The organism is Balneolaceae bacterium, from assembly GCA_034521445.1.
Classification (GTDB): domain Bacteria; phylum Bacteroidota; class Rhodothermia; order Balneolales; family Balneolaceae; genus JAXHMM01.
The window spans coordinates 115,343-227,765 of record JAXHMM010000005.1; the positions used below are offsets into that span (position 1 = coordinate 115,343).

A 112,423-nucleotide genomic window follows, 5' to 3' on the forward strand; every position below is an offset into this window, starting at 1 on the left:
GCTGGCCCGATTCGTGGAATCACGTCCCCCGGCCTGCACCCACTTTGACGCCTTCCGCTTCTTCACCGAGGAGGCCCGGCCCCTGAATCGACGTACACTCAACCGTGACAGCTTCGCCGAAAACGAGCAGCCCGGCTGCCTCCACACCAACATGGACCTCTACAAGTGGGCGTTCAAGTTCCAACCCTGGATCTCCGGGGAGGCCCTGCTGGAGGCCTTCGAACTGGCGCTCCGGGCGCGGATAGTCGACATGAAGGCCAGCCCCTACGACCTGCGGGAAAGGGGGCTCGAGCCCATCCGCATCGAGACGCCGGAAGGCCGGCGTGAATACGTGCGCCGCCAGAACGAGCTCTACGAGCAGTCCCGGCCTGTGCGCAAGCGCCTCATACGGGAGTACGGGCGGCTGGCTAAATGCTTCGGTACGTAAGTATGGGCACTCAGCTTGATCTCTCTATTAAAGCAGATACCAATCGCATGTCGCGAGAATATTAACAGCCTGTCAGAATGGCCGAAATCTCCACCTCGAAGCAGATGATCCTCATTGGCGGGCCCAATGGATCCGGCAAGTCAACCTTTGCCGAAGAACTGCTGGAATCCCACGATTTACACTACATAAGTGCCGACGATATTGCCTTCGAATTGAATCCCTCGGATCCATATTCCGTGCGGCTCCAGGCGGGGAGGGAGTTTTTTCGCCAGCTAAATACCTCCATAAAGGACGAAAAAAGTATACTGATCGAATCTACGTTGGCCGGGAAATCACTTGAATCCATTATCAGAAATTCCAGAAACAAGCATGGTTACAGGGTTACGATCATCTACATCTTCCTGAAAAAGGTTGAGACCTGTATCCAAAGAGTGGCGGAACGGGTTGAAAAGGGAGGTCATCATGTTCCGGAGGATGACGTCATACGACGGTATAACCGGAGTCTTAACAACTTTTGGAACCTATACAAGCAACAGGCAGATCATTGGTATCTGTATTACAACGGATCAGATAATTTCGAGGAATTTGCCTATTATATACCAAACAACCTTCATGTGCTGAACGATGACTTGTTTCGCAACTTTAAAGAAATGGTGACAAGTGATGAGCGAGATTAGCAAAAAAAGAGCACGTGAGCTGGCCGCTGAGTTCAGACGCCTGGGGCAGCGTGGCGTCGACAGGGCCCGGGCAGAGAATCACCGTTTGGGTCTTCCCAATGTGATGGAAAAAGACGGGGAAGTCGTCTACGAACTACCGGATGGCACCATTACGAGGAATAGGCCCGAAATCCTCGAAAGGCACGACAACGCCTAAACCGGGAAGGAGATCTTCCCCAGGTTCACCCTCCGGCCCGCATGCCCGCGCGAGGCGATGACAAAGCCCTCTCCCGCCAGCAGCTCGTTGGCCAGCACGGCAAAGATGGCGGCCTCCTTGGCATCCGGCGGCATGCCCAGCGCCTCGGTCGTCATGATCTCCGCCCCCTCCAGCAGATGCCGCAGGTTCTCACGCAGCACCGGGTTGTGCACCCCTCCCCCGCTCACGTAAATCTCCGGCAGCTCCTTGCGCGGCAGGCGGCGCACCGCCTTCGCGATGGTCTCCGCGCTGAACCAGGTGAGAGTGGCCACCATATCCTCTTCTGTTTTGCTGAATCCCGCGCGCTCCGCGCATTCGTCCACCCACGCCAGGTTGAACATTTCCGGCCCCGTGGTGCGCGGCACGGGACGTTTCAACCAGGGGTGCTCCAGCAGCTCCCGCAGCAGTCCGGCGTGTACCGTTCCCCTGCGGGCCCGCTCGCCGTCGCGGTCGAAGGGCTCTCCAGAGGCACGCTGCACGAACTTGTTGATGAGGATGTTTCCCGGTCCGGTATCGGTGCTGATGGGCTCTCCCCCGCCGGCCGGCAGCCAGGTAAAGTTGGCGATGCCCCCGATGTTCAGCAGCAGGCGGGAGGCCCCGGTACCGGCGTAGAGCATGCGGTCCACCAGGCTGGCCAGGGGCGCCCCCTCCCCGCCGGCCGCGATGTGCTTCTGGCGGAAATCGCTTATGGTGATGATGCCTGCGGTGCGCGCCAGCTGGTCGCCGTCGCCGATCTGCAGCGTGGCGTCGGGCCACTCCTTCTGCCCGTGCAACGACTGCGGGGCGTGGTAGGCGGTCTGCCCGTGGCTGCCGACGGCGTCCACCTCCTCCGGCCTCACCTCCCACTCCTCCAAGGCGTCCAGCAGCAGGGATCCGTGGTAGCGTCCCAGCCAGGTGTGTACCTGCGTGAGACGGCGAAGGGAGACCTCCTCGACCGAGACCACCGGCTCCAGCCTTTCGACGGTCTCCGGTGGATATTGCACCGTCTTGAACCGTTCCAGCTCCAGCCGGGTCGTACGCCCCCCTCCCCCGATGCGGCATAGGGCAATGTCGAGGCCGTCCAGGGAGGTGCCCGACATAAGTCCAGCGATGCGGCGGTTTTCCCGGCCGGCCACCTCCGAAAGATGGGCAAGCGACTTGTTCATCCTCCTGAGTTCAAATATCTTGGGGATCAATCGTTCAGACCTTAGCTTAACAAAGATGGGACAATTAAACGAATCGGATTACCAGGCCTACGAGGAGGACCTGGAGCTGCTGGTGGATACCCTCCGCCAGTGCTTCGAGGCCGAAAAGGCGCGCTACTACGTGGTGGGGCACCAGAACGCGCTGTACATCGAGATCGAGGGACTGGAACTGCTTGACCGGGAGATCATCGAAGAAGTGGCCGGCCCGGTGCTGGACGAGCTCGACATGGACTTCGACGAGATTGCCCTCCTCCCCATGAAGTGAGCCGCCCTGCCGGCAGCCGAAGGGGCGCGGGCGCCCTTGTCCCGGTTCCCGGCTATGCCTATTTTCAACCAACCGCCGACCCTGCACCAGGACGCACCTTCCCTATGGAGAGCACCAACACCGGATACGAACTTCGCTGCGTGGCCAACGGCCACCTCAACTCCGAAAAGGAAACCACCACCTACTGCACGCAATGCGACAGCGTGCTGCGCGTGCACTACCAGGAGGTGTCCCCGCACATCCAGTATCCCCTCAAAAAGATCGCGGCCGAACCTATGAAGACCCACCCTTCCGCCCTGAAGCGGTTGGACCGTCTCTCGGAGCGTTACGGCGGAGATCTGTGGGTCAAACTGGAGTACGAGCATCCCACGGGATGTTTCAAGGACCGCGGCAGCTATATCGAGGTGCAGAAAGCCCTGGAGCTGGAGGCCGACGCCATCTGCCTGGCCTCCACCGGCAACATGGCGGCCTCTGTGGCGGCCTATGCCTGCTATTTCAGGCTGCCATGCTTTGTCTTCGTGCCCGAAAAGACCACCGACGCGAAGATCGCCCAGGCCACCGTCTTCAACGCCAACATCATCCGCATCAAGGGCGATTTCAGTACCTGCGAGGCCCTCTGCCGCAAGTTCGCCCGCTCGGGCAACTACTACCTGGCCGGCGACTACGTATTCCGCGAGGAGGGACAGAAATCTTTCGCCTACGAACTTCTGGAACAGGGCGGCGACGACTTTGACTACATCTTCATCCCGGTGGGCTGCGGCACCAACTTCGGCGCCATCCACAAGGGTTTCAAAGAGCTGAAGGCGGCCGGACAGGTGGACCGCATCCCGCGCCTCATCGCCGTGCAGCCCGAGCAGAGCTCCCCGGTGGTGGAGGGCATCTTCAAAAGGGAGAAGATTATTAAAAAACAGGTCAGCACCATGGCCCAGTCGGCGGCGGTGTCCGACCCGGTGGACTTCCACAAGGTGCTGCTGGGTATAGAGGAGACCGACGGCCTGGCCTACACGGTCACCGAGGACGAGATCCTGCAGTCGCTGAAGGAGATGGCCGTGGAGGAGGGCCATTTCACCGAGCCCGCCAGCACCCTGCCCCTGGCCGCGCTCAAGAACAACCTCGAGGAATTCACCGGCAGGAAAAGTCTTTTTGTACTGACCGGATCGGGCCTGAAAGACACCGGCGTGGTGGCCAAGCACTCCCTCTCCTCCCCCGTGCTCTCCCCCGACCTGGACCGGGTGATCAACTACATCAACTCGGGCTATATCGAAATGCAGGAACAGTCCTGGGGCAAGTCGCGCGACACCTTCATGGCCAACCTCAAGATGGACGAAGACCACCAGAAGATCTACAACGACTACGTGGCCAACATCAACAGGAAGGGCAAGACGCTCAGCAACAACGAGATCGAGGTGCTGCAGTCGCTGGTCTTCAACGAGGACCTCAACCTGGAGTACCCTGCCGAGGTGCTTGACTACAAGCTCACCATGCGCAAGCACGGGCTGGTGAATGCCGCCGTAAAGCTGCGTATCAACGACGAGGAGATCATAACCGAGGCCAAGGGCGTGGGTCCCATCGACGCCATCCTGACGGCCATCAAGTCGGAAACCGACAACATTCTTCCGCTGGAGATCCGCAACCACGAGGTGGAGATATTGAGTCCCGACACCGACTCCCTGGTGATGGTCACCCTCACCCTGGCCAAGGGAAACAGCGAATGGGTCTCCAAGGGCGCCTCCCCCGACACCCTTGAGGCCGTGGTGCAGGCTTTCACCAAGGGACTGGCCATCGCCACCAAGGCCGCCTCAGGCGAGGAAGCCTGAGCCGGCCTACCGCAGCACGTCCTCCAGCTCCAGGGAGGCGTCGCTCTGCTCGTCGCGGTATTTTACAATGAGCGGGCAGGCCATGCTGAGTCCCTTTTCGGCGGCCCAGGTGCTCTGCATGGGACGCGTGCCCGGAATGACTACCGCCCGCTCGGGGATGGGATCGCCTTTCTCCAGTTTCACTTCCTGCACGCAGTCGTAGACGGGAATGGACTTCGACAGGGTCACACCCGGGGCGATGACGGCCCCGCGCCGCACCTGTATGCCTTCCACAATCACTGAGCCCGCGCCTATAAAGCAGTCGTCCTCGATCACCACCGGGGCCAATCCCACAGGCTCCAGCACTCCGCCCAGCTGCACGCCGGCCGAGAGGTGCACGTTCTTGCCCACCTGGGCGCAGGAACCCACCAGCACGTGACTGTCGATCATGGTGCCCGAATCGACGTAGGCACCGATGTTTACGTAGGCCGGCGGCATGACGATCACGCCCTGGGCCACAAAGGCGCCGCGGCGCACCGAGGAGCCGCCCGGCACCAGCCGCACGCCGTCTTCGGCCAGGAACCAGCGCGGCGGCAGGTTGTCCTTGTCCACAAAGCCCTCGTAGATGCCCGAATACTCGGTGTTCTTGCCGGCCTGAAAGGCGGCCAGTATGGCCTCTTTCACTTTCACGTTGGCCTGCCAGCGGTCGCCGCTCTTCTGGGCGGCGCGGATCTTGCCGGCCTCCAGTTGATTGAGGATCTCTTCCCAGTTCTCTTCACTCATGATCTCGGTTCCTTGAGTTGAATGGTTAACGGTGGACAGGCGCGGTCATTCGGGCTGGTCGCGCAGCCAGCCCGCAATACGCCGGTCGGCCTCGGCCAGGAGCGCGCTGTCGGCCACCTCGGCGTCGGTGAGCGGGGGACGCAGCACGGAGGTGCTGATCCAGCCCTTCTCCTTCAGCAGCACCTTGGCGGGTATGGGATTGGGCGCCGAAAAAAGCGCGTCGGTACACTCCTGCCACAGGGGAAGCAGCAGGGGGCCCCCGCCCTCCAGGCACTCTTCCACGTAGCGGTGGGTGGCCTCGGGCCATACGTTGGAGGCCACCGATACCAGTCCGTTGCAGCCAGCCATGGCAAAAAAGGGCGTCATTCCGTCATCCCCGCTGTAGAAGGCCAGCCCGGGCGCCGTTTTGCGGTAGTGCTGGTATTCGGCAATGCTGCCGCTTGCCTCCTTTACAGCCCAGAGGCTGGGGTGCTCGCACACGGCCTTGAGCGCGGCGGGATGGAGCTTCACGCCGGTGCGCGAGGGCACATTGTAGACCATGCAGGGGCGGTCGGCCACGTCCAGCAGGGAACGGAACCAGGAGGCCTGCCCCTTCTCGCCCGGTTTGGCGTAGAGGGGGGTGACCAGCAGAAAGGCGTCCACCTCGAAATCCTTGCAGTATTCAATCCACTCAATCTGCTCGTGCAGATTGAAGCCGCCCACCCCCACCATGACAGGCACGTCGCGGTCCAGGCTGCAGGCGGTCTCGACTACCTTCTTTTTGTCTTCAAGCGAGAGGGCAAGTCCCTCGCCGGTACTGCCCAGGATGAGCACGCCGTTGCCGGCGTCGTCCTGCCTGCGTATCAGCGAGGCGAGATCGTCGCGGTGCACGTCTCCGCCCTCGTCCATGGGCGTAACCAGTGCGGTCCAGAGTGAGGTATGCTTCATGGCGCTGTCCGGTTTGCGTTGCTCGGCCGGTCCGCCGTGCGTGACCCTCTCAGTTTTCAGGGTCGCTACGCCGGGAGGCGATCCGGTCGAAGAGTTCGGAAAAGTCGTGAAAGCCGGGCTCCGCCGCGCCGGCGTGCAGCTGCCGCGCCGCCCAGAGGGCGCCTTTGGCAAATACGGTCCGCTCGTGGGCTTCATGCTGCAGGGTGAGGGTCTCCGGGCGGGTCTTCACGGTGAGCCTGTGGATGCCCTTGATATCGCCCTTGCGCTCGGAGGTGATCTCCGCCTCCCTCCCCAGCCACTCCTTCCAGGCCAGGGCGGTGCCGCTGGGGGCGTCCTGCTTTTGGGCGTGGTGCACCTCGTGTATATGGAATACGGGCTCGTCCAGCACGCCCGAACCCACCGAAATAACACCCAGGCAGTGGCGTATGATGTTCATGCCCAGGCTGAAGTTGGAGGCGCGGATCCAGGACGTGCCCCGCTTCCGCAGGCGCGCGTCGAGGTCGCCGGGCCACTCAAAACCGGTGGTCCCCCAGGCGGCGGGCACCTCCGAGGCGAGCACCGTCTCCAGGATCTCCCCCGCGGCGCCGGGCGGCACGAAGATCACGGCGGCATCGGCCTCCCGCAGCGCCTCCTCCGTCGGAGCGTTCGAGCTGTCGAAGGGGCCCGTCACCCGCTCGCCGGGCAGAAGACGCAGCACTTCGCCGCCGGTCTTGCCGGTGCCGATGACCGCTATGTTTATGTCCGTATCCATGGATGATGGTGCGTGCAGCTTGTCAATGCCCAAGTATAACCTTTTCGGCAGGCATATTCATACGAGGCAGGGCGCATTTGCACTATTGGGCCCCGATGAATTAGATTCTCTGCGGACCTCTCAACCAATCCTGCCTCATGGAATCACTTGTCATCGCCGCCCCGGTCTTCACCAACGACGCCGTCGTGCTGGGCATCCTCCTGCTGGTGCTCGCCCTCATTTTCGTTACCTCAAGCAGCAAGAAACCCTTCTGGCAGAAGTTTTACACCTTCATCCCCTCCCTGCTGCTCTGCTATTTCGTACCCTCCATCCTGAATTCGCTGGGACTGATCTCCGGGGAGGAGTCCAACCTCTACTTTGTCGCCTCCCGCTACCTGCTGCCCGCCAGCCTGGTGCTGCTCACACTGAGCATCGATTTCAAGAGCATACTGGGACTGGGCCCGAAGGCCATCATCATGTTCCTGGCGGGCACGGTGGGCATCATGCTCGGGGGACCCCTGGCCGTGCTGCTCTTCGCCTGGGTGGCTCCCGACGTGCTGATGGGCACCGGCGCCGACGAGATCTGGCGGGGACTCTCCACTGTGGCGGGAAGCTGGATCGGGGGAGGAGCCAACCAGACAGCCATGTTCGAGATTTTCAATCCCAGCTCAGAGCTCTTTTCAGCCATGGTGACGGTGGATATCATCGTGGCCAACATCTGGCTGGCCTTCCTGCTCTACGGAGCGGGCATCTCCGAGCGCATCGACGCCTGGTTCAAGGCCGACGCCACCCCCATCACGGAGCTACGCAAGAAAATTGAGGATTACAAGGCGAGCATCGCCCGCATCCCCGACCTGGCCGACATCACCTCCATCTGCGCCGTTGCTTTCGTGGTCACGGCCATCGGACACCTGGGCGCCGACGGCATTGCCCCCTGGATCGCCGAGAACGCCCCCCAGCTCAGCCGTCTCAGCCTCGACTCCCGCTTCTTCTGGATCATCGTCATCGCCACCACGCTGGGACTGGCCCTCTCCTTTACGCGTGCCCGCAAGCTGGAGGGTGCCGGAGCCTCCAAGATAGGAAGCCTCTTCCTCTACGTGCTGGTGGCTACCATTGGCATGCAGATGAACGTGCTGGCCATCTTCGAGAGCCCCGGCTTTTTCCTCATTGGACTGACCTGGATCATCATCCACGTGATCATTCTCTTTGTGGTGGCCAAGATCATCAACGCCCCCTTCTTTTTCGTCGCCGTAGGCAGCCAGGCCAACGTGGGCGGGGCGGCCTCGGCCCCCATCGTGGCCTCCGCCTTCCACCCCGCCCTGGCGCCGGTGGGCGTGCTGCTCGCCGTACTGGGCTACGCCCTGGGCACCTACGGGGCCTACCTCTGCGCCCTCATGATGCAGTACGTGAGTCAGTTTGCCGGCTGAGCGCGGGACCATTTGATGCTGAATTCGAAGAGGAGGATGCCTATATTTGGCCTTGCCACCAGAACCGTCCCCCATGCTCCGCATCCTGAAATTCATCGGCGCCTTCCTGGCCACTCTCCTGGTCGTCGTACTGCTCGTTTTCGGCTTCAACTTCGATCCCCTGCTGAGCCTCATCGAGAACAGCGACGACCTGCAGGAGGGCTCCGAATGGGTGGCCCAGGCCAGCTCCCTGCAGGGGCTCACCGAGTATGTGGCGGCCCATCCCGGGCGCGTCTCCATCCTCTCGACCAGCCTGCAGAACCCCGACTCCACCCTTGCCTACGGCCCGCACGCCCCACACACCATGGGCACCCTGGGCAATTTCTTCCTGCTGGCCGAGTTTGCGCGCCGGGCCGAGGCCGGCGAGCTGGATCCCTCCCATACCGTGCCCCTGGAGGCCGTGGAGCGCTACCAGCTGCCCTACATGGACGCCACCAACCACCGCAACGCGCTCCGCAGCCTGGCGGAGGGCGAAGATATACGGTCTGCAGAAATAGGGCGGCGGATCACCCTCGGGGCGCTCATGCAGTCGGCCGTGCAGTTCAATGACCTTGCCGCCTCCGACTGGCTCTGGTTCCGCCTGGCCGGGGAGGGCGGCGAAAACCTGGACGCCCTCATGGCCCGCATGGGACTGTCCGACACCGAACTTCCCCTCCCCTTCAGCGGACTCTACACCGTCCTGAATCCACACCTGGCGGGCGCCACGTGGCCGGCGCACCTGGACAGCCTGGGTCGCATGGACCGCCGGACCTTCACCGACTCGGTCATAGCCGCCGCGCGGCGCCTGCATGACGATCCCGCCTTCCGCGAACGGGTGCAGGACACCTTTCGCCGCCATGAGGGAATGGGCATCGGTTTCACGCAGCAGCGCGACGCCCTGGCCCTCTTTCCCAAGTCCACCGCCGCCGAGCTGGCCGGGCTCATGGAGGGCCTGCAGCGCGACAGCCTCCTCTCGTCCGCCGTATCCCGGCGCATCAAGAGCTACATGGACTGGCCCCTCGAGGGAGGACGGCTCACCCAGGACTTCTCCTCCTACGGCGCCCTCTACGACTCCCGCCTGGGCATGGCCAACGGCATGGACTACGGGTCCTCCGCCTACACCGGTGAACCCTTCGCGCAGACCGTCTATTTCGATCCCCTGCAGGTGGCCTTCTGGTTTCATATGAGCAGCAACCTGATGCACCAGGATTTCCAGCAGCGCCTGATCTGGGACCCTGCCCTGCGCCGGGCCACGGCCCAAGCCATCCTCGAGGCCGGATCAGCCACCGCACCAACCGATACGCTGAACCCCGAACAACCATGAGCCGATACCACCTCATCTACCTGATCTGGCTGCTCCCGGCCTACCTCCTCTTTCTCTGCATCCACCAGGTGACGGTCTACAACGGGGTGGTCGACACCTTCGAAAACGGCAAGACCTATACGGCCGAGGTGGTAGAGTTCGAACTCAAGCAGATCGCAGCCCAGACCAACGGCTACGTAGTGCTCCGCTTCCAGACCGGGCAGGAGCAGGTGCAGCGCCGCCTCTCCCTCCCCGTCGAGATGGCCGCGTCCCTCCAGGAAACCGCCGTCATTCCCGTGCGTTACCGGCCCGATGCTTTCCAGGAGATTGTCATGGTGCCTACCTACAACACCCAGAAGGGACTGGCCCTGACCAACATGGGCATGGCCCTGGTGGGCTTCCTGATTACCCTGCCCATCGCCTGGATCGCCCACCGCTTCGCCGGCAGGAGCATCGCGGGGGGCGAAGAACAACTTGTCATTGAACGCATCGACCGCGATGAGTAACGAGAGCTCCCGAGGCACCCTCTACCTGCTTCCCAACACCCTGGGCAAGACGCCCGAAAACAACACCATCCCTGAGTACGTGCTGCGGGTCATCCGCTCCCTGGATCACCTGGTGGTGGAAAACACCCAGGCGGCCGTGCGCTACCTGCAGTGGGTGGGCGATGCCAAACCGGAATATGAAATCCAGTTCCGCGTGCTCAACAAGAAGACGCCTGACCACGAAATCGCCTCCTTCGTCAAGCCACTGCGCGAGGGCCACGACGTGGGACTGCTCTCGGAGGCGGGCATGCCCGCAGTGGCCGACCCCGGCTCCGCGCTGGTGCAGCTGGCCCACGCCGAGGGCGTCCGCGTGGCTCCCCTCACCGGACCCTCCTCCATTTTCCTGGCCCTGGCCGCCAGCGGTTTCAACGGCCAGCAGTTCTGCTTCCACGGCTACCTGCCCATCGACAGGAACCAGCGGCGCTCCACCATCCAGCGCCTGGAGAAGCGCGCGCAGAAAGACGGCGCCACACAGATCTTCATGGAGGCGCCTCACCGCAACGACGCCATCGTAGAGGACGTGCTGGAGCTCTGCGCAGGCGACACCCGCTTCTGCACCGCCACCAACCTCACCCTGCCCGACGAGAAGATCCGCTCGGCGCCGGTGTCCAGGTGGAAGGAATCCGATCCGGCGTCCATCCACAAGGAGCCCACTATCTTCCTGCTGGCGGCCTCCTAAGAAGGCCTCCCCCACGGCGGCGGAAGGCCCTTGGTTACGAAGCATCGTGACGTGCTCAGGCGCCGGCTTCTTCCAGCAGGTGCACGATCTCCTCGTAGTTGTGAGCACTGGCCTGGTCCTTGGCCGACCAGCCGCGGTCATCCAGCACGTCCACGTCGCTGTGATGCTGTATGAGCACCTGCACGATGTCGTTGTGTCCCTTGTCGGACGCCCAGTAGAGGGCGCTGGTCCCGCGGTTGTCGCGGATATTCACGTCCGCGCCGTGGTCCAGTAGAAATTGGACGATGTCCAGGTGTCCGTGCTTGGCCGCTTTCAGAAGTGCGGTACGACGGTGTTCGTCGGCCGTGTTCACATTTATACCCGCTTCCACGGCCCTGCGAATGCTGTCGATATCGCCGCGCTCTGCTGCATCAAGAAAGGAGTCTTCGGTCATAAGCTAACCTCCGATGGTTGGATTGGGAGAAAGGGTCTTATCCATGGTAATCCATTGCCCCGACTTAATCAAATAACCCGAGCACCTCCACGCCCTGGTTGAAGGTCACATCCCTTGGAATGCCGGCCTCATCCAGGCGGTCAAGCTGGGCCTCCAGGCGCTCGTCCACCACCAGGTAGGTCTCCACGAACTGCGAGACCGCCTCGTAGTCGCCGTTGCCCTGCATGACCAGGATGTCACGGGAGAGGGCGTCGGCGGCCTCCGCCATCCGCTCGAAATCCACCGCCCAGGTCTGCGACTCCTCGTCGAAGGTAAAGGCCCCCTGCTCCTGGAAGTAGTTGAAGCGGATCAGGTTGGCCTTGCCGTGGGCGCTGGACTGCCCGAAACGGATGGAGCGGAAGATGCTGGCCAGGAAGGTCACGTAGTTCTCCTCCATGCTGCCCTCGGTGACCATGCCGCTTTCGCGCAGTTCCGAAATCATATAGAGTCCCAGCACGTCGGCCTTGCCCTCTTCCAGGGCGGAGGCGTGGTCGCGCAGCGCCTCGCGCACCGTGCCGCCGCCGTCGACAGTGTTCTTGATGCCCAACCCGTGGGCCACCTCGTGAAACATGGTGTTGGCAAAAAAGGCGTCGAAGGTGATGTAGCCTCGCTGCTCTTCGGCGATCAGCATCTCCGAAATGGGTACCAGGATCTCCTCGTACTTGGCCCGCATGGCGTTCTTGAGCTGCAGTCGCCGGGTGCCCTTCTCCAGCTGCACCTGCTCGTCATTGGGCAGGTTGATGGCGATGGTTTTCGAGCCCGCGTTGGCATCGCCGGCGTAGTAGACCGCATCGTAGGCGTTCAGCTCCGACTCGGTGCCCGGCGACTCCTGCTTATAGCGCTCGTCCACCGGCAGGCCGCGCTGCAGCTCCGGCAGCACCTCGGTGTAGCGGGAGAGGCGGCGGCTCCAGGCCTGGTCCTTGACCAGCACAAAAGCCTCGTGGGCCGCCTTGTAGCCGTAAAGCTGGTCCTCGTAGGTCTCTATGGGACCAATAACCACCTCGATGGTATTGGTTTTCATGTCCATCCAGGCCAGGTCGCTCTCCCGGTACTCGCCGGTAAGAAGGGCTTCGGCGCGCAGGTTGAGATAGCGCTGCAGCCCGGGATTCTGCGCCAGCAGGGCGGCCTCCTTCAGCTTGGCCGCCGCCCGTTCGTGTTGCTCGGCAAAGGCCTCATGGTAGGGCACCGCCTGCAGGCTGCCCGCCGAGTCCCGCCGCACCATGGTGTAGAGGTCGTCCTTCGCCTCGCTGTCCCAGGCTTCGAACTCCTCGCCGGTCATGTCCTCCGGATAGAAATTGGCGCCCGCCGGCTTGGGTCCAATGCCCTCCACAAAAGACTCGTTATTGTTGAGGCGGTCCCAGGGTCCGTAGTTGATCTGCGCCAACCGCTGCATTTCAGGGTGACCGATGCGGTTCATGAGTGCGGTACGGTCGCCCCAGGCCTGCATCCAGAATACTTCGTCCATGGCCCCGGCGGCTTCGATAAGAATGGGAATCATACGGCGCTGGCTCTCGCTGAGCGAGTCCACCTCCGCGGTAAGGGTGACGGAGGTGTACTGCCCGAGGCGTTCCTCCACGCCCATGCCCTCCCCGCTTTCGCAGGCGGAAATCAGCAGGGCGGCAAGGGCCAGGGAGATGCCGGAAAGGAAAATGGATGTCTTCTTCATACGGTCGGAATCAGGTTTGGCGGTTCGAGATAAGCAAAAATCTACGTCTGGATGGCATTATATGCAAAATGATTCTTAGAATAGGCCCCCATTAAGCTTCAAAGAAAAAAAGCTAATTTTTAAAATTTTTAAAATATTAACTAACTTGTACAGGTTGCAAAAAATAACCAACGCACGGTTACTCTTAGCCCCTTTACGGTGATGCGCAATCCCACGGCTGCCACATCACGTACATCTGCACCGGCACCAGTATTGCGGGGATGCTTCTGCTTCCTGCTCCTCGCATGCCTGCCCCTGGCTACACTGGCGCAGCTCAATCGCGTCTCCACCGCCGAGCGCAGCGACGGCAAGGGCCACGTCATACGCTTCCATATGACCCAGGAAGCGGATTCCTTTCAGGTATTCCAGCCGGAAGTCAACCTCATACAGATGGCCGTCTATGGGGAGGATATTGACACCGCCGGCGTGGAACTGGACAACCTGCAGGAAGCATTCGACGAAATAAGCCTTTACGACATCCCCTCTGGCGTGGGCGTGGACGTCTACCTTGCACAGGATGAGCACTACCTGGCGCGTTCCTACCACGATGGGTCCAGCAGCGACCTGCTGCTGGCGCTCACACGCTCCGGCCGCAGCGACGTACAGGCCCTCAGCGAAAACCACGAGCCGGTGATGTGGTCTCGTTTTACCGTACAGGCCGAGAGCCTGCTGGCCCGGGGCGGGTCCGACTCGGACGTGCCGATGGACGAGACCTACGAGAAGATGAAGGACAAGATTCAGTTTGACCGCGTCGTGATCGATGCGGGACACGGGGGACACGACCCGGGCTCCATCGGCTACCGAGGCGTTTATGAGAAGGACATCGTCCTCACCATCGCCAAAAAGGTCGGCGGCTACATCGAGGAGAGCGAGGAGATGCAGAATGTGGAGGTGATCTACACGCGGTCCGGCGATGAGTTCTACGACCTGGAGGAGCGGGGCAGCATCGCCAACCGTGCGGAAGGCGACCTCTTTGTCTCCATTCACGCCAATTCAAGCGCCTCGCGGCAGGCCCACGGCACCGAAACCTACTTCCTGGGTACGGCCCGCACGCAGAGCGCGCTGGAGACCATGAAGCGGGAGAACAGCGTGGCCAACCTGGAGAACGGAAATTCCGACGAGCTCACCCAGGAACAGCTGCTTACCTATGAGCTGCTCAACAGCGGGTACATTGCGTCCAGTGAAGAGCTGGCGGGCATGATACAGGACCAGCTCGCCAACCGCGCACAGCGGCGCTCGCGGGGCGTCAAACAGGCCGGCTTCATCGTGCTTTTCCACGCCTCCATGCCCGCCGTGCTTATCGAAACGGGCTTCATCAGCAATCCCGGAGAGGCGCGCTACCTCTCCTCCGACTGGGGCCAGAGCATCGTGGCTTCGGCCATCTTCCGCGCCATCCGGAACTACAAGGTGCAATACGACGCCGATCAGCATTTGACCACCAAAGAAGAAGAACGCCGCCCTTGAGTCCAGTCGTCATCGGAGTAGCCGGAGGAAGCGGATCGGGGAAGACCACCGTGGTGCACCACATCATCGATGCCGTGGGCGAGGAGAACATCACGCTGCTGCAGCACGACTCCTACTACCGCGACCTGAATCATCTTCCCTTCGAGGAGCGCAAAGCTCAGAATTTTGACCACCCCGAAGCCCTGGAGACCGAACTGATGATTCGCCACCTGCGGCGCCTGATCGAAGGCGAGGCGGTGGAAGTGCCCGTGTACGACTTCAGCCGACATATGCGCACCGGAAAAACGGAGACGGCGTGTCCCTCGGGGGTGATCCTCATCGACGGCATTCTCATTTTCGTGGAAAAGGCGCTGCGCCGACTGATGGACATCAAAATCTATGTGGATACCGACGACGACGTGCGCCTGGTGCGCCGCATCCGCCGCGACATCATGGAGCGTGACCGCGACCTGAAGGGCGTGCTCGACCAGTACGAATCGCAGGTGCGTCCCATGCACCTGGAGTTCGTGGAACCCAGCAAACGCTACGCCGACGTGATCATCCCCCGCGGGGGACAGAACGCGGTAGCCCTCGACATGGTCAACGCCCTCATTCAGGAACGACTCGGCAGGCAGGCGGATTTAACATAGTCGGGGACCATCGCAGGAATTCCAACAGGGCCGCGCGACGCAGCGGCCGGCAACACTTTTACCATGAACATAGAGAACAAGACCGCCATCGTAACGGGAGCCAGCAGAGGCATCGGACGCGCCTTCAGCGCGGCCCTGGTGCGGAAGGGCGCCAGGGTCTACGGCCTGGCGCGCAGCGGGGACAAACTGGACGAAGTGCGCGACGAGCTTGGAAATGCCTTCCAGCCCGTCGTATGCGATGTGACCGACCATGACGCCATCGAACAGTGGGTAGACGAGACCTTTGATGCCTCCAACCGTCCCGATATCCTCGTCAACAACGCGGGACTGGGGCTGTTCGGGGACGTGGACCGGCTGCCGCTGGAGGATTGGGAGACCATGGTTCGCACCAACCTCAACGGCGTATTCTACATGACCCGCCAGCTGGTGCCTCACATGAAAGAGCATCCCGGCGTGTGCCACATCATCAACATCGCCTCCATCGCCGGCAAAATCGGCAATCCGCAGCTCTCCGGCTACAACGCTACCAAATTCGGGGTGCGAGGCTTCACACAGGCCCTTTTCCAGGAACTGCGCTACGACGGCATCAAGGTGACCGGCTTTTACCCGGGGTCCATCGCCACCGACTTTTTCAACAGCTCCGAGGGCGCCGACACCCACCCCAACATGATGATGCCGGACGACGTGGCCAAGGTGCTGACCGACACTCTCGAGACGCCCGACAATTTCCTGATCAGCGACGTCACCATGCGCCCCCTCAATCCCAAACGACCCGACGACTCCTGATGCGCCATGCCCTCGCCGCCGGACTGGGATTGCTGCTGATGGCGGCGCTCCCGGCCTGCTCACAGACCGGGACTCCCGGCAGCACGGAGAATCCCGTACCGCCCGACTCCCTGCTCGCCGAGGAGACCTACGTCGACCTGCTGGTGGAGCTGCAGCTGCTGCGCTCCTACACCCGTACCCAGCCCGACTCGGTGGATACCGACTCCCTGCAGCGGGCCATCTTCCGCCGCTACGGAGTAGACGCCGACCGCTTCCGCCGCAGCCACGACTTCTACCAGAAGGATCTGGAGGCGCAGAAGCAGCGCATCGACCGGGCCATCGAGGAGTTACGAATGGACCAGGTGAATACGCGCGACACCTCACAGACCGACAGCGTCCCGGACCAGGGCGGCTGAAAGGCCGGGCTTCACCTGCCGGTCCAGCGGAAACGCTCCCCCTCCCGGCTCACCTGCTCCTCCCGCATCAGGTAGGAGAGCGCGGCCCGCAGACGGCCCTTTCTCCATCCCGTGCGCCGGCGCAGCTCTGCCAGGCCGAGCGCTTCTGCAGCCAGCAGGCGCCGCAGGGTGCGCACCTCCGCCTCTCCGAAATCCCCGGCCTCCCCTTTAGCCGGCGCCAGGCAGTTGTCGCAGTGCCCGCACGTCTCCACTCCCTCCTCCCCGAAATAGGTCCTAATGTAGCGCTCCCGGCAGCCGTCCGTCTCGATGTAGCCCTGCATGTAGTCCCATTTCTTCAGCAGGGCGCTGCGGTGGCCTTCCAGCTCCTTTTTGCCATAGGGCAGCCGGGATACCCGCTCCTGGAGCAGGCGCACCAGGGGCTGGTCGCCCCGCGCCTCGTAGCGCAGCAGTCCGTCGTGGGTGGAAAGCACCTCCAGGCCCTTGAGCAGCGCGTTCTCGTCCACGTCCAGCTTGCGGGTCAGGTAGTCGGTATCCAGGTATTTCATGCGCCCGTAGGCCTCCGGACCGTACTGGCGGTAGAGGGTGTCCAGGAAGCCCGCCTTGCGTGCGTTGTCCATCTCCCCGATGAGCTGGTGCAGGTAGTCCCGGCCCGCCACGAACTGCAGGCCGATCTGGGGAGACAAATAGTCGATGAGCTGGATCGCCCCCAGGTTGCCCAGCACGCGCAGGGCCGAGCGGCAGACCCGTCCGGGCAGCCCGGAGCGGCGCGCCAGGGCGTCCACCGCCAGGGTTTCCGGCTCCTCCATTTCCGAGCCTACGGCCAGCTCCAGCTGGTCGCAAAGTGCGTCGTAGACCTTCTGCAGCTGCCCGCGGTCGGGGTAGGAGTCGCGTATGCGGCTGCGCGCCAGCTCGGCATCGGAGGGTTTGTAGAGCAGGATGGGCCAGGCCTCTTTCCCGTCGCGTCCCGCGCGTCCCGCCTCCTGGTAGTAGGCCTCCAGGGAGTACGCCGGCTGGTAGTGGATCACGTAGCGGCAGTCAGCCTTGTCGATGCCCATGCCGAAGGCGGTGGTAGCCACCACCACGGGGAGCTCCCCCTCAAGCCAGCGCTGCTGGATGGCGGCGCGCTCGCCGGACTCCAGTCCGGCATGGTAGGGGCGCGCCGGAACGTCCAGGCGGCGGGTGATGGTTTCCGCCAGTCGCTCACAGTTCCGCCGGGTGCCCGCGTAGACCAGTCCCGAACCGCGCTGCGAGCCGCGCTTCACGCTGCGCAGCAGCTGGCGCTCCTTCCGCTCGTCAGCCACCACCCACCAGGTGAGGTTGGGGCGTTTGAAGCCGCGGGAGACCACGGCGGGGTCGCGCAATTCCAGGTTCTCCAGGATGTCGCGGCGTACTTCGGGCGTGGCCGTGGCCGTCAGCGCCGCCCAGGGCACCTCCTCCGGCAGATTTTCCAGGGCGGGACGAATCTCCCGGTAGGCCGGCCGGAAATCGTGTCCCCACTCCGATATGCAGTGCGCCTCGTCCACCGCTACCATGCGAATGTCCAGTTGCGGCATCTCCGCCTCCCAGAGCGGGGTCTTCAGCCGCTCTGGCGCCAGATAGAGCAGCCGGTACATGCCGTTGCGGGCGTTGACCAGCCGCTGCTCTACTTCCCAGCCCGGGAGGGTGGCGTTGACGAAGGTGGCGGGAATGTCGTGTGCCTCCAGCTGCTCCACCTGGTCCTGCATCAATGCCACAAGGGGAGAGATCACCAGGGTGAGTCCCCCGCGCGCCAGGGCGGGCAACTGGTAGCAGAGCGACTTACCGCCTCCCGTAGGGAAGAGCACCAGGGTATCCCTGCCCTCCAGCAGGCAGGTGACGGCCTCCTCCTGGCCGGGCCGGAAGGAATCGAATCCCCAGTGGCGCGCCATCAGGGCGCGCGCCTTGTCAAGCGGATCGCTCATGGTTGGTTGATCGGTTGGTTCGGTCCTGGCGCCGGTGCGGCCGCGAACGGCCGGCTCCCTTGCGCAGTTGCCCCGAAAATTACATATAATTAACCGAGTATGTGAACGCTGACGAACCTAATTCCATCCCCCATGAAGAAAAGCCGACGAGCCTTCCTGCAGGACGCCGCCATGGGCGCCGCCGCGCTTATCGCCGGTATCCGCAGCGAAACGCGCGATGCCATTGAATCGCTGGCGCCGGGCCGGGAAATGGGACGCGCCGACTTTCCCGAGCTGCGCAAGCAGTACATGCTGTCAGAGGACATCACCTACCTGAACCACGCCTCCATCGGCACCATCCCCCGCCCCGTGCACGAGGCGCGGGAAAAGTACCTGGAGGTCTGCGAGTCCAACCCCTGGCGCTACATGTGGAGCGGGGAGTGGGACGAGCCCCGGGAGGAGGTGCGCGCCAAAGCGGCCGATTACCTGAACGCCTCGGCCGACGACATTGCCTTTACCCACAATACCACCGAGGTGTTCAACTTGCTGGCCCACGGGCTGGATCTGGGCGACGGTGACGAGGTGCTCTACAGCAGCCTGAACCATGCGGGCGCCAGCATCTGCTTCGAGAAATTCGGCCCCGAATACGGCTACTCGGTAAATTCCTTCGAGATTCCCTTCGGGGAGGCTGGCGCACTGGACCGCCAGGAGCTGCTGGACCGCTACGACCGCCACATCACCTCCTCCACCCGCCTGCTGGTACTTCCACACATCGACAACACCGTCGGCCTGCGCCACCCGCTGGCCGACTTCAGCCGGCTGGCGCGCGACCGCGGAGTGGACTATGTGGCGGTGGACGCCGCGCAGACCGTAGGCATGATTCCCATCGACCTGGAGGAGGCAGGCGTGGACGTGCTGGCCACCAGCGCCCACAAGTGGCTGCAGGCCCCCAAGGGCATCAGCCTGGCCTATTTCAGCCCGCGCATACGCCAGGAGCTCAAGCCCATGTGGGTGACCTGGGGACAGAACCGCGAGGCGTGGCAGGGCACGGCGCGGTTGTACGAAGACTACGGCACGCGCAATCTGCCCGAGCTGCTGACGCTGGGGCACGCCATCGACTTCCAGAACAAAATCGACCGGGGCGAGCGGGAGGCGTACCTGAAAGAGCTGCACGAATTCGCCCGCGGGCAGGCCGACGCCTGGCTGGATACCGGCTGGAAATCACCCGTCGACTGGGAGATGGGCGGTTCGCTCTACGCTGTCGAAATCCGCAGCAAGCCGGCCAACGCCTTCCACCGCGAGCTCTGGGTCAACAACGCCATGGTCTTCCGGCCCTTCGAGGCCGAAAACTTCAACTGCGTGCGCCTATCCCCCAATATTCTTACCTCAAAGGAAGAGGTGGAGCGCTTCTTTGAGCTGACAGGACGGGCCTGAGGCTCAGGCCTCTTCCCCCGAGAAGAACGCTTTCATATACTCCCGGCGCATCTCGGCAATGGCGGAAATGGAGATGCCCTTCGGACAGACGGCCTCGCACTCGGCGTGGTTGGAGCAGTCGCCGAAACCCTCCTCCTCCATCTGCTCGACCATGGCCACGGTACGCTTCCTTTTTTCGGGCTTGCCTTGCGGCAGGCGGTTGAGGTGGGCCAGTTTGGCGCCGGCAAACAGCGAGGCCGAGCCGTTGGGACAGGCCGCCACGCAGGCGCCGCAGCCTATGCAGGTGGCGTAGTCGAAGGCGGTGTCGGCCACCGACTTGTCCACCGGAATGGAATTGGCGTCGGGCGCCGAGCCGGTTTTGGTGGAGATGTAGCCGCCGGCCTCGATAATGCGGTCAAAGGCGCTGCGATCAACCACCAGGTCCTTGATGACGGGAAAAGCGCGGGCGCGGAAGGGCTCCACGGTGATGGTGTCGCCGTCACTGTAGTTGCGCATGTGCAGCTGGCAGGAGCAGGTGAGCGCCTTGGGACCGTGCGCCCGGCCGTTGATCATGAGATTGCACGAGCCGCAGATGCCTTCGCGGCAGTCGTAGTCAAACTCCACGGGCACGCCGCCCTCGGCGACGATCTGCTCGTTCAGCACGTCCAGCATCTCCAGGAAGGACATGTGCTCGTTGACGTTGTCGAGCGTGTAGTCGACCAGCTCGCCGGGGGCGTCGGGGCCGTCCTGGCGCCAGATCTTAAGGTGGATGGTCATCTCTTCTGCCATGTTATTTGTAGCTTCGCTGTTTAAGTTCCACGAAATCGAACTGCAGGTCCTCCTTGTGGAGCTGCTCCTGCAGCTCCCCGTTGACGCCCTGGTACTCCCAGGCGGCCACATAGGAGAAATCCTCGTCGTTGCGCAGGGCCTCGCCCTCCTCGGTCTGGTGCTCCTCGCGCAAATGGCAGCCGGCCGACTCGTCGCGGTGGAGGGCGTCTTCGGCCATCAGCTCGCCCAGCTCCAGGAAGTCGGCCACACGGCCGGCAAATTCCAGGTACTTGTTGTAGTTGGCGGACTCGCCCGGCACGCGCACGTTATTCCAGAACTCCTCGCGCAGCCCGCGGATCTGCGAGATGGCCTCCTTGAGACCCTCCTCGTTGCGGGCGATGCCCACCTTGTCCCACATGATTTTGCCCAGCTCGCGGTGGATGTCCACCACGCTGCGGTCGCCGCCCACGCCCAGCATGCGGTCGATGTGCGACTGGGCGTTGCCGGCGGCCTCCTCAAAAACCTCGTGGCGGGTGTCGGCCTCCGGCAGGTCGGTGCCTGCGATGTAGTTGCCGATGGTATAGGGAATGATAAAGTAGCCGTCGGAGAGGCCCTGCATGAGGGCGCTAGCGCCCAGGCGGTTGGCCCCGTGGTCGGAGAAGTTGGCCTCCCCGGCCACAAAAAGACCCGGGATATTGCTCATCAGGTTGTAGTCCACCCAGAGCCCGCCCATGGTGTAGTGCACGGCCGGGAAGATGCGCATGGGCACCTCGTAGGGATTGTCGCCGGTGATATTCTCGTACATCTCGAAGAGGTTGCCGTACTTCTCGGAGATGGCTTTTTTGCCGTCGCGCTCGATGGCGTCGCGGAAGTCCAGGTAGACGGCGCGTCCTGTGGGACCCACCCCCATGCCGTCGTCGCAGACCAACTTGGCGTTGCGGGAGGCCACGTCGCGCGGCACCAGGTTGCCGAAACTGGGGTATTTCTCCTCGAGGTAGTAGTAGCGCTCCTCCTCCGGGATCTGGTTGGGGGGACGCTCGTCGCCCTTCTTCTTCGGCACCCAGACCCGCCCGTCGTTGCGCAGGCTTTCGCTCATCAGGGTCAGCTTGGACTGGTAGTCGCCCGAAACGGGGATGCAGGTCGGATGGATCTGCACGTAGCAGGGATTGGCGAAGGCCGCGCCCCGCTTGTGGCAGCGCCAGGCGGCCGTGACGTTGGAATTCTTGGCGTTGGTGGAGAGGTAGAAGACGTTGCCGTAGCCGCCGGTGCAGAGCACCACCGCGTCGGCCATCCAGCGGCGGATTTCGCCGGAGACCAGGTCGCGGGTGATGATCCCGCGCGCTTTGCCGTCGAGGACCACCAGGTCAAGCATCTCGTGGCGCGGATGGTAGTCGATCTTGCCCTCATGTACCTGGCGCATCATGGCCTGGTAGGCACCCAGCAGCAGCTGCTGCCCGGTCTGTCCCCGCGCGTAGAAGGTGCGGGAGACCTGCGCGCCGCCGAAGGAGCGGTTGGCCAGCAGTCCCCCGTACTCGCGGGCGAAGGGCACGCCCTGGGCCACGGCCTGGTCGATGATCTCGTTGGAAATCTGCGCCAGGCGGTAGACGTTGGACTCGCGGGAGCGGTAGTCGCCGCCCTTGATGGTGTCGTAGAAGAGCCGCCAGATGGTGTCGCCGTCGTTCGGGTAGTTCTTGGCGGCGTTGATGCCCCCCTGGGCGGCGATGCTGTGGGCGCGCCGGGCGGAATCCTGGATGCAGAAGCTTTTGACGTTGTAGCCCAGCTCGGCCAGGCTGGCCGCGGCCGCCCCGCCCGCCAGGCCGGTGCCCACGACGATCACCTCATGCTTGCGCTTGTTGTTGGGGGCTACCAGTTGGATGTTGTTCAGGTGGTTGGACCACTTCTCCTCCAGGGGACCGGAGGGAACGTTCGGGGCTAGATTCATCAGCTTGCCAGTTGTTTTGGAAATTGTCGCATTCATGGCGCGGGCCTGTGGCCCGCCGTCCGCGCCGGGATCATGGCACGATAAGCGCGCCCTGTCCCCCGGTGAAGTAGATGTAAAGCGGGATAAAGATGAATCCCGCTGCCATCAGGAGAGCGAAGATCACGCCCGCGGCCCAGATAATGCCGGAAAAACGCGTGTGTTTCATCGTCAGGGAGGTGAAGGCGCTCCAGAAACCGTGTCCCAGGTGCATTCCCAGCAGAAGCATTACAAAGGTGTAGCCGAAAGCGTAGAGGGGCTGCTGGAATTTTTCGATCACCAGCGCCTTGAGGTCCCTCGCCTGGTGGCCGTCGATCATGACGGTCTCGGTGGCGCCGAATTTGAAGGAGTCGAGGTGGATCACCAGAAAGACCAGCAGTACCAGGCCGGTAAAGATCATGCTGCGGGAGGCCCAGGTCTGCTTGCTAGGGCCGCCCTTGGAGCGGTAGTCCCTGTAGCCCTCCGGCCGGGCCTTGCGGCGTTTCCGCCAGATGGAGATGCCCACCCAGGCGTGGAGCAGAAAACCTGCGGCCAGCACGAACTCCATCAGATACAGCCAGATACCCAGACTCTCGAGGGTGTAGGTGTAGGAGTTGAAGGCCTCCGCTCCGCCGAAAAGCGTGAGGTTGCCGGCCAGGTGGCCGATAATGAAAATCATCAGGCCGATGCCTGTGACCGCCGTTAAGATCTTGCGTCCTACCTGAGACTCCAGCGCTTCAAGAAATGAGGGCATCGCGATGTCCGGGATAAGGTTCTTGCGGGTGCCGGTCCCGCGGCGGCTGCCTTGCGGGCCCGTTTTCGAGGGAGGGAAAATGACAGGAAAAGAGTAAAAAGGCAAGGAGCAAGACCCGTTCAGCCGTCCGAGGCGGTAATTCAGAAGAGGTCTAAATTGGGCCTTCTGCCCTGCATTTGCTATTCTCCGTCTTCGCCAGGCGGAGCACCGCGGCGTGGAATGGGAGGACCTGGGCATGGACCACATCTGAAGATCCTACCAGCGGGCCGAACGGAAATCCTGTGCGTCAAAAAGTCCCTCCGGCAGGGAATCGGGCGTTTCAATCTGCGAGTACTGCTCCTCCACGGTCAACTGTCCGTCTTCGTAGAAGAGCACCTCCGGGGCCACCCAGCCGCCGGCGATCTGCCGGTAGTCATTAAAGCGCGTCTCGGAAACGCTGCCGTCCTGCGGGTCGCGGGTGACCGAGCGCACGAAATAGAGGTGCTCGCGATCGACCCAGAAACGGCTGGCGGTGGTGTCTTCAGGACTATCGGCCCCTACCACCCAGGCGGGACGCCCCTGCCACTCCCCTTCGTAAACCGCCGAGAGGTCGTAGCCCTGTCCCTCCAGCTTGGCGATGGTTTCCTGCGGCGGCTGGCGGTAGACGTCGAAACCAAGCACCAGCAGGTCGTGAACCCTGGGCGCGGCCTGGATGAGCTCATTCTGCTGGAAGACGAACTGGGAGTCCCGGCGGAACACCAGCCCTGAGCCGCTGCCCAGGCTGTCAAATTTGATCATCAGCCGTCCCGGAACCGCCAGCGCCTCATGCCAGGTCTGCGAACCCTGCCGCTCGCCTCCGCTGTGGTAGATGGTCTCCTGCCGGAAGGTCAGGTAGGGATACCACTCACCCACGTAGGACTCGTGCATAGCCCGAATGACGTCCTCCCCGCTCTGTATGCCCGACTCGCCGGGCATAAAATACCACCAGGCGCCGACGGAGATCGCGAGCAGGGCGACAAGGGTGAGCAGCATCTTGCGAAGGGACATGGCAGGGAGGTTGGATGGTGTTGCGGTTTACGGAAGGCGCGCCGGGCGCCAATTCGCTCGGAAAAGATGCATTATAACATTTATCTTTCAGAGATGGAGGGGACGAATTCGGGGGAGCAAGCGCAAAGGCAGAGAACCAACCGGCACACATCCATGAAAATCTATACCCGCAAAGGCGACACCGGCAACACCTCTCTCTTCGGGGGCGACCGCGTCCCCAAATCCTCCCTCCGCATCGAGGCCTACGGGACGGTGGACGAGCTCAATTCCCTTTTGGGCGTGGCCGCCAGTCACGGCTGCTCGCCTGGCGGCGAAGGTTGGATACCCGAGGTGCAGGAGCAGCTTTTTACCCTGGGGGCCGACCTGGCCACCCCGCCGGACGCCAAAGAACGCATCGAGCGCATCGGCCAGCAAGAGGTTAATTTCCTGGAGGATACTATCGACAGGATGGAAGAGGACCTTCCCGCCCTGAAGAACTTCATCCTTCCCGGGGGCGCCCCCGCCGGTGCCACCCTCCACCTGGCCCGAACGGTCTGCCGGCGGGCCGAGCGCGCCGCCGTGCGCTGCGCCGAAGAGGAGGAGGTTTCCGGCCACGTGATCACCTACCTGAACCGGCTCTCCGACTTCCTTTTCGTGCTCGCCCGCCACGAAAACCGGCACGCAGGCCAGCCCGAGCAACCCTGGAAACCCGAACGCAGCCGATGACTCGGCCTGCCGCCGTTCACACTCTTTTTAATCCCACACCCTTTCCGCACCTCCCATGGCACTGATGATCTCCGTCTCCGGCATCCGAGGCATCTTTGGAACCGATCTCACCCCCGAAAATCTCACTCGCTTCACCGCCGCCTACGGATCCTGGCTGGAGGGGGGAACCGTGGTGGTCGGGCGCGACACGCGCGCAAGCGGCCCCCTCTGCGAGCAGGTGGTGACCGCCGCCCTGCGCGCGGTGGGCTGCGAGGTGATTCGCGTGGGCGTGGCGACCACTCCTACGGTGGCCATGGCGGTACTCAGCCACGGGGCCAACGGGGGCATCGTCATCTCGGCCAGCCACAACCCCGCCGAGTGGAACGCCCTGAAGCTGCTCAACGAGAAGAGCGAATTCCTGGACGCCGGACAGGGGGAGGAGGTGATCGCCCGCAGCGAAAGCCGCGACCTCGCCTGGAAACCCTACGACGCCATCGGCGGCGAGCGCGAGGACCCCGGCGCCCTGGAGCACCATATTAATAGTATCCTGGATCTGCCCTACATCGACCCCGACGTCATCACCGCAGCCGGCTTCCGCGTGGCCCTCGATCCCGTCAACGGCACCGGCGCTGTCGCCTTCCCTCCCCTGCTGGAGCGGCTGGGCGTGCAGACAGTTGCCGTCAACGACGAGCCCAACGGGCGCTTCGCACACAACCCGGAGCCCCTCCCCGAGCACCTGCAGCAGATCTGCGCGCTGGTGCGCGAAGAGCAATGCGATCTGGGTATCGTCACCGACCCCGACGGCGACCGCCTGGCCCTTGTCACCGACCGCGGGGAACCCTTCGGCGAGGAATACACCCAGGCAGCCGCCTTCGATTTCATGCTCGCCAAGAACCCGGGGCCCTGCGCCACCAACCTCTCCTCCTCCCGCGTGGCCGAAGACGTGGCCGCCCGCTACGGGCAGCCCTGCCACCGCTCGGCTGTGGGCGAGATCAACGTAGTCAAGAAGATGCAGCAGACCGGCGCCGTCATTGGCGGAGAGGGCAACGGGGGCGTGATCAACCCCGACCTTCACTACGGACGCGACGCCCTGGTCGGTGCCGCCATGGTGCTGCAGCTACTGGCCGAGCGGGAGGTCAGCGCCTCAGACTACCGCGCCGGCCTGCCGGACTATCACATGCGCAAAAGCAGAATATCCCTGGAGGAGGTGGACGGGGACGCACTGCTGCAGCGCGCCCTGGATCACTATGCCGACCGCGAACCCGACACCCTGGATGGGGTAAAAATAGACTTCGAGGAGGGCTGGGTGCACCTGCGCAAGTCAAACACCGAACCCATCCTGCGGGTCTACTCCGAGGGGCCCACCCCCGATGCGGCCCGAGAGGTGGCCGAAGGCGTGATCGCCGCCATCACCTCCGGCAGCTGATTTTATTAGGTACGCTACTTTATTATCTTGGGCTCAGTTTCAAACTGCCCGGGCTCAGCAGCACAGCCGCTGGGCCGAATCTAATCCGCACTGCATGATCGTTTCCATGACCGGCTTCGGCCGGGGGGAGGCCGCCGCCGAAGGCTTCTCGCTGACCGCCGAAATCAAATCCGTCAACAGCCGCTACCTCGACATCTCCCTGCGGTTGCCCAAGGCCGTCCAGGAGCGCGAGCTCCAGGTCAAGGAACTCATTCAGGAAAAGGTAAGCCGGGGCAAGCTGTCGGTGACCCTGCGCCTGGACCAGGCCGATACGGGCGAGCCGGAGATCACCTTCAACCCCAGGCTTGTGCGTGGCTACAAGGAGCTGCTGGACGGGCTGCGGGAGGCCGCCGGCATCGAGAAACCGGTGGAGCTGGACGACCTGATGCAGTTCAGCGAACTATTCGAGTCGCGCGGACAGGACCCCTCCGAGGTGGAGGCCATCTGGGCAGCTCTCCCGCCAGGCCCTCTGGAGGCCCTGCGAGCAGCTGGTGGAGATGCGCCGCAAGGAGGGCAGCCAGCTGGAGGAGGACCTCCGCGAGCGGGCCGGCCACATCGACCGGAAGCTGGAGAATATCCGCGCGCTCACCGAAGGGCGCGCCGAGGAGGAGCGCCGCAAGCTCACCGAGCGCATCAAGAGCCTGGTCAGCGACGACAGTCTTGATCCCGAGCGCCTGGAGATGGAAGTGGCCATCCTGGCCGACAAGATGGACATCACCGAGGAGATCGTGCGCATGCAGTCGCACCTGAAGTTTTTCCGGGAGGCCCTTGGCCAGAAGGAGGCCGTGGGACGGCGACTCAATTTCCTGAGCCAGGAGATGAACCGCGAAATCAACACTATCGGCTCGAAGGCCAACAGCTCCGAGATCTCACGCCATGTGGTGCGTGCCAAGGAGAGCCTGGAACAGATAAGAGAACAGGTGCAGAACGTTGAGTGAGCAGCCCAAGGGAAAGGTGATCATTGTGGTGGCCCCCAGCGGCTCCGGGAAGACCACCATCGCGCGCATGCTGCTGGAGGAGATGGACAAGGTTCGCTTCTCCGTATCGGCCACGACGCGGCCGGCGCGCCCGGGCGAAAAGCACGGGGTGGATTATTTTTTCCTCTCGGAGGAGGAATTCGACCGAAAAATCAACGACGGGGGCTTCCTGGAGTGGGAATATTACAACGGAAAGCGTTACGGAACCCTGCGCTCGGAAGTTGATAAACTTATGGAAATGGGGTATTTTCCCCTGCTTGACATTGAAGTGAAAGGCGCCCTCAACGTCAAGCGGATGTACGGCAGCCAGAGCCTGGCCGTTTTCATCCAGCCACCCTCCCTGGAGGAACTGGAACGGCGCCTGGCAGGACGCGGAACGGAGGACGAGCAGACCCTTGCCTCGCGTCTCAAGTTGGCCAGGAAGGAGATGCAGTACGCCGACCGTTTCGACCATACGGTGGTAAACGACGAGCTGGAGGAGGCCTTCCAGCAGGTCAAACAGATTGTAGAACTTTTTATAGCAGACAAACCCTGAGCCATGGCTATTAAGACACTAGACGTTGAAAAACTCAACAAGGACACAGGCAACCAGTACGAGCTGATCGCCATCATGTCCAAACGCAGCCGCCAGATTGCAGCCCAGGAAAAGCTGCAGCTGGACGAGAAGCTGAAGTATTTCGAAGGTTTCGAAGACGAGGACGAATTCTCCTTCAACGAAGAGCAGGAAAACATTTCCAAGGAGTTCGAAAAGCTTCCCCACGCCACACAGCGCGCCGTGGAAGAGATGCGGCAGGGTGAGATCTACTTCCGCTACCCGCAGGACGAAGAATAACCTCTCCCACCTGATATGCTTTCCGGCAGGCGGATCATACTCGGCGTGACCGGGGGAATTGCAGCCTACAAGGCTGCTTTTCTTTTACGTGCCCTGCAGCAGGAGGGCGCCGAAGTGCGGGTGACCATGACCCGCGCCGCCACCCGCTTCGTGGGCGCCGAGACCTTCGCCACTCTTTCCGGCAGTCCCGTGGGCGTCGACATTTTCCCCGACGATTCTGATCCCGATTCGTGGACCCGCCACATCGCATGGGGCGAATGGGCCGACCTCTTTCTCATTGCCCCCTGCACGGCCAACACCATGGCCAAGATTGCCGGCGGACAGGCCGACAACATGCTCGCCTCCACCCTGCTTGCGGCCCGCTGCCCCGTGCTGCTCTGTCCCACCATGGACGGGGAGATGTACCGGGCGCCCGCCACCCGGCGCAACTTGCAGACGCTCCGAACTACGGCTACCATATTCTGCAGCCCGAAAGCGGCTACCTGGCCAGCGGACTGGAGGGAAGGGGTCGCCTGCCGGAAACCGACGCCATCCTGGCACGCTGCCGCGAGATCCTGGAGGCCGCGGGCGCCGCCGGGGCGGACCGGGAGGAGCTGGAAGAGCGGCCCCTGGACGGAAAAAAGGTGCTGGTCACCGCCGGACCCACCCGGGAATTTATAGATGCCGTGCGCTTTATCTCCAATCCCAGCTCCGGGCGCATGGGCTTCGCCATGGCGGAGGCGGCCCGCGACCTGGGCGCCGAAGTCACCCTGCTGCACGGTCCCGTGAGCCTGGACCCTCCCGTCGGCGTGTCCACCCGAACCTTCACCAGCGCGGCGGAGCTTTTCGAAGAGGTGAAAGAGCACGCCGGACACGACGTGGTGATCATGGCCGCGGCGGTATCCGATTTCAGCCCGGCCAGCCCGGAGGAGGGAAAGATCAAGAAAGACAAGGCCTCCCCCTCTCTGGAGCTGCTCCCCACGGATGACGTGCTGGCCTGGCTGGGCGAAAACCGGCTGGAGGGACAGACCCTTATCGGCTTCGCGATGGAGACCGAAAAGCTGGTGGAGAACGCCTCCGTGAAGCTCAGAAAAAAGAAGGCCGACTACATCGTGGGCAACGCCCTCAACGAGGAGGGAGCGGGATTCGGCTCGGAAACCAACCGCGTGGTTTTGCTCAGCGGAAAAGAAGAGCGGGCCTTTGAGGGCACCAAAAAAGAGGTGGCCCACAGGGTGCTGAAGCACATTTTCGGGAGAAACGGGGACTGACGCGGTTCTTCTGCCGTCTTACCCCCCCTGACCGTACGGAACACACGTCCGCCTATACATCCACCCTGCGGTGGGAGGCCGAACCACGTGATTGCCCCCTCTTGAAAGCCAGCGAAAAGTACCCCTGTCCCTCCGACTCCTCCAGCTTCATCTCCCCTTCAAGCTGCTCCGCCAGCTTGCGTACCAGGGTCATTGCAAGAGCCTCCTCCCCGTCCCGGGGACCGACCGGCTTGCCACCCCCCGCGGCCCTGACCTCCATGTGCATCGTGTCCTCTTCGCTGTAGATGCAAATTCCCATCCTGCCATCCCGGTCACCCGCAAAGAGGGTGTGGTGGTAGTGGTTGATCAGCTCGTTGAGGAGCATGGCGCAGGGAATGGCCTGGTTGATGTTCAGGTCGATGTCCTCCACGTCCAGCTCAATCTCCACTTCGGCGGGGAGGATCGCATCTCGCGGTTGAGGGCCACCAACCTGTCAAAATAACCGGAGAGGGGCAGCCTGGTGTAGTCCTCCGCCCGGTAGAGCATCTCGTGCACCAGCGCGATGGTCTTGATACGCTTGAGGCTGTTGCTGAGCACCTCCGCCACGCGCGGGTCCTCCTCGTCAAATACCTGCACCTCCAGGAGGGCCGAGATAACCGCCAGGTTGTTTTTAACGCGGTGGTGGACCTCTTCGAGCAGCATCTGCTTTTCCCGGAGAGAGTTACGCAGGCGCGCTTCAGTTCTGCTTGCGCTCGCTCACATCACGCACGATGCCCTGCACGTACTCCTCGTCGTGGAAAGTGATGGTGTTCAGGCTCACCTCGGTCGAGACCACCTGGCCGCCGGCGGTCCGATGTTCCCACGAAAAGGTGGTCTGACCGGTCCTGTCCGCCTCGGAAATGTAGTCACGCGCCCGTTCCTCGGAAGTTTTCCCGTCCGGCTGCCGGTGGGGAGAGAAATCCGCCGGCGTGGCCCCCAGAATCTCCTCGCGTGGACAGCCGAAGAGCTTCTCCGCCTGGCAGTTGCAGTCCACGAAAACTCCCTCCTGCAGGATCAGAATGGAGTCGTTAGCCGACTCGAAAAAGTTTCTGGTAACGGTGCTCCAGGTGCTTCTGCCTGCTGAGGTCCTCGATCTGCGACATCACCGAAACGAGTCCGCCCTCCCCGTCCCGCAGGGCCGAGGTGTGCAGGCGTATGGGAATTTCCGCTCCACCGGTATGGTAGAGACGCAGCGTCTGCTGGTGGCGGTCCAGATGCCCGCTGACCATGGCCCGGAGGGTTTGGCGCACCTTGCCCTCGTCCTCTTCCGGGAGCAGGCCAAGCTCGAAAGGCGAGCGCCCCAGCACCTCCTTCCTGGACAGGCCGGAAATTTCTTCGGCCTGCGGAGACCACTCGGTGATCTTCATCTCGCGGTCCAGGCTTACCAGCGCCAGGGGCGAATTGCGCACGTGGTGGCTGAGCTCCTCGTAGGCGAGGCGCGCCCGGCGCTCCGCCTCCACTGATTCGTTCACGTCGACCAGGGAGACCAGTCGGGCATCGTGTCCCTCGTAGGCATAACGCTGGGAAGTGACCTTTACGTAGAACACCTCCCCGTCGGAAGCCTTGTGGCGGTGTACGCCCGACTCGTTAATGCCCTGCGGATCTACCTTTCGAAGCGCCTCACGAAACCCGGGCAGATCCTCTTCCGGCCGGATCTGGTCAATGGCAAGTTCGGTCGCCTCCTTGGCTGAATAGCCGTAGCGCTCCGCGAAGGCGCGGTTTACCCGCAGGATGCGGCGCGTATCCCAATCGTAGATGAGCATCGGATTGGGATTGGAATCGAATAACAGTTGGTCCATCAGGTTTGGAGCTTCGGGGCCGTACTATCTGAAAGGCGGCCCGATATGTTTTGCGCCGGCCGCCCAAACGCAGCGTGAAATAAGCTGTAAATTGCCTGTTCCAGGAGAGGAGGACAGGGCTAAATATAAGATATTTTACACTTTTTTTCATTTTCCGGCCCTGAAAAAGAGAGGAGAATGGGCAGAAACAGGTGCTACCAATCCCACTGGTAGGTGCGGTGGGTCTTGTGGTGGTGGCAGCCGAGCGCTTCGAGACTGCGCTGCATCAGCCAGTTTTTTTCGCTTACCCAGCCACCTTCCAGGTAGTCCAGCGTGGGTGCGGCCCGGTGGGTATATTCGATGCCCCGCGTAAAGGTGAGGGCTTCCAGTCCCATCTTGCGGAATTTGGGTCGGGTCCCGTAAACCAGGGTACGAAGACGTGTGCATCGGCGCTTGAACCAGAGCAGCTTGGGGTAGTGCCACCAGCGGAGTCTCCCCCCGGTCTCTTTGGAGATCTCATTGAGGTCGGGAACGCAGACGATAAAGGAGGCAGGCTCGCCGTCTACAAAGGCCAGCAGCACGCTCTCGGGAATCATCACCGGTTTCAGTTTACGGACCATGTTGCGAACCGTCTGAGAAGTAAGCTCGGTGAAGGTCTCCTCGCGCTCGCTGATCTCCTGGCTGCTCCAGGCCTCGTTGTAGATCTGGCGCATGTACTCTGCGTCGCGATAGATATTGCGCTTGTCGATGGGGCGAAGCTCCACGCCGGGACGGCTTTCGATACGGTCGGTGATGCGCGCCATGCGCTCTGGAATGGGTTTGTCGAAGGAGCGCTTGTAGCTCCAGTGGTCGTCCAGCTTCACCGCCCCGGTCGCCTCAATGCGCTCCCGGTAGTAGGGCGGGTGGTAGAACATGCCGTAGATGGGCGGCTCGTCGAAATTCTCCACAAGCAGTCCCCAGTAGGTATCGTTCTCTCCGAAATTGATCGGCCCGCACATGGCCCCGTAATCCCTGCGGCGGTGCCAGTCGCGGGCAAAGCCGATCATGGCGTCGGCCAGCTCCTGATCGTCGTACATCTCGATGAAGCCCAGTCCCCCCATCACCGGGTCGTGCACCCGGTCGCGTTCGGGATGGTTCATTACGGCAAAGCGTCCGGCCACCTGCCCGTCCGACCATACCAGGTAGCGCTCGCACTCCCCGCGCTTGTGAAAGGGATTTGACCCGGGATCAAAAATGTTCTCAATTTCAAAGCGGAAGGGCGGACACCACTGCGGATAGTCGCGATAGATGTCGAAGGGCAGCTCGTGGAACAGGTCCACCTGCCCGGCTTCTTCCACTTGTTCGAAACGGAACTTCATCGGATTCCTGGCTGAGGCTTGGAGGGGAGCCGTCCGGCGCATTCGGGACGGATCCCGCACTTCGCGCCCAATATCGAAAAAAAAGCATCTAAACGTAAGCGGTCGTTCCCATTGTTCGTAGATTTACTCTCGCATAACCGCTATTATTGTAGGTTGATGAAACGTCATCTGACAGCCTGTATTGACCGCACACAGAAAAAAACAGCTCCTCGTCCTGCTCCTGTTCCTCTCCTGCGTGGCCAGCGCATGGCTGCTGGCCACCGCGGAGGACGAGCCACCCCGCCGCCTCGACGACCTGGCCCGGGTGGACTCCCTGCTTCAGGCCGACTTCCGCGAGTTCTACATCCGGCCCGGGCAGGTGCAGAGCTGGCAGGTGGAGGTGGACAGCAATTTTGCACGCAGGGTCTACCTGGTCTCCCTTCCCGGCGGCTTTTCCAAGACCCAGCTTCACGCCCGCATACAACGCTCGGTGAACACCTGGGGGATGAGTGCGCCGGCCCGCGTGGTTTTTCCCCAGCGCGACATGGAGATCCAGCTCATCTGGCGCAACACGGTCGTGCGCACGGTACGTCTGCAGACCGACCCGGAGCTGGAGATGAACCGGAACCTGGCCACCATCCTGATTGCCTTCGACTATCCTCCCTCGGAGGAGCTCCAGCAGCGCTTCCGGCAGATGGGCGAGGCGCTCCACCCGGTGATGGCCATCGGGCGGGCGCTGGAGGCCGGCACCATCCGCCAGGAGTGGCAGGGCGGGGGCGGCCTGACCGAACCCATTCTATGGCTTCGCGACGCCGAGGGACGCAGCGTGCCCGGCAGCGGGGGTGGGCTCTCCTTGCTGCAGCAGGTGGAGGGCGCCATGCCCCAGGCGCGCGTGCTCAGTTTCGTCCCGGCAGCCTCCTCCGGGGAAGCCCCAAACCTTTCGCGCTACGCCCTCGACTTCATCCCCGCATCGCAGGCCCGCGTGATACAGGCCGCCATGGGACGCGCCGACTTCATACGGGCCCTCGACGCCTTCGCGGCCGAGGCCCAGGCCGGGGAGCGCCCCCTGCTCCTGGTCCACGCCTCAGGGGAGGCCTTCGACTGGCTGCAGGATCGGCTGCCCGAATACAAGCGAGGGGGACTAACCCTCATACCTCCCCAGCAAGGGCCCTGAATCTATGATGGAAAGCATTGAAAACGGCAACTGGCTCCGCAAGCTCCGCCTCCGGGAGTTCCCGGAACCCGAACTGGTGGAACTGCAGCATCCCGTACTGCTGTGCCACGGCTACGGGGCCATAGCCTCCCTTGTCAAACCCTCCCCGCTCTACGATGTGGCCCTGCTGATGCGCACCCACGGGGTCAAGGCCTTCGCTCCCAACATCGTGCCCTACGCCAAAATTGAGACCCGCGCCCAGCGCTGGGTGCAAGTCATCGAGGACCTGGTGGAACGCACCGGAATGTCGAAGTGGAACGTGGTGGCCCACAGCATGGGGGGGCTGGACATGCGCTACGCCATCAGCAAGCTGGAGGCCCGCCGCCATGTGGCCTCCCTGACCACCGTGAGCACACCTCACCGCGGCACCAGCCTGGCCGAGCTCACCCTTCGCACCCCGGAGGCCATACGCGACAAGCTCGCAGAATTCCTGGACTGGATGGGCGACCAGGTCTACCCCGGCATCAAGAGCGACTCCATCGGCTCGGCCGAGCAGCTCACGCGGGCCTACGTGCGCGAGCGATTCAACCCCGAGGTGCCCGATGTACCGGACATCGCCTACTACTCCTACAGCGCGGGCGTGGGAAAGGGGACGACCGAACCCATCAACATGATCTCGCGCTACCAGAACAATCACATTTTCGAGGAGGAGGGCATCAACGATGGGATGGTGTCGGTGGCCAGCGCCCGATGGGGAAAACATATTTCCACCGGGCGTCTCTCCCACATGGAGCAGATGAACATGCGCATCAAGGATGACCGCCGCATGCTCTTCGACTCTTTTTGGCTTCAAGTCTTAAAAGTCTTAAAGTCTGAAAGTCTGTAAAAGTCTAATAAGTCGGGAAGTCGAAAAGTCTGTAAAGTCTGTAAAGTCCGCCGACTTCTGGACTTTCCGACTTTTCGACTTATTAGACTTTATGACTTAAAAGACTTCGTTGTCTTTGACTTGTTGCAGCAGGTTGTAGGCGGTCATGTCGTACTGTATGGGCGTCAGCGAGGCATAGCCCCTCTCGAGCACGTTGACGTCGATGTCCTCGCCCTCCTCCAGCAGCTCCATGCGGCCGGTGAGCCAGTAGTAGGACCGGTTGTTGGGGTCCACGCGTCCCTCGAATTCCTCCACGTAGCGGCTGTTGGCCTGCCGCGCCCAAAGTATGCCCTTCAGGGGACCCGGAGGTACGTTCAGGTTGAGGGTGATGCCGCGGGGCAGTCCCTGGTTCAGAATATAACGGATCACCTTGCCGGCCGCCTCGCGGGCGCCGGAGAGGTTGGCCTCCTCCCCGTAGTCGGTGCAGCTGACGGCCAGGGAGGGATAGCCCAGGATAGTGCCTTCGGTGGCGGCGCTGACCGTTCCCGAATAGAGAATGTTGATGCCGGCGTTGCTGCCGTGGTTGATGCCGCTGACCACCAGGTCGGGCTTGCGTTGCATGAGCTGGTCGTGGGCCAGCTTCACCGAGTCGGCCGGCGTGCCGGTGACCGCCTGCCCGTGGAAGCGCCCGTCAATCTGGAAGGAGCGCGAGCGCAGGGGCGTACTCACGGTAACGGCGTGTCCCACAGCGCTCTGCTGGCGGTCGGGGGCGATAATCTCCACCTGGCCGTATTGGTCGGCAACCTCGGCCAGGGCCTTGATGCCGGGAGAGAAGATGCCGTCGTCGTTGCAGACCAGGATGACGGGTTCTTGGGGACTGCTCATGTCAGGATCCGTATTGCTCGTTTTCGTTGGGGAAGTCGCCGCTCCTGATGTCGGCGATATAGTGTCGAATGGCCTCATCCATGCGGTCTTCCAGGTCGGCGTAGCGTCTCAGGAAACGGGGCTTGAACTCCTTGTTGAGTCCCAGCATATCGTGGGTGACCAGCACCTGGCCGTCGCACTGCGGACCGGCCCCGATACCGATGGTGGGGATGTCAAGCTCGCGGCTCACCCGGGCGGCCAGCTCGGCCGGGATCTTTTCGAGGACCAGCGAGAAGCAGCCCGCCTGCTCCAGCCGTCGGGCGTCCTCCAGCAGGGCGTCGGCCTCGTCCTGCGCGGTGGCGCGCACCTTGTACGTTCCGAACTGGTAAATACTCTGCGGGGTGAGTCCAAGATGGCCCATCACGGGAATGCCGGCATCCACGATCCTGCCTACGGTCTCAGCCACGGTCCTTCCCCCCTCCAGCTTGACGCCGTGCACGCCGGCCTCCTTCATCATGCGTCCCGCGCTGGTGAGCGCCTCCCTGGCCGTCACCTGGTAGCTCATGAAGGGCAGGTCGGCGATAATCAGGGCGGTATCCACTCCGCGAACCACGCAGGAGGCGTGATAGATCATCTGGTCCAGGGTCATCGGAACGGTGGTCTCGTGCCCGGCCATGACATTGGCCGCGGAGTCGCCCACCAGGATGATCTCGATGCCCGCACGGTCGACGATGCGCGCCATGGTATAGTCGTAGGCCGTAAGCATGGAAATCTTTTCGCCCTTCGCCTTCATGTCCACCACGGTCTGGGTGGTCACCTTGGCGGGACGTTCGCTGCCGGTCTCGGTACTCATAGCTTTTCGCCCTTGGGAACGATGGCCGCGGAGGCTTCCAGTTCGGAGACCACCTCGCCGTCCACGGTGGCCTTGCCTTCCATGGTGACAAAATTGCGGCGCTTGTTCAGCAACCTGACCTCCATGCGGAGCTGGTCGCCGGGCACGACCGACTTGCGGAATTTGGCCTTGTTGATACCGGTAAATACCACCAGGGTCTCCTCGCGGTCGTCTACATGGCTGTACATGAGCATGATGCAGGCGCTCTGCGCCATGGCCTCGACCTGCAGCACGCCCGGCATCATGGGAGCGCCGGGAAAGTGCCCATTGAAAAATTCCTCGTTTACCGTAACGTTCTTGATGGAAAGGATGCGGTCCGTCTCCAGTTCCAGTACGCGATCCACCAGCAGAAAGGGGTACCGGTGGGGAATAATTTTCTTTATCTCTTCAATTTCCAGCTGTTCCATATGCGGGGTTATGTAATCTCGGGATAAAGCTGCAATATAAGAATTATCCGACGCTCCCCACATAGATCCAGGCGATGCCGCCGGTGAGCTTCTCCATGTGGATGTCGATATAGGAATCAGCCCGGCGCATCAGCTCTGCAAAACGTTCGCCTGCCGGGAATTCAGCGCTGGTGCGCGGCAGGTAGGCATAGGCCTCCCGGTTACCGCTTATCCAGCCGCCCACGGCGGGCATGATGTACTGGCTGTAGAGTTCGTAGGGCCACCTGAGCAGTCCGCGGGGCTGGCCGAACTCCAGCACCACCACGCGTCCCCCGGGCCTGACCACGCGTGCCATTTCACGCAGCCCGCGAACGGGGTCATCTACGTTGCGGATGCCGAAGGCGATGCTGGCGATGTGGAAACGATCGTCCTCGTAGGGAAGATCGAGGGCGTCGGCCACCTCGAACGCCACCTCCAGGTTGCGTGAACGCGCTTTTTGGGGGGCCTTCTCGATCATGGCCTCACAGAAATCGGTGCCCAGCACGTAGCCATTGGGACCCACCTTCTCCTTGAATTCGAGGGCCAGGTCGCCGGTGCCGGTGGCGCAGTCTAGTACGGCGTCGCCGGCGCCCGCGCCGCTCAGGCGCACCGCGCGGTCCCGCCAGGCATGGTGGACTCCAAAGGAAAGAATGGAGTTCACCCGGTCGTAATCGTCCGCGATATCGGCGAACATCCGGCGTACCTTTTCACTCATGCGAAGGGTGGCTTTGTGCGGGGATTGCGTTGCTGGAAGCCTGCCAAGATACGTAAAAAATCACGGATCCGAGGGAGAGTTGCTCCGGGTGCCGAAGGCGGCCTCCTTCAGGCGCTCCTCCATGTTCTGCACGCGGTCCGGGGCCACGTCTTCGTGGATGGCGTGGCGGATGATGACCATCCGCAGCACGCGGTCGTTAAGGGTGAGGCCGTCTCCCCGGCACAGTCCCAGCGCTTTCCAGAGCCTTTCGAGCAGGCGGAGCTTGGAGACGAAAAAGAAAAGCAGTCCCAGCGCGAGTCCCGTAAAAGCTCCCTGCCAGGCCAGCAGGCTGAGGGCCACCAAGGATACCAGCATCTGGTAGCCGTCGGAGTTGATCACCCGCAGGGTGCTCCCCAGGTTGCGGATCACGAAGGCGCTTTTGGCGGCGTACCAGATCCCGTGAAAGAGCACAGCCGCTCCCAGGGCGATCCAGGGGTTCACCAGCAGAAGAAGAACCATAAGAAGGGTGATGGAGAGTCCCTCGGTGCTCTGCACCCAGGCCTGGGCCTCGCTGATGAGTTCTTCCAGGCTGCGTATTTCCAGCAGCTCGGGTACATAGTCGCGCAGCTTTTCCGAGGAGGTGAAAAACCACTCGCCGCGGCGCGTCACTATTCCCAGTTTGGTTTCCACAAAGAGCTGGTCGGTACCCCTCGTACGGTGCTTAAACATCATGTCATGCGTTCGGTTCGTTGGTTTGATCGCTGGAGGCGCCCGGGCTTATGCCCGCGCTACGGTAACCACGGCCGTCTGCCTCGCACCCGCCTTCAAAAGGCAGGTCGAGAGGGAGAAAGCAGTGGCCCCCGTGGTAAACACGTCGTCTACCAATAACACCGTCCGGCCCCTCAGCAATTCCGGGCGGCGCACATCGAAGGCCTGTTCCAGGTTGGAGATTCGCTCGGGCAGGGTCATGCCGGTCTGGGAACGCGTATTCCGGGTACGCCTGACCGTTTCCGGGTCCGCCACGGGCAGTGCCCATGTCCGCTGCATCCCCCGGGCGATACGCTCGGCCTGGTTGTAGCCGCGCAGCCGGAGACGCGCCGGGTGCAGGGGTACGGGGAGCAGCAGCAGACGGGAGGGATTGAGACGGCGGAGTACCGAATGAGGCCGGAGACGATGGGCCAGCCGCTCGCCAAACTGGCACGCAACCCCCTCCATACCCCCGTACTTGACCCGGTATAGCAGCTCCTGGAGACTTCCCCCCTTGTCATATTTCCACAAGGCGTAGCGCAGGATCACCCCCTCCGGCAGGAAGTCGCCCACGGTTCCCCGTGCCACGTCCGGATCGGCCTCTTCGAAACGGTCTTCCAGGCAGAAGGGGCAGACGGGCTGCCGGCGGGAAACCGGCTCCCGCCAGCAGCAGACACATATGTCGGGAAAGAGGACCGCCGCGGGTCCACGCAGCCATGTACGGTTCATATCCAACTGATCCCAGGCAGGCCATCTCCTTACGGCAGCGGCATGCAAAAAATTTTTGGCAACGGTATTATTTATTTAGATTTACCCACCGGATCGGCCGGCATCGGGCACGCCGGCTCCCGCGCTCCATACCGCTAACCCACTGAGATGCCTATCATGCCGTCCCTAGGAAACGATCTTGCGCTCATCCGAAAACATCGCGGGCTGAGCCTGGAGGACGTGCGCAACGCCACAAAAATTCCTCCCCATATCCTCTCCTCCATCGAGGACGACTCGCTGTTCGGCGATATGGAGGAGCACAAGACCTACCTGCGCAGTTACGTGCGCAGTTACGCCAAGGCCCTCCGGATCGACGAAGAGACCATCTTGGAAGCCCTCGACCGCCAGGAGGAGGGACGCTACGAGGGTCTGCTGCAGAAAAAGGAAAAGTCGATCAAGGGTCCCCGATTCCAGCTCGACGAGGAGGACGCCGGGGAGCATGCGGAAGAGGCTGGCGACTCGACTGAGGTGGAGCGGAAGGCGCAGGATGAACAACAGCAGGCAGACGGAGAAGACGAGACGGCGGACGAGGAGGCGGACAGGCGCGGAGATATGGTTCATGACCACGCGCCGAAAAGGCACCGGAAGGCCTCCCCACTCCCAGAGACGTCCTCCCGCACGGCCCCGGCCGCCGGTGAAAAAGAGAATAAGAATGAGGATACAAGCGAAGGCGAGGCCACGGGCGCCGAATCCCCAAGCCGCGTACCTCCCCCGCCCGATGTGACGTCGGTGGACTGGGCCGATATGGGTAAGAAATTCACGCCCCTTCAATCTCGTCCCCGCCTCTGGATCGGCCTGATCATCGCCGCCGTGATCCTGGCAGCCGCGGCGGCCTGGTACATCTGGGGAGCGGGAGGCAATGCCGGCGGAGAGGAGCAGGACAACGGCGGACAGCAGCCCACCTCCGAACAGCAGGCCGCCCTCACCCCCGACTCCCTGCAGCTCGACCTGAGCCAGGAGCCCGCCGGTGCGGCCGGCGATCCGGGCGAGGGCTCCCTGGGGTCGCTGGAGCAGGAGGCCGAGTCGCTGCCGGACACCCTGGTGCTGGCCATCTATGCGGCCTACGGACAACTGGAGCCGGTGCGGGTCTACTCCGACGTGATGAACGCCACCAACCCCTACTGGATCGAGCAGGGGGAGGCTTTCACCTTTGCTTTCGTCGAAGAAATCTACATACGCGGGCAGTTCAGCCAGATGGAGCTGCTGATGAACGGTCACCCCATACCCGATTTCCGCAACGCTTTTTACAATTCCGACACCGGCATGCTGGAGATACACAGAGACTGGTTCGGACAGGACCCCATCTGGCTCCAGCCCCCGCCCGATTCCCTGGAGATGGATGCCCCTCCCCCCGACACCATCCGTGAACGCCCAACCTTCAACTAGGCAGCAGCATGACCCGTGAAGAAGCCCGGGAGCGCGTGGAGGAACTGCGCGAGCTCCTGCAGCGCGCCAACCAGGCCTATTACCAGGACGCGCAGCCATTCATTTCCGACCGAGAATTTGACGAGCGTCTCCGAGAGCTGAAGGAACTTGAGGAGGCCTGGGACCTGGGGCATCCCGACTCGCCCACCCGCCGCGTGGGCGGGGAACCCTCCAGCGAGTTCGAGACGGTCACCCATCCCGTGCCCATGCTCAGTCTCGATAATACCTACAACGAGGAGGAGCTGAACGATTTCGACCGGCGGGTGCGCGACCGGCTGGGCCACGGCGACTTCACCTACCTGGCGGAGCTCAAGTTCGACGGGGCCTCCATCCGCCTTCGTTACGAGGACGGAGAGCTTGCCCTGGGCGCCACCCGCGGCGACGGGGAACGGGGCGACGACATCACCCGCAACCTGCGTACGGTGGGCGATATCCCCCTGCGCCTGGAGGGCAGCCCGCCCCCGGTGGTGGAAGTGCGCGGGGAGGCCTACATGGAAAAAGAGGCCTTCGCACGCTTGAACGCACACCGTGAGGAGGAGGGACACGAGCCTTTCGCCAATCCCCGCAACTCCACGGCGGGCACCCTCAAGATGCAGGACCCCCGCGAGGTGGCGCGCCGCCCCATACGCTTTTTCGCCTTCGACCTGATCGTCGAAGAGCCCGGACCGGAGCTCACCCAGCGCCGCAAGCTGGAAATGCTCAGGGAAATGGGACTGCCGGCCTGCGGGGAATACCGCGAATGCGACGCAATTGAGCAGGTGCACGAGCAGATCGGCCGCTGGCGCGAGGTACGCCACGAGTTCCCCTTCGAGACTGACGGCGCCGTGGTGAAGGTGAACGAGGAGCGCTATCGCGAGCCGCTGGGACGTACCTCCAAGTCGCCGCGATGGGCCATCGCCTACAAATTCGAGGCCGAGCAAGCGGATACCACACTGCGCTCCATCACCCTGCAGGTGGGACGCCTGGGCAAGATTACCCCGGTGGCGGAACTGGAACCGGTGGAGCTGGCCGGCACCGTGGTTCGGCGGGCTTCCCTCCACAACGAGGACGAGATTCACCGCAAGGACATTCGATCCGGCGACCGCGTGACCGTGGAGAAGGCGGGCGACATCATACCGCAGGTGCTGGGCGTAGTCGACCCTGGCCGGGAGGACCGCGGGGCCCGTTTCGAGATGCCCGCCGACTGCCCGGAGTGCGGGGAGGAGCTGGTAAAACCGGAAGGGGAAGTGGCCTGGCGCTGCGTTAACGGGGAGTGTCCCCCGCAGATCCGCCACCGCATCGAGCACTTCGCCTCCCGCGACGCCATGGACATCGAGGGACTGGGCGAGGCGGTGGTGGACCAGCTCGTGAGCGAGGGCCTGGTGCGCACCTACGCCGACCTCTACGAGCTGCGCGCCGAACAGCTGGTCCCCCTGGAGCGCATGGCCGAGACCAGCGCCCGGAACCTGATCGACGCCATCGAGGCGAGCAAGGGGCGTAACCTGGACCGCCTCATCTACGCACTGGGCATCCGCTTCGTGGGCCGCACGGTGGCCCGCGACCTGGCCCGCGCCCTGGGCGGCATGGATGCGCTTATGAAGGCCGGAGAGGAGCGCCTGAGCGACATCGACGCGGTGGGACCCAAAATCGCAGCATCGGTGGTCACCTTCTTCTCGCAGGAGAAAAACCGGCGCATGGTGGAGACCCTCCGCGCGCACGGACTTACCTTCGAAATGGAGCGCCGCGAGGACGCAACCGACAGGCTGGAGGGCGCCAAATTCGTGCTCACCGGCTCCCTGCCCCATCTCACCCGCAAGGAGGCAACCCGGCTGATTGAGGACCACGGGGGCACCACCGTCTCTTCGGTCAGCGGCAATGCCGATTACCTGCTGGCCGGAAAATCCCCGGGCAGCAAGTACGGGAAGGCGCAGGAGCTGGACATTCCCGTCCTCGACGAGAGGGCCTTCTTCGAACTCCTTGGACAGGAACCCCCGGGGGACTGAACTTCCTTCCGGCATGGCCAGGGCGCATGCGTTTGTGTATGAAGCCGGAGCTTGGTATCATTTTCCCATGCAAGGGCGCGAATGGGCATGCTGAGGCCGTACGGCCGCTCCCGCGCCACCATCAACACTTTCTGCAGTAATTTTTTATGGGACTACTCGAAAAATTGGGTCTCGGCCAGAAAAAACGGCACGGGGCGCCCGTCATCGGGGAAAAGAAGAAGCAGCGCGAGGAGAGTTCCTCTCTGCGCTACAACAACTACGTCCGCGCTCTTATCCTGCTAGGTTTCCTGGTACTTCTGGTGGTCTCCATCCCCCAGAGCTCCTTCCGCGACTCCACCAATTACGCCATCGGCGAACCATGGCGTGGGGAAGACCTGACAGCCCCCTTCGATTTTGCCATCAACAAAACCCAACAGGAGATCGAGCAGGAGCGCCAGGCCATACGCCAGAGTACCCCGCCCATCTTCCACCGCAACACCGGGGCCGCCTCCGACCTTCAAAGCCGGATCGACTCGGTGTTCCGGCGCATGGAGCCGGTATTGGAACGCTACCACACCTGGCGCGAGACGGACCGCCAGCAAGACAGCCTGCAATTCGTGCAGGCCCGCGATGCCTCCGGGCTGGGCCTTTCGGACTCCTCCTGGCGTCCCCTGCTTGAGAACTACCACCGGGTGGTCTCCCCCGATCTCACCCCCAACACCCGCTCCGCCCCGGCCGACGCCTTCATCGGCAATGAACTTCGCCAGCGCATGCAGAGCCTGATGGACGAGCTGCTGGAGGACGGCGTGATAAACATCGCCAAGAGCGAGATTTCCACCAACGAGATCACCGTGCGCAACCTGCAGGACCGTACCGAACGCACTCTCAACCTGGGCAACGTCCGCGACCTGCAGGAGGCGCGCAGCTACGCCGGCGACCGCTTCTCACGCTTCTATTACGAGGACATCGCCCGTGCCGCCAACGATATCTTCGCCCGGGTGCTGCAGCCCAACCTGGTCTACAATACCGAGGAGACCAACACGCGGATCGAAGAGGCCATCGCCAACATTTCAACCACCCGCGGGGCGGTGACCGAGGGCGAGGTAATCATACGGCGCGGGGACATCATCACCCAGGAGCGCTACAGCAGGTTGCAAAGCCTTGCTGAGGCGCGTTCACGCACCGCCACCACCATGGAGCGCTGGCTGCGCTACGGCGGGGAGATCCTGGCAGTGGTAGCCATCATTACCATCTTTTTCTTCTACCTCTACCTCTACCGACGAAGCATTTTCGAGGACAACTCCATGCTGCTGCTGGTTACCATCGCTATGGGACTCATCTGCGTGGGAAGTTCCATAGCCTACAGCATCGAGGGCATCTCGGCCTACATCGTGCCGGTGGCTGTGGCCCCCATCATCCTTACCATCATCTTCGATTCGCGGGTGGGACTGATTTCCACCATTACCCTGGCCCTGCTGACCGGACTGATCAACGGCAACAACTTCGAGTACGTGACCGCCACCACCGTGGCCTGCAGCCTGGGGCTTTTCTCGGTGCGCGACATCAAGAAGCGCTCGCAGTTCTTCTTCACTACCCCCGGCATCGTCTTCGCCAGCTACACCCTGGTCATCCTCAGCTTCAGCATGACCTCCTTCCAGGGCTGGGACGCCTTGCTGGACATCCTCTTCTATGTGGGTATCAACGCCATCTTCATCCTCTTTACGTATCCCCTGATCCTGCTCTTCGAGAAGGCTTTCAAGGTGACGACCGACTTCACGCTGCTTGAGCTCAGCGACACCAATCTGCCGATGCTCAAGGAGCTGATGACCCGCGCACCCGGCACCTTCCACCACAGCCTGCAGGTCTCCAACATGGCCGAAGCCGCGGCTGGGTCCATAGGCGCCAACGGGCTGCTCTGCCGCGTGGGCGCGCTCTACCACGACATCGGCAAGATGGAAAACCCCGGCTATTACTCCGAAAACCAGGTGGGCACCAACGAGCACGACAAGCTCAAACCACGCATGAGCGCCCTGGTCATCAAGGCGCACGTCAGCAACGGCGTAAAAATGGCGCGCGAACACGGGCTGCCCGAAGTGATCATCGACTTCATCAAGACCCACCACGGAACCTCCCTCATCAAGTATTTCTACGACAAGGGCAAAAAGAACGCCGACCAGGAGAAGGACGAAATACGCGAAGAGGACTTCCGCTACGACGGTCCCCTCCCCCGCACCAAGGAGACCGGCATCCTGCTGCTGGCCGACGGCATCGAGGCGGCCTCCCGCGCCATGAAGGATCCCAATTACCAGAAGCTGGAAAGCCTGATCTCGAAGATGATAGACGAGCGGGTCTACGAGGGACAGCTCAGCATGACCCCCCTCACCTTCCAGGACCTGCGAAACATCAGGGAGACCTTCCTGAACATCCTGATGGGCATCTACCACAGCCGCGTGGAGTATCCCGACGACAAGAAGGAGGAGAAAGAGCAGAAAGACGGAAGCGGACGCATACGGGGACGCAAGGAGGGCCCGGCCGTTGAGAAAGCGCCCCTGGGCGAGGAAACACAGCAGGACGGGGAGGGTCCCCAGGTAAACGAATACTACAACTCCTGATCCAGCATGCACTTTGACCGGGAACTGGATCGCTATCTGCAGTTTGTAAGGCTTGAAAAAGGGCTGAGCGACCATTCGGTCAACGCCTACGAAAACGACCTGCGCCGATACCTGCGCTTCGTGGCACAGGACCTGCGCATACGCGACCTGGGCGGCATCACCCTCCAGCACATCGAGGAATACCTGGAAGAGCTCTCCGCCATGGACCTGTCGGCCAGCACCATCGCCCGCAATGTCTCCAGCATCCGCAGTTTTCACGAATTCGCCGCGGTGGAGTCGCTAGCCCCCGCCAATCCCGCCGAGATGGTGGACCTGCCCAAGAAGGCGCGCAATCTCCCCGAAGTGCTCAATCCCACCGAAATCGAGCGCATGCTGGAGGTGCCCGACCGGGAAAGCGACGCCGGGGTTCGCGACGCCGCCATCATGGAGACCCTCTACGCCACCGGCATGCGGGTGAGTGAGCTTACAGGACTGCAGACCGACAACCTCTACTTTGAGATCGGATTCATCCGCGTCATTGGCAAGGGCAACAAGGAGCGGCTGGTACCCGTGGGGGAGATCGCCCAAGGCGCCCTGGAACGCTACATGGAGGGCCCGCGTCCGCGTTTCATGAGCGATAAAAATCCCGCCAAAGCCAAAAACCGGGTCTTCCTCAACCAGCGCGGCGGTCCCCTGACGCGCATGAGCGTCTGGAATATCGTCAACGACGCAGCCGAACGCGCCGGCATCAAAAAAAACGTCTATCCCCACATCTTCCGCCATTCCTTTGCAACCCACCTGCTGGAGGGGGGCGCCGACCTGCGCGCCGTGCAGGAGATGCTGGGCCATGCCTCCATCATCACCACGGAAATCTACACCCACGTTGACCGCACGCTGCTGCACCAGGTGCACAAGGAATTTCATCCCAGGTCCTGAGCGGCGGCATGCCCCGGGACGACTAACGCCGCTACGCCTTTTTTTCTATATTCCACAGCGCACGAACCTCGCAACAACGGTCCAACCCCCATGAAATCATTCTTCCGCTCCGCCATCGCCCTGCTGCTTCTGCTTACCCTGGCCGTGGAGACCGTCCAGAGCCAGGTGGGATGGACCAAGTCCTATGAGCGCGCGGCTGTGGTCACCGCCGAGCGGCACGCCTCCGAAATCGGCCGTGAGATTCTGCGCAGCGGGGGCAACGCCGTCGACGCCGCCGTGGCCGTGCAGTTTGCGCTGGCGGTCACCCTCCCCCGGGCCGGCAACATCGGGGGGGGCGGCTTCATGGTCATTCACCTGGCCGACGGCACCGATACGGCCCTGGACTACCGCGAGAAGGCGCCCTTGGGTGCCGGACCTGACATGTACCTGCGCGACGGGGAGTACATACCCGAACTGAGCAGGGAAGGCGCCCTGGCGGTGGGTGTGCCCGGAGTGGTGGACGGCATGGTGCGCGCCCTGCAGCGCCACGGCCGTCTGCCGCTGGAAATGGTGATGGCTCCCGCCGTCAAACTGGCGCGCGAAGGCTACCGCCTCTCCCTCACCCAGGCCGAGGATCTTAACAACCACGCCGACGCCTTCCGCAACTACGCCGCCAGCGAGGAGTATTTCACCCGTTCCGACGGGCGCCCCTGGCGGGAAGGCGACCTCTTTGTGCAGGAAGACCTGGCTCGTACCCTGGAGCGCATTGCGCGGCAGGGACGCGAGGGCTTCTACGCCGGGGAGACGGCCGAAATGATCGTCCGCGAGATGGAAAAACAGGAGGGGCTCATCACCCGCCGCGATCTTCGGGAGTACCGAAGTGTATGGCGGGAGCCGGTGACGGCCGAATGGAACGGCTACCGGCTGCACGTGATGCCGCCCCCCAGCAGCGGCAGCATCGCCATCGCCCAGATCCTCACCATGCTGGAACCCTACGACCTGCAGGATATGGGCTTTAATTCCGCCCGCTACGTGCACCTGCTTACCGAGACCATGAGGCGCGCCTTTGCCGACCGTTCCTACTTCCTGGGCGACCCGGACTACGTGGACATCCCCCGGCAGGAACTGCTCAGCGAGGAGTACAACCGCGGGCGCATGGCCTCCTACGACCCCGACGCGGCCACCTCAAGCAATGAGATCGGCCACGGGGAGGTAGCCGGCTTTGAAGAGTCGCGGGAAACCACCCACTTTTCGGTGGTGGACAGCGCGGGCAACGCCGTGGGCGTCACCACCACCCTCAACGGCTCCTTCGGGAGCCACGTGTCGGTAGGCGGGGCCGGCTTCGCCCTCAACAACGAAATGGACGACTTCACCGCCAAGCCGGGCGAACCCAACATGTTCGGGCTCATCCAGGGCGAGGCCAACGCCGTGGAGCCGGGCAAGCGCATGCTCAGCAGCATGTCGCCCACCGTGGTGACCCGCGGCGGGCAGGTGCGCGCCGTGCTCGGCGCCGCCGGAGGCCCGCGCATCATCACGGCAACACTGCAGAGTTTCCTGAACATGGCGGTCTTCGGCATGAACGCCCAGGAAGCCATCTCGGCGCCCCGTTTTCACCATCAGTGGCTGCCTGACAACCTCTACTACGAAGAATACGGGCTCAGCCCCGACACCCGGGAGATCCTGCTGGGTATGGGACACAACCTGCAGGCTACCGGCGGGGTGGGACGCGGACATATTATCTGGGTGGACGGGGAGGGACGCCGACACGGGGCCGCCGACCCGCGGGGTGACGGCTACACTATGGGTTATTAAAGTCTTTAAAGTCGGAAAGTCTTAAAGTCGGGAAGTCGGAAAGTCATAAAGTCTGGATGTTATGAGTGATAGTGAAGGTGCCATACAGTCAATTGAATGGAGAGAGGACCATCTCCGCATTATCGACCAGACCTACCTCCCCAAGCGCGAGGTCTACAGTGACATCAGGGACGTGGGCAGAGTCTGGGAGTCCATCAAAAAACTGCGCGTGCGCGGCGCCCCCGCCATCGGCATCGCCGCCGCCTACGGACTCTACATGGGCATCAGGGAACTGCCGGAGAGCTCCTTTGAGAGCTTCTGGGTGGAGGTGGAGCGCGTGGCCGAGTACCTGGTGAGCGCGCGTCCCACGGCCGTGAACCTCAAATGGGCCGTCGACCGCATCAAGACCACCATACTGGCGCACAAGGACAAACCCATTCCCGAAATCAAGGAGATCGTCCTGAAGACCGCCAAGACCATCCACGCCGAAGACAAGCGCACCTGCAAAACCATTGGCGAGGAGGGCGCCGTTCTGGTGGAGAAAGGCGCGAAGATCCTCACCCACTGCAACACCGGCAGCCTGGCCACCGGACAGTACGGCACGGCCCTTTCGGTCATTTTCCATGCCCATGAGGAGGGCAAGGAGATCCAGGTCTGGGTGGACGAGACGCGTCCCCTCATGCAGGGTTCCCGTCTGACAGCCTGGGAACTGATGAACGCGGAGATCCCCATGAAGATCATCACCGATTCCGCCGCGGGCTCCCTCATGCGCCGGGGCGAAGTGGACCTGGTGGTGGTGGGCACTGACCGGGTGGCCGCCAACGGCGATACCGCCAACAAGATCGGCACCTATCCCCTGGCGGTGCTGGCCAAGGAGAACGGTATTCCCTTCTACGTGGCCGTGCCGCTTTCGACCATCGACATGGAACTGGCCACCGGCGACGACATACCCATCGAGGAGCGCGAGGACGAGGAGATCACCACCTTCAGCGGCAGCCGCGTGGCGCCCGACAAGGCCGAAACCTACAACCCCGCCTTCGATGTGACGCCGCACCGCTACATCACGGGCTTCATCACCGAAAAAGGCATCGTCAAGCCCCCCTTCGACGATAACCTTAAAAAAGTCTTCAAGTCTTAAAGTCTAATAAGTCGGGAAGTCATAAAGTCTGAAAGTCCACCGACTTCTCGACTTTTCGACTTTTCGACTTTTCGACTTTAAAGACCTTGGGTGACTTTCAGTCACCCAAACAAATGCCTACATCGCGCGCCGTCTGCACAATGTCGCTGTCCAGTTGGACCTGCTTCATCTTGCCGGCCACGCTGTCGATGGGGATGCGGGCCATCTTGTTGTCCCTCAGCGTCACCAGCTTGTTGTAGTCCCCATCCTGCACGCAGCGCACCGCCGCGGCGCCGAATCGCAGGGAGATCAGCCGGTCATAGGTGGTGGGCGATCCTCCGCGCTGCAGGTGTCCCAGCACCACCGAGCGCGACTCCTGTCCCGTGCGCTCGGTCAGCTCCGCCGCCACCTCCCCGCCGATGCCCCCCAGGCGTACCTGCTGGCCGGCGGACTTGCCCTTGGTGACCAGCTCGCCTCCCTCCGGCTTGGCCCCCTCGGCGACTACCACCATGGTGTACTCCTTCCCCTTGGAGCGGCGCTCCTCGATCTTCTCGACGATGGGTTCGTAGCGGAAGGGGATCTCCGGCAGCAGGATCACGTCAGCCGTGGAGGCCAGTCCCGAGTAGAGGGCGATCCAGCCGGCGTAGCGCCCCATCACCTCCACCACCATGATGCGCTGGTGGGACTCGGCGGTAGTGGTGATGCGGTCGATGGCTTCCGTGGCGATGCTGCGCGCGGTGTCGAATCCCAGGCTGACGTCGCATCCCCAGATGTCGTTGTCGATGGTCTTGGGCACTCCCACGATGTTCAGACCTTTCTGCACCAGCTGGTGGGCGATGTGCATGGAGCCGTCCCCGCCGATGGCGATGAGAGCGTCGATGCCGTGATCCTGGAAGGTCTCCACCAGCCGGTCGGAGACGTCCCGGGTACCCTCCGTGCCGTCCTCGCGGCGGTAGGGCATGTCGAAGGGGTTGCCCCGGTTGGCGGTACCCAGGATGGTGCCTCCCTGCATGGTGATGCCGCGCACGGACTGCTCGTCCAGCTGCACGAAGGGTTCGTCGGTGTAGATGGAGCCGTAGCCGTTGCGGATGCCGCAGACCTCCCAGCCGCGCTTGAGGGCGGCCAGGGTGGCGGCGCGAATGGCGGCATTCAGGCCGGGGGCGTCCCCCCCTCCCGTATTGATGGCGATGCGCATGTCAGGCCTCCTCCAGCTCTTCGCCCTGCATGCGGAAAACCTCTTCGGCCTCCTCGATTCCAAGTCCCCTCCGCAGCAGCACCGGCGACTCCCCGGTCAGGTCCACGATGGTGGTTTCCCGGGTGGGCAGCTCCTGCTGGTTGTCGATGATGACATCGACCAGCTTCTCGAATTCCCTGAGGAAGGGCTCCCGCTCAAAATCCGGGAGGTCTTCGTCGCCCAGTCCCTCTTTCTTGGCCGTGATGGCCAACATGGGCCGACCCGTCTCGCGCACCAGTCCCTCGCAGATGGGGTACTCAGGCACGCGGATGCCCACCGTCTTCTTCCTGGGATGCACCAGCAGTTTGGGCACCTCCTTGGTGGCGGGCAGGATAAAGGTAAAGGGACCCGGGATAAGGCGTTTTATCAGCTTGAAGTTGCGGTCCGAGACATGCGCAAAGGTGGCCACATTCGACATCGACGCGCAGAGGATGGAGAGGTGGTCGTCATCCCCCATCTGTCGGATCCTGCGTATGCGCTCGATGCCCTTTTTGTTCTTGTAGTCACATCCCAGGGCGTACCGGCTGTCGGTGGGAAAGAGCAGCACCGCCCCGTTGCGGATCTGGTCGGAGAGTTCAAAAAGTCGTTTTACGTGGGGATTTTCGGGGTTCAGCTTGACTCGTTCGGCCATAAAGAGCTCCTTGTTTGTGTGGGGTTGAAATTCACGCTGGAAGGCTTCACTATCGTCGTACGGGTAAAAGAGAGGAATGATCCCGACCGAATCGTTGTGTAGATAACAGCATGCGAAAGAGGGGGAGAAGAGACATGGATCATACGTTTGAATTCACGGCTACCTTCCGTTAATTAATAACCCACATTCGCCAAGCATAGTCAAGACGCAACCAACCGAAACGACAAAAGTTACCGCTATGGACACCTCCGTTGAAGCCTACTGGCTGGGTCACTCGGCCTTCCAGTTCGTCAGTTCCCAGGGACACAAAATCCTGGTGGATCCCTTCCTGACGAACAATCCCACAACGCCCGAGAATTGGAAAGAGCCCTCGGATGTGGACTACATCCTGCTGACCCACGGTCATGAGGACCACGTGGGCGACACCCTCGAAATCGCCGAGCGCACCGGCTGCCCGGTACTCGCCAACGTCGAGTTGTCGGGCCTGCTCAAAAAACACGGGCTCGCCGAAGACCAGGCGATGGAATTCAACAAGGGCGGCACCGTCCACTTCGACGACTTCAGCGTGACCCTGGTGTCGGCCAACCACAGCTCCTCCTTCGGGGGCGAGTACGCAGGCGACCCCGGCGGACTGGTCATCACCTTCGACGATATCACAATCTACCACCTGGGCGACACCAACATCTTCTACGACCTGGAGCTCTACGGCGAACTCTACGAGCCCGACCTGGTCTGCGTGCCCATGGGCGACCACTACACCATGGGGCCGGCCGAGGCCGCCATGGCCTGCGACTTCATCCAGGCCGACTACGCCGTGCCCATACACTACGGCACCTTCCCGCCGCTGACCGGCACGCCCGAGGAATTCCGCCGGCAGACGGAAGAACTCACCGACACCAAGGTGTGGATTCCCGAGGCGGGCGAAAATTTCCTAGTCTGACCGGCCGCGGCCTTGTCCACACCATCCGCCCATATCGTCGACGACCCCGCCATCCCCCGGGCGGTGGAGCCGCAGCCCGTACCGCAGGACGCGACCCTGGATCATCCCTCGCTCTATCTGAACCGGGAGCTGGGCTGGCTTGATTTCAACTGGCGCGTACTCTACCAGGCCATGGACCCGAGGATGCCCCTGCTGGAGCGGGTGCGTTTCGCGGCCATCACCTCCAGCAACCTGGATGAGTTCATCCAGAAGCGGGTCGGGGGACTCAAGCGGCAGGAGGCGGCCGGAGTCTTCGACCTGAGTCCCGACGGGCGCACCCCCCGCAACCAGATCGAACTGGTCCAGGGCAAGGCCTCCGAGATGCAGGAGCGCATTTCCGAGGTATGGAACCGGGAACTTCGTCCGGCCCTCGAGGAGCAGGCCTCCCTTACCATTTCGGGCTACGATGAGCTCGAGGAGGAGCAGATACGCCGCCTGGACGACTACTTCCTCGACCATATCTATCCCACCCTCACCCCCCTGGCGGTGGATCCCGGCCATCCCTTCCCCTTCATCTCCAACCTGAGCCTCTCCCTGGCGGTAAAGCTGCGACCGAAAGACCGCGACGCCTTCCGTTTTGCCCGCGTCAAGGTGCCCACCAACCAGCCGCGATGGCTTACCGTGCAGGGCAGCTCGTGGACCTGGCACTATGTGCCCATTGAGGAGGTGATCCGCCGCAACGTGCATCGCCTCTTTCCAGGCATGCACGTCGAGAGCACCTGCGTGTTCCGCATCACCCGCAACGCCGACCTGCGCCGCAACGAGGAGGAGGCCGAAGACCTGCTCTCGATGATCTCCGAGGAGCTGCGCGAGCGGCGCTTCGCCGAGGTGGTGCGCATGGAAATCGAAAGCGACGTGGACCGCGAGGTGCTTAACCTCCTCAGGAACGAGCTGAAACTGGACGAAGCTGACATCACCCGCGTGGACGGCCTGCTGGACCTCACCGCCTGCTTCCGGCTGGCCAACAAGAACCTGCCCGGCCTGCGCTTCCCCTCCTGGAATCCCGTGGTGCCCAAGGCGCTCTGGCACGAGGGAGAGTCCGGGGACGACCGGAGCATCTTTGACATCATCCGCAAGGGGGACCTCCTGGTGCACCATCCTTACGAGTCCTTTTCAGCCAGCGTGCGCCGCCTCATCGAGGAGGCGGCCGACGACCCCGACGTGCTGGCCATCAAGCTGACGCTCTACCGCACCTCCGAAAACTCGCCCATCGTAAAGGCGCTGGTGCGCGCCGCCGAAAAGGGTAAGCAGGTGGCGGTGCTGGTGGAGGTCAAGGCGCGCTTTGACGAGGCCAGCAACATCGAGTGGGGCAAGATGCTTGAAAACGCCGGGGTTCACGTTGCCTACGGGCTGGTGGGACTGAAAACCCACGCCAAGGTGGCTCTGATCGTGCGCCGCGAAGGCGAGCGCCACGTCACCTACTGCCACCTGGGCACCGGCAACTACCACGTGCAGACGGCCGAGATCTACACCGACCTCGGGCTGCTGACCAACGATCCGGAGATGGGACGCGACGTGACCAACCTCTTTCACTACCTGACCGGCTACGCACCCGAACAGACCTACGAGAAGCTGCTGGTGGCCCCCCGGTACCTGCGCGCCTCCCTCTACGAACACATACAGCAGGAGACCAGGCGGGCCGAGACGGGCGGGGAGGGACGTATCATCGCCAAGATGAACGCCCTGGACGATGTGGGCATCATCCGCAACCTTTACGAGGCCTCGCGGGCCGGGGTGGAGATCGATCTTATCGTTCGGGGCCACGCCCGCCTGCGTCCAGGACTGGAGGGCTACAGCGAAAATATCCGCCTTATCAGCATTATCGGACGCTTCCTGGAGCACGACCGCATCTTCTGGTTCGGCAACGGCGGAGATCCCAGGATCTTCATCGGAAGCGGCGACTGGCGCTACCGCAACCTGAACGAGCGTGTGGAGGCCGTGGTGCCCATTACCCTCCCCGCCCTCAAGAAGCGCCTCACCGCCATCCTGAAGAAGGCGCTGCAGGACAACCGGCTGGCCTGGGAGATGGACGGCGACGGCGGCTATACCCTGCGCCGGCCGGCCGAGGGGGAGAAAGAGCGCAACTTCCACCGCATGATGATGAAGAGCGCCCGCAAGCGCGCCGGGCTGGACGCCTCCTACCTGTAACCGCCGTTCATGCCCTGCCTATACGTAGGCGTTGAGAATAAAAAAGATGAGCACGCCGGTTACCGATACGTAGAGCCAGACCGGCAGGGTGACCCGGGAGACCTTGCGGTGCGTCGACAGCCGGCCCGAAAAGGCCAGCCAGAAGGAGGTGAGGATCATCGGGACCACCGCGGCCGACAGAATGATATGGGATACCAGGATGAAGAAGTAGACCGGGCGGATCCACCCCTCCCCGGGAAAAGGCGTGCTCCCGTGAAAATTGTGGTAGATCACGTAGCTAACCAGGAAGAGCGTGGAGGTGAGAAAGGCGGTAAGGTTGTAGCGCATGTGCCTGCCGAATTGCCGCCGGCGGATGGCGCGGTAGCCGAATACCAGCAGCACGGCGCTGCAAAAATTCAGCAGGGCGTTGAGCGCGGGCAGGTTTTCGATGAGCGCGGAGCTGTAGTCGCTGCCCCCCTTGAAGTAGATCAGCCAAACCAGGAAAGCCACGGCGCCCCCGCTGACCAGGCCGATTACGCCCAGGGCGCGCGCCGGGCTCAGGTCACGGAGCAGGTCCAGGGTAAAGGCGTCGTCGTAGGTGTTATCGCTCATGATCGTAAATCTGACATGGGTCCGGTGAAGGCACACAAAATAAGCACTTCGAACCACCAAATCTTCCGCCGGCGGGAATCGTTCCGGGCCCGGCTGCCCCCTATTTATATATAGCCCTCTGTTTTTCAGCCGGATAGCTATGTGCCCGGACCCGGACATATTTTCCGGGCTCACGCCATCATTTCATAAGCATTTATTTGACTCAGCTTTTATCTTGGGACCTGCCGCCGCAAAGGGGTCCAACAGGGACGACTCAAGTTATTTAGATCGGTTTTAAATAGCCGGGAGCTCAATTCGCGCGGTTCTAAAAAACGGGTATTTTCCCTACCTTCTTGCCGACTCCGAAACGGGATCCGCTGAATCAGCAACGACTAATTTCACCACAGACCATGGCGCAGATCTTCCCCCAATGGGCTAACGAAGTACCGCGACGGATGCTACTGGGACTCATCATCGTTGTGACCGCGATGGTTGCCGGAGTCTGGTACTATTTCTCCCCCGAATACACCGACGTGGGCTACGCTCCCGAGCAGCCCGTACCCTACAGCCACAAGCTGCACGCCGGCGAGCTGGGACTCGACTGCCAGTACTGCCACAGCGAGGTATTCAATTCCAAGCAGGCCAACGTGCCGGCCACCCAGACCTGCATGAACTGCCACGAGCAAATCGCCACCGACAGCGAAAACCTGGCCGAGATCCGCGAGAGCTGGGAGACCGGGCAGCCGGTGGAGTGGGTGCGCGTGCACAACCTGCCCGACTACGCCTATTTCAACCACGCCGCGCACGTGAACGTGGGCGTGGGATGCGAAACCTGCCACGGCCGTGTGGACCGCATGGAGGTGGTCTTCCAGAAGGAGCCGCTCAGCATGAGCTGGTGCCTGGACTGCCACCGCAATCCCGAGCAGTACGTGCGTCCCGTAGAGGAGGTGACCACCATGGGCTTCCAACCCGAAAACCAGGTCGAAATGGGACGGGACCTGGTGGCCAAGCACAACATCCAGCCGCCCACCTACTGCCAGAGTTGCCACTACTGAGCCACACCTTCTGCGTGAATTTGAATCCCTATATCTAAGCGAATGAGCAGCGAAGCACAACGTCCCAACTACTGGAAAAGCCTGAATGAGCTGGCGCAGAACGAAGAGTACAAGGAGTTCGCCGAGCGGGAGTTTCCGGAAAACGCCACCGAGCTGAGCGACCGCATTTCGCGGCGCAGCTTCCTCCGCGTGATGGGGGCCTCCGTCGCCATGGCCGGTTTCGCGGCCTGCCGCCGTCCCGCCCAGAAGATCCTGCCCTACAGCAGGCAGCCGGAGGAGGTAGTGCCGGGCGTGCCGCTCTTCTACGCCTCGGCCATGCCCTTCCAGGACGCGCTGACGGGACTGGTGGTGGAAAACCACGAGGGACGCCCAACCAAGATCGAGGGCAACGAGATGCAGGCCGCCAGCCGCGGTGCGACCAGCATCTTCAACCAGGCGGCCATCCTGGGCATGTACGATCCCGACCGCTCGCGCTACATCCGCCGCAACGGCGAGCGCGCCTCCCTCAACGACTTTCAATCTTTCTGCGCCGAGCACTTTTCCGATACCTCGCGCAGCATCGTCTTCCTTTCGGAGGCCAGCTCCTCCCCCACCTTCAACCGCATCCGCGGGCAGGCCCTGCAGCGATTCGGCAACGCGGAGTGGATCACCTGGGAGCCCTTCGGGGAGAACAACGCCCTGGAAGGCACCCGCCTCGCATTTGGACGCCGTCTCCGCACGGTGAACCGCTACGACGAGGCGGACGTCATCGTGTCGCTGGACGACGACTTCCTGAACCCGGCCGCCCACAAGAACAGCGTGGAGAACAGCCAGCGCTTCGCCGATCGGCGCCGCGTGATGTCCACCGACGACGACATGTCGCGCCTCTACAGCGTGGAGAGCACCTTTACGCTCACCGGCTCCAACGCCGACAACCGCCTGCGGCTGAAAAGTTCTGAGATTCCCCTCTTTACCTGCGCCCTGGCCGCCCGCCTGTCGGAGTCGGTCAGCGGACTTTCATCCTTCAGCGGCCACAGCAGCAAATTTTCCGGCCACGAATGGATCGGGGCCCTGGCCGAAGACCTTCTCGCCAGCCGCGGGGCCTCCGTGGTGACCGCCGGCGGAGAACACAGCCCCGAGGTGCATGCTGCCGTGGCCGCCATCAACGCGGCCCTGGGCAACATAGGCAGCACCGTAGCCTACTACGAGGTGCCCCACATGGAACAGTCCGACAGCCGCGAGGCCCTTGCGGAGCTGGCCGGGCGCCTCCGCAACGGGGAGGTGGACACCGTCGTGATGACGGGCACCAACCCCGCCTTCGACGCCCCGGCCGACCTGGATTTCGGCGCGGCCCTCGAAGAGGCCGCCGAAGTGATCCACCTGGCCGACTACTACGACGAGACCTCGCAGCTGGCGAGCTGGCACGTCAACCGCACCCACTTCCTGGAGGCCTGGAGCGACGGCTACTCCTACGGGGGAGAGCGTTCGGTGGTCCAGCCCCAGATCGAACCCCTCTTTTCGGGCGTGAGCGACATCGAATTCCTGAATACCATCGTCACAGGACAGGCCTCTGACGGCTATGAGCTGGTGCGGCAGACCTGGCGCTCCTTCCTGGGCAGCGCGAACTTCCAGGACAACTGGGAGCGCGTACTGCACGACGGTGTGGAGAGCGAAGGCCATTTCGAGGAGGTCACCCCCGGCGTGAGCAGCTCCTTTGACGCCGCGGCGCAGGAGCTGATGTCCCGTGCCGCACCCTCCGAAGGCCTGGAGCTGGTCATCCGGCCCGATTCCAAGGTCTTTGACGGGCGCTACGCCAACAACGGCTGGCTGCAGGAGCTTCCCGAACCCATGACCAAGATCACCTGGGACAACGTGGCCCTGATGAGCAGGTCCACCGCCGAATCCCTCGGCATCGAGGCCGCGGGACTGGGCGAGACCGAAACCGAGGTAGTGTCTCTTACCGTGAACGGCACCACCGTGGAGATCCCCGCCTGGGTGCAGCCCGGCCACGCCGACGACAGCATCACCGTCACCGTGGGCTACGGGCGCGAAGGCATCGGCAAGGTGGCCAACGGCACCGGCATCGACACCTATCCCCTGCGCACCACCGATACCATGCACTTCGCCACCGGCGTCTCGGTGGAGCTGGCGGGACGGAGCTATCCCATCGCCTGCACGCAGGACCACTCCAGCATGGAGGGCCGCTCCCTGCTGCGCCACGCCACCCTGGAGGAATACCGCGAGGAACCCGATTTTTCGACCTACGACGCCGCCTACGACGCGGAACTTCCCGGACAGGCCTACGCCGAGGAGCACGGCGCCGACACCCCGCTGAGCATTTTCGACGCCATTGACGGGGCCGACTACCCCGACTACGAACCGCAGTGGGGCATGTCCATCGACCTCAACTCCTGCATAGGCTGCGGGGTGTGCACCATCGCCTGCCAGGCCGAAAACAACATTCCCGTGATCGGCAAGCGGGAGGTGAACAGGGGACGCGAGATGCACTGGATACGCAACGACCGCTACTTCGAGGGCGATGCGGACAACCCGCAGGCCCTCCACCAGCCGGTGCCCTGCATGCACTGCGAGCTGGCGCCCTGCGAGCAGGTCTGCCCGGTGGCCGCCACCACCCACAGCGAGGACGGCATGAACCAGATGGCCTACAATCGCTGCATCGGCACCCGCTACTGCGCCAACAACTGCCCCTACAAGGTGCGCCGCTTCAATTTCTTCAACTACACCAAAGAGTTTCTGACCAGCGGCGACGATCCCGAAGTGGTGCAGATGGCCATGAACCCCGAGGTAACCGTCCGGTTCCGCGGGGTGATGGAGAAATGCACCTACTGCGTGCAGCGTGTAAACCGTGCCAAAATCAATCGCGAAATCGAAACCGACGGGGCCACCATGAAACCGGAGGACGGCAGCGTGGTGACCGCCTGCCAGCAGGCCTGTCCCACCGACGCCATCTACTTCGGCGACCTCACCGACTCCGAGAGCAACGTGGTGCAGTCCAAGCTCAACGAGCGCAACTACCTGCTCCTTGAAGAGCTCAGCACGCGTCCCCGCACCTCCTACCTCGCCAAGCTGCGCAATCCCAACCCGAACCTGGCCTAACCAGAAACCGATATACGATGAGCACCAATTATACGTATGCACCCGAACCGGCACTGGTCAAGGGCGACCACGATTTCGGCAGCATCACCGACCTGATTGCGCGCACGCCCCTGTCGCCCACGCCCAAGCTCTGGTACCTGGCATTCGGCGTGGCCAACCTGCTGCTGATCGTCCTGCTGGGTTCCATCGCCTACCTGATCTGGGAGGGAACGGGTATCTGGGGACTCAACAACCCCGCCGGCTGGGGCTGGGCCATCATCAACTTCGTCTGGTGGGTGGGTATAGGTCACGCCGGCACACTCATTTCGGCCATTCTCTTTCTTTTCAGGCAGGGCTGGCGAACCGCCATCAACCGTTTTGCGGAGGCGATGACCATCTTCGCCGTGCTCTGCGCCGGTATTTTCCCGGCCATCCACGTAGGTAGGATCTGGGTGATCTACTGGGTCTTCCCCATTCCCAACCAGATGGGCATATGGCCCAACTTCAGTTCGCCCCTGCTGTGGGACGTCTTCGCGGTGGGGACCTACCTGACGGTCTCCCTCCTCTTCTGGTACGTGGGACTCATCCCCGACCTGGCCACACTGCGCGACAAGGCCAAGAGCAAAATCGCCCAGGTCTCCTACGGCATCTTCGCCCTGGGCTGGACCGGCAGCTTCCGCAACTGGTGGAACTACGAGAAGGCCTACATGATCCTGGCCGCCCTCGCCACCCCCCTGGTGCTCTCGGTGCACACCATCGTTTCCTTTGACTTTGCCGTCTCCATGATCCCGGGCTGGCACAGCACCATCTTCCCGCCCTACTTCGTCGCCGGCGCCATCTACTCCGGCTTCGCCATGGTGCTCACCCTTATGATCATCGCCCGCAAAATCTATGGGCTGGAAGATATTATGAACATCGACGTGATGGAGCGTATGAACATCGTCATGATGGTGACGGGCAACCTGGTGGCCTTCGCCTACCTGTGCGAGGGCTTCGTCGCCTGGTACAGCGGCTACATCTACGAGCAGGGTATCTTCTGGCTCTACGCCACCGGCCCCTACGCATGGGCCTTCTATATACTGATGTTCTGCAACGTGATCACCCCGCAGTTCCTCTGGTCGAAGAGCATCAGACGCAACGTGGCCATCACCTTCGTGATCTCCATCATCGTGAACATCGGCATGTGGTTCGAGCGCTTCATGATCGCCGTGGTATCGCTTTCCACCGACTTCATGCCCTCCAACTGGGATTACTACTCCCCCACCATGTGGGACATTTCGATCTACGTCGGCACCTTCGGACTCTTTTTCACCTGCTTCCTGCTTTTCCTGCGCTACCTGCCGATGGTCGCCATCGCCGAGGTCAAGGGCGCCATGCCCCAGGCCAACCCGCACAACTACGACGAGGAGAGCGGGGAATTCGATCCGAGCAGCGTGGAACCGAAGCTCGTTGAGGTCGCACAGCAAGAGCAAACCGCCTAAAACGCCGCACCATGAAAGCCAACGACACGAAACTATACGGCATCCTGGCCGAGTTCCGCAATCCCAAGGAGTTGACGGATGCGGCCGAGGCCGTCGAACGCTCCGGCTACAGGGACTACGACACCTACGCCCCCTTCCCCATCCACGGGATGGAGAAGGCCATGGCCCTCAAGAACTCCCCCCTGGGATGGATTGTGCTGGTCGGGGGACTGACAGGCATGATCGGGGCCCTGGCCCTGATGATCTGGGTGATGGGCTACGAATACCCCATGAACATCAGCGGGAAGCCCTACATCAACTTTCCCATCTACGTACCCATCACCTTCGAGCTGACCGTGCTCTTTTCGGCCTTTGCGGCCACCTTCGGCATGCTGGCGATGAACGGACTTCCGCGCCTGCACAACCCGCTGTTCAACGTGGAGCGCTTCAAGAAGGCTTCGGACGACGGTTTCTTCATCTGCATCGAGGCCACCGACGACCTCTTCGCCGAGGAGAAAGTCTCCAAGCTCTTCAGCGACCAGGGGGCCACCCACATTGAGACCGTCTACGAATCGGAATAGCCACATGTTCAACACGCAACCGCACCCGATGAATCGATCCAAGCTTGTACTCCTGGCCGCCCTGGCACTTCCCCTGGTGCTGGCATCCTGCCGTGGACAGATCTCCGAGAAGGAGCCCATCCACCCCAACATGAACATGGACCAGCAGAATCGCTTCGAAGCCCAGGAGAGCAATCCCTTTTTCGAGGACAACCGCTCCATGCGCATGCCGGTGGAGGGCACCGTGGCCCGCGGCAACCTGCGCGCCGACAAGGCCTACTACCAGGGCATCAACCCCGACAGCTCCTTCGTCGAGGAGATGCCCGTGGAGCTGAGCCGCGAGCTTCTGAACAGGGGACAGCGCCAGTACAACGTCTACTGCAGCGTCTGCCACGGCGTTACCGGGGCGGGCAACGGCATTATCATGGAGGGGCAGTACGGCTTCGTGCCGGCCCCCACCTTCCATATGGATCGCATCCGCGACCTGCCGGACGGCCATCTCTATTCGGTCATCGCCAACGGCATACGCACCATGCCCGGCTACGGCCACCAGGTCAAGGTGGAGGACCGCTGGGCCATCGTGGCCTACCTGCGCGCCCTGCAGCGCAGCCAGAATGTGAGCGAGGAGGAGATGCAGCAGTACGAGGTGGACCTGGCCGCCCTCCAGCAGGAATACGCCGCGCGCATGCAGGCCGAGCAGGAACGGGAGGCCGCCGCCTCGGCCGGCGAGGAGATCTCCGCCGAGCGCGGACAGCAGCTCTTCACGCAGAACGGCTGCCAGGGCTGCCACTCCATCGACGGCAGCGACGGGGTGGGTCCCACCCACCAGAACCTCTTCGGGCGCACCGAGACCATGGAGGACGGCTCCACCGTGACGGTCGACTCCGCCTACGTGCACGATTCCATCGTAAATCCCTCCGAACAAATCGTGGAGGGCTACCAGCCGGTCATGGTTCCCTACGACTACCTGAGCGAAGCGGAGATCGCCTCCATCATCGCCTACCTGCGAACCCTCAGCGATAACCAGTAAGCACCCGATTCCGCCATGAGCAACGTCAAAATCACCGACAACCTGGATTTCCCGGCCGAACTGAATCCCACAAGGAGCCTGTTCGGCGTGGGCGTGGTTGCCCTTATTGCCACCGCGGTCGGCTACTTTTTGGACCACGACCAGTTTTTCTTCTCCTACCTGGTGAGCTTTGCCTTCTACTCCAGCATCGGGCTGGCCTGCCTCTTTTTTGTGATGCTGCAGCACGTGACCCGCTCCCACTGGAGCGTGGCCCTGCGCCGCATTCCCGAGGCCTTCTCCTCCAACCTCTGGATCTGGGGCCTTTTCATTATTCCCGTGCTGCTGGGCATGCACTCCCTCTACCACTGGACCCACGCCGATGCGGTCGCCGCCGACCCGGTACTCCAGGGCAAGGTCCCCTACCTGAACACCCCTTTCTTCATTGCGCGCCAGGTGCTCTACTTTGCCATATGGAGCTTCCTGGGCTACCGCCTCTACAGGAAATCCGTCGAAATGGACGAGACGGGCGACTGGGGACTGCAGACCCTGCTCCGGCGGACCAGCGGACCGGGAATCTTCGTTTTCGGCATCACCTTCGCCTTCGCCAGCTTCGACTGGATGATGTCCCTCGATCCCCACTGGTACTCCACCATGTTCGGCGTCTACTATTTCGCCATGAGCTTCCAGGCCTTCTTCGCCATGATGATCCTGCTGGTGCTCTTCCTCTGGAAGCGCGGCCTGCTGACCGACACCCTGCAGAAGGGACACCTCTACGACCTGTCGGTGCAGATGTTCGGCTTTACCATATTCTACGCCTACATCGCTTTTTCCCAGTTCCTGCTGATCTACTACGCCAACATTCCCGAAGAGACCGTCTGGTTCCTGGAGCGCCTGCAGGGCGGCTACCAGTACCTGGCCTGGTTCTACCTCTTCGGCCGATTTGTAATTCCCTTCGTAGTGCTTCTGCCTAAGTGGGTCAAGACCAACACTCGGATCGTGAGCACCGTCTCCGTGCTGATTCTCGTCTCCCACCTGGTGGAGCTCTACTGGATCATCATGCCGGTGCTCAACGAACACGGCTTCCATTTTAACTGGATGACCCTCACCGCCCTGCTGGGACTCGGAGGCGTTTTCCTGGGCTTCTTTTTCCATCGCTACGCCCAGGGCAAGATGGTGCCGTTGAAAGACCCACGCCTGGCGGATTCGCTGGACAAACACTGATCGAACGAACCTAAGCACAACACCATGGCTGGTACCGAACACTATTCTGCTGATTTTAAACGCACCGTGGCCCGGGAGGCCCTGGACCAGGACCGTGAAAACCTGGACCGCCTCTCCGAAAAGCACGGCGTGCCGGTCTCTCTTATACTCACCTGGGCCGTGGAATTGGAGAAACACGGGGAGGACGCATTTGCCGACTCCGGCGAGGATGCCGGCGCCCGGGACGCCTCCGAGGCAGTTGGCCCGGACCACCAGACCGGCACGGAGACCTGGGAACTGGAGATCGAAAACGAAGACGTGGCCGCCGGCGCCAGTGAGGGTGCCATGCTTGACCGCCTCAACTACAAGAGGCTCATTTTCTGGAGTGTTTTCGGCATGGTTCTCGTTGTGATCTTCACCGTGGCACTCTTCGAATTGTACCAGTACAACACCCAGCTCGTGCGCGAGCGCGTCTCGGCCGGCAGCGAATACTACGAGGTCAACGAGCTCCGCAGGCAGGGTGAGGATCAACTATCAGAATTCGGTGTGGTGGATCCCGAAGCGGGCATCTACCACATTCCCATTGACAGCGCCATGAACCAGATGGTGCAGCAAAACAACTGAGAAGCAACCCCATGAAGTATGTAGGACATGTTCTGCTTGTCGCGGTCCTGTTCCTGCATCCTGAGTATGTTTTCGGCCAGCTTAACCAGCAGCAACCCCGCGAACTTCAGAATGTAGGCATCGAGGAGCGGCTCGGCGAAAAGATCCCCCTGGATCTTCGCTTCGCCGACGCCGAGGGCGACTCCGTCACCCTCGGCCAGCTGATGCAGCAGGGCAAGCCCGTGCTGCTGAACCCGGTCTATTACGAATGTCCACAGCTCTGCACGCTGGTCATCGAGGCCGTGCTTCGCGGGGTGGAGGAGGTTACCTGGAATCCCGGGGACGACTACACCATCGTCACCTTCAGCATCGATCCCGGTGAGGGACCGGAGCTGGCGGCGCGCGAGAGACAGCGCATCCTTGAGAAACTGGGGCGCCGTGGCGCCGGCGAGGGCTGGCACTTCCTGACCGGCAAAGAGCCGGCCGTCCGCGCGCTGACCGAAGCCATCGGCTACAAGTACGAGAAACTGGAACGCAACGCCGAATACGCCCACGGGGCCGGCGTGATGTTTGCCAGTCCGCAGGGCGTGCTTACGCGCTATCTCTACGGCATAAGTTTTACCGGTTTCAACTTCCGCAATGCCCTCTACGAGGCGGCCGACGGAAACATCGGGAGCACCGTAGAACAGGCCCTGCTCTACTGCTATTCCTACGACCCATCTTCTCAAAGTTACGTGCCCGTGGCATGGCGCATCATGAAGCTCGGCGCCTTGGTCGTCCTGCTATTTCTCGGTATATTTCTCGCCTTCATGTGGCTGAGAGAGGGGAAAAACAAGAGCAGGAGAGACTGGAGCCTCAGCGGCATCACCCGCATTGATGGTGACGAAGAAAACCCGATCATTGAAACGAAGATCATAGAAACGAATGCAAGCGATTAGCGATTTTTTCCTGCCCCCGGCCAAGTCCACTCTGGCCTCGCAGATGGACGCCGTATTCTGGTACGTCCACATCAGCAGCCTGATCTTCACCATCGGGGTGCTTGCGGCCATCGGCTGGTTCATCTGGAAGTACCGCCGCCGTTCCGATAACGACGTCACCCCGGTAATCACCCACAACAGCGCCCTGGAGGTCACCTGGTCGGTCATACCCCTGGTGCTCTGCCTGATCTGTTTCGGATGGGGCTTCAAGGCCTTCCAGGATTTCCGTACCGTACCCGACGACGCCTACGAGGTGAACGTGACCGGGCAAAAATGGACCTGGCAGTTCAGCTACGCCAACGGGGCCAGCACCGTGGGCGAGTTGCACGTACCCGCCGACCGCCCCGTCAAGCTGGTCATGACTTCCCGCGACGTTATCCACTCCTTTTATGTGCCCGATTACCGCATTAAGCAGGACGTGGTGCCCAACCGCTACACCGAGCTCTGGTTCGAGGCCAAGGAGCCGGGCGAGTCGGTGGTATTCTGCACCGAATACTGCGGTACGGACCACTCCAACATGATGGCCCAGGTGATCGTCCACAGCCCTGAAGAGTTTGAGAACTGGCTGGCTTCCAACGCCGGGGGCGCCTCCCAGCCCGACGACCTGTCACAGGCCGAATGGGGCGAGCAGATCTCCCAGCAGTACGCCTGCATGACCTGCCACGTTCCCGACGGCAGCGGCCAGGCCCCCTCCTGGGACGGCCTGTTCGGCAGCACCGAGACGCTGTCGGACGGCTCCACGGTGGAGGTGGACGAAAACTACATCCGCGAGTCCATCCTGGAGCCCAACGCCAAGGTCGTGGAGGGTTACAACGAGGGACTGATGAATACCTACCAGGGCACCCTCAACGAAGACCAGATTACGGCCATCATCGAATACATGAAAACGCTGAACAACTGACACATGGCATCTGCAGAAGCGAGTAAAAATTCCAAGAAAGTACAGGTCCGCCGCTACAAGCCGGAGGAGGATCCCAAGGAGCACTATCTGAATACGGATACGGGCATCTGGAACTGGCTCACCACGGTCGATCACAAGAAGATCGGCCTGCTCTACCTGATGGCGCTGTCCGTCTTCTTCCTTGCCGGCGGCCTGCTGGCCCTGGGCATCCGCATTGAGCTGTGGGACCCCGCGGCCAACGTTTATCCAGGCCGACACCTACAACCAGCTCTTCACGCTGCACGGCGCGATCATGATTTTCCTCTTCCTGGTCCCCGCCGTACCGGCCATCCTGGGCAACTTCATCCTGCCCATCCACGTGGGGGCGAAGGACGTGGCCTTCCCCAGGATTAACCTGGCCAGTTTCTACGTATACTGCGGGGGCGCGCTCTTGATGCTCACCGCCATCATCTCCGGCGGGGTGGACACCGGCTGGACCTTCTACACCCCCTACTCCTCAACGACCGAAGGGGCGGTGACCTGGATGACCTTCGGGGTCTTCGTCATCGGCTTTTCGTCCATTATGACGGGCCTAAACTTTATCGTGACCATCCACAAGATGCGCGCGCCCGGCATCACATGGGACAAGCTCTCGCTTTTCTGCTGGTCGCTCTACGCCACCAGCATCATCCAGATCCTGGCCACGCCCGTGCTGGCCATCACCCTGCTGCTGCTCGCCATGGAACGCGTGCTGGGCATCGGCATCTTCGATCCCGCACTGGGCGGCGACCCGGTGCTCTACCAGCACTTCTTCTGGTTCTACTCGCACCCGGCCGTGTACATCATGATCGTGCCCGGCTTCGGGGTGGTCTCCGAGATCATCTCCACCTTTTCCAAGAAAACCATCTTCGGCTACTGGGCCATCGCCCTGTCATCGCTCGCCATCGCCTTCATCAGCTTCCTGGTCTGGGGCCACCACATGTTCGTCTCCGGCCAGGCCGACCTCGCCTCCATCGTCTTCTCCTTCCTCACCTTCCTGGTGGGCATCCCGACGGGCATCAAGATGTTCAACTGGCTGGCCACCATGTACAAGGGATCCATCTCCCTGCAGACGCCCCTGCTGTACATACTCGGGTTTTTCTTCCTGTTCACGGTGGGCGGGCTGACCGGCATCGCGCTGGCCACCCTCTCCATCGACGTGCACCTGCACGACACCTACTACGTGGTCGCCCACTTCCACTTCGTGATGGTGGGAGGCATGGTGATGGCCTTCCTCGGGGGGCTCCACTACTGGTGGCCCAAGATGTTCGGGGTCATGTACAACCAGACGCTGGCCAAAATCGCCTGCGGACTGATCTTCCTGGGCTTCAACGTCACCTTCCTGCCGCAGTTCGTGATGGGCTCGCTCGGCATGCCGCGGCGCTATTTCACCTACATCGACCAGTTCCAGCCCTTCCACCAGGTCTCGACCATAGGGTCCTTCATCCTGGGCATCGGCTTCATGCTGGTATTCTATTACATGCTCAAAACCGTCTTCTTTGGAGGCGAAAAGGTCGGCCCCAATCCCTGGGGCAGCCGCGCTACCGAATGGCAGATCGCCTCCCCCGCGCCGGCGCATAATTTCGAGTACACGCCGGTCATGATTCACGGCCCCTACGACTACCACAAGCCCATGGCGGAATTTCAGCTCGGACTGGCCGGCGGCAACGGGCACGACCCTGCGCACGGGGCCAAGATCGAGGCCGGTCCCGATACCAAGGTAGAGGCAGAAGAGTAACAGCGAACCGACAAACGAATTTCAACCATGTCCAATCATTCCGAATCATCCTCGCATCCCGCTTTCCTGCAGCACCACTTTGTGAATGCGGAGCAGCAGTTCAACACCGCCAAGTTCGGGATGTGGGTGTTCCTGGCCACCGAGATCCTCATGTTCGGGGGACTCTTCGCCGCCTACATCATCTACCGGGTCTGGCACCCCGAGCTCTTTACGATGGCCTCCACCGAACTTAACACGCTCTGGGGAGGCGTCAACACCCTCGTGCTGATCGGGAGCTCCCTGACGGTGGCCATGGCCATCAAGTCGGCCCAACTCAACCAGATACGCAACATCGCCATCAACCTGGGCATCACCATTGCCCTGGCCTGCGTGTTCATGGTGATCAAGTACTTTGAGTACGAACACAAATTCCACCTGGGCATCTACCCGGGCGAATTTTATACTTTTGAGGGCATCGCTCATCCCGAAGGCCAACATCTTTTTCAGCCTCTACTACCTGATGACCGGTCTGCACGGCATTCACGTGCTCGTGGGCATCGGACTGATGACCTGGCTTCTGGTGCGAACCCTGAAAGGCCACTTCAACGCCGACTACTACACCCCGGTGGAGATCACCGGCCTCTACTGGCACCTGGTCGACATCATCTGGATCTTCCTCTTCCCGCTCTACTACCTGATCGACTGAGCGGGCGGGCTACACCAAAGGAATTGACGAACCGACAAAACGATATTCAGCCATGAGCGGACATCACATTTCCACCGATAAGATTCTCCTGGGCGTCGCCGGCGCGCTCTTTTTTCTCACCATCGTCACAGTAGGCGTGCACTACCTCGCCCTCCCCCACCCCTGGTCCATCCTGGTCGCCATGGCCGTCGCCGTGGCCAAAGCCGCCCTGGTGGTGCTCTTCTTTATGAACCTCTACTGGGATGAGCGCTTCAACTCTATGGTATTTGTCACCGCGCTGCTCTTCCTGGCACTGCTGGTAATACTGTCCATGCTGGACGTCTTCTTCCGCGCGCCGGTGCAGCCGGGATTTTAGACTAGTCCAGCCCCAGTCCCACTATCTGAAATCTCCTCACCACGCTGCCGGAATCGTCTGAGTTGTCCGCCAGGTAAAGCTGTCCGCTCCGATCCACCCAGAGGGGACGCTTGCGCTGGGTTATTCCCAGGTCCAGGGTGTCGGTGACCGTGTACCGGAGCAATTCGAGGGAGTCTGAAAAGTGCTCAATCACAAGCTGGGCTCCCTTCTGTTCCCGGCCGCCATCCGTACCGCTGTTCTCTCCTTCACTGCTTCCCGCATCCCCCTCACCCTCGGGAAAACGATAGGAAATATGCAGATAAGTCCCATCTCTCAAGGGGTACATGCCAAAGGTGACGGAATGTTGCATAATAATAGCACTCCGCCCACCCCTCATCATCAGCATGGCATCGATCCTGGGAGGCGGATCATCGCTCGACCCAAATTGAAGAGGCGGGTCGATGGTCTGGTATCCCTCTACGGCCCTCGCCCATTGATAGCCTTCCCCTTCGTCAGTATAAAGATGCAGCTTGCCCGCATAGGTGGATGGGATGAATACAAAAGCACGTTCTCCCGTCACAACAGCCTTACCCGCCTGATTGGTCAAAAATCTTTTTTCCATCTCATCCTCAAACCAGGGAATAACCCGTTCTGCCTCTCCAACACTCTCCTCAAGACGGGAAAAGTTCCGACTGACCACGTGTGCCATGCTCTGGCTCTCTTCGTTCCAACCGATGAGTACAAATCGGCCATCGGGTAATTCCCGAATCTGGACAATTCGGTTGATGCCGGGTGCTGGTTCGCTTCGGAGCACGTCTCCGGTTTGGTCAAACATGGTAAGGCGTGCGTTATCAAAATCGGCGGTTATCAGGCGATTGTTGCTGTCAACATACATGGCCGTGATATTCTGATGCTCACCGGGTCCCCTGCCCTCACCCCCCAGCGTTTGGATATACGTACCCTCACGGTCGAATTTATAAATCTCGTTAATACCGTCTGTGCCCACATACACATAGATGGCACCCTGCCGGTCCACGGCCAAGTCATTGACAAAGGTCAGAAAAGGTGCACTCCCTCCCTCATCTCCGCTGCTGATCACCAGGTTCTCGTGGAGGGTCATGGGCGTTCCCGGGTCGACGGCATCCTGCTCCTGCGGACGTTCCCCGCATGCCGAGAGAAGGAGTGTGGCAACCAGAAGCAGGAAGATATTATATCTTACAACAGACATTTGTATGGAGGTCGGTTCCGGCTTTCTTGCATACTAATCACTTAGTGATATTACGGACAATCACAGGAAAAAACATCCACTTTGTATTGTACTTACATTGTAATTACTTTACGGTGTATTACCATCAAATAGCGACACCATGAAAACCAAACTTATTCGCATTGGCAACTCCCAGGGCGTCCGAATCCCCAAGCCTCTGATCGAAGAGAGCGGGCTGTCAGGGGAAATTGAGATGATCTTGCGCGACGATGAAATCATCCTCCGTCCTGCCGAGGAAATCCGGAAAAACTGGGACGAGGCCTTCGAAGATATGGCCCGGGAAAACGATGACCGGCTGTTGGACCGGGAGGACACCGAAAAGCCCGGTAAATGGGATGAAGAGGAGTGGACATGGTAGCCAGCCAGACGGTCCGGCGTTTTGAGGTATATCTGATTTCACTCGGTCCGACGAAAGGGTCGGAAATCAGGAAAACCCGTCCCTGTCTGATCATCTCACCGGACGAAATGAACCGACATATAAGGACGGTGATCATCGCCCCCATGACCTCAACCATAAAAACGTATCCCTCGCGGATCACGACTACCTTCCAGGGTAAAAAGGGACAGATTGTATTGGACCAGATTCGGACAGTAGACAAATCACGACTCGTGAAAAAGCTGGGAACGATCAGTTCTGCGGCCGAAGATAAGGTACTTAGTCTCCTCCAAGAGATGTTTGCCTCTTGAGCCTCCCGCCTGCCCGATGCACAAACAGACCGGCAGACAGCCGGTACATCACATCAGCCGGAAGCACTACCTTTACGGCAGCTTCAGCACCATCACCAGCAGGAACTCCAGGGCCACCATGATGGCAATGCCGGTCAGGTGCAGCACCTGGAAGGCGGGCGGCATGCCCAGGTAGTAGAGCCCGGCGCCCAGGGCAATTTGCATGAGAATCACCCCGAAGATGGCCATGCCCAGCCGCGAGAGCAGCCGCGAGCTTGTTTTCCACCCTGTCAGCCAGAAAAGATAGCCTCCCCCGAGAAACAGCGTCCACGAAAAGGTGCGGTGGATCTCGTCGACCGTACCGATCATGGAGATCCACTCCCCGCGCGGCGGCACCATCTCGGCGTTCTTGATCACGTCCACCGCCTCGCGCACCTGCGTGCCCAGTACCAGCTGGAAAGCGGTGAGCAGCAGCACGGCGAGGGAAATGCCATAGAGCCTGCGCCAGGTGGAAGTTGAGAGCTCGAAGGAAAAATCCAGCCGGTCGCCCATGGCGCGGAAGACCGCGTAGATAAGCACCAGCATGATGAGCATGGCCAGCATCATGTGGAGGGTGATCAGCCACTCGTCCAGGCCCGTCTCCACCACGCGTCCCCCGAGCCATCCCTGCACCAGCACCAGCACGAAGGCGGCGGCGGAGCTCCAGAGCACGGCCGGCTTTTCGCGGCGGTAGCGAAAGGAGAGCAGAAAGGTGGCCGTGATCAGCAATCCGATCACCACCCCCACCAGCCGGTTTACGTACTCGGTCCACGTCTTCCAGACGTTGAACTCGGTGGCGTCAAAGCCGGCGGGCAGTTCGGCGGCCGAGGTAGGCGGAATCCACACTCCGAAGCATTTGGGCCAGTCGGGGCATCCCAGCCCGGCCCCCGCGGCGCGTACCAGTCCCCCGACAAAAATTAAAAAAATCACCGCCCCCACCGTCGTAAGGGCCGTCTTCTGATAGGTGTTGAGAGGCATAAGGGGACTCCTGCTGCTCGGTTGCCAGGGTGTTTAAGGGTAACAATTCTCCCGATTAATCACTACCTTATTTCCTCGAAAAATTCCTTCCCGCACATGAAATCAAGCACCGAATACGCCCAGTCGAGGCTGCTGGACACCGATACCCTGGCGGCCTACTTCGAACTGACCAAGCCCGGCATCACCATGACGGTCCTGGCCAGCATGCTTATCGGTTTCGTGCTGGGTTCGGGCGCGGAGATCGATTTCTTTCTGATGATCCACGCCCTTGTGGGCACCTGGCTGATCGCCTCCGGAACGGCCGCCCACAACCAGTTCATGGAGTGGCGCTACGACGGGCGGATGAAACGCACCCGGGAGCGGCCTGTCCCCTCCAGCAAGATCTCTCCCACCCGCAGCGCCATCTTCTCCTTCACGCTGATGGCCGCCGGGCTGCTCTACCTCGTGCTGCTCGTCAACCAGGTGGCCGCCGCCGTCTCCCTGCTGACTACCCTCATCTACCTGGGCGCCTATACGCCTCTCAAACGCGTTTCGGCCGTCAACGTACTGGTGGGTTCGGTCCCCGGCGCTCTGCCCGTTGTGGGCGGCTGGGCCGCAGCCACGGGACACCTGGGCAGCATCGGCATGTGGCTTCTTTTCGGCATCGTATTTCTATGGCAGATTCCCCACGTGATGGCCATCGCCTGGGTGTGCAAGGATGACTACAGCACGGCGGGTTTCCGCATGCTGCCACGCAACGACGAGCGAGGCAGGAAGGCGGCCGGTTACATGCTGGCCTGCCTGGTTGCCCTGCTGCCTGTAACCTGGGCAGTCTGGTCCATCGGACTGTTAGGCTGGATCTTCCTGGTGGGGAGCTTGATCTGCGGGGTGGTCTTCCTGGCCTTCGGGCTGTTATTTGCACGGGACCGTGACAAGGCCTCCGCCAAAAAGCTGATGTTCGCCTCCTTCGGCTACCTGCCGCTGGTGTGGCTCTTCGTGTTTATCGACCAGCTGGTGCTGCGCTGGTTCTAGGCAAAGACGGCCAGCCTCCCCGGCCGGGCGCTCACCTCAGTTACCGGGGTACCACTCCTTGAGCCTTACCTCCACCGCGGTGCCTCCCGCATCGACCAGCTCCTTGAAACGCGCGATATTCTGGCCCCTGTAGTGGTAGGGATAGACGATGGCAGGCTGGAATTCCAGCACCGCGTCGGCCGCCTGGTTCACGTCCATGGTATAGGGCATATTCATGCAGACGAAGGCTACATCCACCCCCTCCAGGCTGCGCATCTCGGGAATATCCTCCGTGTCCCCCGACACGTAGAACACCTTTCCACCCAGCTCCACCAGGTAGCCGTTGCCCCAGCCCTTGGGATGGCGCGCGTCGGGCCCGTCAGGCAGATTGTACATGGGAACCGACCTAACGTTCACCGGAATATCGGGCATGTCCCCGGCCGCGGAACGGTTGGTGTCGGACCCGTTGGGCAGTACAACCACCTGCCCTTCGAAGTCAGAGGGCAGCTCCTGTCCGACAACCTTGGGCGCTATGATGACCGGGTTCTTGTCGTTGAGCGCCCGCAGGGTAGCGAGATCCATGTGGTCACCGTGCGGGTGGGTGATCAGCACCAAGTCGGGCCGGGGGAGTCCCTCATAGAGCGCCGCCCCTCCCACCGGGTCCACGTACACCGCATGGCCGTTCCACTGGAGCACCAGCGAGCCGTGGCGCACGGGATGGACGGTCACCTCGCCCGCTTCGGCGGGAATGGTATCGGGGGAGGTGCGCTGGGCCTCAGCTCCCAGGGTGAGCATGAGCAATAAAACGCAGGTCGAAGTGAGGGTCTTCATGACAGGGAATTGGGTTGAAGTCTCCTTCATGATAACAGCGGAGGGTCAATAATGCCACCTCCGTACTATTGCCGTATTTTTTGTCCTATGGGACTGGACACCAAAGCCAAAAAACGTTCGAAAACCGCAGATGCTAGATGGCGGGATACCGTGCGGGGTCGGCCTCGTGCATGAGGGCGTAGGCCGCCTCGAAGATGTCTTCCTCGTTGGGCTTGGAGAAGTAGTCGCCGTCTGAGCCAAAGGCGCCGCGGTGCTCCTTGGCGGTGAGGCACTGCGGTTCGGAGTCGAGATAATAGTAGCCCTTCTGCTCCTGGAGTACCTTGTTCAGCATGAAGGCGCTGGCACCCCCCGGAACGTCCTCGTCCACGAACAGGATGCGGTTGGTCTTCTGAAGTGATTTCACAATGTCGTGGTTGCGGTCGAAGGGCAACAGAGTGCGCACGTCGATGAGCTCGGCGGAGATGCCCGCATCGGCTAGCTGAGGCACCACGTCCTCGCAGATATTGCAGGTGGAGCCGTAGGAGACGATGGTAATATCGGTGCCCTCGGCAACCACCTTGGGGATGCCCAGCGGTACGGTAAACTCGCCCAGGTTCTCGGGCATGGGCTCTTTGAGGCGGTAGGCGTTCAGGGGCTCCACGACAAGCGCAGGGTCATCGCCCCGCAGCAGGGTGTTATACATGCCGGCGGCTTCGGTGAGGTTGCGCGGCACACATACGTGCACCCCGCGCACCCCGTTCAGGATCATACCCATGGGCGAGCCGGTGTGCCAGATGCCTTCCAGACGGTGTCCCCGTGTCCTTACAATGGCCGGCGCCTTCTGACCGCCCATGCTGCGGTAACGCACCGTAGCCAGGTCGTCGCTGAGACCCTGGAAGCAGAAAAGCAGGTAGTCCAGGTACTGAATCTCGGCGATGGGACGCAGCCCGCGCAGGGCCATGCCGATGCCCTGCCCCAGGATGGTGGCCTCGCGGATGCCGGTGTCGCGCACCCGCAACTCGCCGAACTTCTCCTGCATGCCTTCCAGTCCCTTATTTACATCGCCCAGCTTGCCGGTGTCCTCCCCGAAGACCAGCGTCTCTGGATATTGCTCAAAAATCTTCTCAAAGTTGTCGCGCAGCACCACGCGCCCGTCCACCTTTTCGGGATCGTCGCCATATACAGGCGCCACCTCCTCCACGTTGAGGGGCGACTGCCCGCCCTCGCTGTAGAGATGCGAGTCGTAGCGCCGGCGGTTCAGTTCCATGTGCTTTTCAAGCCAGCGATCCATGTTTCTGCGCACGGGATGGTCCTCGCCGCGGGTTACCCGCAGGGCCTTGCGTACTGCCCCGATGATGTCCTTGCGCAGGGGCACCATGGGACGATTCATCGCTTTCTTGATTTCCTTCAGCTTTTCACCCTGCGCGCTGCTTGAAGCCAGCTCGTCAATCAGGGCCCCCGCCTGGTTCAGCTCTTCCTTGATCTCACCCTTGAAGGCGCTCCATGCAGCCTTCTGGGCCTCCTTCACGTCCTGCTCCGCCTGCTTCTCGATGGCGTCCAGCTCCTCCTCGCCGGCAATGCCCTCCTCCACCATCCAGACGCGCATCCTGCGTATGCAGCAGTACTCCTCCTCGAACTTCAGGCGCTCCTCGTCCTTGTAGCGTTCGTGGGAACCGGAGGTGGAGTGGCCCTGCGGCTGGGTGACCTCCTGCACGTGCACCAGCACAGGCACATGCTCCTCGCGGGCAATGCGCGCCGCCTTTTCGTAGGTCTCCAGCAGCGCGGGATAGTCCCACGCCTTCACACGCAGGATTTCGAGTCCCTCCTGCTCCTCGTTGCGCTGGAAGCCTTCCAGCGCGTCGGAGATGCTCTCCTTGGTGGTCTGGTACTTGCGCGGCACCGAAATGCCGTAGCCGTCATCCCACACCGAGAGCACCATGGGCACCTGCAGCACGCCCGCGGCGTTGACCGTCTCCCAGAAGGGTCCCTCGGAGGTACTGGCATCCCCGATGGTGCCCCAGGCTACCTCGTTGCCGTTGTCAGAAAATTTCCGGAATTCCTCACGCTCCTTCAGCTCCTCGTGGTTGCGGTAGATGGTCGAAGCCTGGGCCAGTCCCAGCAACCGGGTCATCTGCCCGCTGGTGGGCGAGATGTCGGGGGAGGTATTTTTCATCTTTGTCAGGTCCTTCCAGTTGCCCTCCTCGTCCAGGCTGCGGGTGCTGAAGTGGGCGTTCATCTGGCGACCCCCGCTGTTGGGCTCCTGCTCCACATCGGCGTGGGCGTAGAGCTGGGCGAAGAACTGCTGGAGGGTGACCTGCCCGATGGCCATCATAAAAGTCTGGTCGCGGTAGTAGCCCGAGCGGAAGTCCCCGTCTTTAAAATAGCGCGCCATGGCAATCTGCGGCATTTCCTTGCCGTCGCCGAAGATCCCGAACTTGGCCTTGCCGGTGAGTGTCTCCTTGCGTCCCAGGTAGGAGGCCTCCCGGCTCTCGACCGCCAGGCGGTAGTCCTCCAGCAGCTGTTCGTTCTCTTTCTTGGTCCGCTTCGACGTGGAGGCTGCCTGGGATGCGCTCTTCTTCTTGGTCTTGGTACTTGCCATGTTATCAGAATCCATTCGTTAGATGCGGCCGCCGCCGGTATGATGCGGCTGTCCGCGTGCATAGGCCGAGAAATGCCGGGTCGGAAAATAAGGCGATCCGGCTTGTTTTACAAAAAGGACCATCCCGCCAGAGCGTGTCCAAATGCCGGTTCAGGCCCCGATTACGGGATCTTCGGAGCCTTCCGGGTCTTATTCCATAAAACCGCCCCGGGTCATGCGGATAGGATCCAGGGCCTCGTCCAGCTGCTCGTCGGAGAGGTCCGTCATCTCGCGGGCCACCTCCTTGACGGGACGACCCTCGGCAAAGGCTTTTTTGGCGATTTTGGCGGCCTGGTCGTAGCCGATCAGCGGGTTGAGGGCGGTCACCAGCACCGGGTTGCGCCCCACCATGTCGGCGATGCGCTTGCGGTTCACCTCCAGCTTCTCCACGCTCTTTTCGGCCAGATTGCGGACGGCGTTGCCCATGATCTCGATGGACTCCAGCAGGTTGTGAGCCACCAGCGGAAGCATCACGTTCAGCTCAAAGTTGCCCGCCTGTCCGGCGACGGTAATGGCGGAGTCGTTGCCGATAACCTGCGCGCAAACCATGGTGAGGGACTCCTCGATGACGGGATTCACCTTGCCGGGCATGATGGAGGAGCCCGGCTGAAGGGTGGGCAGCTGCAGCTCGCCGATACCGCTGTTCGGTCCGGAGTTCATCCAGCGCAGGTCGTTGCCGATCTTCATCAGTCCCACCGCGATAGTCTTGAGCTGGCCGCTCAGCTCCACGGGTGCGTCTACGGTGGACTGCGCCTCGAAGTGGTCTTCCGCCTCACGGAAATCGATGCCTGTCTCTTTCGAGAGCGCCTTGGCCATGCGCTTTCCAAACTTGTTATGGGTGTTCAGCCCCGTTCCCACGGCGGTGCCGCCCTGCGGCAGTTCCGTCATCCGGCTGGTGGCAGATTCCAGGCGGTCGACGCCCAGCTTCATTTGCCGGGCGTAGCCTTCGAACTCCTGCTGGATGGTCACCGGCATGGCGTCCATCAGGTGGGTGCGTCCGGTCTTGACTACTTCTTTGAACTCCTTCCCCTTCTCTTTAAAAGCCTTCTGCAGTTGCTCCAGGGCCGGCACCAGGTTGCGGTCTACCGCCAGCACGGCTGCCAGGCGTATGGACGTCGGGATCACGTCGTTGGAACTCTGCCCGAAGTTGACATGGTCGTTGGGATGTATGGAGACCTCCACGTCGTCGCCCTTGAGCTCATTGGCCCTTTTGGCGATGATCTCGTTGGCGTTCATATTGGTGGAGGTGCCCGAACCGGTCTGAAAAATGTCGACGGCGAAGTCGTCGTCGAACTTGCCCTCCGCCACTTCGGCGGCGGCCTTCCGGATGGCTTCCGCCACGCCTGCATCTATCATTTCCAGCTCCGCATTGACCATGGCCGCATTCTTTTTCACCAGTCCCAGCGCCTCGATAAAGCCCCTGCTGAAGCGGATGCCGCTTACCGGGAAATTGTCGACGGCCCGCTGGGTCTGCGCGCCGTAATAGGCATCTTTGGGGACTTTCACTTCGCCCATGGAGTCTTTTTCAATACGGAAGTCACTCATAATATGCGAATACCTTTAATTGAATACTGCAGCGCCTCTCAAGGTAGCAAAAAAAGCAAAGGGATGGAATCGTGCCGGCCTCATCCATGCTCTAAATGGAGCGATTTTACGGGTTTATAATCGTGCGATTTGAGCTTAAGCCGAATTATTACTAAATACGTATTATTACATCAACCAAATAGATCGTTATGAAACGCCTTCCCGCGCTGCTCTTAGCCATACTCTTTATCGGGTGCTCCACCGACTCATCGGACACCCTTAGCCAGTCCGCCCTTATGGATTCCCTGGACGTACCGCAGCACGTCCGCCAGCTGGACAACCTCACCGTCCACGATCCCGGGGTTCCCCCGCAGTACGAAATTACCTTCGAGGAGACCTCCTCCATCGACAACGTGAACAGCGGACGAGGTGGCGCCTTCAATATTGCCAAGGATCCCCAGGGCCGTATTTACGTCAGCGATCCCGCCCAGACCCACATACGGGCCTACGACGCCGATTTTCAACAGCGCGGCACGCTGGGCCGGGAGGGCAAGGGACCCGGTGAATTTGCACGCATGGGTCCCTTATTCGTTCACGGGGACCTGCTTATGGTCTACGACTTCAGCCTGAGACGCATCCAGACCTTCAACACCGAAACGATGGAGGACCGCCGGGTCATCAACATCGACCCGCAGGAATTTGAAAGCTTTGAGGAGATCCGGTTTCCCCTGATCGCGGATTTCTACAGCCTGGGAGACCAGGGCATACTGGTTAAGATTCCCATCCAGGAAAAAAACGACAGGAACTACGACGGTTACTACCTGATGAACAGGGAGGGAGAGATAACCTCCGAAAAAATCTTCGAAACGGTACAGCAGGTTAATCACCAGTTCACCGTGCCCAACATGGGCGGAATGGTGGGCGGCGTGCGCCTCCCTTTCACCGACCAGGGACTAGTCGCCCAATCCCCACGGAGCACGGTCTACAAGGCAAACACCTCAGAATTCCTGCTTACCGAAATCAACCCGGCCGACAGCAGCCGTCGGCATATCTGGTACCCTTATGACAACGATCCCCTCACCCAGCAGGAAGGGCTGGACGAATTTGCCACCAGTATGCACGATATCGTTCGGGAGGCCGATTTTCCCAGCCATTGGCCCGCCCTCAAGGCCATGATGGTCGACGATCAGGACCGCATCTGGGTGGCCACCGTCACCGACGACCGGGAGAACGACGTCTGGTGGGTGCTCGACCGCGACGGCATGCTGCTGGGACGTTTTACGTGGACCAAGGAGGAGACCCTGCAGCTGGTGCATGACGGTCATCTCTATGTCAGCCGGTTCAACCAGGACGACCGGGTTTACAGCGTGGACCGCTACATAGTAGCTATGGAACCTAATAATTCCAGTGGATCATAATATGCGTACAAAACTTCTCCCTTTCCTGCTTCTTGGATTTCTAATGGCTTGCTCCGGACCGGAAAATTCCGGTAGTGGCATGAGCCAGGCCGCCCTCATGGATTCTCTCGACGTACCCGATCACGTCCGGCAGCTCGACAGCCTGGCGGTCTTCGACGCCGCGGCCCCGCCCCGCTACGAGATCAGCTTCCAGGAGGAAGTCACCTACGGCAGCATTTCCCGGAACTTCGCCCCCGCCATGGGGGGCTTTGGACCCGAAACGGCCGTGGACGACAGCGGCATGGTCTATCGCACCGACCGCCAGCGCAAAAACATCCGGATCTATAACCCTGACGGCTCCCAGCAGGGCACCATTGGACGCAACGGCCGCGGTCCGGGCGAGTTCGTGGACATTACCTCCATCATGCTGCATGACAACCGCCTCTACGCCTACGACCCCAACCAGATGCGCATACAGGTATTTTCACTGCACCCTGCTGAATTGGACCGGGTCATCAACATCGAACCGGAGCAGTTCGGCAGCGGTGAAGATTTGGAGTTCGGCCGGCCCATCGCCGACTTCCATCCTTTCGGGGAAGAACAATTCCTGGCCGGCATCTCCCAGGTTGAACGCGACGGTCAGGGGTTTACGGGTTACTACGTGCTGGACGGGGAGGGCGAACGGGTCTCCGACAGGGTCGTTGAAGTGATGCAGCATCGCCGCTTCGAATTCACCTCCAATCGCGGTATGGCCGCAAGCATGCGCCTCCCCGGCGGACGCACCGGCGTGCTGGACGTGACCTCTGACGGCATGGTCTATCACGCCAACACCGGGGAGATGCTGATCAGGGTGCTCCATTCCACGGGAGATTATCAACGGTCCATCTGGTATTCCTACGAAAACGATCCCATGGACACCCAGGAACTGGTCGAACGCTACGGGGAGAACATGTACGCCAATATGCCTTCCGGCGAACTCCCCGACGTCTGGCCGGCCATCCATACCTTTTTCGTAGACGATGAGGAGCGGATCTGGATTTCGACTATTACGGACGACAAGGAAAACTACAGCTGGTGGATCCTGTCCAACCATGGAGAACTGCTGTCCCGCTTTTCCTGGACCGTAGAGGAGGAGCTGCACGCGGTAAGGGACGGCCATCTCTACGTGGCAGTCGACCAGGGCGAGGCCATGGACATTGACCGCAGGTTGGTCCGTTATGAATTTTCGCTGGAATCGCCTAATCCATAACCCCCTGTCATGAACAAGCTGGTTCCTATCCTGGCACTGCTGCTCATTACCGCATGTACTACACAGCCGGACGTCCAGGTACCTGAGCAATACGAAAACCTGGAAAACCTGAAGGCCTTTTCGGGTGACCCGCAGCCCGAGGGCGAGATCACCCTCACCCGGGAGGTCACCTACCGCGACACCGAGCGGGCGGTGCTGGGGCAGATGCTGACCGGCCTGGAGGTGGATGGCGAAGGCAGGGTCTACGTTGGCGACCGCCAGGCCTTCAGGGTGCACGTATTCAACCCCGACGGCTCTTATCTCCAGGGCGTGGGACGGAAAGGCAGGGGACCGGGAGAGTTTACTTCCGTTGCCAATCTCGAGGTGGCAGACGGAAGGCTGGCGGTGCTTAACGACCGGATCGGCCGCCTCTCCGAATTCGAGCTGGGCACCTTCGAGCACCTTGGCGACTACGAATTGGCCATAGAAGCCAACGACCACAAGCCCCCCTGGCTGCAGCGGACGCGCGACAACCGCACGGCCTACCGTCCCCGGGAAGTCTACCGCAGGCCCGACGGCAACTACCTCGTTTTCTTCTATGACCCCGGGGTGGCGGTGGAGGACAACCTCTACAACCGATCCTACGAGCTCTCCGCCTACAGCACCGGCGAACAGGATTACACCGCCCACGACCTGCTCTCATTCGACTGGTCAGGCAGGGTGCTGTTTCACAAAAGAGACAACGGTGTTGGCGTCATGCACAACGTCCCCTACATACGAGGTTCGGCCTACACCTACCACGACGGCACGCTGGTGCAGGGCTGGACCGAGGACCTGCTGCTGAAGTTCTACGACGCCGACGGCACCTACCAACAAGCCTGGTACTACCCTGTGCCCGAAAGTCCGCTCACCCTGGAGCAGGCCCTGGCCCTCTACCCCTCCGAACGCATCGAGGAGATGATTCGCGGGGACGATCTGCCCGACACCTGGCCCTCCTTCCATTCGGTGCTCCTGGACGACGAAGGGCGCCTCTGGGTCTCCCGCATCACGGGATCGCCCAACATGCTTGACTGGTGGGTGCTGGACTCCTCCGGTGAGCTGCTGGCGGAGTTCAGCTGGTCGAGACACGACACCTTCGAGGAGGTGCAGAACGGCAAGCTCTACGTAACCTCCATGGACACCAGCTCCTATGCCATGAGCGCCGTCCGCTACGACATAGCCCTCGAGTAATTCAAAACCCGCCTCCATGCAAAATACACGCCGTCTCACACTCCTGCTGCTCTCCATCGTCTTCGTATCGTGCGGCACACCCGACCGGGACGAGCTGCCTGAAGACGTCCGCAACCTGGAAAACCTGACAGTACTGTCCACGGATGATATTCCACCGCTGGAACTTCAGCCGGAGGCTACCTTTGGGAGCACCGACACGGTCATCATCGGCCAACTGGGCGATGTGGTAGCCGACGACCGGGGACGCGTCTACCTTACGGACCGTAGCCAGAAGTACATCCACGTATTTGCTTCCGACGGCAGCTACCTGGCCCGGCTGGGCGGTGAGGGCCGGGGACCGGGAGAATTTATGTTCCCCGGAAATGCTGCAGTAATCTCTGACCGGCTATTCATGCAGGACGTCATGCTGAGTCGGATGAACGTATACGACCTGAATGCCATGGAGAACGCCCGATCCTTCGTTTTGAATCCCAAGAATACGGGCCAGTACCCCGAATTGGAGGGATATTCCGCCCGGCAATTCCTGGTAGCCAACGACTCCACTATGGTGGTCCGATTCAGCAGGGGTGGAGCAGTCCCTACTGCGGAAGAACCCGCCGATGTTTTATTTTACCGGATGGATCCTGATGGACAAATCGAGGGGGAGCAAATTCTTCGTCTTCCGGATATGCAGTATCTGACCACCACCATTGACGGGCAATTCCGCGCCTCTTTTTTCTCCTTCAACCCCAATTCCCTCATCGCCCTGTCCGGCGAAAGCACCATCTATACGGCAGACAACAGGGAGTTTTTGATACGCGTCTACGACCTTAATGGGACCTACCGAAAGGCCATCTATGCACCCTACGAGGCGCCTTTGCTGGATCAAGACGATCTGGTGGAGGAATATGACAACGAAATGCACAAAAAGATGATCCGGGAATCGGCCCTTCCTGAGCGCTGGCCGGTACTGCGATCCATGAGGGTGGACGAGGAAAACCGTCTTTGGATCTCACTTCTGAACGCCAATTCCGACTCTTCGGAATGGTGGGTCATCAGCGATTCGGGAGAAATTCTTGGAAGATTCACCCTGCCAGCCGAAGAGTCGCTGCAGGCCATCCGAGATGGCAACATCTATGTCCGCTCGAGCCGTAAAAACGAAGCTGACATCGTCATTAGATATGGTGTTCTCTAATCACGCTGAGCAGCGGACTCCCGTACAGCCTGCTAAAGATCCACCTCGTAAATCCGGATCACCGAGCCCCGGTCCGAGTCGTTGTCCACTACGTAGAGGCGGTTGCCGACCACGGCATGCACCCGCTCGCTTTCGGCCAGTATGAACCGTCCCAGCGGCTCGCCCTGGTGCGTGAGCACCACCATCTCGCGGCCTTCCCCGCTGTTGTCGGTATGCATCCAGATATACTCTTCCGAGGCCCAGAGGCCCAGGAAGGCGGGCTTCGTTTCCGCCAGGCGGGGCAGCATCTTCTCCTGCACCTCGCGGTCCATGTTGCGGAAGGCGTAGGCGCGGTCCGCTTCAGTCAGCGGCCGTTCGACCAGGTTCAGTTCCACCATCTGCTGCATCTCGTGGTCCGGGCTGTAGTATTCCAGCGTCGCGCTGTCGGCGCGGGCGATGAGGTAGCTACTGTCATCGAATACCTGCAGCACATCCTGGTAATCGTAAGGGACGCCAGCATATACCGTAAAGCCACCTCCCGCCATCTCGATAATGGGATTCGGAAGAATCATCTCGTGCAGGGAGTCCCGGATGATGGCGTGGGTGCGGTCCACCAGGTCCACGTGTTGGCGCGAATAGGCGGGACCTTCGGGACCGAGCCGTGTAATATCTAAACTGGTGGTGGTAAGAAAATGACGGTCCGTCGACTGGCTGCCCTGTACGTTCATGGAACCGCTGTGCGGGTTTTCATGGTTTGTCGCTTCCAGGAAGGCATAGACGCCGTCGTCGCCCGGTGCGAAGAGGGAATACTGATTGGCCTGCACGAAATTCAGTACCAGCGTGTCGCCGGGCACACCGACCAGGCGTGTGTTCTGGACGACCTCACCGGGCCCGTTTCCCTCGGTGGCCACGGTGGCAAGGTGGTTGCCTTCGTGATCGAACTGCTCAATGGTGACCTTGGGACGGTCCCATGCCAGGATGTGGCCGCGTGAATCTATCGCCAGCGCAGAGATCTGTCCGGGAAGGTAGTCCTCGCTCTCCCCTATCTCTGTCACCAGGCTGTACTCCAGTTCATCCAGCGCCGCATAGTCCAGCTTTCCTCCCTCTTCTCCCGATCCGGCGCAGCCCGCCAGGAGCAGCACCGCCATTCCAAAAACCCATAATCTTCCAGTCATCCCTGTTCCATCTAAAAGTTGTTGTTGTCCAGGTGCGGCCCAATGTGCGCCTTTCCCGGCTGTCTAGCAACCTAAACGTGATAGGGACAGCTATAGTACCTGTTGGTTAATATGGAATAGCCTCCCCCATATAATTATTGACTGTCAGCACGCTGGCCCTGATATTCCGGCAGGCGGGCCGCTTCCGGCCCGCTCCTGGCAAGCTATATCGACCATGCTCCACCGGACGTTCCACATCACAGGCCTGTTCATCTTCCTTGCGGTGCTGCTCGCCCTGCCGGGCTGCGAGGACCCGGACAAATCGCGGGGTTCCTTTTCCATGTATATTACCGGTGACATCAACCATAAGATCAACGGCAATGCCGTATTCGGCGGCGCCACCGATCCCGAATCCCGCGAGCAGGGATTTGCACTCATCCTGACCACCGGCAAGACCAATCCCGGCAAACGCCTTGACGGGGAGGCCCTATACCTGGCCATACTACAGCCCGGGGGGCCGCAGCCCGGATCCTATGATATCGTGAATCCTGACGCATCTGCCAACCGGCTGGATTCGGCTTTCTGGGGCTACGCCCGCTTCGACGCCGAGCCTTTCATAACCTTTGTGACCCAGACGGGTGCGGTCACCATCGAGACCAGCGAGGAAGACCAGCTCAGCGGCACCTTTCAGCTGCGGGCGGTGGGATACGACTTCTCGGTTCAGCCCGCAGAACGTAACGAGGTCATCCTGTCAGGGGAGTTCAGCTCGAAAGGCGGCTACGCCTATATCCCCGATCTCTGACACCTCCCGGAGAGCTGAATACCTCCCCTAGAGCTCCATGGCGTACATGCGGTAGGTCTTTTCGATATGCGCACCGAGGCGTTCGGCCACCCGCATCATGTTGGTATTGGTCTCCAGCACCCAGCTGAGTTCAGATGAATAGAATCCTCTCTTCTGGCCGTTCTCAATGGCCTCCTTGTGCAGCAGTGCATCGATGCCCTTGCCCTGGTATTCCGGCACAACGCCCATCAGGGCCGTGCGGATGCGATTGACCTTGCGCTTGTTCCAGAGCAGCTTGAAGATGCCCGTGGGAAAGAGTGTGCCGTCCATCTTCTTGAAGACCTGGTTCAGGTCGGGAAGGGCGATGGAAAAGGCCACCGGCTCACCGTCCACCTCTGCGATATGCGCGAAATCGGTGTCCAGAATCATTTTCAAGTCCTTGGCGGTGTGGGCAAGCTCCTCCTCGGTGAGGGGGATGAAGCCCCAGTTCTCCGACCAGGAACTGTTGAAGATACGGCGGACGATCTGCACCTCCTTGTCCAGCTTACGCAGGTTCATTTTTCTGATCTGCAGTCCCGGCAGGCGCTTGCGGATGATGGTCTCGGCCCGCTCGATGCGATCCAAGGATACGGTGTCCTGCGTCACCCGGTAGGCGTACATGTCCATCTCCTTCTGCAGGCCCGCCCCCTTGATAAGGCTGTCGTAGTAGGGTTTGTGGTAAGGCATCAGGATGCTGGGGTCGTGCCCGAAGCCGTCCACCAGGATGCCGATCTCGTCCATCATGCTGGGATTGGCCGGTCCCATAAGCCCGGTCATGCCGCGTTCGCCCAGCCAGTCTCCGGCCACCTTGAAAAGCAGGTTGGCCAGCGCCTGATCGTCAATACACTCGAAAAAGCCGAAAAAACCGGTTTGGGCGTCGTGGTGGTCGTTATAGCGGTGGTCGACGATGGCGGCAATGCGTCCGCAGATCTTCCCGTTCTGCTCGGCCAGGAAGAGGGCGATATCCGCGTTGTTATAGAAGGGATTGGAATCGGGATCGATGAGCTTTTTCTGCTCCGTCTTGAGGGGCGGAATCCAGTGCTCGTCCCCCTTGTAGTGGCGGTAGGGGAAATCGATAAAGACCTTACGCTCCTGTTTGGTGGTGACCAAGGTAACGCCGTTGGTATTGGGATGAGAATCGCCTTCCAACCTTCGCTACCCTTGTTCGATAAGTGAGTGGCCGTTGCGGTCAATAATGCCACGCTTGATGCCCACCTTGCGGAAGGCCTCCAGGATGCGGTCGAGGTGCTCGTCGGTATGCGTGGCCATGTAACTGGTACGCACCAGAGATTGTCCCTTGGGCACCGCGGGCGGGATTACGGCGTTCACATAGACGCCGGCCTCAAAGAGGTCCTTCCAGAAGCGGAAACACTCTTCCATCTCGCCGATGACCACGGGGATGATGGGGGTCTGGCTGCTCCAGATGTTGAAGCCCATGTCGCGGAGCTCCTTGCGCATGTAGTTGGAGATCTCCTGGAGGCGGTCCAGGCGCCAGGTTTCCTCCTGCAGGATTTCGAGGGCCTTCAGGACGGTGGCCACATTGGCCGGCGGCATGGAGGCGCTGAAAATGTGCGCGGGGGAGTGGTGGCGAATGTACTCGATGACGGCCTGGTCGCCCACCAGGAATCCGCCGAGGGAGGCGAAGGACTTGGAGAAGGTGCCGCTTATCAGGTCCACCTCGTCGGTCAGGCCGTAGACGGAGGCCGAACCGCGTCCCCCGTCGCCGATCACGCCGATGGCGTGGGCGTCGTCCAGGTAGAGGCGGGCGCCGAACTTGTTCTTGAGGCGCACCATGTCCTCCACTTCGGCAATGGTGCCTGACATGGAAAAGACCCCATCGCTGACGATGATCTTGCCGGCGTCTTCGTCGGCGCGCTCCAGCAGCATCTCGAGCTGCTCCATGTCGTTGTGCTGGTAACGCATGGTCTTGGCGTTGGAGACCAGTGTGCCGGTGACAATGCAGGCGTGATTGTCCTTGTCCGAAAAAATAATATCCTGACGGCCTGCGATGGTCTGGATAGCGCCTTCGTTGGTCTGGTAGCCCGTGCTGAACAGCACGCAGGCGTCCTTGCCCATGAAGTTGGCCAGTTTCTCCTCCAGCTCCAGGTGCAGGTCCAGGGTGCCGTTGAGGTAACGGGAGCCGGTGCAACCGGTTCCATAGGTGGTGATGACATCGCGGGCGGCCTCGATAACCCGGGAGTCGTTGGTGAGTCCCAGGTAGTTGTTCGAGCCGGCCATGATCACCTCGCGGCCCTCGATTTTAACCGTCGTCCCGTCGGTCGCCTGAAGGGGTTTGAAATAGGGATAGAGACCCTCCGCCTTGATCTCCTCGGCCTTCGTAAAATCGTAGGCCTTGGAGAATATATCGTTTTTTTTCAGCTCGGGTCTGGAATCGCCCATTCGTCCTGCTGTCGACTTTTAATGAGAGCTTATCGTTGCAAATATACTTCCATATTAAGCATCAATCAAATGATGCATTCCTGCGATTTTCAATCACTTTTTTCAGAAAATCGAGGTACTCTCCGGCCACCTTTTCCCAGCTGAACTTCTCCAGCACCCAGGCCCTGGCCCGCTCCCCGAAATCAGTCAGGTCGGCCGCCAGAAGTTCGTTGATTTTCCCTGCGAAGGCCCCGGCCTGCCGGGTGGGGATTTTCCAGCCGTTCTGCCCGTCCGTGATGACATCCCTGATGCCCTCCAGGTCGGCCGCCACCACGGGAGTGCGCGCCATGTTCGCCTCCAGCATCACAATGCCGAAGCCTTCCATATCGCCCTCCACCGGGATGTTGGGCATCACAAAGAGATCGGCCGCCGAATAGGCCATCTTCAGCACCTCATCGGATCTGCGCCCCAGCAGGAAAATGCGGTCGGAGGCGGGCGAATCCTCCACCGCCCGACGCACGTTCTCTTCTTCTGGCCCGTCGCCTACCGTAAGATAAACCGCCCGATCGTCCACCGACGGCAACACCTGCCTGATAAACCACTCGTGTCCCTTACGGCGTACCATGCGTCCCACGGAAAGCAGCAGGGGCCGCCCCTCCAGGGAGAGGCCGGTGAGCTGCTCCATCCGGCGACGGGACTCTCCGCGGCCCGGAAAACGGTCCAGTTTCTGCAGGTCCACCCCATTGGCCAGGGCTGCGCCCTTGCCGGGGTCCATGCCGCGGGCTATACAGGCCTGCCGAGTAGCCCGGGAGACCGATATCACGCCATCCAGGTTTCGGAAGACGCGGGGGACGAACTTCTGGTAGAAAAAATTGGGCATGGTGACGTCCTGCCCATGGTTGATGGTGACCATGGGGATCTCCACGCGTCTCCGCAGCAGCACCGCAAGGCTGGCGGTCACCATGGAGGAGAAAAGAATCACATCGGCCCCGCGCTCGCGGGCCAGGCGCGGCAGGCGGACCGCCTCCTCCAGCAGGAAGCCGACGGTCCGGAAACCAATGCCCTCCCACGACGATTTCATGATCTCGGCATGCACGGTCACGTCGCCGCTGCGCCTGAGCTGGCGCACCAGCTGCATGCTCACGCGCTGCATGCCGCCGATGTTCTCCAGGGGCGCATTCTCAGGAGGGTGGAGGTGGGAGACGTAGAGTATGTTAAGGCGTGAGCTCAAAACTTAAGCTGGGGACGCGGTTCCTGCAAAGCTTCGCGGTAGTTTTCCAGCAAGCGGGCGTTGACGCGCTCCCATGCATAGGGAAGCGCCTTCTGGCGCGCGGTCCTTCCCATGCGTTCGCGCAGCTCGTCATCCTTCACCAGGCGGGAGACATGCTCGGAAAAGGTTCTGGTATCACGGGGCGGGGCCAGGAAGCCGTTCACGCCGGCCTCCACGAGGGACTTGCTGCCGGTGGCGTCGGCCACGACGCAGGGGAGCCCGCACGACATGGCCTCCAGCGTGACATTGCCGAAGGTCTCGGTGTCCGACGGGAAAAGAAATATGTCGCTGCTGGCGTAGGCCCGGGAAAGATCTTCACCGGTAAGATACCCTGGAAACCGCGCTTCGGGCAACATATCCTCCAGCTCCTTGCGGGCCGGCCCGTCGCCCACCACCATGGCGGTGACGTCGCCGTTCTCACTGATGACCCTCTCGACGACGTCCACAAAGGTCTGCAGGTCCTTTTCCCAGACCAGGCGGGAGACGAAGGTGACTACCTTCTGGTCGTCCCCGATGTCAAGGGAGCGCCGCCACGCCATGTCACGCTTCTCCGGGCTGAAGTATTCGGTATTTACGCCCCGGGCCCAGATGCGGATACCCTCTTCGATATCCTGCACATTCAGCTCCTCGGCCATGCTGGGGGAGGGCACGTAAATGTGTTTGCACTGACTGTAGAACCAGTTCAGGTACTTCCAGCCCAGCATCTCCAGCATCTCCATATTGTAGTACTTCAGGTAGCTGGTAAAGTGGGTATGGTAGGAAGCCACGATCTGGATGTCGTTGGACTGCGCCCAGCGCATGGCACGGAAACCAAGAAGATCGGGCGTTGCCAGGTGCACCAGGGTGGGACCAAATTTGCGCAGCCTCTTCTGGGCGCGTTCGGGGAAGCCCACCGTTACACGGTATTCCGGGCGGCCGGGCATGGGCAGCGAGGGCACCGGAACGAATTCGCCCTCGTGGTCGATGGCGGGCTCGTCGACCGTGGGACCGAATACGAGGACCGGCACGCCTTCCTCCTCCAGGAACCTGACCAGCCGGTTCAGGGTGAGTGACACCCCGTCCCGTATATGGTTGTAGTTCCCGGTGAATAAGGCTACGCGCAAATCACTCATAAATTTTCCAATGCAACGGTCAGATTTGTATCTTCCGAAGAATCGCGGCCCGGACCCGATTCCGGATTTCAAAGACCCCAAATATACAAAATTTGATGAAAGCCTTTGTCACCGGCGGTACCGGTTTTATAGGAAGCCACCTGGTCGACAAGCTTGTGGCGCGGGAGGGAGTCGAGGAGGTCCGCTGCCTGGTCCGGAGCAGTGACAAGTGGCTTTCCGGCAAGCCTTTCAAGCGTATAAAAGGCGATCTACACGATCTGACCGTGCTTCGCGAAGGGGTGCGGGGCGTCGACGCAATCTACCATCTGGCAGGCCTGGTCAAAGCGCCGGACTACGGGGCCTTCCACCGCGCCAATGTGGATGCCACCGAAAATTTAATGCGCGTAGCCCACAAGGAGGGCGTCCGAAAGATCGTGATACTCTCCTCCCTGGCCGCCGCCGGCCCCAGCCGCAACGGCCCCTTAAGCGAAGCCGATCCGATGCAGCCCGTAAGCAACTACGGTCGCTCCAAGAAACAGATGGAGGAGATGGTCCGCGGCATGGACTGGGAGGAGGAGTCTGTCACCATCCTGCGTCCCCCGGCCGTTTACGGCCCGCGCGAGGACCAGATTTACACCTTTTTCAAAATGGCCGACAAACGCATATGTCCCATCGTGGGCGACGGAGAACGTCCCCGCATCTCCATGGTCTATGTGGGCGATGTGGTAGAGGGCATCATGGCCGCCACCCGGCAGGACGATCCCGGCGTGCACACCTATTTCGTTTCGGGGCCGGAGATCTACACCTGGAACCTCATCCGCAGCGTGACCTCCACCGTGCTGGGCAAAAAGACCATGCCACTTTATGTGCGGCCGGGCATGGTGAAAAAAATCGCCGGGGTAGTGGAAAAATCCGCATCATTCTTCGGCGTTTATCCCGTTCTAAACAGGGAGAAGGCCAGGGAGATGATCCTGGAGTGGACCTGCTCGAACGACAAGGCGCGTCTGGAGCTGGACTACCAGCCCCGTTACTCCCTGGAGGAGGGAATCTCGCGCACCATCCACTGGTACAAGAAACATCACTGGTTATGAACCAAGGCGAATACGCGTCAACGGCTTTAAACACCCCCCATTCTATGTACGCATACCAGGCAGAATATACGAAACGTGCTCTGCTGCGACTTCCGCTGCTGGCCGGTCTCATGGGCTGCCTGCTTGCCCTTCACGGCGCCATGCAGCCCCTGTACGCCCAGCCCGATTTGCAGAAGGACTACTCCTTCGTGATGGAGATCCCCTCGGTACTTGCCATGGCGAGCTCCCCGGCGCACGTCTACATTCTTTCTGAGACCGAGGGGCTGGTGGCGTTCCGAACACGACCCGACTCCCTGCAGTGGCTCTACACCTCAAACGGCATGGCGCGCAGGGGCAATACCATGTCAGCGGACATCCGCTTCGCCTATCTCTGGGGCGACAGCCCCCGGCTTACGGTGCTCGAACCTACCTCCGTTCTGGGAGTCTACTCCTCCACCCGGCTCCCCGAAAGGCCGCGCGACGCCGAGCGCATCGACCGGCGCCTGTACGCAGCCTTGGGAGATGGGGGAGTCGGATGGGTTTCCCTGCAGTCGGCTTCTGCAGTCGACTCGGCCTTTACCCGTGTGGAGGCCGGGGGACTCGCCTCGGCCGAGGTGCTCGACCTGGAGAGTTCAGGCGACCGCCTCTACGCCCTCTCCTCCGGGGCCACCCTTTACCGGCTGAACGCTGGAGGGGAGAACCCGCAGGTGGAGCAGGAGTTCGCCCTTTCCGAGGAACTGCAGCGTATTTTTCTATCCGGGCAGACCCTGATGGGCACCGACGCCGGAGGCAACATCTACGAGATAAGTGGCTCGGGCAACCTCTCCCGGCTGGGTTCCATAGGCGAGCCGGTCGTAAAGCTGGAAACCTGGGGAGACTGGTACCTGATCCAGGGCGCTACTGGACGTATCTGGACCTCCTACCGCAGCCGCTCGCCCTCCCCCTGGAAAGAGGACCGCGATGCAGGCTACGCTTTTACGGTGACCGGCGGACAGCTATGGCTCAGCGAATACAGCCAGGTGAGCCGCGTGGTGGAGGGAGGCGTAATCGCTTCCGGCGCACCCGAGGGAGAGGCTGCGGACGCGGATTCCTCCGGGCCCCTTCCCGGTCAGCTCAGCCTTGATTCCATCCCCGACCAGATTGTGCCCTACTCCAAGCCCGTGCTGCTGAACTTCAGCCTGGGCCAGGATTTTCCGTCCAGCCAGGTACAGTTTGCCTATCAGTCTTCCGTTGACGATGCCGAGGTACGGGGAAGCTCCTTCTACTGGCAGCCGGGATCGGGCGATGTGGGCACTCACCGCTTTAAAATCGTGGCTACCGCCAGCAACGGGGCCGCCGACAGCACCAGCTTCAGTGTGGAGGTAAACTCGTTCAACGCACCGCCGCGCTTTTCGCCCCTGCGCACCCTCGCCATCCCTGTCGGCGAGTCCTTCACTCTCCCCGTACGCGCCATCGACCCCGACGGCATGCACCGCGACCTGATCCGCTACCTGGGCGTAGACCTGCCCGACGGAGCCTCCCTGGGCGAGACCTCCGGGGATTTTATGTGGACCCCCTCGCAGCGGCAGACCGGTGAACACAACTTCCGCATCATCGCCACCGACCAGTATGGGGCCGCCTCCTCCACCGAGGTGACCATCCGCGTGTTGGAGGCCGGCGACAGCGACGGCAACTAACTCTCTCGCACCTCCAAGCGCGCACGACCCTGTGAACAACGATTCCATCCGCTCCTCCCTGCTGGACTGGTACGACGTCCACAAAAGGGAGATGCCGTGGCGCGGCATCAACGATCCCTACCGCACCTGGGTTTCCGAAGTCATGCTGCAGCAGACGCGCGTTGACCAGGCCGCGCCCTATTACAAGCGTTTCATCGAGCGGTTCCCGACGGTGGAGATATTGGCCGAGGCCGGGCAGCAGGAGGTGCTCCGGGTATGGGAGGGCCTGGGCTACTACCGCCGGGCCCGCCACCTGCACGAGGCCGCCCGCACGGTGGTGGAGGAGTTCGGCGGCGAGCTGCCGGATTCCTGGGAGGAGATCACCCGACTGAAGGGCATCGGACCCTATACGGCTGCGGCGGTGCTGAGCATCGCCTTCGGGCGTCCCCATGCCGTGGTGGACGGCAACGTGCTGCGCGTGCTCACGCGCTACTTCGGCCTGGACGGTGACATCCGCAAAAGCGCCGTCAAGAACGAAGTGCAGGAGCTGGCCGACGGGCTTCTCGATCCGGAGCGGCCGGGCGATTTCAACCAGGCTGTGATGGAGCTGGGCGCCATGGTGTGTACGCCAGGCAGCCCCGATTGCGGGAAGTGTCCACTGCAGGACGGCTGCGAGGCCGCACGCACGGCGCGCCAGGATGAGATCCCTTACAAATCGCCGCCCAAAAAACGTCCCCACCACCAGATCGGCGTGGGGGTGGTCCGCGATGGCGAGGGATCGGTGCTCATCGCCCTGCGTCCGGAAGGCGCCATGCTCGGGGGACTCTGGGAGTTTCCCGGCGGCAAGCAGGAGTCCGGCGAGGAGCTGGAAGAAACCGTCCGGCGCGAGCTGCGCGAGGAGCTGGGCGTAGAGGTGGTTGTGGAAAAACCCCTTATGAAGGTGGATCACGCCTACTCGCACCTGACGGTCTCCCTCAACGTCTTCCTCTGCAGCCTGGCCAGTGGCACGCCTGAGGCCCGCGACAGCCAGGAGGTGCGCTGGGTGGCGCTGGAGGAACTGGACGACTACCCCTTCCCCAAGGCCAACCGCGCCATCACCGAAAAACTGCAAAACCTTGGCCGGGGACAGCAGGAACTGAAAATCTGAACCCATGCCCAGGGACCTGCCGAAAAAGCTCGACGCCTGCCCGCCCGAGACCCTCCGCGCCATGAAACCCTGGCTGGAGATGTGGAACCGCCGCATGGAAACTCCGGACTATATCGAGAAAGACCCCGTGCTCTTCATGCACAGCTTCGAGGAGCGGGAAGACCGGCTGCTGGCCGGCTTTTTCGCGGCCCTGATGGCCTGGGGGCGACGCGACGTGGTGATCGCCAAGGTGGACGACCTGATGAAGCGCATGGACTACCGGCCAAACCGTTTCATCCGCGACTTCGGCGAGCGCGAGCGCGACCGACTGGACGGCTTCAAACACCGCACCTTCAAGCCGGTGGACATCTACTGGCTGGTCAACATCCTGCAGAGCGCCCTGGAGCGCCACGGTGGCATGGAGGCCTTCTGGCGGCACTGCCACGAGGAGGCGCAGCGGCAGGAGCGTCCTCTCATCGCCCTCTTCCACGATGAGTTCTTCGCCCTCCATCCGGAAGCGGCGCAGCGCACCCGCAAGCACATCTCCAATCCCGAAAAGAACAGCTCCTGCAAGCGTCTCTACCTCTACCTGCGCTGGTGCGTGCGGGAGGGACCGGTGGACACCGGGCTGATGGATTTTATCTCACCGTCTGAGCTTATGGTTCCGCTGGACGTGCACGTGGCGCGGCAGGCGCGGGCGCTGGGATTGCTGACGCGCCGCTACAACGATTGGAAGGCGGTGCGCGAACTTACCGGCGTGCTTCGCAAGCTTGACCCGGGAGATCCTGCCCGCTACGACTTCGGGCTATTCGGCCTCGGGGTTTCCGGGAAACCTATTCCGGATAGATTCCTTGTCAATCCAAAAGTCTGACTAAGTCTTACTAAGTCTAATAAGTCGGGAAGTCCAGAAGTCTTAAAGTCCAGAAGTCTTAAAGTCTAGAAGTCGGGGAGTCAGAAAGTCGGTGGGTACTTACATTTTTCCGAAAAATTCTTATATTAGGGGTCTGAAAACGAAGCAACAACATCTTATACGCACATGGTTGGAGTAGAAGTTCGAGATAACGAAAGCATAGACCGCGCCATCAACCGCTTCAAGAAGCTGGTAACGCGCTCCCGCATTCTGAACGAGTATAAGGACCGGCAGCAGTACACCAAGCCGTCCGAAGAGCGCCGTGAAGCGCTGAAGAAGAGCATCCGCGACCAGCGCCGGCGCGAGCGCAACCAGTACAAGTAATTTAAAAGGGTTTACGCCTCCTCCTCCAAAATGCCCTGTGACTTCGGTCACAGGGCATTTTTTATGGCCTCAGGGAACACCCGGCAGGGATATACTTTGAGCCCGTCGGGCACCTTCGGATCCTGTCCGTCCGGCACGTAGGCGCGCTTGAAACCCATCTTGCGGATCTCGGCCAGCCGCTGGTCCAGCTTGCTCACCGAGCGGATCTCCGATCCCAGCCCCACCTCCCCTATGAAAGCCGTTTCGGCCGGCAGGGACTTATCCAGCAAACTGGAGACCAGCGCGCAGACCACGCCCAGGTCCCCGGCCGTGTCGGTCAGCCGGATCCCGCCCGCCACGTTCAGGTAGACGTCCTGCCCGCTGAACTGGTAACCTCCCCTCTTCTCCAGCACGGCCAGCAGCAGCGACAGCCTCCGCTGGTCAAACCCGTTGGCCGTGCGCTGCGGCACCCCGTAGTTGCTGGGTGTGACCAGCGCCTGCACCTCGATGAGCAGGGAGCGCGAGCCCTCGATGGTGCAGACCACCGCATTGCCGCTCACGCTGGCGTCGTAGTCCGACAGGAACAGCTGTGAGGGATTGAGCACATCCACCAGCCCCTTCTCCTTCATCTCGAAGACCCCCACCTCCTGCGCGGGTCCGAACCGGTTTTTCACGCTGCGCAGCAGACGGTAGGCGTAGTTGCTGTCGCCCTCGAACTGCAGCACGGTGTCCACCATATGCTCCAGCACGCGCGGACCGGCGATGTCCCCCTCCTTGGTCACGTGTCCGATGAGCAGCGTGGTGATGTTCCTTCGCTTGGCGAGCTGCTGCAGCAGGGCGGCGCACTCCTTGACCTGCTGCACGCTTCCCGCCATGCTGGAGAGCTCCGTGCGGTAGACCGTCTGTATGGAGTCCACCACCAGCAGGTCAGGCTTCATCTTGCGGGCCTCCTCCAGCACCTTGCTCACATCGGTATCGGTGTAGACAAGCAGCTTCCTGGAATCCACCTCCAGGCGCGCCGCCCGCTGCTTGATCTGGGCAGCCGACTCCTCTCCCGCGCAGTATAAAATTCGCAAGTCCGGGTTGGCGCGGGCGATCTGCAGGGTGAGGGTGCTCTTGCCGATGCCGGGATCGCCCCCGATAAGCACCAGGGAGCCGGGCACGAAGCCCCCGCCCACCACGCGGTCCAGTTCGGGGATGTTGGAAGGGAAACGTTCCTCGTCGCTCGATTCGATGTCGGCCAGGAGGCGCGGGGGCGGGACCTCCTCCAAACCCTCCACCTTGCCCTTGTGGCTGTCGGAGCCCGAACCGGAGCTGCCGCTGTCGCGATCCACCTTGTACTCGCGAAAGGTGTGCCAGCTGCCGCAATTCGGACAGTTGCCCAGCCACTTGGTGGAGGTGTGCCCGCACTCGTCGCAGAGGTATGTGATGCGCGACTTGGCCACGTCAGACTGATTCGCCGGCGTTGAGGCCATCGGCCATGCCGTCGCCCTCCTCCCCGTCTGCATGGTTATCCACCACGGAACGGTTGATGTACCAGGTGGTGGCCATCATGCCCAGACCGATGCTGATGTAGTAGCTGATAATGCGCCAGAGAAACACGGCCAGCCCGATGAAGGCCTTACGGTCGATTAGCGGCCCCTGGAAAAGCGCGAAGAGGCCCTCCACCCCGCCGCTGCCGCCGGGCGTGGGCATGATGAGGAAGGCCAGGTTCATGGCCAGGCTGCGCAGCACCGAGAGGATCTCGTTTGCGGGCAGCAGGCTAAGCACCACAATGGTGGGCAGGGCCACGCGGCAAAGCCATGACATGGTGGAGAGGGAAAAAGCTTTCAGCAGAAAGCTGGCGGGCTTCTCCCGCAGCTCGTCGGAGTACTTCACCAGGTGCTCGGCCTCCTCCACCACCTTGTCGCGCCAGCGGCGCAGCAGCGGCAGCCGGAAAACCGTGCACACCACCTTCTTGATGGCGCTGGGATTGCGCAGCACCCCGTAGGCCATCAGTCCGGCATAGGAGAGCAGTCCGGCATAAAGCAGCAGCATGGATACTTCGCCCACCATTCCGATGTTGGAGGGAATGACCTCGTAGTAGAGGCCGGCCACCAGCAGGATGGGTACGGCAAGGGCGAACCAGAGCTGGTCCAGCAGCACGCTGTAGAGGATAATGGCGGTGGACTGTCCCAGCTTGTAACCCTCCTTGGTGAGGGCGTAGGTGGCCATGGGCGCCCCGCCGATGATGGAAGGCGTCACCGAAGAGGTGAATTCCCAGCTCAGCATCACCCGCAGGGACGCCATCCAGCCCAGCATCTTCTCGGAGAGATAGCGGATCTTGGCCGCTGAAAAAGCCAGCCGCAATATGGAGACCGCCAGCGCGATGAACAGGCCGGGCAGCCGTTTGGGTTTCAGGTGCTCAAGGACCCCGGGCGTGTAGGTGAGGTAGATGACAAGGCCCATGCCCGCCACACTGAGTCCGATGGAGAGAAGCAGGTATTTCTTGGAGAAATACCTTTTGGGGTCCTCCTGAATATGTTGCTGGTCTTTGCTCAGGGGTGTGCGGTTTACGCAACGGTAATATTCTCGTCCAGGTAGACGTCCTGTATAAAGTTGAGCAGCTTGACGCCTTCTTCCATGGGACGCTGGAAGGCCTTGCGGCCGCTGATCATGCCCATGCCGCCGGCGCGCTTGTTGACAACGGCCGTACGCACCGCCTGCTGGAAGTCGTTCTTTCCGCTGGCTCCGCCGGAGTTGATCAGCCCGGCGCGTCCCATATAGCAGTTGGCCACCTGGTAGCGGGTCAGGTCGATGGGATGGTCGGTGGTCAGCTCGCTGTACATGCGCTCGTCGTATTTCCCGTAGGAGCCGTTATTGTTGTTGAGGGCCTTGTAACCGCCGTTGTTGGTGGCCTGCTTCTGCTTGATGATGTCGGCCTGGATGGTCGCCCCCAGGTGGTTGGCCTGCCCGGTCAGGTCGGCCGAAGCGTGGTAGTCGGTGCCGTCCACCTTGAATCCGGAGTTACGGGTATAGCACCAGAGGATGGTGGCCATGCCCAGCTCATGGGCACGCTCGAAGGCCTCGGCCACCTCCTGGATCTGCCGGCTCGACTCCTCCGAGCCGTAGTAGATGGTCGCGCCTACAGCGACCGCGCCCATGTCAAAGGCGCGCTCCACCGAACCGAACATGATCTGGTCGTAGTGGTTGGGGAGGGTCATCAGCTCGTTGTGGTTGAGCTTGACGATGAAGGGAATCCTGTGGGCATAGCGGCGCGCGATGGATCCCAGCACGCCGAAGGTGGAGGCAATGGCGTTGCATCCCCCTTCAATGGCCAATTTTACCAGGTGCTCGGGATCAAAACCCCCGGGGTTGGGTGCGAAAGAGGCGCCGCCGGAGTGCTCAATGCCCTGGTCCACCGGCAGGATGGAGAGGTAGCCGGTGCCCGCGAGCCGCCCGTGGCCGAAGAGGGTCTGCAGGCTGCGAAGCACCCGGGCGTTGCGGTCGGAGTGATAGCAGACCCGGTCGACGTAGTCGGGGCCGGGCAGGTGAAGATTCTCGCTGGGGATGGTCTCGCACTCGTGGCCGAGCAGGTCATCCGCTTCCTTGCCCAGTAACTCTTCAATGCTTTTCGCAGCTAGTGCCATGGCAACTCCTCATCTGGTTTCTTGATCGTTTTCTACTACGCTCGGTGGTGATCAAATATAAGTGATCTGTCTGGAATTATGAATTTTCTGCACGGCGGAACCGAGCTCAACGGGGAGGCCAGCAGATGACGGGCGGGACCTTCCCGACCCCGCACCGGAAGCACCTGCATATGATCTGCCCAGAATTCTTATATTTGTTCCTTGCGGCAGCCGCTCATTACATCCTTGACTGCACATACCCGTAAACACCATGAACATCGGTCCCATCGACCTGGGCGAAAAGCCCCTGCTGCTGGCTCCCATGGAGGACGTCACCGACTCCCCCTTCCGGCAGATTTGCCGGAGCCGGGGTGCCAGTATCGTTTACACCGAATTTATCAGTTCCGAGGCCCTGGTAAGGGACTCCGACATCGCCATGAAGAAAATGGACTTTTCGGAGGAGGAGCGTCCTTTCGGCGTGCAGATTTTCGGGAGCCGCGGGGAGGCCATGGAGGGCGCGGCGCAGCTGGCTGAGAGCAACAACCCCGACCTGGTGGATATCAACTTCGGGTGTCCGGTCCACAAAATCGTCAAGAAGGGGGCGGGCGCCGGCTGCCTGAAAGACCTGGAGCTGATGGAGCGCATGGCCGGCTCGGTGGTGGACGCCGTGGCATCGAAGCCCGTCACCGTAAAAACACGCCTGGGCTGGGATGACGACACCATCCGCATCCGGGAGGTGGCTCTCATGCTGCAGAAGCTGGGAATCAAGGCGCTGGCCGTGCACGCGCGCACCCGCTGCCAGAAGTACAAGGGCGACGCCCGGTGGGATTGGCTCAAAAAACTCAAGGACACTCCCGGTCTGGAGATTCCAATCATCGGCAACGGCGACGTGACCTCGCCCGAGGACGCCAAACGGATGTTCGACGAAACAGGCGTGGACGGGGTGATGATCGGCCGCGGCGCTATCGGCAATCCGTGGATCTTCGACCGCACCCGTCACTACCTGGAGACGGGCGAGCTGCTGCCCGAACCCACCATCGACGAGCGCATCGAGCTCTGCGCCGAGCAGCTGCGGCGATCCGTGAAACACCACGGGGAATACTACGGCGTGGTGATCATGAAAAAACACTACGGGCAATATCTGAAGGGCGTGCGCAACAGCCGGCAGCTCCGCGCCGCCATCATGGAGGAGAGCGACATGGAGCCCATACTTGACCTGCTCTACACCTTCCGGGACGAGGAGATGTATGCGGAGGCCTCCTGAATGCCGGTGAATCCTTGCCGCGTAATCTGCGTACAGCCTACGGTAAACCCGGCAAAACCACGACACCATGATGCAACGACTGCTTCGACTCCTGGCTACCGGGCTCAACGCCTGGACCTTCTACTCCAATCCCGGTGAAGGCTGTCATCGCCATCCTGACGGTAGTCATCATCCCCTACCTGGCCTATATCTTCTTTGGGGTCTTCCTGCTGATCCTGCTCATCGCAGCGGGCATCTGGTTCATCTGGTATCTGGCCACGCGCAGCAGCGGCTCGCGGGCCTGAATACTCTTTCTGCGCAGACCGCCCGTTCACGGCGCAGCTCCCATGCACCTCGCCCGCGTCTAGCCTAGTTCACAATACTTCTTGTCAACTTGTCAAGTTAAGCGTATATTTTAGTTAAACGGTCACCAGATCCATTGAGCCATGAAAACGATGAGCGTCGGCGAATTCAAGACCCGCTTCTCAGAAGTAATAGAATGGGTCAAATCGGGCAAGAAAGTAGCCGTAACCTACGGCAGGAAAAAAGAAATTGTCGGATACTTTGTTTCGGAACCTTCGGCTGGCCCGACCAGGCGAAAGCTGGGACTTCTGGAAGGCAAGGCCAAAGCCACCTTCACCGAAAACTTCAAGATGACCGAAGAGGAGTTTCTCGGTCAATGACCTGCCTGCTCGACACCCACACCTTGATCTGCTCACTCCTGTGGCCGGACAAATTGCCTGGCAAGGTGGTTTCTTCCCTGGAGGATCAAGGCAATGCAATACTGGTCAGTGCAATCAGCTTTTGGGAGATATCCCTGAAATACTCGCTCGGCAAACTGGATCTGCAGGGAATCTATCCGCATGAAATTCCCCATCACGCAGGTGAAGCCGGTTTCGGGTTATTGCATCTCTCACCGGAGGAGGCATCAACATACCATGAGTTGCCTGGAACCTGGCACGGAGATCCCTTCGACCGGATGCTTATCTGGCAAGCCATGCGACAGGACATGGTGCTTGTAACAGGTGACGCAGATATTTGGAAATACCGGCAGGAAGGCCTGAAACTTCTTTGGTAGCTGCATCTGCCCCGTGCGGGTGGTCGAAACAGGGATGGGAATGCCGTCTTACAGCGTGGCTTTCCCGTAGTAGGGAATGAGCGCGTCGGGCAGCTTCACGCTGCCATCCTCCTGCTGGCCCGCCTCCAGCAGCGCCGCCACCACCCGCGGCAGGGCCAGTCCCGAGCCGTTGAGTGTGTGCAGGATGCGGATCTCCCCGTCGCCGGTCCGCCGGTAGCGCAGCTGCATGCGCCGAGCCTGGAAGCCCCCGAAATTGGAGCAGGAACTCACCTCCAGCCAGCGCTGCTGGCCCGGGCTCCACACCTCCAGGTCGTATTTCTTGGACTGCGTGAAGCCCATATCGCCGGTGCACATCAGCAGGGTGCGGTAGGACAGCCCCAGATCCTCCAGCAGCGACTCGGCATACTCGCGCAGGCTCTCCAGCTCGTCGAAGGCCGCGTCGGGGTGCACCATCTTGACCAGCTCCACCTTGTCGAACTGGTGGAGGCGGTTGAGTCCCCGCACATCCTTCCCGTAGGAGCCCGCCTCGCGCCGCCAGCAGGGCGTGTATGCCACATAGCGCAGCGGCAGATCCTCCTCGTCCACGATCTCGTCGCGATGGAAATTGGTCACCGGCACCTCGGCCGTCGGGATCAGGTAAAGCTCGTCCCTGGGCACCTCGTACATCATGTCCTCCTTGTCGGGGATCTGTCCCGTGCCACGGGCCGAATCCTCGTTGACCACGTAGGGGGCCTGCAGCTCACGGTAGCCCTCCTCCACCGCCTTGTTGACAAAGTAGTTGACAAGGGCGCGCTGGAGGCGGGCCAGTGGACCCACATAAAAGGGGAATCCGGCACCGGTCACCTTGGCGCCCCGCTCGAAATCGATCCAGCCCTCCTCCTCGGCCATCTCCCAGTGGGGTCGGCGCCACTCTTCGCGCGCCGGTTCGCCCCAGCTCTTGAACACCTTATTGTCCTCCTCCGAATCGCCCACAGGCACCGACTCGTGCGGCACGTTGGGGATGCGCAGCAGCATCCCGTCGCGAGCGGATTTAAGCTCCTTGAGCTCCTCCTCACCCTCCTTGATCGCCTCCTTGAGGCGGGAGGTCTCGGCAATGATCTCCTGGGCCTTCTCCTTCTCGCCGCTGCCCATGAGCTCGCCGATCTTTTTCGACTTAACGTTGCTCTCGTTGCGCAGCTCGTCCACGCGCTGCACCAGGTCGCGCCAGTTGCGGTCGGCCTCCAGCACCTGGTCTACCAGGTCCAGGGGTCCCTCCCCCTTCTTCTTCATGCCCTCCCTGACGAGATCGGGCTGTTCGCGGATGAGGTTGATGTCGAGCATAGGGGCGTGCTGATTCTGGGTTGGCGTTTCGCTCCAAGATAATGGAGTCAGGCCAGACGGGAAACCGCGAACTTCCTATCCGGCAGCGGATCGAGACGTTGTCATGGGAAGGCCGAACCTTCGAATTATTGTATGGCATGCTGCTTGACCTCCTAATTTATTAAGTCTACTTTTCCATTCACATAGAAAATTTAGGCATTAACATACCGAGATATGAGCCAGGGACTCGACGAAATTGACGTAATGATTCTGAACCACCTCCAGGAGCACGGGCGTGCCCAGCGCAACAAGTTGTCCGAGATCGTGCACCTCTCCGTGCCCTCCGTATCGGAGCGCATGCGCAAGCTGGAGGACAACGAGCTGATCTCCGGCTACCACGCGGTGCTGGACGCCCGCAAGTTCAATTTCGACATCACCGCCTTCGTATTCGTGGAGGTGGACGGTTCGGACAACTACCCCAAATTCGTGGAGCAGGTGACCGGCGAGCCTGAGGTCCTGGAGTGCCACTCCATTACCGGGGACGGCTCCCACGTCCTGAAGATCCGGACCAAGAACACCGCCTCCTTTGAGAAACTCCTCTCGCGCATTCAGTCCTGGAGCGGGGTCACACGGAGCCGTTCCAACGTGGTGCTGAGCAGCTTCAAGGAGACCCGGAAACTTCCCATCGAAAATACCATTGAAGCCAAGTAGCACCCGCACACCCGATCCAGAAGATCTTTATGCACCTGCGCCTGCTGTTCCTTTGCCTGCTCTTTCCCCTGCTGACGGCCGAGCCGGTATCGGCGCAGCGCCAGCTGGGCGTGCAGTGGGAGGTGCCGGGGGACCGCGGGGAGCTGATGTCCCAGCTCCGGACCTTCCGCCAGCTGGAGCTGAGTCACCTGGAAGTGGACCGTCCCCTGCCGGAGGCGGCGTGGGACTCCATCCGTGCTTCGGGCATGCAGGTATGGGCCGCCGTCCCGCTCTCCTATCCCACCCGGTGCGCCTTTGCCGCGCCCGACAGCGCCACCGTCGGCCACGCTGGAAAACTTTCTTCCGGCCTTCATCGGCACGCTCCGTCGGTCACCGCCGTCCGCCTCTTCCGCCACGGGGCCATGCACGATGCGCGCTTCCGTGAGGCCCTCGCCCCATTCCTGCAGCAGATCCGCAGCTCCTACGGCGGCGACCTCTACCACCTGCGCAGCCTGGGAGCGGCCGGGCGGCCGATGTCCGGCGGAACCGGTACGCAGCAGGGGAGCGGCAGGCTCGACTTTTTCATGCAGCATGTGCCGGTACGTGCGGGCTATACGCAGAACAGCCCGCTGCTTCCAGCAGCGGCGGCAGACCATGACGCTGCCGCAAGCATGGCAGGCGATGGCATGCCCGGCGCCTGGCTCTACCAGCCAGACGAGGAGATGGCGCCCTACCTGGGTCCCTTCAAGCGTCTGCTGGAGGAAACCGCCGATCGTCCCGACGCGCCCCTTTTCATTCCTTCGGGGTGGCTGATCGACAACCTGGAGAGGCACCCCACGCTGGGCGAGACCCTTCAGCTCTTTGCCACCGAGGGCGGTACCGTGTTTCCCCTTCCCGAAGAGTCCTATCCCACCGAGGACCGCGTGGGGATGGGCGTGCTGCTACTTTTTCTGCTCTGGGGGAGCGTGGCCCTCCACTACAGCCTCAGTCCCATCTACCGGCGTTCCATCAGGCGCTTCTTCGTCAGCCACCGCTTCTACGTCAACGACGTACTGCACCGCCACGTGCGGGTCCCCGCCCAGGGGGTAATCATGATGCTGCAGCATGCCGTGCTCACCGGCCTCCTCCTCTACAGCCTGGGCAGCTACCTGCTCACCCCGGCAGGGACGCAGGCCCTGGTGCACCACCTGCCCGGGCTGACCCTTTTTGGAGGGGTGCATTTCTCCTTTTTCTGCTGGGGAGCACTGGGCACACTGCTCGTGGAGAGCATCTCCATCCTTTGGCTGCTTGGACTGAACAAGCGCATCCGCTTCTTCAGCCAGGTCACAAACCTCTACAACTGGCCCCTGCAGGCCAACCTGGTGACCGTCACCGTGCTCTTCGCCCTCATGGTCGCCCGTCCGGGCGGGGGCGGCATCGCGGTCGGCCTCCTGTTGATCGTCTTCCTGCTGTTTTTCCTGGGCTCTTTCGTGCTGACGGCTTTCGACACCTCGCGTCTTCTCACCAATAAAAGGGCCTGGTTCCTGCTGAGTACGGTGGGGCTCTACCTGCTTCTGTTAACGGGGGGGACAGGCTGGATGCTGGGCAAAACCGACTTGTGGGCCATCCTTTCGCTTGCACTCCAAGTCTAACTAAGCCTACAAGTCTGAAAGTCAGAAAGTCCGAAAGTCGGGAAGTCTGGAAGTCCGCCGACTTTAAGACTTTTGAGACTTTATGACTTATTAGACTTTATGAGACTTATTAAGAGATTTGCTTGCGGAGGCGGGCGACGGGGATGTTGAGCTGCTCGCGGTATTTGCTGACGGTGCGCCGGGCCACCTTGTAGCCCTGCTCTTTCAGCATGTCAGCGATGGCCTGGTCGCTGAGGGGTTTCTGCTTGTCCTCGCCGTCGACGATCTCCTGCACGGAGTTCTTTACCTCGCGGCTTGATACCTCCTCGCCGCTCTCGGTCTCAAGTCCCTCGCTGAAAAAATACTTCAGCTCGAAGACCCCGAAGTTGGTCTGTACGTACTTGCCGTTGACCACGCGCGAGATGGTGGAAATGTCCAGGTTCACCCGCTCGGCGATATCCTTGAGAATCATGGGCTTTAGGCCCTCGCCGTGCTTGAAGAAGGATTCCTGAAGCGCCACGATAGTCTTCATCGTGTTCATCAGGGTATTTTGGCGCTGGCGGATGGAGTCGATAAACCACTGGGCCGACTCGATTTTGTTTTTTATGAAGTTCTTGGTCTCCCTGGTCTGCGGGTCCTGCTTCTTTTTCTTTTTCAGGTCGTCCCACATCTTCTTGTAGCGCGGGGAGATGGTCAGCGGTGGGACGTTGCTGTTGTTGAGGGTAATCACGAAATCGCCTTCCCCCTCCTCTTCCTCGGAGGCAGGCTCATGGTAGACCTCGAAATCGGGCTCGATGTAGTTGGAGGTGTCGTCCACCGCCGTGCCGCCCCCGCCCGGCTTGGGATCAAGCCCCTTGATGCAGTCGAAGGCTTCCTGCAGGCCATCGCCGTCCACATCCAGCTTTTTCTTAAGTTTCTTGAAATGCTTCTTCTCGAAAGCGTCCCAGTGGTCGCGCAGCATGGCGATGGCGGTGTCGCGAGCCTCCGATGCCGTCCTCGCTGAGCTCCAGCTGCACGAGGAGGCAGTCGCGCAGGTCGCGCGAAGCGATGCCCGGGGGATCGAGCCGCTGGATGTGCCGCCGTACCTCCTCCACGTCTTCCACGGAGGTGAGCACCCCCTGGTTGAAGGCGATATTGTCGACCACCGCCTCGGGCTCGCGCCGGAAGTAGCCGTCCTGGTCCAGCGAACCGAGGATCTGGTCGGCGATTCTGCGCTGGTCCTCGTCCAGGTCCAGCAGCCCCACCTGCTGCTCCAGCTCCTCCAGCAGGCTTTCGTGGTAGGGATTGGGCAGGTCTCGCCAGCTCTGGTCGCCCGAGGAGCCCCCGCTCCAGGAGTCGCCGTAATCGTGCCCGTCGTACTCGGTGTTGTGCATGAACTCCTCCCAGTCGATCTCCTCGTTCTGATCCACCGGATCCACGTCATCCTCCCCGTCGCGGCGTTTCTCCTCCCACTCATCCAGGCTTTCGGTCTGCTCATCTATCTCGCCGGTGTCCTCTTCCAGCACGGGATTGAGCTCGATCTCCTCCTTGATGCGCTGCTCCAGGGCTATGGTGGGAAGCTGCAGCAGCTTGATGTACTGGATCTGCTGGGGTGACAGCCGCTGTTGCTGCGACTGCTTCTGGCTCATCTGTTGGCCGGTCTTGATCATGGCGCCAAATTGGCCAGAGTATCGGAGTCGCGGCGTTTCATGGCCGCCTACGGGAACTTGAAGAACGACTTTCCCCGGAGTGCGCTATGGGTTCTCCAGGAGGTCGGGAATGGCAGGGGCGGCCCCTTCCGTCGCGTGTTCCACATAGGGCCGTCACGCAGGAATTGTGCCCTTTCGACGCTCTCCAGCCGTGCTCGCCACGGGTCGCAGCTTTCCTGGTTCCAGCTTGCAGCCGGCAGGTCCCGGGCACCGCACGCCAGCGTCGCAGCATTGCGGCCACCCAGCTCGTCCAGGTGTCGGGGAGCGGCTTCCAGCAGCCGGCAGATGCGCACGCCGAGTTCGTCCAGTTCATGATCTCGCCAGCTTCGCTGGGGAACGCGTTCCTGTACCTCCCCCGGCTCCACGGGCAGCAGCAGCTCCTCGAAGATCTCCTCCACTTCGGTCACCAGCTTGGCCTGCCCCTGCTGGATGAGCCGGTTGCCGCCCATGCCGGCGCCCGCGGGATGGGGCACGGCAAAAACCTCGCGGCACTGGTCCAGCGCCGCGGAAGCGGTGATCATGCTGCCTCCTCCCTCCCCCGACTCCACCACCAGGGTACCGTAAGCCATGCCGCTGACCACCCGGTTGCGCACGGGAAAGTTACCGGCCTCGGGCGGGGTGCCCAGGGGAAACTCGGAGATGACGGCGCCCCCGGAATTCGCAATTTCGGCGGCCAGGGAGCGGTGGGGACGCGGGTAGATCAGGTCGATGCCCGAGCCGAGGACGGCCACGGTCACGCCCCCGCAGGCCAGGGCCGCGCGATGGGAGGCCGCATCCACCCCGTAGGCCAGTCCGCTGATCACACTCATGCCCGCCGAAGCGATGTCTCCCGCCAGACGTTCGGCCTGTTCCAGTCCGTATTGGCTGGCCCGCCGGGTGCCGATGACCGCCAGACCGGGGAGGCGGAGGGCGGCCGGGTCGCCCAGCACCCAGAGCAGCAGGGGCGGGTCGTGCAGTTCGTGCAGCAGGGGAGGATAGTCGGGATGGCGCTGGTGGATGAGTCCGGCGCCCAGCCTGCGGGTACGCTCCAGGATGGGGTCCACCTCCGCCCAGCCGCCGAAGCCCAGGATCTCTCGCGCAGTGGCGGGACCAATGCCCTCCGTCTTCAGGAGCTCCTTTTCAGAAGCATGGAAAATGCCCTCGGCGCTGTCGAATCGATCCAGCAGTACCTTGATGCGGTGGGCGCCCAGGCCGGGCACCAGGCTCAGTCCCACGTAATCCCTAAGGGGTGGGTCGGAGGTCGGTGGGTTCTTCCTCTTCGGGGTCTTCATGCTGCTCAAGCACCTCCCATATGGCTTCTTTAAGTCGATCCATGTTGTATCCCGTGGCGGCGGAGATGGGTATCACCGGGATATCAGCGTCGATCTCCTGATCCAGTTTGTGGTCCTCCTGCAGGTCCATTTTGGTCACCGCCAGGATACGCGGCTTGTCCAGCAGGTCTGCCCGGTAGGAGTGCAGCTCCTTCATCAGGGCGTTGTATTCGTAGTCGATGTCGTTCTGGCTGCTCACCATAACAAGCAGCAGGTTGTTGCGCTCGATATGGCGCAAAAATTGGATGCCCAGCCCCCGGCCCTCGTGGGCCTGTTCGATGATGCCGGGGATGTCGGCCATCACGAAGGTGCGATAGTCGTTCAGGGTCACTACACCCAGGTTGGGCTGCAGGGTGGTAAAAGGGTAGGAGTCGATCTTCGGCCTGGCGCCCGACATGGCCGAAAGCAGGGTACTCTTGCCGGCGTTGGGAAAGCCCACAAGTCCCACGTCGGCCAGCAGCTTCAGCTCGATCTCGACCGTGAGCTCCTCCCCCGGCTGCCCCTCCTCGGCCTTGCGGGGGGTCTGGTTGGTGGAGGTGCGGAAATGCCAGTTGCCGCGTCCACCGTTGCCGCCGCGCGCCAGTACAAGGGTCTGACCGTGTTCGGCAATCTCGCCGATGCGCTCGCCGGTGTCGGCATTGAAGACCACCGAGCCCGGCGGGGCCTCCAGGATCTCGTCCTCCCCGTCCTTGCCCTTGCGCTTGCTCTTGGCCCCGTCCTGGCCATGTCCGGCCTTTACGTACTTGTGGTAGCGCAGGTCCAGCAGGGTGTTGAGCTGTTCGTTGCCCTTCAGCAGCACATCGCCCCCGTCGCCCCCGTCACCCCCGTCGGGTCCCCCGCGCGGCACGTACTTCTCCCGGCGGAAATGCACGGAACCGTTTCCGCCGCTTCCGGCCGTCACGTATAATTTGGCGTAATCGGCAAAACGCATAGCTGGGAATTCGGTTCGGGGGAGGCCGGCGGGTTCGGGCGCCGGACCGGTTCAGGATACGGGACTCAGGCCTCCTCGAAGCGGTGAAGCACCACCTTGAGGAGCTTGGTCAGCCTGGCTTTCATCTGGGGACGCTGGACGATAAAGTCGAGAAATCCGTGTTCAAGCAGGTACTCCGCCGTCTGGAAGCCGTCGGGCAGGTCGCGGCCGATGGTCTGGCGGATGACGCGTGGACCGGCGAAGCCGATGAGCGAGCCCGGCTCGGCGATGTTGAAATCGCCCAGCATGGCGAAGCTGGCGGTAACGCCCCCCGTGGTGGGATTGGTCATCAGCGAAATGTAGGGCACGCCTGCCTCCTCCAGCTGCGCCAGCTTGGCGGAAGTCTTGGCCATCTGCATCAGGCTCAGCACGCTCTCCATCATGCGGGCGCCGCCCGACTGGGAGATGATGATCAGGGGAATCTCATCCTCGCGGGCGCGGTCGATGGCCATGCCGATACGCTCGCCCACCACCGAGCCCATGCTGCCTCCTATAAAGCCAAAGTCCATGCAGGCGATGACCACCTTGAGCTCGTTCATGGCGCCCACGCCCACCCGCACGGCGTCGCTGTGCCCGGTCTTTTTCTGATACTCCTTCAGCCGGTCGGTGTACTTCTTGCGGTCCTCGAAATCCAGGGGATCGGTGGGCTGGATCTCCTGGCCGATCTCCTCGAACTCCCCCTCGTCAAAAAGGAAGGAGAAATACTCATCGCTGCCGATGCGGAAATGATAGCCGCTCATGGGATCCACCCAGAGATTGTCCTCCAGCTCCCTGCGATGCACGGTCTCGCCGGTGGTGGGCACCTTGATCCAGACCCCTTCCGGCATCTCCTTCCGCTGTTCGGTTTGTATATTTTTGTCTTTGCGTTTGAACCAGGACATCGGCTGTCATTTTTGTTCAGGTAAATGCCAAAATAACGATTCTGGCAGGAAGCTAAAATCTTTATATGGGGCGGAGCGCCTTCAGGGCTACACCTGCGCGGCGACGTGTAGTAGCGCGGGTCGAACTCCTCCGGCGTAACACGCCGTGCGAAGGCCTCCCTCCCGGGCAGCTCCCAGAGCGCCAGCAGGGAGCGTGCCGAAACGGGCCTAGTTCCACGCGATTCGGTCTGCTCCACCACCGCCGGGTCAATACGCTCCAGGCCGGTGCCCGCCAGCAGGTGTCCGGGACGAATCATCTGCTCCACCTTTTCAATGGGCAGCACCTCCACCTGGTCGCGCGCCTTCATCCCCGAGGAATGCAGGTCGAAGGACCGGTGGTAGAGATGCACCCGCCGCGCGTCGATCACACAGTGCACGGTACGGGGCTGCAGGTCTCCGTCCCCCAAATCCAGACCGGCGCGCACGCCGGCGGCGAAGGAGGCCAGGGTGTGCACCCCGTAAAGGGGCGCCGCGCTGGCAAAAAGAAGACCCTTGGCCGCGCTGGCTGCAATGCGCAGGCCGGTATAGGAACCGGGTCCCTCGCTCACCAGGACGGCCTGGAGATCGTCCACGCCAAAACTCAGCTCGTCCATGAGCTCCCGCGTATAGGTAAAGAGCCGTTCGGAGTGCGATCCTTTCGCTTCTATTTTCTTTTCGTGCACGCCGCCCTCCATATCGCGGCAGGCGACCGAGCAGATATCGGTGGCGGTTTCAATGGCGAGAATCATCCGTAATCGCTTGTCTGGAGCCGTTGGCATGGATTCGGGCGTGCTGCACTCGGCACAGCGGCCTAGTTTCGGTGTATCTGCCAGGCGCTGTTGCTCAGCTCCACCCATCGCTCATAAAGACGAATTAGTTGCGGAAATTGTTCCTTGCGGAATTTGATGCGCGAGATATCGATGTCGTATCCGTAGCGGAGGGTGTTCCCCTCCAACCTGTACTCCTCCTGCAGCCAGGCCCCGTCCAGCTCCAGGGAGCGTCCGCCCTCTTCCCGGCCCGCTGCGCGCCAGCCATCGGGCAGGTGGATCTCGTAGGCCAGGTTGAGCCGCTCGGGAGCGTCGAGCGTGACGGGCAGGTCGCGGGAGGAAGACTCGAAAGGATTGCTCATCAGGTAGCCCACCACCATGGGCGGGTACTCCAGGGCGTCGGTAAAGCTGCGCGCGTAACCCGGGATGCGAAACTCCGACCGCATGCGCACCTGCCGGTCGTAGTCGTCCGCCCCTTCCAGGGTGCTTCCCGACAGCGAGATCTCCCCGTAACCTTCAAAGAGGGCCTGCCGGATCACCTCTTCCGGGAGAGCGCCCTCGGAAAGCCGGCGGCGGATGGTCTGCTTGGGATATCCCGCACTGGAAGCCTCCACCCGCCCCCGCAGATCCCCGTTGGGAAGCAGCTCCCCTTCCAACTGTATGTCAATGGCGAAAACGCTGCCTGAGGGATTCGTAGACACCCATTGGTAGTCCTCCCCGCGCAGCAGAAGGCCTGTCTGGTTGTACATGGGCACGGGAATGAGTCCGGGCTGGGCATGGGGAAAGCTGGCATCCATGATCACGGAGGAGTCGCCGTCCGCCGCCCAGGTAAGCTGGGCGTTAAACTGGTAAAAGGAGGGAAAGGATCGGTTCAACTGGCCCGAGGTACGCGTGGAGATAAGCAGCGGCCACGCCTCGATGCCTGCCCCGCGCAGCATGGCCGTAAGGGTCTGGTTGATGGCGGCCTGGTCGGCCGACACGCCTTCCAGCACCAGGGAGTCGCCCTGGGCGCTGGAGGCGCGGCTGGAGCCGCTGTAGTTGACCCGACCGTTGAGATAGCGGTAGATGCTGTCACGCGCCGCCTCTCCGCCGCCGGCGGCCAGGGCAATCTCCGCCCCCAGTTTTCGCGCCCTGTCGTAGGAGGCGATGCGCCCCAGAATATCTTGTTTGCGGCGGAGTTCAGCGACCACGAATTCCCAGCTGTTTTCCAGGGGTTGGCGCGGAAGTCCGAATTCGCTGATTTGAAAATGGACCTGTGCCCGATAATCGTCCACGGAGGTTATGTAGCTCTCCTCGCGCACGGCGGAGAGATTGCGCGCCGTCCAGTGCTCCAGGGTGACCGGCTCGGGCCGCTCAAAGGTAAATACACGCGGTACGGAGCTGGTGTCCACCCTCTCCACCCGGTGCTCCGGGCTTCCTCCCCCGGGAAAGTTCTCCACGCTGGCCGCGTAGCGCAGATAGGCGGGGTATTCGACGCTCACCTGCGCAAGCAGGGTGGGCACGGGGTGGGAAAAGTAGAACTCGGGAAGCTCCTGAATGTAGCGGCGGCGCACCTTGTAACTGTACTCCAGCACCGAGCCGTCGGTGACATCGGGCATGGTGAACTCCATGATGTTGTAGCGCGCATTCACGTTTATGACCCGGCGGCCGCTGTCGGCCAGGGCCACCCGCGAGCCGTCGGGGTGCCAGGTCGCCGCCCGAAGTTCCTGTATCTGCTCCATCTCCTGGTCAAAGTACCAGGGGATGGAAACCACGGAGGCCTCCCGCGCGGAGGCGTCAAAGACCTTGATACGCACGATGTGGTGAAGGACGGCCACCACGCTTCCCGACTCATCATCAAAGGTCACGTAGAGCTCTTTGTGGGCATAAAGCCAGGGGGCCCCGCGGGCGAAAGACGGCAGGTCGGAGGGCCGGAGATTCAGCAGGGAGTCGGGCACCTCCCCGTAGGCGGTACGTGGACCCAGTTCGTCGGGACCGGCCAGTCGGATCGGCACCCGTGCGGAGTCAGCCTGGCCGCCGTCCTGCGCATGCGCTGGAGCCGGCCGGAGGGTGACGGCCAGAACCAGCACCAACAGGAAGGTGAATGCGGAAAGGCGGTTTCTCATGGGCGTGGTCATCTCAAAGCCGGAACGGACAGAAGAAGACGGAATTGTTCCTAGAGACGGTTCTCCACCAGGCGACCCTTGTTGTAGACGGCCACAGCGCGTCCGGTCAGCTCCTGTCCCAGGTAGGGAGAGTTGGCCGACTTTGAGTGCACGCGATCCCGCGTGAAGGTCCACCTTTCGTCGGTGTTGAATAAGGTAAGATTGGCCTTGCCGCCCTCCTCCAGGCCGGGGATCTCCAGGTTGAGGATCTCGCGGGGGCGATAGACCAGCTTTTCCATGAGAGCAGCCAGGTCGAGATGCCCCGGTTCCAGAAGCCGGCTCACCGACACCGGCCAGGCCGTTTCCAGTCCAATAATCCCGTTGGAAGCGTAGATGAACTCCACATCCTTCTCCTCGATGGCGTGGGGGGCGTGGTCGGTGCAAATAGCGTCGATGGTGCCGTCGGCCAGTCCCCCGATGATCGCCTCCACATCTTCGGCGGTGCGCAGCGGGGGATGCATCTTGCAGTTGGTGTCGAAGTCGCGCCGTTCGATCTCCTCGTCGGTGAGGTCGAAGTGATGCGGGCAGACTTCCGTGGTAACCCTGATGCCCTCCTCCTTGGCGCGGCGCACCAGCTCCACCGCGCGGGCGGTGCTGATGTGGGCCACATGGAGGTGTCCCCCGGTGAACTGCGCCAGCAGAAGGTCACGCGCAATCATCACCTCCTCGGCGATGCCCGGGGTGCCGTCGAGTCCCAGCCTGGTCGACACCCTTCCCTCGTGCATGTGGCCGGGACGCGAAAGCCTGAGGTCCTCCTCGTGGTTGATGACGGGCACGTCCAGCATGGAGGCATACTCCAGGGCGATGCGCATAAGGCCGGAGTCGAACACCGGGTCGCCGTCGTCGCTGAAGGCCACCGCGCCGCCCTCCTTCATGTCGGACATCTCCGCCAGCTCCCTGCCTTCCCGCTCCTGGGAGACGCAGCCTATGGGATGCACCTCCACGGGGAGGCCGGCCGATTTCTTTTTGATGAACTCCACCACGTCGCGGGTGTGGATGGGCGGGGTGGTGTTGGGCATGCAGGCCACCTCGGTGAAGCCCCCGAAGACAGCGGCCCGGCAGCCCGTCTCAATGGTCTCCTTATGCTCATGGCCCGGCTCGCGCAGATGCACGTGCATATCCATCCAGCCCGGGGAGACATAGGCGCCCTCCCCGTCAAGGACCTTCTCGCCGTCGCCCGCCTCCAGGCCCTGGCCCGTTTCGGCGATTTTACCGCCGCGGATGCGAATGTCGGACTTCCGCTTGCCGTCATGGCCGCGGCCGACCGGCCGTACGTTCTGAATGAGGAGATCAGGAGTATGACTCATGGCGGGAATCTGTTATTTTGGGCAAAATATAGCTGTTTTCCTTTGAATTTAATAACCGCCCGACATGCCGCAGTCCGAGCTGTTCACGCCTTCCACGCTGAGCGT

General features: G+C 61.6%; 111 protein-coding genes (1 of these 111 only partly in view). 63 read left to right on the top strand and 48 right to left on the bottom strand.

Going from position 1 to position 112,423, the window contains the following annotated elements; genetic code table 11:
• Positions 1-427, top strand: the final stretch of a protein-coding gene (locus U5K31_04355; protein MDZ7771957.1) for a 3-methyladenine DNA glycosylase. Its footprint begins 473 nt before the window's first position; the window shows 427 of its 900 coding nt (coding positions 474-900); its start codon lies off the left edge, out of view; its stop codon occupies positions 425-427.
• Positions 428-504: 77 nt separating this feature from the next.
• Positions 505-1,104: an AAA family ATPase gene (locus U5K31_04360; GenBank protein MDZ7771958.1), complete on the top strand. Its 600-nt coding sequence runs from the start codon at positions 505-507 to the stop codon at positions 1,102-1,104.
• 192 nt (positions 1,105-1,296) lie between these two features.
• Here the strand turns inward: U5K31_04360 and U5K31_04365 are convergent, their stop codons facing one another.
• Positions 1,297-2,514, bottom strand: coding sequence for an anhydro-N-acetylmuramic acid kinase (locus U5K31_04365; GenBank protein MDZ7771959.1), 1,218 nt, complete (start codon positions 2,512-2,514; stop codon positions 1,297-1,299).
• Positions 2,515-2,539: 25 nt separating this feature from the next.
• On the opposite strand from U5K31_04365, the gene U5K31_04370 reads away from it, so the two are divergent.
• Both U5K31_04370 and thrC read left to right on the top strand, forming a co-directional pair.
• A complete protein-coding gene (locus U5K31_04370; protein MDZ7771960.1) occupies positions 2,540-2,788 on the top strand; it encodes a hypothetical protein in 249 nt (82 codons plus the stop codon).
• Positions 2,789-2,892: 104 nt separating this feature from the next.
• Positions 2,893-4,605 carry a threonine synthase gene (thrC, locus tag U5K31_04375; GenBank protein ID MDZ7771961.1) on the top strand — a complete coding sequence of 571 codons (1,713 nt, stop codon included), beginning with the start codon at positions 2,893-2,895 and terminating at the stop codon, positions 4,603-4,605.
• A 6-nt stretch (positions 4,606-4,611) separates the two neighbouring features.
• On the opposite strand, the gene U5K31_04380 is transcribed toward thrC, so the two are convergent.
• Genes U5K31_04380 through U5K31_04390 form a run of 3 tightly spaced genes read right to left on the bottom strand, consistent with a single transcriptional unit; the run spans position 4,612 to position 7,045 of the window.
• Positions 4,612-5,367: a 2,3,4,5-tetrahydropyridine-2,6-dicarboxylate N-succinyltransferase gene (locus tag U5K31_04380; GenBank protein MDZ7771962.1), complete on the bottom strand. Its 756-nt coding sequence runs from the start codon at positions 5,365-5,367 to the stop codon at positions 4,612-4,614.
• A 45-nt stretch (positions 5,368-5,412) separates the two neighbouring features.
• Positions 5,413-6,294, bottom strand: a complete 882-nt coding sequence (gene dapA, locus U5K31_04385; protein MDZ7771963.1) for a 4-hydroxy-tetrahydrodipicolinate synthase — start codon at positions 6,292-6,294, stop codon at positions 5,413-5,415.
• Between the two features lie 49 nt (positions 6,295-6,343).
• Positions 6,344-7,045, bottom strand: coding sequence for a dihydrodipicolinate reductase C-terminal domain-containing protein (locus U5K31_04390; GenBank protein MDZ7771964.1), 702 nt, complete (start codon positions 7,043-7,045; stop codon positions 6,344-6,346).
• Between the two features lie 137 nt (positions 7,046-7,182).
• Here U5K31_04390 and U5K31_04395 point away from each other — a divergent pair, with 137 nt between their 5' ends.
• The 4 genes from U5K31_04395 to U5K31_04410 all read left to right on the top strand — a co-directional run bounded on the left by U5K31_04395 (position 7,183) and on the right by U5K31_04410 (position 10,996).
• Positions 7,183-8,451 (top strand): DUF819 family protein, encoded by a 1,269-nt coding sequence (locus U5K31_04395; GenBank protein ID MDZ7771965.1) that lies wholly within the window; start codon positions 7,183-7,185, stop codon positions 8,449-8,451.
• Positions 8,452-8,524: 73 nt separating this feature from the next.
• Complete coding sequence (locus U5K31_04400) at positions 8,525-9,793, top strand: serine hydrolase (protein ID MDZ7771966.1); 1,269 nt, start codon at positions 8,525-8,527, stop codon at positions 9,791-9,793.
• Positions 9,790-10,278 (top strand): hypothetical protein, encoded by a 489-nt coding sequence (locus U5K31_04405; GenBank protein ID MDZ7771967.1) that lies wholly within the window; start codon positions 9,790-9,792, stop codon positions 10,276-10,278. The genes U5K31_04400 and U5K31_04405 overlap by 4 nt, the downstream gene beginning before the upstream one ends.
• Complete coding sequence (locus tag U5K31_04410) at positions 10,271-10,996, top strand: SAM-dependent methyltransferase (protein ID MDZ7771968.1); 726 nt, start codon at positions 10,271-10,273, stop codon at positions 10,994-10,996. The genes U5K31_04405 and U5K31_04410 overlap by 8 nt, the downstream gene beginning before the upstream one ends.
• Positions 10,997-11,051: 55 nt before the next feature.
• On the opposite strand, the gene U5K31_04415 is transcribed toward U5K31_04410, so the two are convergent.
• Entirely contained in the window at positions 11,052-11,429 is a 378-nt protein-coding gene (locus tag U5K31_04415; protein ID MDZ7771969.1) for an ankyrin repeat domain-containing protein, read from the bottom strand.
• A gap of 64 nt (positions 11,430-11,493) precedes the next feature.
• A complete protein-coding gene (locus tag U5K31_04420) occupies positions 11,494-13,134 on the bottom strand; it encodes a Zn-dependent hydrolase (protein ID MDZ7771970.1) in 1,641 nt (546 codons plus the stop codon).
• A 252-nt stretch (positions 13,135-13,386) separates the two neighbouring features.
• Here U5K31_04420 and U5K31_04425 point away from each other — a divergent pair, with 252 nt between their 5' ends.
• From U5K31_04425 to U5K31_04440, 4 genes are all read left to right on the top strand, one after another.
• Positions 13,387-14,637 carry an N-acetylmuramoyl-L-alanine amidase gene (locus U5K31_04425; protein ID MDZ7771971.1) on the top strand — a complete coding sequence of 417 codons (1,251 nt, stop codon included), beginning with the start codon at positions 13,387-13,389 and terminating at the stop codon, positions 14,635-14,637.
• Positions 14,634-15,266, top strand: a complete 633-nt coding sequence (gene udk / locus U5K31_04430; GenBank protein MDZ7771972.1) for a uridine kinase — start codon at positions 14,634-14,636, stop codon at positions 15,264-15,266. The genes U5K31_04425 and udk overlap by 4 nt, the downstream gene beginning before the upstream one ends.
• A 63-nt stretch (positions 15,267-15,329) precedes the next feature.
• A complete protein-coding gene (locus tag U5K31_04435; protein MDZ7771973.1) occupies positions 15,330-16,052 on the top strand; it encodes an SDR family NAD(P)-dependent oxidoreductase in 723 nt (240 codons plus the stop codon).
• The gene (locus U5K31_04440) at positions 16,052-16,447 is read left to right on the top strand and encodes a DUF4296 domain-containing protein (GenBank protein MDZ7771974.1); all 396 of its coding nucleotides are present in this window, start codon (positions 16,052-16,054) and stop codon (positions 16,445-16,447) included. The genes U5K31_04435 and U5K31_04440 overlap by 1 nt, the downstream gene beginning before the upstream one ends.
• Positions 16,448-16,458: 11 nt before the next feature.
• Here U5K31_04440 and U5K31_04445 read toward each other — a convergent pair whose 3' ends face one another.
• Positions 16,459-18,387 carry a RecQ family ATP-dependent DNA helicase gene (locus U5K31_04445; GenBank protein ID MDZ7771975.1) on the bottom strand — a complete coding sequence of 643 codons (1,929 nt, stop codon included), beginning with the start codon at positions 18,385-18,387 and terminating at the stop codon, positions 16,459-16,461.
• A 132-nt stretch (positions 18,388-18,519) separates the two neighbouring features.
• Between U5K31_04445 and U5K31_04450 the strand changes: the two genes are divergently transcribed.
• Positions 18,520-19,800: an aminotransferase class V-fold PLP-dependent enzyme gene (locus U5K31_04450; GenBank protein MDZ7771976.1), complete on the top strand. Its 1,281-nt coding sequence runs from the start codon at positions 18,520-18,522 to the stop codon at positions 19,798-19,800.
• A gap of 3 nt (positions 19,801-19,803) precedes the next feature.
• Here the strand turns inward: U5K31_04450 and U5K31_04455 are convergent, their stop codons facing one another.
• The 4 genes from U5K31_04455 to U5K31_04470 form a co-directional block, all read right to left on the bottom strand.
• A complete protein-coding gene (locus tag U5K31_04455) occupies positions 19,804-20,568 on the bottom strand; it encodes a succinate dehydrogenase/fumarate reductase iron-sulfur subunit (protein ID MDZ7771977.1) in 765 nt (254 codons plus the stop codon).
• A 1-nt stretch (position 20,569) separates the two neighbouring features.
• Entirely contained in the window at positions 20,570-22,489 is a 1,920-nt protein-coding gene (locus U5K31_04460; protein MDZ7771978.1) for a fumarate reductase/succinate dehydrogenase flavoprotein subunit, read from the bottom strand.
• 70 nt (positions 22,490-22,559) lie between these two features.
• Positions 22,560-23,258, bottom strand: a complete 699-nt coding sequence (locus U5K31_04465) for a succinate dehydrogenase cytochrome b subunit (GenBank protein MDZ7771979.1) — start codon at positions 23,256-23,258, stop codon at positions 22,560-22,562.
• Positions 23,259-23,513: 255 nt separating this feature from the next.
• Positions 23,514-24,284, bottom strand: a complete 771-nt coding sequence (locus U5K31_04470) for a hypothetical protein (GenBank protein MDZ7771980.1) — start codon at positions 24,282-24,284, stop codon at positions 23,514-23,516.
• Between the two features lie 153 nt (positions 24,285-24,437).
• Between U5K31_04470 and U5K31_04475 the strand changes: the two genes are divergently transcribed.
• The 8 genes from U5K31_04475 (at position 24,438) to U5K31_04510 (ending at position 29,489) form a co-directional block, all read left to right on the top strand.
• A complete protein-coding gene (locus tag U5K31_04475) occupies positions 24,438-24,989 on the top strand; it encodes a cob(I)yrinic acid a,c-diamide adenosyltransferase (GenBank protein ID MDZ7771981.1) in 552 nt (183 codons plus the stop codon).
• Between the two features lie 55 nt (positions 24,990-25,044).
• Positions 25,045-26,394: a phosphoglucosamine mutase gene (glmM, locus tag U5K31_04480; protein MDZ7771982.1), complete on the top strand. Its 1,350-nt coding sequence runs from the start codon at positions 25,045-25,047 to the stop codon at positions 26,392-26,394.
• Between the two features lie 94 nt (positions 26,395-26,488).
• Entirely contained in the window at positions 26,489-27,097 is a 609-nt protein-coding gene (locus U5K31_04485) for a YicC/YloC family endoribonuclease (protein MDZ7771983.1), read from the top strand.
• Between the two features lie 70 nt (positions 27,098-27,167).
• Positions 27,168-27,371 carry a DUF1732 domain-containing protein gene (locus U5K31_04490; protein ID MDZ7771984.1) on the top strand — a complete coding sequence of 68 codons (204 nt, stop codon included), beginning with the start codon at positions 27,168-27,170 and terminating at the stop codon, positions 27,369-27,371.
• Positions 27,364-27,945 carry a guanylate kinase gene (gmk, locus tag U5K31_04495; GenBank protein ID MDZ7771985.1) on the top strand — a complete coding sequence of 194 codons (582 nt, stop codon included), beginning with the start codon at positions 27,364-27,366 and terminating at the stop codon, positions 27,943-27,945. Before U5K31_04490 ends, gmk begins: the two co-directional genes overlap by 8 nt.
• A gap of 3 nt (positions 27,946-27,948) precedes the next feature.
• Positions 27,949-28,242, top strand: coding sequence for a DNA-directed RNA polymerase subunit omega (locus U5K31_04500; protein ID MDZ7771986.1), 294 nt, complete (start codon positions 27,949-27,951; stop codon positions 28,240-28,242).
• A 15-nt stretch (positions 28,243-28,257) separates the two neighbouring features.
• The gene (locus U5K31_04505; GenBank protein MDZ7771987.1) at positions 28,258-28,902 is read left to right on the top strand and encodes a flavoprotein; all 645 of its coding nucleotides are present in this window, start codon (positions 28,258-28,260) and stop codon (positions 28,900-28,902) included.
• Positions 28,866-29,489: a phosphopantothenoylcysteine decarboxylase gene (locus U5K31_04510; GenBank protein ID MDZ7771988.1), complete on the top strand. Its 624-nt coding sequence runs from the start codon at positions 28,866-28,868 to the stop codon at positions 29,487-29,489. The genes U5K31_04505 and U5K31_04510 overlap by 37 nt, the downstream gene beginning before the upstream one ends.
• A gap of 52 nt (positions 29,490-29,541) precedes the next feature.
• Here U5K31_04510 and U5K31_04515 read toward each other — a convergent pair whose 3' ends face one another.
• The 5 genes from U5K31_04515 to U5K31_04535 form a co-directional block, all read right to left on the bottom strand.
• Positions 29,542-29,916: a hypothetical protein gene (locus U5K31_04515; protein ID MDZ7771989.1), complete on the bottom strand. Its 375-nt coding sequence runs from the start codon at positions 29,914-29,916 to the stop codon at positions 29,542-29,544.
• Positions 29,880-30,170: a histidine kinase dimerization/phosphoacceptor domain -containing protein gene (locus U5K31_04520; GenBank protein MDZ7771990.1), complete on the bottom strand. Its 291-nt coding sequence runs from the start codon at positions 30,168-30,170 to the stop codon at positions 29,880-29,882. Before U5K31_04520 ends, U5K31_04515 begins: the two co-directional genes overlap by 37 nt.
• 34 nt (positions 30,171-30,204) lie before the next feature.
• A complete protein-coding gene (locus tag U5K31_04525; GenBank protein ID MDZ7771991.1) occupies positions 30,205-30,528 on the bottom strand; it encodes a PAS domain S-box protein in 324 nt (107 codons plus the stop codon).
• 7 nt (positions 30,529-30,535) lie between these two features.
• A complete protein-coding gene (locus tag U5K31_04530) occupies positions 30,536-31,306 on the bottom strand; it encodes a PAS domain S-box protein (protein MDZ7771992.1) in 771 nt (256 codons plus the stop codon).
• A 194-nt stretch (positions 31,307-31,500) separates the two neighbouring features.
• A complete protein-coding gene (locus U5K31_04535; GenBank protein MDZ7771993.1) occupies positions 31,501-32,643 on the bottom strand; it encodes a hypothetical protein in 1,143 nt (380 codons plus the stop codon).
• Between the two features lie 181 nt (positions 32,644-32,824).
• Between U5K31_04535 and U5K31_04540 the strand changes: the two genes are divergently transcribed.
• Complete coding sequence (locus U5K31_04540) at positions 32,825-33,796, top strand: hypothetical protein (GenBank protein MDZ7771994.1); 972 nt, start codon at positions 32,825-32,827, stop codon at positions 33,794-33,796.
• Positions 33,797-33,800: 4 nt separating this feature from the next.
• On the top strand, positions 33,801-34,661 hold the full coding sequence (locus U5K31_04545; protein MDZ7771995.1) for a hypothetical protein: 861 nt from the start codon (positions 33,801-33,803) through the stop codon (positions 34,659-34,661).
• A 96-nt stretch (positions 34,662-34,757) separates the two neighbouring features.
• On the opposite strand, the gene surE is transcribed toward U5K31_04545, so the two are convergent.
• Genes surE through U5K31_04575 form a run of 6 tightly spaced genes read right to left on the bottom strand, consistent with a single transcriptional unit; the run spans position 34,758 to position 38,991 of the window.
• A complete protein-coding gene (surE, locus tag U5K31_04550; protein ID MDZ7771996.1) occupies positions 34,758-35,525 on the bottom strand; it encodes a 5'/3'-nucleotidase SurE in 768 nt (255 codons plus the stop codon).
• 1 nt (position 35,526) lies between these two features.
• A complete protein-coding gene (panB, locus tag U5K31_04555) occupies positions 35,527-36,357 on the bottom strand; it encodes a 3-methyl-2-oxobutanoate hydroxymethyltransferase (GenBank protein ID MDZ7771997.1) in 831 nt (276 codons plus the stop codon).
• Positions 36,354-36,803, bottom strand: a complete 450-nt coding sequence (fabZ, locus tag U5K31_04560; GenBank protein ID MDZ7771998.1) for a 3-hydroxyacyl-ACP dehydratase FabZ — start codon at positions 36,801-36,803, stop codon at positions 36,354-36,356. The genes panB and fabZ overlap by 4 nt, the downstream gene beginning before the upstream one ends.
• A 43-nt stretch (positions 36,804-36,846) precedes the next feature.
• Entirely contained in the window at positions 36,847-37,536 is a 690-nt protein-coding gene (gene ubiE / locus U5K31_04565; GenBank protein MDZ7771999.1) for a bifunctional demethylmenaquinone methyltransferase/2-methoxy-6-polyprenyl-1,4-benzoquinol methylase UbiE, read from the bottom strand.
• A gap of 60 nt (positions 37,537-37,596) precedes the next feature.
• Positions 37,597-38,247: a hypothetical protein gene (locus tag U5K31_04570; protein ID MDZ7772000.1), complete on the bottom strand. Its 651-nt coding sequence runs from the start codon at positions 38,245-38,247 to the stop codon at positions 37,597-37,599.
• A gap of 45 nt (positions 38,248-38,292) precedes the next feature.
• Positions 38,293-38,991, bottom strand: a complete 699-nt coding sequence (locus U5K31_04575; protein MDZ7772001.1) for a ComF family protein — start codon at positions 38,989-38,991, stop codon at positions 38,293-38,295.
• A gap of 156 nt (positions 38,992-39,147) precedes the next feature.
• On the opposite strand from U5K31_04575, the gene U5K31_04580 reads away from it, so the two are divergent.
• The 6 genes from U5K31_04580 to mtnA all read left to right on the top strand — a co-directional run bounded on the left by U5K31_04580 (position 39,148) and on the right by mtnA (position 48,851).
• On the top strand, positions 39,148-40,416 hold the full coding sequence (locus tag U5K31_04580; protein ID MDZ7772002.1) for a helix-turn-helix domain-containing protein: 1,269 nt from the start codon (positions 39,148-39,150) through the stop codon (positions 40,414-40,416).
• 8 nt (positions 40,417-40,424) lie between these two features.
• A complete protein-coding gene (ligA, locus tag U5K31_04585; GenBank protein ID MDZ7772003.1) occupies positions 40,425-42,437 on the top strand; it encodes an NAD-dependent DNA ligase LigA in 2,013 nt (670 codons plus the stop codon).
• Between the two features lie 146 nt (positions 42,438-42,583).
• On the top strand, positions 42,584-45,028 hold the full coding sequence (locus tag U5K31_04590) for an HDIG domain-containing protein (protein ID MDZ7772004.1): 2,445 nt from the start codon (positions 42,584-42,586) through the stop codon (positions 45,026-45,028).
• Positions 45,029-45,034: 6 nt separating this feature from the next.
• Positions 45,035-45,943 carry a site-specific tyrosine recombinase XerD gene (gene xerD, locus U5K31_04595; protein ID MDZ7772005.1) on the top strand — a complete coding sequence of 303 codons (909 nt, stop codon included), beginning with the start codon at positions 45,035-45,037 and terminating at the stop codon, positions 45,941-45,943.
• A 90-nt stretch (positions 45,944-46,033) separates the two neighbouring features.
• Positions 46,034-47,734 carry a gamma-glutamyltransferase gene (gene ggt / locus U5K31_04600; GenBank protein MDZ7772006.1) on the top strand — a complete coding sequence of 567 codons (1,701 nt, stop codon included), beginning with the start codon at positions 46,034-46,036 and terminating at the stop codon, positions 47,732-47,734.
• A 61-nt stretch (positions 47,735-47,795) separates the two neighbouring features.
• Positions 47,796-48,851: an S-methyl-5-thioribose-1-phosphate isomerase gene (gene mtnA / locus U5K31_04605; GenBank protein ID MDZ7772007.1), complete on the top strand. Its 1,056-nt coding sequence runs from the start codon at positions 47,796-47,798 to the stop codon at positions 48,849-48,851.
• A 97-nt stretch (positions 48,852-48,948) separates the two neighbouring features.
• Here mtnA and U5K31_04610 read toward each other — a convergent pair whose 3' ends face one another.
• Together U5K31_04610 and U5K31_04615 are read right to left on the bottom strand one after the other, a co-directional pair.
• Positions 48,949-50,025: an ATP-dependent 6-phosphofructokinase gene (locus U5K31_04610; GenBank protein ID MDZ7772008.1), complete on the bottom strand. Its 1,077-nt coding sequence runs from the start codon at positions 50,023-50,025 to the stop codon at positions 48,949-48,951.
• Position 50,026: 1 nt separating this feature from the next.
• Positions 50,027-50,695: an L-threonylcarbamoyladenylate synthase gene (locus U5K31_04615; protein ID MDZ7772009.1), complete on the bottom strand. Its 669-nt coding sequence runs from the start codon at positions 50,693-50,695 to the stop codon at positions 50,027-50,029.
• A 238-nt stretch (positions 50,696-50,933) separates the two neighbouring features.
• Between U5K31_04615 and U5K31_04620 the strand changes: the two genes are divergently transcribed.
• Complete coding sequence (locus U5K31_04620) at positions 50,934-51,635, top strand: metal-dependent hydrolase (GenBank protein ID MDZ7772010.1); 702 nt, start codon at positions 50,934-50,936, stop codon at positions 51,633-51,635.
• A 12-nt stretch (positions 51,636-51,647) separates the two neighbouring features.
• Positions 51,648-53,822, top strand: coding sequence for a polyphosphate kinase 1 (gene ppk1 / locus U5K31_04625; GenBank protein MDZ7772011.1), 2,175 nt, complete (start codon positions 51,648-51,650; stop codon positions 53,820-53,822).
• Positions 53,823-53,840: 18 nt separating this feature from the next.
• On the opposite strand, the gene U5K31_04630 is transcribed toward ppk1, so the two are convergent.
• Complete coding sequence (locus U5K31_04630; GenBank protein ID MDZ7772012.1) at positions 53,841-54,413, bottom strand: DUF420 domain-containing protein; 573 nt, start codon at positions 54,411-54,413, stop codon at positions 53,841-53,843.
• 389 nt (positions 54,414-54,802) lie between these two features.
• Here U5K31_04630 and U5K31_04635 point away from each other — a divergent pair, with 389 nt between their 5' ends.
• Genes U5K31_04635 through U5K31_04685 form a run of 11 tightly spaced genes read left to right on the top strand, consistent with a single transcriptional unit; the run spans position 54,803 to position 66,988 of the window.
• Positions 54,803-55,447, top strand: a complete 645-nt coding sequence (locus tag U5K31_04635) for a cytochrome c3 family protein (protein MDZ7772013.1) — start codon at positions 54,803-54,805, stop codon at positions 55,445-55,447.
• Between the two features lie 42 nt (positions 55,448-55,489).
• Positions 55,490-58,543 (top strand): TAT-variant-translocated molybdopterin oxidoreductase, encoded by a 3,054-nt coding sequence (locus U5K31_04640; protein ID MDZ7772014.1) that lies wholly within the window; start codon positions 55,490-55,492, stop codon positions 58,541-58,543.
• 17 nt (positions 58,544-58,560) lie between these two features.
• Complete coding sequence (gene nrfD, locus U5K31_04645) at positions 58,561-60,003, top strand: NrfD/PsrC family molybdoenzyme membrane anchor subunit (GenBank protein MDZ7772015.1); 1,443 nt, start codon at positions 58,561-58,563, stop codon at positions 60,001-60,003.
• Between the two features lie 11 nt (positions 60,004-60,014).
• Entirely contained in the window at positions 60,015-60,563 is a 549-nt protein-coding gene (locus U5K31_04650; protein MDZ7772016.1) for a DUF3341 domain-containing protein, read from the top strand.
• Between the two features lie 28 nt (positions 60,564-60,591).
• Entirely contained in the window at positions 60,592-61,572 is a 981-nt protein-coding gene (locus U5K31_04655; GenBank protein ID MDZ7772017.1) for a c-type cytochrome, read from the top strand.
• A 15-nt stretch (positions 61,573-61,587) separates the two neighbouring features.
• Positions 61,588-62,772 (top strand): hypothetical protein, encoded by a 1,185-nt coding sequence (locus U5K31_04660; GenBank protein ID MDZ7772018.1) that lies wholly within the window; start codon positions 61,588-61,590, stop codon positions 62,770-62,772.
• Between the two features lie 24 nt (positions 62,773-62,796).
• Positions 62,797-63,375 (top strand): hypothetical protein, encoded by a 579-nt coding sequence (locus U5K31_04665; GenBank protein MDZ7772019.1) that lies wholly within the window; start codon positions 62,797-62,799, stop codon positions 63,373-63,375.
• An 11-nt stretch (positions 63,376-63,386) separates the two neighbouring features.
• Positions 63,387-64,292, top strand: a complete 906-nt coding sequence (locus U5K31_04670; GenBank protein ID MDZ7772020.1) for an SCO family protein — start codon at positions 63,387-63,389, stop codon at positions 64,290-64,292.
• A complete protein-coding gene (coxB, locus tag U5K31_04675; GenBank protein MDZ7772021.1) occupies positions 64,279-65,232 on the top strand; it encodes a cytochrome c oxidase subunit II in 954 nt (317 codons plus the stop codon). Before U5K31_04670 ends, coxB begins: the two co-directional genes overlap by 14 nt.
• Positions 65,233-65,235: 3 nt before the next feature.
• Positions 65,236-65,625 carry a hypothetical protein gene (locus U5K31_04680; GenBank protein MDZ7772022.1) on the top strand — a complete coding sequence of 130 codons (390 nt, stop codon included), beginning with the start codon at positions 65,236-65,238 and terminating at the stop codon, positions 65,623-65,625.
• Positions 65,525-66,988: a cbb3-type cytochrome c oxidase subunit I gene (locus tag U5K31_04685; GenBank protein MDZ7772023.1), complete on the top strand. Its 1,464-nt coding sequence runs from the start codon at positions 65,525-65,527 to the stop codon at positions 66,986-66,988. Before U5K31_04680 ends, U5K31_04685 begins: the two co-directional genes overlap by 101 nt.
• Before the next feature lie 45 nt (positions 66,989-67,033).
• On the opposite strand, the gene U5K31_04690 is transcribed toward U5K31_04685, so the two are convergent.
• Positions 67,034-67,450 carry a hypothetical protein gene (locus U5K31_04690; protein ID MDZ7772024.1) on the bottom strand — a complete coding sequence of 139 codons (417 nt, stop codon included), beginning with the start codon at positions 67,448-67,450 and terminating at the stop codon, positions 67,034-67,036.
• Between U5K31_04690 and U5K31_04695 the strand changes: the two genes are divergently transcribed.
• Together U5K31_04695 and U5K31_04700 are read left to right on the top strand one after the other, a co-directional pair.
• Positions 67,434-67,673, top strand: coding sequence for a cytochrome c oxidase subunit 3 (locus tag U5K31_04695; protein ID MDZ7772025.1), 240 nt, complete (start codon positions 67,434-67,436; stop codon positions 67,671-67,673). The two genes, U5K31_04690 and U5K31_04695, sit on opposite strands and share 17 nt — an antisense overlap.
• A gap of 52 nt (positions 67,674-67,725) precedes the next feature.
• Positions 67,726-68,028 (top strand): cytochrome C oxidase subunit IV family protein, encoded by a 303-nt coding sequence (locus U5K31_04700; GenBank protein MDZ7772026.1) that lies wholly within the window; start codon positions 67,726-67,728, stop codon positions 68,026-68,028.
• Position 68,029: 1 nt separating this feature from the next.
• On the opposite strand, the gene U5K31_04705 is transcribed toward U5K31_04700, so the two are convergent.
• Positions 68,030-69,235, bottom strand: coding sequence for a 6-bladed beta-propeller (locus U5K31_04705; GenBank protein ID MDZ7772027.1), 1,206 nt, complete (start codon positions 69,233-69,235; stop codon positions 68,030-68,032).
• Positions 69,236-69,374: 139 nt separating this feature from the next.
• On the opposite strand from U5K31_04705, the gene U5K31_04710 reads away from it, so the two are divergent.
• A complete protein-coding gene (locus U5K31_04710) occupies positions 69,375-69,632 on the top strand; it encodes an AbrB/MazE/SpoVT family DNA-binding domain-containing protein (GenBank protein ID MDZ7772028.1) in 258 nt (85 codons plus the stop codon).
• Positions 69,626-69,961, top strand: coding sequence for a type II toxin-antitoxin system PemK/MazF family toxin (locus tag U5K31_04715; GenBank protein MDZ7772029.1), 336 nt, complete (start codon positions 69,626-69,628; stop codon positions 69,959-69,961). Before U5K31_04710 ends, U5K31_04715 begins: the two co-directional genes overlap by 7 nt.
• Positions 69,962-70,033: 72 nt before the next feature.
• Here U5K31_04715 and U5K31_04720 read toward each other — a convergent pair whose 3' ends face one another.
• Positions 70,034-70,957: a COX15/CtaA family protein gene (locus U5K31_04720; GenBank protein ID MDZ7772030.1), complete on the bottom strand. Its 924-nt coding sequence runs from the start codon at positions 70,955-70,957 to the stop codon at positions 70,034-70,036.
• 96 nt (positions 70,958-71,053) lie between these two features.
• On the opposite strand from U5K31_04720, the gene cyoE reads away from it, so the two are divergent.
• The gene (gene cyoE / locus U5K31_04725; GenBank protein MDZ7772031.1) at positions 71,054-71,968 is read left to right on the top strand and encodes a heme o synthase; all 915 of its coding nucleotides are present in this window, start codon (positions 71,054-71,056) and stop codon (positions 71,966-71,968) included.
• Positions 71,969-72,004: 36 nt separating this feature from the next.
• Here the strand turns inward: cyoE and U5K31_04730 are convergent, their stop codons facing one another.
• From U5K31_04730 to U5K31_04740, 3 genes are all read right to left on the bottom strand, one after another.
• Positions 72,005-72,778 carry an MBL fold metallo-hydrolase gene (locus U5K31_04730; protein ID MDZ7772032.1) on the bottom strand — a complete coding sequence of 258 codons (774 nt, stop codon included), beginning with the start codon at positions 72,776-72,778 and terminating at the stop codon, positions 72,005-72,007.
• 133 nt (positions 72,779-72,911) lie between these two features.
• Positions 72,912-75,356, bottom strand: a complete 2,445-nt coding sequence (locus tag U5K31_04735; protein ID MDZ7772033.1) for a thiamine pyrophosphate-dependent enzyme — start codon at positions 75,354-75,356, stop codon at positions 72,912-72,914.
• Between the two features lie 189 nt (positions 75,357-75,545).
• Entirely contained in the window at positions 75,546-76,940 is a 1,395-nt protein-coding gene (locus U5K31_04740) for a class II fumarate hydratase (protein ID MDZ7772034.1), read from the bottom strand.
• Between the two features lie 188 nt (positions 76,941-77,128).
• Between U5K31_04740 and U5K31_04745 the strand changes: the two genes are divergently transcribed.
• The 4 genes from U5K31_04745 to U5K31_04760 all read left to right on the top strand — a co-directional run bounded on the left by U5K31_04745 (position 77,129) and on the right by U5K31_04760 (position 81,948).
• Positions 77,129-78,337 carry a hypothetical protein gene (locus tag U5K31_04745; GenBank protein ID MDZ7772035.1) on the top strand — a complete coding sequence of 403 codons (1,209 nt, stop codon included), beginning with the start codon at positions 77,129-77,131 and terminating at the stop codon, positions 78,335-78,337.
• Positions 78,338-78,416: 79 nt separating this feature from the next.
• Positions 78,417-79,565 (top strand): 6-bladed beta-propeller, encoded by a 1,149-nt coding sequence (locus tag U5K31_04750; GenBank protein MDZ7772036.1) that lies wholly within the window; start codon positions 78,417-78,419, stop codon positions 79,563-79,565.
• Positions 79,566-79,574: 9 nt separating this feature from the next.
• Positions 79,575-80,774, top strand: coding sequence for a 6-bladed beta-propeller (locus U5K31_04755; GenBank protein MDZ7772037.1), 1,200 nt, complete (start codon positions 79,575-79,577; stop codon positions 80,772-80,774).
• Between the two features lie 16 nt (positions 80,775-80,790).
• Positions 80,791-81,948: a 6-bladed beta-propeller gene (locus tag U5K31_04760; GenBank protein ID MDZ7772038.1), complete on the top strand. Its 1,158-nt coding sequence runs from the start codon at positions 80,791-80,793 to the stop codon at positions 81,946-81,948.
• A gap of 32 nt (positions 81,949-81,980) precedes the next feature.
• Here the strand turns inward: U5K31_04760 and U5K31_04765 are convergent, their stop codons facing one another.
• Entirely contained in the window at positions 81,981-83,075 is a 1,095-nt protein-coding gene (locus U5K31_04765; protein ID MDZ7772039.1) for a hypothetical protein, read from the bottom strand.
• 241 nt (positions 83,076-83,316) lie between these two features.
• Here U5K31_04765 and U5K31_04770 point away from each other — a divergent pair, with 241 nt between their 5' ends.
• Positions 83,317-83,883: a hypothetical protein gene (locus U5K31_04770; GenBank protein ID MDZ7772040.1), complete on the top strand. Its 567-nt coding sequence runs from the start codon at positions 83,317-83,319 to the stop codon at positions 83,881-83,883.
• A 27-nt stretch (positions 83,884-83,910) separates the two neighbouring features.
• On the opposite strand, the gene U5K31_04775 is transcribed toward U5K31_04770, so the two are convergent.
• The 4 genes from U5K31_04775 to U5K31_04790 form a co-directional block, all read right to left on the bottom strand.
• Entirely contained in the window at positions 83,911-85,011 is a 1,101-nt protein-coding gene (locus U5K31_04775) for a GNAT family N-acetyltransferase (protein ID MDZ7772041.1), read from the bottom strand.
• A 45-nt stretch (positions 85,012-85,056) separates the two neighbouring features.
• Positions 85,057-86,301 (bottom strand): aminotransferase class I/II-fold pyridoxal phosphate-dependent enzyme, encoded by a 1,245-nt coding sequence (locus U5K31_04780; protein MDZ7772042.1) that lies wholly within the window; start codon positions 86,299-86,301, stop codon positions 85,057-85,059.
• Between the two features lie 61 nt (positions 86,302-86,362).
• Complete coding sequence (locus tag U5K31_04785; GenBank protein MDZ7772043.1) at positions 86,363-87,511, bottom strand: glycosyltransferase family 4 protein; 1,149 nt, start codon at positions 87,509-87,511, stop codon at positions 86,363-86,365.
• A complete protein-coding gene (locus tag U5K31_04790; GenBank protein MDZ7772044.1) occupies positions 87,508-88,662 on the bottom strand; it encodes a glycosyltransferase family 1 protein in 1,155 nt (384 codons plus the stop codon). Before U5K31_04790 ends, U5K31_04785 begins: the two co-directional genes overlap by 4 nt.
• A 95-nt stretch (positions 88,663-88,757) precedes the next feature.
• Here U5K31_04790 and U5K31_04795 point away from each other — a divergent pair, with 95 nt between their 5' ends.
• From U5K31_04795 to rpsU, 5 genes are all read left to right on the top strand, one after another.
• A complete protein-coding gene (locus tag U5K31_04795) occupies positions 88,758-89,732 on the top strand; it encodes an NAD-dependent epimerase/dehydratase family protein (protein ID MDZ7772045.1) in 975 nt (324 codons plus the stop codon).
• Between the two features lie 44 nt (positions 89,733-89,776).
• Positions 89,777-91,387, top strand: coding sequence for an Ig domain-containing protein (locus U5K31_04800; protein ID MDZ7772046.1), 1,611 nt, complete (start codon positions 89,777-89,779; stop codon positions 91,385-91,387).
• Between the two features lie 31 nt (positions 91,388-91,418).
• A complete protein-coding gene (gene mutY, locus U5K31_04805; GenBank protein MDZ7772047.1) occupies positions 91,419-92,513 on the top strand; it encodes an A/G-specific adenine glycosylase in 1,095 nt (364 codons plus the stop codon).
• 4 nt (positions 92,514-92,517) lie between these two features.
• Entirely contained in the window at positions 92,518-93,363 is an 846-nt protein-coding gene (locus U5K31_04810) for a TIGR02757 family protein (protein MDZ7772048.1), read from the top strand.
• Between the two features lie 165 nt (positions 93,364-93,528).
• Complete coding sequence (gene rpsU / locus U5K31_04815) at positions 93,529-93,726, top strand: 30S ribosomal protein S21 (protein ID MDZ7772049.1); 198 nt, start codon at positions 93,529-93,531, stop codon at positions 93,724-93,726.
• Positions 93,727-93,773: 47 nt separating this feature from the next.
• Here rpsU and radA read toward each other — a convergent pair whose 3' ends face one another.
• From radA to U5K31_04830, 3 genes are read right to left on the bottom strand one after another with little or no spacing between them, the layout of a single operon-like run.
• Positions 93,774-95,150 carry a DNA repair protein RadA gene (radA, locus tag U5K31_04820; protein MDZ7772050.1) on the bottom strand — a complete coding sequence of 459 codons (1,377 nt, stop codon included), beginning with the start codon at positions 95,148-95,150 and terminating at the stop codon, positions 93,774-93,776.
• Between the two features lies 1 nt (position 95,151).
• Positions 95,152-96,246 (bottom strand): lysylphosphatidylglycerol synthase transmembrane domain-containing protein, encoded by a 1,095-nt coding sequence (locus tag U5K31_04825; protein MDZ7772051.1) that lies wholly within the window; start codon positions 96,244-96,246, stop codon positions 95,152-95,154.
• 11 nt (positions 96,247-96,257) lie between these two features.
• Positions 96,258-97,334 (bottom strand): class I fructose-bisphosphate aldolase, encoded by a 1,077-nt coding sequence (locus U5K31_04830; protein ID MDZ7772052.1) that lies wholly within the window; start codon positions 97,332-97,334, stop codon positions 96,258-96,260.
• 250 nt (positions 97,335-97,584) lie between these two features.
• Between U5K31_04830 and dusB the strand changes: the two genes are divergently transcribed.
• The 4 genes from dusB to U5K31_04850 all read left to right on the top strand — a co-directional run bounded on the left by dusB (position 97,585) and on the right by U5K31_04850 (position 99,634).
• Positions 97,585-98,577, top strand: a complete 993-nt coding sequence (gene dusB, locus U5K31_04835; protein ID MDZ7772053.1) for a tRNA dihydrouridine synthase DusB — start codon at positions 97,585-97,587, stop codon at positions 98,575-98,577.
• A 134-nt stretch (positions 98,578-98,711) separates the two neighbouring features.
• Positions 98,712-98,861, top strand: coding sequence for a hypothetical protein (locus tag U5K31_04840; GenBank protein MDZ7772054.1), 150 nt, complete (start codon positions 98,712-98,714; stop codon positions 98,859-98,861).
• Positions 98,862-99,002: 141 nt separating this feature from the next.
• On the top strand, positions 99,003-99,239 hold the full coding sequence (locus U5K31_04845; GenBank protein MDZ7772055.1) for a hypothetical protein: 237 nt from the start codon (positions 99,003-99,005) through the stop codon (positions 99,237-99,239).
• The gene (locus tag U5K31_04850; GenBank protein MDZ7772056.1) at positions 99,236-99,634 is read left to right on the top strand and encodes a type II toxin-antitoxin system VapC family toxin; all 399 of its coding nucleotides are present in this window, start codon (positions 99,236-99,238) and stop codon (positions 99,632-99,634) included. Before U5K31_04845 ends, U5K31_04850 begins: the two co-directional genes overlap by 4 nt.
• 48 nt (positions 99,635-99,682) lie before the next feature.
• Here U5K31_04850 and serS read toward each other — a convergent pair whose 3' ends face one another.
• The gene (gene serS / locus U5K31_04855; GenBank protein MDZ7772057.1) at positions 99,683-100,954 is read right to left on the bottom strand and encodes a serine--tRNA ligase; all 1,272 of its coding nucleotides are present in this window, start codon (positions 100,952-100,954) and stop codon (positions 99,683-99,685) included.
• A 213-nt stretch (positions 100,955-101,167) separates the two neighbouring features.
• On the opposite strand from serS, the gene U5K31_04860 reads away from it, so the two are divergent.
• Entirely contained in the window at positions 101,168-101,644 is a 477-nt protein-coding gene (locus U5K31_04860; GenBank protein MDZ7772058.1) for an Lrp/AsnC family transcriptional regulator, read from the top strand.
• Positions 101,645-101,673: 29 nt separating this feature from the next.
• Positions 101,674-103,254, top strand: a complete 1,581-nt coding sequence (locus U5K31_04865; protein ID MDZ7772059.1) for a hypothetical protein — start codon at positions 101,674-101,676, stop codon at positions 103,252-103,254.
• Positions 103,255-103,363: 109 nt separating this feature from the next.
• On the opposite strand, the gene rpoN is transcribed toward U5K31_04865, so the two are convergent.
• The 8 genes from rpoN to U5K31_04905 all read right to left on the bottom strand — a co-directional run bounded on the left by rpoN (position 103,364) and on the right by U5K31_04905 (position 112,318).
• Positions 103,364-104,194, bottom strand: coding sequence for an RNA polymerase factor sigma-54 (gene rpoN, locus U5K31_04870; GenBank protein ID MDZ7772060.1), 831 nt, complete (start codon positions 104,192-104,194; stop codon positions 103,364-103,366).
• Positions 104,142-104,882: a hypothetical protein gene (locus U5K31_04875; protein ID MDZ7772061.1), complete on the bottom strand. Its 741-nt coding sequence runs from the start codon at positions 104,880-104,882 to the stop codon at positions 104,142-104,144. Before U5K31_04875 ends, rpoN begins: the two co-directional genes overlap by 53 nt.
• Positions 104,883-104,929: 47 nt before the next feature.
• Positions 104,930-106,135: a DNA-processing protein DprA gene (gene dprA, locus U5K31_04880; protein MDZ7772062.1), complete on the bottom strand. Its 1,206-nt coding sequence runs from the start codon at positions 106,133-106,135 to the stop codon at positions 104,930-104,932.
• A 7-nt stretch (positions 106,136-106,142) separates the two neighbouring features.
• On the bottom strand, positions 106,143-107,162 hold the full coding sequence (gene obgE, locus U5K31_04885; protein ID MDZ7772063.1) for a GTPase ObgE: 1,020 nt from the start codon (positions 107,160-107,162) through the stop codon (positions 106,143-106,145).
• Positions 107,163-107,227: 65 nt separating this feature from the next.
• Positions 107,228-108,028 (bottom strand): acetyl-CoA carboxylase, carboxyltransferase subunit beta, encoded by an 801-nt coding sequence (accD, locus tag U5K31_04890; protein ID MDZ7772064.1) that lies wholly within the window; start codon positions 108,026-108,028, stop codon positions 107,228-107,230.
• A complete protein-coding gene (gene tsaB / locus U5K31_04895; GenBank protein ID MDZ7772065.1) occupies positions 107,938-108,849 on the bottom strand; it encodes a tRNA (adenosine(37)-N6)-threonylcarbamoyltransferase complex dimerization subunit type 1 TsaB in 912 nt (303 codons plus the stop codon). The genes accD and tsaB overlap by 91 nt, the downstream gene beginning before the upstream one ends.
• 62 nt (positions 108,850-108,911) lie before the next feature.
• Positions 108,912-110,972: a DUF3857 domain-containing protein gene (locus U5K31_04900; GenBank protein MDZ7772066.1), complete on the bottom strand. Its 2,061-nt coding sequence runs from the start codon at positions 110,970-110,972 to the stop codon at positions 108,912-108,914.
• 50 nt (positions 110,973-111,022) lie between these two features.
• On the bottom strand, positions 111,023-112,318 hold the full coding sequence (locus U5K31_04905; GenBank protein MDZ7772067.1) for a dihydroorotase: 1,296 nt from the start codon (positions 112,316-112,318) through the stop codon (positions 111,023-111,025).
• Between the last annotated feature and the right edge of the window lie 105 nt (positions 112,319-112,423).

Excerpts from the sequence above, each read along its gene's own strand:
- U5K31_04360 (MDZ7771958.1), top strand. The coding sequence starts at position 505 with ATGGCCGAAATCTCCACCTCGAAGCAGATGATCCTCATTGGCGGGCCC.
- U5K31_04370 (MDZ7771960.1), top strand. The coding sequence starts at position 2,540 with ATGGGACAATTAAACGAATCGGATTACCAGGCCTACGAGGAGGACCTG.
- thrC (MDZ7771961.1), top strand. The coding sequence starts at position 2,893 with ATGGAGAGCACCAACACCGGATACGAACTTCGCTGCGTGGCCAACGGC.
- U5K31_04380 (MDZ7771962.1), bottom strand. The coding sequence starts at position 5,367 with ATGAGTGAAGAGAACTGGGAAGAGATCCTCAATCAACTGGAGGCCGGC.
- dapA (MDZ7771963.1), bottom strand. The coding sequence starts at position 6,294 with ATGAAGCATACCTCACTCTGGACCGCACTGGTTACGCCCATGGACGAG.
- U5K31_04390 (MDZ7771964.1), bottom strand. The coding sequence starts at position 7,045 with ATGGATACGGACATAAACATAGCGGTCATCGGCACCGGCAAGACCGGC.
- U5K31_04395 (MDZ7771965.1), top strand. The coding sequence starts at position 7,183 with ATGGAATCACTTGTCATCGCCGCCCCGGTCTTCACCAACGACGCCGTC.
- U5K31_04400 (MDZ7771966.1), top strand. The coding sequence starts at position 8,525 with ATGCTCCGCATCCTGAAATTCATCGGCGCCTTCCTGGCCACTCTCCTG.
- U5K31_04405 (MDZ7771967.1), top strand. The coding sequence starts at position 9,790 with ATGAGCCGATACCACCTCATCTACCTGATCTGGCTGCTCCCGGCCTAC.
- U5K31_04410 (MDZ7771968.1), top strand. The coding sequence starts at position 10,271 with ATGAGTAACGAGAGCTCCCGAGGCACCCTCTACCTGCTTCCCAACACC.
- U5K31_04415 (MDZ7771969.1), bottom strand. The coding sequence starts at position 11,429 with ATGACCGAAGACTCCTTTCTTGATGCAGCAGAGCGCGGCGATATCGAC.
- U5K31_04420 (MDZ7771970.1), bottom strand. The coding sequence starts at position 13,134 with ATGAAGAAGACATCCATTTTCCTTTCCGGCATCTCCCTGGCCCTTGCC.
- U5K31_04435 (MDZ7771973.1), top strand. The coding sequence starts at position 15,330 with ATGAACATAGAGAACAAGACCGCCATCGTAACGGGAGCCAGCAGAGGC.
- U5K31_04440 (MDZ7771974.1), top strand. The coding sequence starts at position 16,052 with ATGCGCCATGCCCTCGCCGCCGGACTGGGATTGCTGCTGATGGCGGCG.
- U5K31_04445 (MDZ7771975.1), bottom strand. The coding sequence starts at position 18,387 with ATGAGCGATCCGCTTGACAAGGCGCGCGCCCTGATGGCGCGCCACTGG.
- U5K31_04450 (MDZ7771976.1), top strand. The coding sequence starts at position 18,520 with ATGAAGAAAAGCCGACGAGCCTTCCTGCAGGACGCCGCCATGGGCGCC.
- U5K31_04455 (MDZ7771977.1), bottom strand. The coding sequence starts at position 20,568 with ATGGCAGAAGAGATGACCATCCACCTTAAGATCTGGCGCCAGGACGGC.
- U5K31_04460 (MDZ7771978.1), bottom strand. The coding sequence starts at position 22,489 with ATGAATCTAGCCCCGAACGTTCCCTCCGGTCCCCTGGAGGAGAAGTGG.
- U5K31_04465 (MDZ7771979.1), bottom strand. The coding sequence starts at position 23,258 with ATGCCCTCATTTCTTGAAGCGCTGGAGTCTCAGGTAGGACGCAAGATC.
- U5K31_04470 (MDZ7771980.1), bottom strand. The coding sequence starts at position 24,284 with ATGTCCCTTCGCAAGATGCTGCTCACCCTTGTCGCCCTGCTCGCGATC.
- U5K31_04475 (MDZ7771981.1), top strand. The coding sequence starts at position 24,438 with ATGAAAATCTATACCCGCAAAGGCGACACCGGCAACACCTCTCTCTTC.
- glmM (MDZ7771982.1), top strand. The coding sequence starts at position 25,045 with ATGGCACTGATGATCTCCGTCTCCGGCATCCGAGGCATCTTTGGAACC.
- U5K31_04485 (MDZ7771983.1), top strand. The coding sequence starts at position 26,489 with ATGATCGTTTCCATGACCGGCTTCGGCCGGGGGGAGGCCGCCGCCGAA.
- U5K31_04490 (MDZ7771984.1), top strand. The coding sequence starts at position 27,168 with ATGCAGTCGCACCTGAAGTTTTTCCGGGAGGCCCTTGGCCAGAAGGAG.
- U5K31_04500 (MDZ7771986.1), top strand. The coding sequence starts at position 27,949 with ATGGCTATTAAGACACTAGACGTTGAAAAACTCAACAAGGACACAGGC.
- U5K31_04505 (MDZ7771987.1), top strand. The coding sequence starts at position 28,258 with ATGCTTTCCGGCAGGCGGATCATACTCGGCGTGACCGGGGGAATTGCA.
- U5K31_04520 (MDZ7771990.1), bottom strand. The coding sequence starts at position 30,170 with ATGCTGCTCGAAGAGGTCCACCACCGCGTTAAAAACAACCTGGCGGTT.
- U5K31_04530 (MDZ7771992.1), bottom strand. The coding sequence starts at position 31,306 with ATGGACCAACTGTTATTCGATTCCAATCCCAATCCGATGCTCATCTAC.
- U5K31_04535 (MDZ7771993.1), bottom strand. The coding sequence starts at position 32,643 with ATGAAGTTCCGTTTCGAACAAGTGGAAGAAGCCGGGCAGGTGGACCTG.
- U5K31_04545 (MDZ7771995.1), top strand. The coding sequence starts at position 33,801 with ATGATGGAAAGCATTGAAAACGGCAACTGGCTCCGCAAGCTCCGCCTC.
- surE (MDZ7771996.1), bottom strand. The coding sequence starts at position 35,525 with ATGAGCAGTCCCCAAGAACCCGTCATCCTGGTCTGCAACGACGACGGC.
- panB (MDZ7771997.1), bottom strand. The coding sequence starts at position 36,357 with ATGAGTACCGAGACCGGCAGCGAACGTCCCGCCAAGGTGACCACCCAG.
- fabZ (MDZ7771998.1), bottom strand. The coding sequence starts at position 36,803 with ATGGAACAGCTGGAAATTGAAGAGATAAAGAAAATTATTCCCCACCGG.
- ubiE (MDZ7771999.1), bottom strand. The coding sequence starts at position 37,536 with ATGAGTGAAAAGGTACGCCGGATGTTCGCCGATATCGCGGACGATTAC.
- U5K31_04570 (MDZ7772000.1), bottom strand. The coding sequence starts at position 38,247 with ATGATGTTTAAGCACCGTACGAGGGGTACCGACCAGCTCTTTGTGGAA.
- U5K31_04575 (MDZ7772001.1), bottom strand. The coding sequence starts at position 38,991 with ATGAACCGTACATGGCTGCGTGGACCCGCGGCGGTCCTCTTTCCCGAC.
- U5K31_04580 (MDZ7772002.1), top strand. The coding sequence starts at position 39,148 with ATGCCGTCCCTAGGAAACGATCTTGCGCTCATCCGAAAACATCGCGGG.
- ligA (MDZ7772003.1), top strand. The coding sequence starts at position 40,425 with ATGACCCGTGAAGAAGCCCGGGAGCGCGTGGAGGAACTGCGCGAGCTC.
- U5K31_04590 (MDZ7772004.1), top strand. The coding sequence starts at position 42,584 with ATGGGACTACTCGAAAAATTGGGTCTCGGCCAGAAAAAACGGCACGGG.
- xerD (MDZ7772005.1), top strand. The coding sequence starts at position 45,035 with ATGCACTTTGACCGGGAACTGGATCGCTATCTGCAGTTTGTAAGGCTT.
- ggt (MDZ7772006.1), top strand. The coding sequence starts at position 46,034 with ATGAAATCATTCTTCCGCTCCGCCATCGCCCTGCTGCTTCTGCTTACC.
- mtnA (MDZ7772007.1), top strand. The coding sequence starts at position 47,796 with ATGAGTGATAGTGAAGGTGCCATACAGTCAATTGAATGGAGAGAGGAC.
- U5K31_04610 (MDZ7772008.1), bottom strand. The coding sequence starts at position 50,025 with ATGCGCATCGCCATCAATACGGGAGGGGGGGACGCCCCCGGCCTGAAT.
- U5K31_04615 (MDZ7772009.1), bottom strand. The coding sequence starts at position 50,695 with ATGGCCGAACGAGTCAAGCTGAACCCCGAAAATCCCCACGTAAAACGA.
- U5K31_04620 (MDZ7772010.1), top strand. The coding sequence starts at position 50,934 with ATGGACACCTCCGTTGAAGCCTACTGGCTGGGTCACTCGGCCTTCCAG.
- U5K31_04630 (MDZ7772012.1), bottom strand. The coding sequence starts at position 54,413 with ATGAGCGATAACACCTACGACGACGCCTTTACCCTGGACCTGCTCCGT.
- U5K31_04635 (MDZ7772013.1), top strand. The coding sequence starts at position 54,803 with ATGGCGCAGATCTTCCCCCAATGGGCTAACGAAGTACCGCGACGGATG.
- U5K31_04640 (MDZ7772014.1), top strand. The coding sequence starts at position 55,490 with ATGAGCAGCGAAGCACAACGTCCCAACTACTGGAAAAGCCTGAATGAG.
- nrfD (MDZ7772015.1), top strand. The coding sequence starts at position 58,561 with ATGAGCACCAATTATACGTATGCACCCGAACCGGCACTGGTCAAGGGC.
- U5K31_04650 (MDZ7772016.1), top strand. The coding sequence starts at position 60,015 with ATGAAAGCCAACGACACGAAACTATACGGCATCCTGGCCGAGTTCCGC.
- U5K31_04655 (MDZ7772017.1), top strand. The coding sequence starts at position 60,592 with ATGAATCGATCCAAGCTTGTACTCCTGGCCGCCCTGGCACTTCCCCTG.
- U5K31_04660 (MDZ7772018.1), top strand. The coding sequence starts at position 61,588 with ATGAGCAACGTCAAAATCACCGACAACCTGGATTTCCCGGCCGAACTG.
- U5K31_04665 (MDZ7772019.1), top strand. The coding sequence starts at position 62,797 with ATGGCTGGTACCGAACACTATTCTGCTGATTTTAAACGCACCGTGGCC.
- U5K31_04670 (MDZ7772020.1), top strand. The coding sequence starts at position 63,387 with ATGAAGTATGTAGGACATGTTCTGCTTGTCGCGGTCCTGTTCCTGCAT.
- coxB (MDZ7772021.1), top strand. The coding sequence starts at position 64,279 with ATGCAAGCGATTAGCGATTTTTTCCTGCCCCCGGCCAAGTCCACTCTG.
- U5K31_04680 (MDZ7772022.1), top strand. The coding sequence starts at position 65,236 with ATGGCATCTGCAGAAGCGAGTAAAAATTCCAAGAAAGTACAGGTCCGC.
- U5K31_04685 (MDZ7772023.1), top strand. The coding sequence starts at position 65,525 with ATGATTTTCCTCTTCCTGGTCCCCGCCGTACCGGCCATCCTGGGCAAC.
- U5K31_04690 (MDZ7772024.1), bottom strand. The coding sequence starts at position 67,450 with ATGAGCGATGCCCTCAAAAGTATAAAATTCGCCCGGGTAGATGCCCAG.
- U5K31_04700 (MDZ7772026.1), top strand. The coding sequence starts at position 67,726 with ATGAGCGGACATCACATTTCCACCGATAAGATTCTCCTGGGCGTCGCC.
- U5K31_04705 (MDZ7772027.1), bottom strand. The coding sequence starts at position 69,235 with ATGTCTGTTGTAAGATATAATATCTTCCTGCTTCTGGTTGCCACACTC.
- U5K31_04710 (MDZ7772028.1), top strand. The coding sequence starts at position 69,375 with ATGAAAACCAAACTTATTCGCATTGGCAACTCCCAGGGCGTCCGAATC.
- U5K31_04715 (MDZ7772029.1), top strand. The coding sequence starts at position 69,626 with ATGGTAGCCAGCCAGACGGTCCGGCGTTTTGAGGTATATCTGATTTCA.
- U5K31_04720 (MDZ7772030.1), bottom strand. The coding sequence starts at position 70,957 with ATGCCTCTCAACACCTATCAGAAGACGGCCCTTACGACGGTGGGGGCG.
- cyoE (MDZ7772031.1), top strand. The coding sequence starts at position 71,054 with ATGAAATCAAGCACCGAATACGCCCAGTCGAGGCTGCTGGACACCGAT.
- U5K31_04730 (MDZ7772032.1), bottom strand. The coding sequence starts at position 72,778 with ATGAAGACCCTCACTTCGACCTGCGTTTTATTGCTCATGCTCACCCTG.
- U5K31_04735 (MDZ7772033.1), bottom strand. The coding sequence starts at position 75,356 with ATGGCAAGTACCAAGACCAAGAAGAAGAGCGCATCCCAGGCAGCCTCC.
- U5K31_04740 (MDZ7772034.1), bottom strand. The coding sequence starts at position 76,940 with ATGAGTGACTTCCGTATTGAAAAAGACTCCATGGGCGAAGTGAAAGTC.
- U5K31_04745 (MDZ7772035.1), top strand. The coding sequence starts at position 77,129 with ATGAAACGCCTTCCCGCGCTGCTCTTAGCCATACTCTTTATCGGGTGC.
- U5K31_04750 (MDZ7772036.1), top strand. The coding sequence starts at position 78,417 with ATGAGCCAGGCCGCCCTCATGGATTCTCTCGACGTACCCGATCACGTC.
- U5K31_04755 (MDZ7772037.1), top strand. The coding sequence starts at position 79,575 with ATGAACAAGCTGGTTCCTATCCTGGCACTGCTGCTCATTACCGCATGT.
- U5K31_04760 (MDZ7772038.1), top strand. The coding sequence starts at position 80,791 with ATGCAAAATACACGCCGTCTCACACTCCTGCTGCTCTCCATCGTCTTC.
- U5K31_04765 (MDZ7772039.1), bottom strand. The coding sequence starts at position 83,075 with ATGGCGGTGCTGCTCCTGGCGGGCTGCGCCGGATCGGGAGAAGAGGGA.
- U5K31_04770 (MDZ7772040.1), top strand. The coding sequence starts at position 83,317 with ATGCTCCACCGGACGTTCCACATCACAGGCCTGTTCATCTTCCTTGCG.
- U5K31_04780 (MDZ7772042.1), bottom strand. The coding sequence starts at position 86,301 with ATGGGCGATTCCAGACCCGAGCTGAAAAAAAACGATATATTCTCCAAG.
- U5K31_04790 (MDZ7772044.1), bottom strand. The coding sequence starts at position 88,662 with ATGAGTGATTTGCGCGTAGCCTTATTCACCGGGAACTACAACCATATA.
- U5K31_04795 (MDZ7772045.1), top strand. The coding sequence starts at position 88,758 with ATGAAAGCCTTTGTCACCGGCGGTACCGGTTTTATAGGAAGCCACCTG.
- U5K31_04800 (MDZ7772046.1), top strand. The coding sequence starts at position 89,777 with ATGTACGCATACCAGGCAGAATATACGAAACGTGCTCTGCTGCGACTT.
- U5K31_04810 (MDZ7772048.1), top strand. The coding sequence starts at position 92,518 with ATGCCCAGGGACCTGCCGAAAAAGCTCGACGCCTGCCCGCCCGAGACC.
- rpsU (MDZ7772049.1), top strand. The coding sequence starts at position 93,529 with ATGGTTGGAGTAGAAGTTCGAGATAACGAAAGCATAGACCGCGCCATC.
- U5K31_04830 (MDZ7772052.1), bottom strand. The coding sequence starts at position 97,334 with ATGGCACTAGCTGCGAAAAGCATTGAAGAGTTACTGGGCAAGGAAGCG.
- dusB (MDZ7772053.1), top strand. The coding sequence starts at position 97,585 with ATGAACATCGGTCCCATCGACCTGGGCGAAAAGCCCCTGCTGCTGGCT.
- U5K31_04845 (MDZ7772055.1), top strand. The coding sequence starts at position 99,003 with ATGAAAACGATGAGCGTCGGCGAATTCAAGACCCGCTTCTCAGAAGTA.
- U5K31_04850 (MDZ7772056.1), top strand. The coding sequence starts at position 99,236 with ATGACCTGCCTGCTCGACACCCACACCTTGATCTGCTCACTCCTGTGG.
- serS (MDZ7772057.1), bottom strand. The coding sequence starts at position 100,954 with ATGCTCGACATCAACCTCATCCGCGAACAGCCCGATCTCGTCAGGGAG.
- U5K31_04860 (MDZ7772058.1), top strand. The coding sequence starts at position 101,168 with ATGAGCCAGGGACTCGACGAAATTGACGTAATGATTCTGAACCACCTC.
- U5K31_04865 (MDZ7772059.1), top strand. The coding sequence starts at position 101,674 with ATGCACCTGCGCCTGCTGTTCCTTTGCCTGCTCTTTCCCCTGCTGACG.
- rpoN (MDZ7772060.1), bottom strand. The coding sequence starts at position 104,194 with ATGCTGCGCGACCACTGGGACGCTTTCGAGAAGAAGCATTTCAAGAAA.
- U5K31_04875 (MDZ7772061.1), bottom strand. The coding sequence starts at position 104,882 with ATGATCAAGACCGGCCAACAGATGAGCCAGAAGCAGTCGCAGCAACAG.
- obgE (MDZ7772063.1), bottom strand. The coding sequence starts at position 107,162 with ATGCGTTTTGCCGATTACGCCAAATTATACGTGACGGCCGGAAGCGGC.
- accD (MDZ7772064.1), bottom strand. The coding sequence starts at position 108,028 with ATGCCGGAAGGGGTCTGGATCAAGGTGCCCACCACCGGCGAGACCGTG.
- tsaB (MDZ7772065.1), bottom strand. The coding sequence starts at position 108,849 with ATGATTCTCGCCATTGAAACCGCCACCGATATCTGCTCGGTCGCCTGC.
- U5K31_04900 (MDZ7772066.1), bottom strand. The coding sequence starts at position 110,972 with ATGAGAAACCGCCTTTCCGCATTCACCTTCCTGTTGGTGCTGGTTCTG.
- U5K31_04905 (MDZ7772067.1), bottom strand. The coding sequence starts at position 112,318 with ATGAGTCATACTCCTGATCTCCTCATTCAGAACGTACGGCCGGTCGGC.